This window comes from Pontibacter akesuensis, assembly GCF_001611675.1.
GTDB lineage: Bacteria > Bacteroidota > Bacteroidia > Cytophagales > Hymenobacteraceae > Pontibacter > Pontibacter akesuensis.
Genome location: NZ_CP014766.1, coordinates 2,652,264 through 2,767,606 on the forward strand (window position 1 = coordinate 2,652,264; position 115,343 = coordinate 2,767,606).

Below are 115,343 nucleotides of genomic sequence, written 5' to 3' on the forward strand. Positions count from 1 at the left end.
CGCGCTCCCCGAAAAACTCCTCGTCCTTCTTCACATTGCTGATGCGACTGCGCTGCGACCATTTGTTGGCCACACCGATGCCAAGGTTTGGGTGCACGCGGGCAAACAGCCATTGGCACACTTTGTTGTCAAACACCTTTTTCAGCAGCTTGTAAGTATGGTCGCCGGGGCCAAGGCCATCGCCGTGGCCGATGTAAAAGGTTTTGTTCCCGATCCGGGTAGAGATAGGCTCCCGCACAATCGGGATGTTCAGCTCCTCCGGGAAATAATTGAACATCCACATATCGTGGTTGCCTGTAAAAAAGTAAATGGGAATACCAGCGTCTGTGAGCTCTGCCAGTTTGCCTTGCAGTCTGATGAAACCTTTCGGAATAGCGTGGCGGTACTCAAACCAGAAGTCGAAGATATCGCCTACCAGTAGTATGGCGGCCGCATCCTGCTGCACCTGTCCTAACCAGCGCACGATTTTCTTTTCGCGCTGGCGGCTGCTTTCTAAATCTGGTGCCCCCAGGTGAAAGTCGGAGGCGAAGTATACTTTTGTGCCGGGTTCCAGCTCGTTAATGCGGAAGGTCATCAATCAGGAAAAGGACTAGCTGTTTGGGGCCATGGGCACCCATTACCAGGGTTTTCTCAATGTCGGCGGTGCGGCTTGGGCCACTGACCAGCGATACCATCGAGGGGAAATTCTCTTTATACTTGTTGCGCACGCGCTGCAGGGCATCTTTGATATCCGGCACGAGTTGGCTGGCATTGGCTACCACCATGTGCGTGCTCGGGTAAATGCTTAGGCGGCGGCCTCCCATATTGGCGGAGCTTACCATCAAACTTCCGGTGCGGGCTACCAAAGCCTCACAGGTAGTTAGGCTGGCATCTACGCCCTGCACGAAGTTCTCCTCGTCTGTTACAATCTCAATGCCGGCCTGCTGCAGTGCACCTTGCAAGTTTTTTTCCCACACGCACAGGTGCTGCAGGTGCTGCTCTTTCTTGTAGACGTACAGTTGATCGAAGAAGTCTTCCTGATCCTCGCAGTACAGGAAGACGCCGGCGTTCTTGATGAACATCTCGGCAAACACCAGTGACAAGTCCTCCATCTCCATTTTAGGGTACAGGGGAGAGGTGAAGTCTGGGGTAGGAGGCAGAAAAGGCGCCGACTTAGCCAGCGCCTCTCTTACTCTTCTTAATACTATTTCTTTTGATTTTGCTTCGTACATGCCTGCTTTATCAAGCTGTTCTCGAATTAATACTGTCTTGTTCGGCCGGTGAGCCGCCGCCATTCAGTGGAGTGCCGGGAACGCTTCCTTCCTCTTGTTCAGGATGGATGGTCTGGCCAAGCTCCACCGGGTGCTGCTGCTCTACCTCACTCTTTGTCTTGCTACGGTCTGTACCAGCTGTATGTGCCTGGTAAGCGGTCAGCGAGTCAAAAGGCCTTGGGCCAACCAGGCGCTCCAGGTCGTTTTGGAACAGGATCTCTTTCTCCAGAAGCTCCTGCGCCACCACTTCCAGCTCATGGCTCTTCTCGCGCAGCAAGGCCTTGGTGCGCTCGTAGGCAGCACTAATGATGTGGCGTACTTCCTCATCAATCGTCTGTGCGGTAGCCTCTGAGTACGGCTTGCTGAACTGCATGTCAGACTGCTTGGAATCATAGAATGATACGTTGCCAATCTTGCTGTTCATACCGTACATGGTCACGATGCTGTAAGCCATTTTGGTGATACGCTCCAGGTCGCTCAAGGCACCTGTTGATATCTTGCCGAACACCAGCTCTTCGGCGGCGCGGCCACCAAGGGCCATGCACATCTCGTCGATCAGCTGCTCGGTGGTGTACAGGAACTGCTCTTTCGGCAGGTACTGCGCATAACCCAGCGCGGCTACACCACGCGGCACAATGCTCACCTTCACCAACGGATCGGCGTGCTCCATAAACCAGCCGGTAATAGCATGACCTGCCTCGTGGTAAGCGACGATTTTCTTCTCACCCGGAGAGATAATCTTGTTCTTCTTCTCCAGACCACCAATTACACGGTCAATGGCATCGTTGAAATCCTGCTGCTCCACCGACTTTTTGTTACGGCGTGCTGCGATAAGTGCAGCCTCGTTACAAACGTTGGCGATTTCGGCACCGGCAAAGCCAGGTGTCTGAGCGGCCAGCTTCTTCGAGTTCACGTCCTGCGACAGCGTCAGCGGCTTCAGGTGCACATCGAATATCTCGGTACGTCCGTTAATGTCCGGCTTGTCTATACTTACCTGGCGGTCGAAACGTCCTGGGCGCAGCAAGGCAGAGTCCAGTGTGTCGGGGCGGTTGGTTGCTGCAAGTATGATAACGCCTGAGTCAGTTGCGAAACCGTCCATCTCCACCAGCAGGGAGTTCAGCGTATTTTCGCGCTCGTCGTTACCACCTGGCTGCTGTCCGCGGCTACGGTGGCGGCCGATGGCGTCAATCTCATCAATAAAGATGATACAAGGTGCTTTGGCTTTTGCCTGCTTAAAGAGGTCACGCACACGAGCGGCACCCACACCCACAAACATTTCCACAAAGTCAGAGCCGGATAGCGAGAAGAACGGTACGTCCGCCTCACCGGCCACGGCTTTCGCCAAAAGGGTTTTACCTGTTCCCGGAGGGCCTACCAGCAAAGCGCCTTTCGGTATTTTACCACCAAGTATGGTGAACTTGCTCGGGTTTTTCAGGAACTCCACAATCTCCTGCACTTCTTCTTTTGCCTCTTCCAGGCCAGCCACGTCCTTAAACGTGATCTTTACCTTGTTCTCGGCATCAAAAAGAGCGGCTTTAGACTTGCCGATGTTGAAGATCTGTCCACCTGTGCCACCGGAAGTAACCCGGCGCATCAGGAACCAGAAACCGAACAGCAGCAGAATCAGGAAGCCCCACGTGGCAAAGAAATCCATAAAGCCTGTGCGATCCTCCGGCCTTAGCGGTACCCGCTCTTCGCGGGGCACGTTTGCCTGCAGTTCGTCGAGATCTTTCTCGAAAGACTCCGGTGTGATTACCTGGAAGTGGTAATGCGGGCCCTGTTCCGCGCCGCCAAGCGTGCCGCGATCCTTTAGTTCTTTGTACTTCTCATTCTCCAACGCCTCCTCCTTCAGGAATACCTCCACGGTTTTTTTGTTAACCAGGGAAAGGCGCTTCACGTCGCCGCTCAGGAGCATTTGCTCAAACTCCTGCTGGCTTGTCTCTACCGATGCGTTGTTGTTGTTCAGCCACGTAAGGCCGAAAATCAACAAGATCAGTACGGCCAACATCCACAGCTGCATGGTAGGGCGCGGTGGGGTGTTGGGGATAATAGGCTTTTTCTTTTTGTTGCCTTTATTATTATTTTCTGTCATTGATGTTTTTGTTCAATTGTGTGGAAAACAGGAACCTGTGCCAAATGTTCAGCACAGGTTTAGGCTGTTAGACAGATGCGATGTGCTCTATCTTGGCGTCGCCCCAAAGCTCCTCCAGCGAATAGAATGCACGCTTATCTTTCAGGAACACATGGGCTACCACGTCCACATAGTCCAGCAGCACCCACTCGTTGTTGGTGCGGCCTTCAGTTTGCCACGGGTTTTGGCCAATGGCCTTGTGTACCTCTTCCTCGATAGAAGAAGCGATTGCGTCTAACTGCGTATCAGAATTTGCTGATGCTATTACGAAGTAATCGGATACTGCGTTTTTAAGTGATTTGAGGTTTATTACAACAATATCGGAGGCTTTTCTCTCCTGCATACCTTTCACTACCAGCTCTGCCAATATGTCGGAAGTAGCCTCACCCTTGGTTTCTTTCATTTGTGCTCTCTAAATTTGATCTACAAAAGTACTAAATTCTACTCTAATTATATGATGCCTTCTACGCTGTTTATGGGGCAGCAACTGCGTTTCCTGCCAGTTTGCGAATCTACCAACTCAGAGGCCTATCAGCTTCTTATCAAAAATGAAGCCACAGAAGGCTGTACCATACTGACGCACAACCAGACAGGCGGCCGGGGACAGCGGGGCAACAGCTGGCAGGCGGAGCCGGGCCAGAACATTACCCTGTCTGTTATTCTGTCACCCAGTTTTGTAGCCGTAAGGCAGCAGTTTAACCTCAACATGGCGGTGTCGTTGGGCGTGCTCGACCTGCTCCGCGAACAGGGGCTGCAGCAGGCGCAGGTGAAATGGCCCAACGACTTATACTTTGAAGATAAGAAACTTGGCGGAATTCTGATAGAAAATACGATAAACAGCCAATCTTTACAACACAGTATCGTCGGGATTGGTTTAAACGTGAATCAGCGAACTTTCCCTTATCCAACGGCTACATCCATGGCAAACGTATGTGGCCATACGCTGGACTTGGAGAAAACGACGATGCGCCTGCTCGAGCACCTGGAGCGGCGTTACCTGCAGCTGCGCAGCGGCCACACCGCCCGGTTGAAGTATGAGTACCTGCAGGCCCTGTACCGCTACCAGGAACAGCACACGTTTCGGGTAGATAATAGAGAAGTGCAGGGGCAGATCGTGGGCGTGGGAGAAGACGGAAAACTGGCCCTGGAGATTGCCGGCGAACTGCGCTACTTCGCCTTCCAGGAAATATCCTACGTGATCTAAAATAGCCAGAAGTTCAGTTTCTGAACGGTATAGAAGTATAAGCTACCCTTCCTGTGAGTGGCGTTACCGAACAAGCACAAAAGCTGCCTTCCGGAAGAAGATAGCCTCTTCAGAGTCAGGTTATACCTCCCTTAGAAAAGCCATAGAGCAGGATGAATTATACTTGTAAGGTCTGCCTGAAAGCACAGCTTTATCGCCTTCAGCCTGATTTTGTGAACGTGGTCTGTAAACTTAAGAATCTGTTTTTTTATACTTGTCAGGGCCTTTTTTGTGTAGCGCCAGGCTAAATTGTGTATTATCTTTGCAGGCACGGGCAAGCACTGGCAATTAGGTACGGTTTTTGGGTAGTGGCTTAAAAGAAATGCAGGCAAACGTATCTGCTTCATTTACAAATATTTTAAAAGTTTAATTTAAATCTTTCGCATTTTAGGCTATCTTTGGTCAACTATGCTAAGTATAGTGAAAATACTATAAAGGAAGGGCGCTTGATGATGAGACTATTTACACGATTTATACTAGTTACCACCCTGCTAAGCGCACATTTGCTGAGCTTCGCAGGCGTGCAGGGTGCCGCGGGGGTTAACCCAACGTACCGGGGAGGTAACACCCTCTGGAAACTGATGCCTGACAAGGTGGCACAGCTGACGCTGTCGGCAAACAACGCCAGGCCAAAGTTTGTGAGCAAAGAAAACGACCATACCTGCTCGAAGCTGTATGCTTCTGCGGTGAGCCAGGAGTTCCATGTGGTGGAGCAAAAGCAGACAAAGTCCATGTATGCCAACATTACACTCGCTGCCTTTGCACCGGGCAACGACCTGAAGCCGGTTTTGCCATCTATCAACGCATACCCAAACCCATCAAGGGGCTACACTAGTCTGGCGCTTAACCTGCCGGGCAACGATAGCTACAAGATCCGCATCTCCAACACCATCGGCAAAGTACTGACCGTGCAGGAGGTAGCTCCGGCCGAGCGTGCCAAGATTGACCTGGACCTGACAAGCCTGCCATCCGGCATCTACTTCTACAGCCTGCTGGTGAACGGCAAAACAGTGGAAACGAAAAGACTGGTGCTGCAGAAATAAAAGCACTTAAAATGAGTTAAATATAGAAAGCCGGCCGTTTGGCCGGCTTTTTTGGTATAAACTTTTAAAAATAGCCAGCCGCTTTACAATATTTATTATTTTCGGGGCTGAATCAACTATAGCTATGACGGATTATCGGAAGGTAAATAACATTGTAGGCTGGAGCGTGTTTGCCATCGCGACAGCTGTGTACATTTTAACCTTAGAGCCCACGGCCAGTTTCTGGGATGCCGGCGAGTTTATCGCCTGTTCTTACAAACTGCTGGTGCCGCACCCGCCCGGGGCTCCGTTTTACCTGCTCATGGGCCGGCTGTTCTCGATGTTCGCCTCCGACGTAACTCAGGTGGCCTGGTGGGTGAACCTGCTGTCGGCGCTTTGCAGTTCCTTTACGGTACTCTTCCTTTTCTGGACCATCACCATACTTGCCAGCAGGCTGCTGGTAAAAGAAGGCGCTGTGCCTTCCACAGGCAATTTGCTGCTGATCATGGGCAGCGGTGTAGTGGGGGCGCTGGCCTATACCTTCTCCGACTCGGCCTGGTTCTCAGCGGTGGAGGCAGAGGTATACGCTATGTCGTCCTTCTTTACGGCTATCGTGTTCTGGGCCATACTTCGCTGGGAGGCCAAAGTGGGAGAGGCGCACTCTGATAAATGGCTTGTGCTCATCGCGTACCTGGTGGGCTTATCCATCGGTGCGCACTTGCTGAACCTGGTAACCATTCCGGCTCTGGGCTTCATCTACTATTTCCGACTATACAAGCCTTCCTTGTGGGGCGGGTTGGCAGCCTTTGCCATCAGTGCCGTTATCGTGGTGGCCATCCTTTGGGGCATTATCCCGGGCTTGCCGTCTGTGGCGGGCGCGTTTGAGGTGTTCTTCGTGAACTCCCTTGGCCTGCCGTTCAGCTCAGGCATTATCGTGTTTCTGATTTTATTCATCGGCGCCATCATTTACGGTCTCCGCTACTCCATCCGGCACAACAACCGTGTGCTGAACACGGCCCTGCTTAGTCTTATCTTTGTACTGATCGGGTACTCCTCTTATATGATGATTCCGATCCGCTCGTCTTACGACCCTACCATCGATGAGAATGACCCGGATGACATCGTTACGTTTGTATCTTACCTGAAGCGTGAGCAGTACGGCGACAGACCGCTGCTGTACGGGCCGCACCTATATGCCTCGCCTATAGGGCAGGAAGAGGGAGCGCCGCGCTACATCAAGGGAGAAGACCGCTATATCAGCACAGGAAATAAAATAGAGCCGGTGTATGATGACGCCGACAAGATGTTGCTGCCCCGCATTTACAGCGATGCGCCCGGCCACGTGGAAGCTTACAAAAAATGGGTAGACCTGCGGGAGGGCCAGGCGCCTAGCTTCGGGCAGAACATCAGCTTCCTGCTCAATTACCAGCTGGGCCACATGTACTGGCGCTATTTCCTGTGGAACTTTGCCGGCCGCGAGAGCGATGTGCAGAACGCGGGCGTACTTTGGTTCGGAAGCGAAAGTATAGATACCCCGGTGCGGGTGGAGGAGAGCAAGGCACGTAACAGTTTTTACCTGCTGCCGCTGCTTATCGGTATACTTGGGTTAATCTACCAGGTGCGCAAGCACGAGCGCGACGCCCTCGTAATCGGTCTGCTCTTTTTCTTTACGGGCATCGCCATTGCCCTGTACCTGAACCAGCCGCCTACGGAGCCGCGTGAGCGTGACTATACCTTTGCCGGTTCGTTCTACGCCTTCTCTATCTGGATAGGCCTGGGCGTGATGGGAATGGCAGACCTGCTGGGCAAAGTGCTGAAAAGCACCATGGCCCGTGCCGCTGTAGCCACCATGATCTGTCTGGCTGTGCCAGGCATTATGGCCGCTGAGGGCTGGGATGACCACGACCGCTCGGATCGTTACCAGTCTGTGGATTCGGCTAAAAATCTGCTGGATTCCTGTGCACCGAACGCGATCCTCTTTACAAACGGCGATAACGATACCTTCCCGCTGTGGTATGCGCAGGAGGTGGAAGGATACCGCACTGACGTGCGCGTGGCCGTGCTTAGCTACCTGAACACCGACTGGTACATCGAGCAGATGAAGCGCCAGTCCTACCTGTCCGATCCGTGGCCGCTGTCACTGGGCAACGAGGCCTACCGCCAAGGCACCAACGACTTCCTGCCGTATGTAGAGGCACCGCAGGTAAAGGCGGGCATCGACCTGGACCAGTACATTGGCCTGATCAAACAAAGGCATCCGGCGCTGCAGGTGCAGTACGGCCCAGGCACCACACTGCTCACCATGCCGACGCACAACTTCTTCCTGAACATTGACAAGGAGAAGATAAAGCAGATGGGCTTTGTGGCGGATGATTACGAGGACCAGATTGCAGACCGCATGCAGTGGACGATCACCAAATCGCTGCTGGAGAAAAAACACCTGGTGATTCTGGACCTGCTGGCTACAAACAATTGGGAGCGCCCAATCTATTTCTCAACCACCGTGAACAGTGCGGACTTTATCGGTTTATCTGACTATTTCCAGCTGGAGGGCCTTGCCTACCGGGTGGTGCCTGTGAAGGGCGGAGGAGAAGGAGACCCCGGCATCGTGAACAAGGAGGTGATGTATGAGAACATGATGAAGGACTTTGTGTTCCGCAACTTTGATAACCCGGACATCTTCTACGACGAGAACTACTACCGCTTCTCTGCCAACGCCCGTGATAAGTTCGCTATTCTGGCCGCGGCTTACCTAAAGGACGGCAACGAGGCCAGGGCAAGGGAATTGGTGGAGTACTGCTTTAAAGTGCTGCCACTCGAAACGGTGCCTTTTGATTATTACACGCCGCAGTTCATCCCGATTTATGCCGCCCTCGGCGAAACCGAAAAGGCTAAGCAACTGATGGAAATCATGGCGCAGGGCTCAGTGGAGGCACTGGACTATTACTTTGCCAAAGGCTCCCTGTTCGACCAGGAGATACAGGTGAACATGGTGATTCTGCAGCAACTGATTGGCGCCGCCGAAGACCTGGGCATGCCGGAGCGGTCCACGCAGTTGCAGCAGCAGTTTATGCAGTACCTGCAGCGCATGCGCCGCTAAACAAAATAAGCTCATATTCAGTACAAAAGGCCGGATCGTTACGCACGCTCCGGCCTTTCTTTTTGTACTTGACCACACTAACAGCCACTGTAAAATGAGGTACTCCAATTTGCTGTTTCTTCTGATACTGTTCATGATCGCTGGTTGCGGGGGCAGATCCTCGCGCATGCCGACCCTGGAGCCGGTGCAGTTAAAGCAGGAAGTGCCGGAGATTACCATGGAGCACAGCTACTATACCCGCAACGACAGCCTGCACGTGCTGCTGAAGTTTGAGGACGTGCAGCAGGTGATGGACATCCTCAGGGCGGCCACCTCTTACGAATACGCCGTTCGAAACGGGGCCGCGGCAAAAAGTACGCTGCTGCTGGAGGACTCGGTGAACCTGCCCGACAGGAAAATAACCGATGTGGAGGGGCAACTGCACGTGCAGTTCGCGCTGCCCGGCATCGTGGTGCAGGAGCCCAATGTGCTGCACATACAAGTGTGGCAGGTGCTGTCGGGCCAGGAGCGCATGGGCATGACCTTTAAGCTTCCCCTTAACAGGCAAATGCTGCAGAAGGATTACCTGCTGGTGAACTCCAAGTCTGGAAAGCCGCTGTTCAGGGATTACCTCACCACATCAGACAAACTGGTGCTGCACAAGTATGGAGCGGGAACCGATTCGCTGCAGGTTAGCCGGTTTGAGCTGGATTTTATGCCTGCTGCGCCACCCATGAGCACAAGCAAGCCCGCAGTGGCGCGTACCATAGCGCCGGCCACCACGTTCAGCCTAGGAGCCTTGGACACGTTAACCTTTGCGGAGCAGGGCCTTTATACGTTCGGCACCGGGTCAGGAAACCCGCAGAGCGTTTTGGTGATGCCCGGTAACTACCCGCAGGTAACCATGGCCAACGAACTGGTGCCGCCGCTGATCTACCTGACCACTTCGCAGGAGCGGGAGGCGCTGCAGGGGGCAACGGATGTGAAAGCCGCCGTGGACAATTTCTGGCTGGAGGTGGCAGAGGGAAGCCCCACCCAGGCCCGCGAACTAATCCGGACATACTATAGCCGGGTGGAGATGGCAAACAAGCTCTTCTCTGCCCACAAGGCTGGTTGGGCCACTGACAGGGGCATGATCTATTTGATATACGGCAGGCCCACCACCATCAGCCAGGCGGGCCCCAGCATCACCTGGATTTACAGGGAGTCCATGACATCGCCCTACATCAAGTTCGTTTTTACCAAAAAAGAAAATAACTTTACCGAAAATTATTATGAGCTGGTACGGCGCCGCGAGTACGAGGACAGTTGGTACAGCTCAGTAGCCAAATGGAGAGCAGGAAAGACAAATTTGTAGGAGGTAACCGCTATAGCGGCCCCCGCACACCAAAAGAAGATAAAACCGAGATGATTTTCGGCTCACGCCCCATCCTTGAGGCGTTCTCAGCCGGGAAGGAGCTGGAGAAGATATTCCTGCTGCGGGGTTCCCGCAACCCCACCACCGATGAGATTGTGGCTGAGGCCAAACGCTTTGAGGTACCGGTGGTGATGGTGCCGGCCGAAAAGCTGGACAGGCTCACGCGCAAGAACCACCAGGGCGCCGTGGCCTTTATCTCCCCGATTACTTACCAGCCACTCAACGAAATCATCACTTCGCTGTTTGAGCAGGGCAAAAACCCGCTGGTGCTTATACTTGATCGCATTACGGATGTGCGCAACTTTGGCTCCATTGCCCGAAATGCAGAATGCATGGGCGTGGACGCGATTGTGATTCCAAGTAGAGGGGGCGCGCAGATCAATGCAGATGCCATGAAAACATCTGCCGGCGCACTGAACCTGGTGCCCGTTTGCCGGGAGCCAAACCTGAAGGATACAATGGATTACCTGAAGGAGTACGGTTTCCAGCTAGTGGCCTGCACTGAGAAAACGGAGCACCAGCTAAACGACTTTGCGGTGGATATGGTAGGGCCGACGGCCATCATCATGGGCAGCGAGGAAGACGGTATTTCGCCGGAGTACCTCAAGCGTGCCGATGTAAAGCTGCGCATTCCGCTGATGGGCCAGATTGGCTCCCTCAACGTGTCGGTGGCAACGGGCATCGTGCTGTACGAGGTAATGCGCCAGCGACTCCGCGACGGTGGCTACGCCAGCCTTGGCAGTCTGGATCCGAGATAGTTTCTTCAATAGACAAAGGACTAGAAAGACAAAGGACAAAAGAGCAAAGACATCAACATCTTTACTCTTTTGTCCTTTGTCTTTCTATAAGGAACTGGAACCGCCGGTGTTTAAATGTAATCCGGCCCTTTCCTGGATTTGGCATCAGCCATAAACTCCTTCACTTTCTGCTCCTCGTCTTTCTTGCAAACCATCAGCACGTTGTCGTACTCGGCCACAATATAATCCTGCAGGCCTTGCAGCACCACCAGGCGGTTTTTTGGGGTTTTGATGATGCAGTCGCGGGTGTCGTACAGCATCACCTCGCCATCCACCACGTTGCCGTTCACATCCTTGTCGTTGATGGTGTAGAGGGAGTTCCACGTGCCCAGGTCCGACCAGCCGATATCAGCTAGCAGCACGTACACGTTGTCCACCTTCTCCATAATGCCATAGTCGATGGAGATATTGCGGCACTGAGAGTACGCCTTTGTGATAAAGTTCTGCTCTTGCGGACCATTCATGTGCGCCACTCCTTCGTCAAAAATCTCCGATATCTCGGAAAGCTGCTGCTGGAATGCCTTTAGAATGCTCTGCACGCTCCAGATAAAGATGCCGGAGTTCCAGACAAAGTCACCGCTGTCGAGGAACATCTTGGCCAGTTCCAGGTTCGGTTTCTCCGTAAAGGTCTTCACTTTCTTCACCTTCGTGGCCTCATCGTCGATGTACTGGATATAGCCGTAGCCCGTGTCGGGGCGGCTTGGCGTAATGCCGAGCGTAATGAGGATCTCGTCCTTTGCCGCGGCGGCCACCGCCTCCTTTATCACCGATGTGAACACGTCCTGCTTCAGCACCACGTGATCCGATGGGGTTACCACCAGGTTGGCTTTCGGGTTTAGCTGCGCGATCTTATAGGAGGCGTAGGCGATGCACGGTGCGGTGTTGCGGCCAACTGGCTCCAGCAGAATCTGGTTGTCGCTTAGATGCGGAAGCTGTTCCTGCACCAGTGCTTTGTAGTCCTTGTTGGTGACCACAAAAACGTTTTCGGGTGGGCAGATGTCGGCAAAGCGGTTGGCTGTCATCTGCAGCATGCTTTCGCCGATGCCAAGCACATCATGGAATTGTTTAGGGTAATTGGTACGGCTGTAGGGCCAGAAACGGCTTCCGATGCCGCCTGCCATAATGACTACGTAGGTGTTGTTGTCCATATTTTAAATGAGTCCTTCTTTGAGCAAATCGTGGAGGTGCACGAACCCCTCGAATTTACCAGATTTAGCAACAATGAGTTGCGTTATACTTTTGTTCTGCATGATAGCCATGGCCTCGGCGGCATAGGTATCCGGCGTAATGGTAAGCGGAGAAGGGGTCATGATAGTGCTGGCAGTGATGCCCTCTGTGGAATCATACTTGTTGAGCATGCGGCGCAGGTCGCCGTCTGTGATGATTCCTATCAAATCCCCGGAGTCTTTTGTTACGACAGCAGTGGCCCCCAAACGCTTGGAGGATATCTCGATAATAACTTCTTTTACTGTCGCGTTCTCCTTTACGCTAGGTGCCTCATTTTGGGTATATATATCTTCAACTTTCAGGTAAAGCCTTTTGCCCAGCGAGCCACCCGGGTGCAGGCTTGCAAAGTCGGAGGTGCTGAAGCCGCGCGCCTCCAGCAGGCTCACGGCCAGGGCATCGCCCAGGGCCAGTGCGGCGGTGGTGCTGGTGGTGGGGGCCAGGTTGTGCGGGCAGGCCTCGCGCTCCACGTGGGCGTTAAGTATAAAGTCGGCGGTCTGGGCCAGATAAGAGTCGGTGCTCGACACCATGGCCGCCAGTTTTGAACCTTTGCGTTTTAGCAACGGTACAAGTACCTTTATCTCAGGGGTGTTACCGCTCTTGGAGATGCAGATAACAAAGTCCTCTGCCTGTATCATGCCCAGGTCTCCGTGAATGGCGTCGGCGGCGTGCATGAACAGCGCGGGTGTGCCGGTGGAGTTAAGCGTGGCTACAATCTTCTGGGCGATGTTGGCGCTTTTGCCGATTCCCGTCACGACCACACGGCCCTTGATCTGCAGGATGGCTTGGACGCAATTTTCAAAGCTTTCGTCGATAAAATCAGCAAGTCTGGCGATTGCCTCGGCTTCGGCCTTCAATACATTTTTTGCGGTAAGCGCTATATTATTAGGGAGATTCAAGTTAAATTTGTGTTAGAGCGCTCCATCGGAGTGCGTTCGACTAGATTAAATTTTTTGCAGGATTACATGTCAGTAAAACAAGAGGTAAATCTCAAGAACAAATTAAAAGAAGTTTTTGGGTATAATCAATTCAGAGGAAACCAGGAGTTAATAATAAACAATATTATTAATGGCCGGAACACTTTTGTGATTATGCCCACAGGCGCGGGCAAGTCGCTGTGTTACCAGCTACCTGCTCTTTCTTTGCCAGGCACAGCCATCGTTATTTCGCCGCTGATAGCCTTGATGAAAAACCAGGTGGACCAGCTGAACGCCTTCGGGGTGAACGCGCACTTCCTCAACTCCACCCTCTCCAAGTCGGAGACGAACAGAGTGAAGAAGGAGACGCTTGCCGGAGAGGTGAAGCTGCTGTACGTGGCTCCCGAGTCGCTGACGAAGGAGGAGACGATTGAGTTTATGCGCGCCTCTAACATCTCTTTTGTGGCCATCGATGAGGCGCACTGTATCTCGGAATGGGGGCACGACTTCCGCCCGGAGTACCGCCGCATCCGTGGCATTATTGACCAGATAGGTAACCTGCCGATTATAGCCTTAACAGCCACCGCCACGCCAAAGGTGCAACTCGATATTCAGCGCAACCTGCAGATGGATGAGGCCTCGGTGTTTAAATCGTCGTTTAACCGCACCAACCTGTACTACGAGGTGCGCCCCAAGCACCATACCAAGAAGCAGCTGATTCAGTATGTGAAGAAGCACAAGGGCAAGAGCGGTATTGTGTACTGCCTGAGCCGCAAGAAGGTGGAGGAGATTGCTGAACTGCTGAGAGTAAACGACATCAAGGCGCGCCCATACCATGCTGGGCTTGACCCCAACGTGCGCATGGCCAATCAGGATGCTTTCCTGAACGAGGACGCAGACGTGATTGTGGCGACCATTGCCTTCGGCATGGGCATCGACAAACCGGATGTGCGCTTTGTAATTCACTACGATACACCAAAATCCATTGAGGGCTATTACCAGGAAACAGGCCGTGCCGGGCGCGATGGTATGGAGGGCAACTGCGTGATGTTCTACAGCTACGATGATATTGTGAAGCTGGAGAAGTTTAACAAAGACAAGCCGGTAACAGAGCGCGACAACTCTAAGTTGCTGCTGCAGGAGATGGCCTCATACGCCGATTCTGCTGTATGCCGCCGCAAGCAATTGCTGCATTACTTTGGCGAGACCTACGAGAAAGACTGCGGTTTCTGCGATAACTGCCTGCACCCGAAAGAGCGCTTCGAAGCCGAGAAGGAGGCGCAACTGGCCTTGAAAGCCGTGCAGCAAACTGGCCAGCGTTTCAGCATCGAGCACATCACCGCTGTGCTTACAGGCTTGAAAAACCAGCACGTGACCAGCTACGAGCACGATCAACTGGAGGTATTTGCCGCCGGCAAGGAGCAGGATGCGCAGTTCTGGAGCTCTGTGCTGCGCCAGGTACTGCTCTCTGAGTTTTTGTACAAGGATATTGACAACTTCGGCGTGGTGAAGCTTACCCCGAAAGGCGAGGAGTTTATTCTGAACCCACACCCGATACAGCTTGCCAAGGATCACAACTACGATCAGGAAGTGAAGGAGGATGAGGAGAAAATAGAGGCACAGGCATCAGCGGGGCACGATGAGGTGCTGTTCGATATGCTGAAGACCCTGCGTAAGAAGCTGGCAAAGGAGAAGAACCTGCCGCCTTACGTGCTGTTCCAGGATCCGTCGCTGAAAGAGATGGCCACCGTGTACCCGACCACCAAAGACGAACTGGCCAATATTGCCGGGGTGGGTATGGGCAAGGTGCACAAGTTTGGTAAGCCGTTCCTCGATATGGTGAGCAAGTATGTGGAGGAGAACGACATTGTGACGGCATCTGACGTGGTGGTGAAAACCACTGTGAACAAGTCGAAGATCAAGATCTACATCATTCAGCAGATAGACAAGAAGGTGGACCTGGAGGAGATTGCCTCCGCCAAGGACCTGACGATGCAGGAACTGATCGAGGAGATTGAGCACATCTGCTACTCCGGTACCAAGCTCAACCTGAACTACTACATCAACAACGTACTTGATGACGAGCGCCAGGAGGAGATTTATGACTACTTCATGAACGCCAGCACCGACAACATTGCGGTGGCCCTGAAGGAACTTGGAACAGATGATTTCACTGAGGAGGACCTGCGTCTGATGCGTATCAAGTTCTTGTCGGAGTACGCGAACTAAGGCAACAGAAGCTAGAAGTATAAAGTATAAAAGCGGCCGGGGAACAACTGGCCGCTTTTGTTTTGGCTTGTACGGGAGCAAGTATAAATATTAAGACGGCCATTGTGCTGTTCGGGCAAGTATAAATTTTTAAATTCGCGGCAGCGGCCGTTACGCCATCAACCTTAAAACCGAATAACCCAAGAATATGAACGTACTTGTTATAGGATCCGGAGCCCGTGAGCACGCCATCGCCTGGAAGCTTAGCCAGAGTGAGTATTGCGAGAAAGTGTTTGTAGCGCCTGGAAACGCCGGTACCGCAGCCTTCGGCACCGCCGCCGCGGTAGACATCCATAACTTCGACGAGTTGGGCAAGTTTGCCGCCGACTTCAACGTGATGATGCTGATCGTGGGGCAGGAGAACGCGCTTGTGGAAGGTATACACGATTACTTCGCCGCCTCAGAGTTTCTGAAGCACATTCTGGTGGTAGGGCCCAAAAAAGCCGGTGCCATGCTGGAGGGCAGCAAGGATTTCTGCAAAGCTTTTCTGCAGCAGTACAATATCCCCACTGCCCGCTACCAGACCTTTACTGAGACTACCTTTAAAGAGGCTGTGGATTACCTGAAAAACCACCAGTACCCGGTAGTGATCAAGGCAGACGGGTTAGCGGCAGGAAAAGGCGTGATTATAGCGCAGGATTATGATGAAGCGTTTTATGCGCTGGAAGGCATGCTGCGCAACAAGCGCTTCGGTGCCGCTGGCAGCAAGGTGGTGATAGAGGAGTTCCTGCAGGGCATCGAGGTGTCGGTGTTTATATTAACGGACGGCAGAGAATACGTGCTACTGCCGGAGGCAAAAGACTACAAGCGCATCGGGGAGGGCGACGCCGGCCTGAATACGGGCGGAATGGGTGCTGTGTCGCCGGTGCCGTTTGTAGATGAAGCTTTCATGCAAAAGGTGAAGGAGCGTGTGATTGAGCCGACGTTGCGGGGCATGAAGCAGGAGCAGCTGGACTATACCGGCTTCCTGTTCATTGGCCTGATCAGCGTGAACGGCGACCCGTATGTAATTGAGTATAACGTGCGCCTGGGCGATCCGGAAACAGAAGCTATCCTGCCGCGCATCAAGTCTGACCTGTTCATGCTGTTTAAGGCGCTGCACGAGCACACGCTGGGGCAGTTCGAACTGGAGGTGGACCCACGCACAGCCACTACCGTTATACTTGCCTCTGGTGGTTACCCGGAGGGGTATGAGAAAGGCAAGGAAATTTCAGGCCTTGCCAACGTGCCGGACGATGTGCTGGTGTTTCATGCGGGCACCAAGCAGGTGAACGAGAAACTGCTGAACAACGGCGGCCGTGTACTTGCCGTTACCGCCCTGGGCGATACCATGGAGCAGGCACTGGAGAAGGCGAACGCCGCGGCAGAGTCCATCACTTGGCAGGACCGCTACTACCGCCGCGACATCGGTTTTGACCTGCGCTAAAAAGAAAAAAATGTAGTATAAAAAAGGCGGGGCCGGTAGATTTAATCTACCGGCCCCGCCTTTTTTAGTTAAAGCTAAGCGATTAGCAATATGCGTCGAAAGCACCTTTCAGGTTGTCCACTATGCGGTGCAGTTCATTGCCTTCGATGTGGTAGCGCTCGATCATGTGCACCAACTCGCCATCCTTGAAAAGGGCGATAGAAGGCGAAGACGGCGGGTAAGGCAGCATGAATTCACGTGCTTTGGCCACCGCATCCTGCTCCATACCGGCAAATACCGTTACAAGCTTCGCAGGTTTCTTGTCTGCAGCAGAAACAGCCATTTTAAGAGCCGGACGTGCCTTAGAGGCCGCACAGCCACAAACAGAGTTAATGGCTACCAGCACCGTTCCATCAGACTTAAGCGCCTGGTCTACTTCCTCAGCGCTCATCAGTTGCTCAAAACCAGCAGAGGTAAGGTCCTCGCGGATAGGGGCAACCATATATTCGGGATACATTGACATAGGTCTTCTTGGTTTAATATGTTAGTAACAGCAAAGTTAAGGAATACGTGCCACAAAAGATAGTTTCTTCTCTAGGCGGTCTAACCGTGTGATTAATTGATGCTCCAGATATAAGAGCAGCGGTACATTTCTTCAAAGCCCGCTGCAGCAACAGGAGAAGCGAACTGATTGTTCGATATGCCTTCGGCTTCAGATGGCTATGCAAGCGTCACGCTTGTAGCTTTCTCAAAAGATCGGACTACCAGTATAGCTTTTATACTATTGGCTGCCGCACCACATTGCCTGTCATGGAAAGATAAATTTTTATTTCTGGTACAAGTGGCTTATATTTATAAATGTTATTTTAACACTTATATTATATTAGCGTAAACAATACACCAACACAAAAATCTTCTTCAGTATAAAACGTGGTATGAAAAAACTAATAGCAGCTTTAGTGCTGGTAGCCTGCACGCTCTCCGGCTATGCACAAAACACCGGCGACCTTAATGTTCCTGCCAAATCCGACAGGGTGATCAGCCGCCACATTTACGGACATTTTGCAGAACACTTAGGCCGCTCCATCTATGGAGGCTTTTACGTAGGCGAGGGCAATACTAAAATTCCTAACACCAACGGGGTGCGGAATGATGTGGTGGAAGCCCTGAAGCGGCTGAAAATCCCGAACCTGCGGTGGCCCGGCGGCTGCTTTGCCGACACATACCACTGGAAGCACGGCATCGGGCCGAAGGACCAGCGGCCAACAATCGTGAATGCCTGGTGGGGTGGCGTAACCGAGGACAACAGCTTCGGTACGCATGATTTCCTGAACATGTGCGAACTACTTGGTGCCGAGCCTTACCTGGCGGGCAACATGGCAACCGGGCAGGTGCAGGAACTGGCTGACTGGGTGCAGTACGTGAACTTTGCGGGCAAAAGTCCTATGTCAGACCTGCGCCGCGAGAACGGCCGCGACAAGCCATGGAACGTGAAATACTGGGGTGTGGGCAACGAGGCATGGGGCTGTGGCGGCAACATGACGGCTGAGTACTACGCCAACGAATACCGCAAGTATGCTACCTTCCTGGCCGATTGGAACAACTCTGGTGGACTATTTCGCATTGCTTCGGGCGCCAACTCAGCCGACTACCACTGGACGGAAGTGCTGATGAAAAACGTGCCAAAGAACCTGATCGAGGGCGTGGCGCTGCACCATTATTCCGTAATCGATTGGGGGGCAAAAGGCCCTTCTACCACTTTCTCGGAGGAGCAGTATTTCAAGACGATGAAGAGCGCGCTGTTTATGGAGGAGCTGATCCAGAAACACACGGCGATCATGGACAAGTATGATCCTGAGAACAAAGTTGCCCTGGTGGTGGATGAGTGGGGCGGCTGGTATGAAGTGGAACCGGGTACTAATCCGGGTTTCCTGTACCAGCAAAACACCATGCGCGATGCCATGATTGCGGGCACGACCCTCAACATCTTCAATAACTATAGCAACCGCGTGAAGATGGCCAACCTGGCACAGGCGGTAAACGTGCTGCAGGCCGTAATCCTGACGGAGGAGGAGAAAATGATCCTGACGCCTACTTTCCACGTGATGGAGATGTACAACGTGCACCAGGATGCCGCCTGGCTACCACTCACGATCAGAAGCGAAAGCTATACTTTCGGCAACGAAAAACTTCCGGCTGTTTCCGGGTCGGCCTCAAAAGATAAGAACGGTCTGACGCATATCTCCCTAACCAACATCGACCCGAAGCAAGCTCAGGAAATAACCATCAACATTGAGGGCGCAAAGTATAAAAACCTTGCCGGCCGTGTGCTGACTTCCAAAAAGCTGCAGGATTACAACTCATTCGATAAGCCAAACACCATCAAGCCTGAGAATTTTAAAGGCGCCAAACTGAAGGGCAATACCCTAACCGTGAAGCTGCCGCCGTTTTCAGTGGTAATGCTGGAGTTGAAGTAGTATAGGCAGGGTTCGCTTTGCGGAACTGTTAAAAACCATTAAGATTTTGATCCGATGACATTTCTCCAGAAAATAACCAAAGGAACGTGTTTGCTGGCAGGCGCCGTGGCGTTGTTTGCGGCAGCGCCTGCCTCGGCAAACACTTTCTTGCCAGCAGACACGTTGATCAAGGCTACCGGTAACCCGCTTTTTACGCACAAGTATACCGCCGATCCGGCAGCGCTGGTGCACGACGGGAAAGTATACCTGTACGCCGGGCACGACGAGGCCCCCAACGACTTCCATTTCTACAGAATGCATGAGTGGCTGGTGTTTTCATCGCCAGACATGGTGAACTGGACCGAGCACCCTGTTCCCCTGAAGCCAACTGACTTTAAGTGGGCAAAGGGAGATGCCTGGGCGGCAGAGGTGATCGAGAAAAACGGAAAATTCTACTGGTACGTCACCGTTACCCACGACGATACCAAGCCCGGGAAGGCCATCGGGGTTGCCGTAGCCGACAGCCCAATCGGACCTTTCAAGGACGCCCGTGGTTCAGCCCTCATTACCAACGACATGACCACCGGAACGCCCATCGACTGGGACGACATAGACCCGACAGTTTTCATTGATGACGACGGACAAGGTTGGTTGTTCTGGGGGAATACCAAGGCCTACTATGCTAAGCTGAAGGATAACATGGTCGAGCTGGACGGGCCTATAAAGACCATCGATAACATCCCGAATTTTACCGAGGCGCCGTACGTGCACAAGTATAAAGGCAACTATTACCTGTCGTACGCTTACCAGTTTCCGGAGAAAATTGCCTATGCCATGAGCAAAAGCATTGAGGGGCCGTGGGAATACAAAGGTATATTGAACGAGCTGGCGGGTAATTCCAACACAAACCACCAGGCAATCATCGATTTCAAGGGCAAGAACTACTTTATTTACCACACTGGTGGCGTGCAGCCACACGGCGGAAGCTTCCGTCGCTCAGTGGCAATCGATGAGCTTTTCTACAATCCGGACGGCACCTTGAAGCGCGTAGTGATGACGACGGAGGGAGTGCAGCCTGCAAAGAAAAACACCAAGCCAGCTGCCAAAGGCAAGAAGAACAAGTAACAAGGCGGCTTCGGTTTAAACTAAAGGATCGGCCCTCCTGTTCGTTCTGGCAAGTATGCAATTGCAGTCCATAAATCTGTTACTTACGTGCGGTGCATAAGTAGTGCATGCACAGGATTCGGAGCAGGAGCAGTTTGTTGTTAATTGACGCAGGAGGGCCGGTGAAGCACATTCAAGGGAAAAGAAAACATAGCATGAAGAAGAAAAGAGGATGCATTGTTACAGTAGCTGTTTTTTGTCTGTTGAGCATGTTTTCCTGCTCCAAAGAGAAGGATACGCCTGCGCCAACACCGCCGGGAACCACGCCTCCGGTAACCAATGTGCCGGACTTCGACATAGATAACCTGAACGATACCTACGCCGGCATTGCTCCTTTTGAGTTTCGCTTTAAATGGGGGCCTTACAACACGCACGACCCTTCTATTGTGAAGGCGGGAGAGTATTACTACAGTTACAGCACCGATGCCGGCTATGGCATTACGGTGCCGGCTGGAATACAGGTTCGTAAATCAAAGGACCTGATCGACTGGACATTTGTCGGCTTTGCTTTTAACGGCTTGCCGCAGAAAGGGAAAGAGTTTATAACACAGCGTGGTGGAGCGCCTTTTGAGTCGTTGTGGGCGCCATACATAATGAAGGTGGGCGGTGAGTACCGGCTCTACTATTCATTGTCTTCGCCCTCCCCGCGCCTGAGCGTCATCGGTCTGGCCACCTCTTCCAGCCCCGAGGGGCCCTGGGTGGAAAAAGACCTGGTAGTGACATCTCTAAACAACAGCAGTATTCAGACAAACGCCATCGACCCTTCGGTGGTGGTGGACGAGTTCGGCGACCACTGGTTCTACTACGGCTCGGCCTGGGACGGCATTTACGTGCTGAAACTGAATGCCGCGACAGGCCTTGCTGCTACTCCCGGTGATAAGGGCCGCAGAATCGCGCAGAGGGGCTTTACGGGCAATAGCATCAACGGCAACATCGAGGGGCCGGAGGTAATCTACAACCCAGAGCTGGACAAGTATTTTATGTTTATCTCCTACGATTGGCTGGAGACCAAGTATAACGTGCGCGTGGGGCGTGCCGATTCCCCGGAAGGACCCTTTTATGATTTTAATGGAAAGAACCTGAATGATCCGGAGGACAACCTGCCGATGATACTGGCGCCTTACCAGTTTATGGGGCACAGTGGCTGGCAAGGCACCTCGCACCCTGCTGTATTCAGGGCAGACGATGGGCAGTATTTTATGGCACACCAGGGAAGACCAGGCCAGGATAAATATTTCATGGTGTTGCATATCCGTAAAATTCACTGGACCGAAGGCGGCTGGCCGGTGGTGTCGCCGGAGCGCTATGCGGGTGTCACCCAATCTACTGTTGCCAGAGAGGAACTCGCCGGGGACTGGGAGCGCATAGTGCTGCGTTACAATGTGGTGCCCGGCTATGCCAACGAACAGTTCTCCCCGGACTTCCAGGTGGCTACCTCCCTCAAACTAAATGCCGATGGCACCCTTAACAACGATGCAGGCAGCACCTGGACCTATAACGCACCCTGGCTGGAACTGAAGTGGAGCGACGGGCGCACCGAAAAAGTGCACGTAGAGCGTGGAAGGGATTGGGAGAAGAAGAAAGCAAGCACGCTCCTTTTCACCGGTCTCGACGACAAGGGTATCGCTGTGTGGGGTAAGAAACTATAAGTATAGCAGCGGCAGAAAAAAAACGGGCAGATGGACTCAACTTTATACTGGTTCGCTGGTATATATGCTTAAAAGAGTAAAACTGACATTTATTAACGCATCACATTATACTTGCAGCTCCTAGTTACTGAATTCGTGTCGCATGAGGAACAGGTTGGAAGCTAACTTAGCCCAAGGCATTGCCTGTGGCGGCAGTTTCTCCTGAACATGTGTCTGCCTGAAGTGTGCGGAGGCTGTATGTTAATCCAAGGAAGAAGATTCTAAAACTTAAATAAGAACAACTTAGGGCCAGGTATGGAATAATGCACTGGTGCACTACAAAAGCTGTATTAAAGTCTTCTGCTTCGCTTCCGGCACAGTGTCAGTCCAGACGTTATGCTTGTATAAAATAGTACCCAAAGCATGTTTATATAATATTTTGCAAGGTATAAGCCGGTATCCTGACGGGATCACGAACATATTTTTGCATGAATAATTTTTTAAATGTCAATTTTACGTTTATATTTGATTAATCACTCACTCACCTCATTATGTGGGTCAGGGGCTGCTATAGGTTCAGGAGGATTAAAAGGTTAGACAGGATTTGTTCAGCACTATGGCGAACTAAGGAATCATGTGTCACGCTTTAGCCTGCTCCCCTTTGCGCAGCGGCAGTGATGGGTTCGCCTAAAAAGAGTCTACTCAAAGCGCACAGTATATGAGACATAAGCTTTTAACTACACTTGCCCTTGCCGCAGGCCTGCTTACGGCCTCAGAAGAAAGCTTTGCACAGCAGAGCCAGGTCTTCACGGTAAAGGCAAATGAAATACAGGCAGAAGTTGCGCCAACTATGTGGGGTGTCTTCTTCGAAGATATTAACCTGGGGGCAGACGGCGGCATATACGCGGAGCTGGTAAAAAACCGCTCATTTGAGTTTAAAACGCCCATGATGGGCTGGAAAGAAGAGAAAAGAGGCGGAGCCGAAGGAACCTTGCTGGTGCACAACAGAGGTGCTGCCCAGTTGGGCAATCCGCGTTTCCTGCGCGTGGCAGTAAAGTCAGACCAGGGCGAATATGGCCTTTCTAACGAAGGCTTTCGTGGCATGGGTGTTAAAAAAGGAGACAAGTATAACTTCTATGTGCTGGCACGCCAGCTCAGCGATGCCAAGATTGGGTTGGTTGTGGAACTGGTAGACCAGAAGGGGGAGCGCATCGGTACGGCAACCGTAACACCGGAAGGCAAGGATTGGAAAGAATACAAAGCCACTATAACCGCAACGGCCACAGACCCTAAGGCACAGTTGCTTGTGCTGGCAAAGGGCAGAGGAGAAGTGGACCTGGACATGATCTCGCTGTTCCCGGAAAAAACCTGGAAGAACCGCCCGAAAGGCATGCGCCCGGACATGGTGCAATTGCTTGCTGATATGAAGCCGGGCTTTTTCCGGTTTCCGGGAGGCTGCATCGTGGAGGGTCGCACATTGGACGAGCGATTTCAGTGGAAAAAAACCATTGGGCCCATCGAAACAAGGGAGCTGACCGTAAACCGCTGGAACACAGAGTTTGGCCATCGCCTGACACCCGATTACTTCCAGTCTTTCGGCTTAGGATTCTTTGAGTACTTCCAGTTGGCGGAAGACATGGGGGCGGAACCATTGCCGATCCTGAACTGTGGCATGGCCTGCCAGTTTAACACGGCAGAAGTAGTGCCCATGGCGCAACTGGATACGTATATACAGGACGCACTCGACCTGATCGAGTTTGCGAATGGTTCCGTGGAGACTCCCTGGGGTAAAAAGCGCGCCGAGATGGGGCATCCTGAGCCTTTTAACATGAAATACATAGGGGTGGGCAACGAACAGTGGGGAGAGCAGTACGTGGAGCGTTACAAGGCGTTTGCCAAGGTGCTGACCGAGAAGCACCCCGAAATACAGCTGATTACTACCACGGGCCCCTTTCCTGATGGAAAGGAGTTCGACTACCTGAACACCACCCTGCGCAGCATGAAAGATGCCCGCGTAGATATAATTGATGAGCATTATTACCGTGCGCCAGAGTGGTTCCGAGAGAACGCCACCCGCTATGACAGCTACGACCGCAACGGACCCAAAATATTTGCAGGCGAATACGCTTCCCAAACGGTAGCCATCGCCAGCCCGGATAACAAGAACAACTGGAACGGCGCGATGTCGGAGGCAGCCTTTATGACGGGGCTGGAGCGCAATGCCGGCGTAGTGGTTATGGCCTCCTATGCACCCCTTTTTGCGCACATAGAAGGTTGGCAGTGGACCCCGGACATGATCTGGGTGGATAACCTTCGCTCGTTTGGTACACCTAACTACCAGGTACAAAAGTTATTCTCCACGAACAGCGGGACGCACGTAGTGCCCGTGTTGCGCAACAACAAGCCGGTAACGGGCCAGGATGGAACTTACGCCTCGGCCACAATTGATAAGGCCACAAACGAATTGATCCTGAAGATAGTAAATACCTCTGATAGACCTCAGCAGGGCGAGTTTGTGGTGGATGGGGTAAAGAAACTGCAGCAGAAAGGAACGGTTACGGTTTTACAAAGCGACAACCTGAACCAGGAGAACACTTTTGAGAATCCGGATGCCATCAGCCCAAAACAGCAGCAGATACAGGTGAAAGACAAGAAAATTAAGCTGCCCATGAAGCCATACTCGGTCAATGTAGTCAGGGTGAAAATGTCTTAGACCCATGGCACGCCTTCCGGTGAAGAAAAGTGTGCCATGGGTTCTTACCATTGCCAGAAGTGAAGGAGAGGGGTTCGGCGGGTGGAATAATACAACTAAAGTGATTAATCACTTTAGTTGTAAGCGGAAGGTTGGAAGCGGCACTTGCCCGAGGTGAAGTTTAAGCACCTGAAAAGTTTAAAATTAATGAGTATGCATAAAAGCGTCATCCTTACAGGAGTTGATGTTGCTATATAGAATTCTCCGGTTCTGCTCCTGGCATGGAGTGGATATAAATTGTGCAGCACTGAATAGAATTGCTTCACGCTGAAAGACTGGCTTGCTGCCAGGAAATCAAGCTGAAGCAATCTGGATTAATAAACTACTCACTAATAAAACTACATGATGAAACCTTTCCGCAAAATTACGCTACTGGCGCCAGTAGTACTATGTGCCGGGCTGCAGCTGCCTGTACATGCGAAGGCGCTAACAGCTATGTCATGGCCAATGCCGGCCAGGAGCTTTGCCATATCTGAGCAGCACTTAGGCATAAGTCCTTACCTGGCACCGCCGGCTTCCAAACGGCCAACAAACCAAGTTATCTTCGCATCTGCCGCTAAAGGCAAGAAGGCAGTCGCTATTACCGTATCAGGCAGGGTAACAGGAGAAGACGGCACTGGCTTACCCGGTGTAAGTGTGGCTGTAAAAGGCACAAGTATAGGCACCATTACCGATGCCAGTGGCAGCTATTCACTAACAGTGCCCGATGGCCAGGAGAACGGCACACTCGCTTTTTCCTACATTGGCTACGCCACACAGGAGGTGCCGATTAACAACAGAAGCACCATTAATGTGCAGCTGGAGGGAGACGTGGAGGCACTGCAGGAGGTCGTGGTTATCGGTTACCAGACAATTGAGAAAAAGGACCTGACCGGTGCAGCCTCTGTTATCAGTCCTGAAGCCGCTAACCGCGTAACGGCCGCTACTGTGGCAGAATCCATTCAGGGTTTGGCGCCAGGGGTTACCGTGCGTAACTCGGGCCGCCCGGGAGCAGGCGCAGCCATCGATATCCGCGGGGTAGCCAGCTTTACCAACACCAACCCGCTCTATGTAATTGATGGGATGATCGCAGATGCAACCCCAACCATCAACCCGAACGACATCGAGTCCATACAAATTCTAAAAGATGCCTCTGCGGCGGCCATTTATGGTTCCAGGGCCGGTAACGGTGTAATTATTATCACCACTAAAAAAGGAAAAGCAGGTCCGGCCAAAGTTGGCGTTTCCGTGAAATATGGCGTGCAGCAGCTTCCTAAGCTGTGGGATGTAATGAACTCGGAAGAGTTTGCAGCCACACAGCGGCAGCAGTACGAGAACTCTGGCGCCACACCACCGGCCAGTGTTACCGTTACGCCTCCGGCAGGTTACAACGATGTGAGACACTGGACGCGTACCGATACAGACTGGCAGGATGAGGCAACACAACTAGGTACACTGTCCGACTACAATGTCACCTTGTCGGGTGGAGGTGAGGCGGGTAACTACCTTATTTCCGGTTCATACTTCACAAACGAAGGTGTTGTTGTGGGCAACGAGTTCGACAGAGTCAGTTTGCGTGTAAATACCCAGGGAACGAAAGGCAGGGTTACATTTGGTGAAAACCTGGTGTTGACACATTCGTGGGAGGAGCGCCCTCTGTTGGGAAACGCTTTTTATGATATGCCACAGTTGCTGCCGGTTATCCCGGTGAGTGATCCAAGCCTTGCCACTCCGGGCAGCCCAGGAGGCTGGGGCATCGGCGACCAGACAGCTGCTCCTGTTTACGCCTGGAACTACCTGGCCATGACAGAGCTGTTTAACTCCACGCACAAGTATTCCCGACTGGTAGGAAACGCCTTTGCCGATGTAGAGCTGTTTGATTGGCTGAGCTACCGGTTTAACGCTGGTTTGGATGCGGGTTTCGATTACCACCAGAACGTTCGAACACCAGGAAACTGGGTGCTGGCCCAGGCGTTTGAGCCAAGCCACGTGTACCAGGATCGCCAGAGCTTCCACTCCATGCTTTTTGAGCATACCCTGAACTTCAACAAGAATTTTGACCGCCATAACATTAATGGTGTAGTGGGATATACCCGCCAGTGGACGACCAGGGATAGAATGGAAGCCAGACGTAACGAACTCGTGAACTTTGGCGGTGAGTACCTGACGCCCATCAGCTCTGCCATTGGCGATCAGTCGTCGGAAGGAAGAGTGCTGGAAGACTACCGCATTAATGGAACGCTGGGCAGGTTAAACTATACGTTTGATGACAAGTACCTGATTACCCTTACCGGACGCTACGACCAGGACTCCCGCTTTGGCGCTGACAACAGAAGTAAGTTCTTCCCCTCTGTAGCCTTGGGCTGGAGAATTAGTGAAGAAGAATTTCTTAATGCACCTTGGCTTTCTGACTTGAAGCTGCGTGCTTCTTACGGACAATTGGGTATCGCCACGGTAGGATCATGGGATTATATAGGTGTAATCAACAACAACCCACGCGTGGTATTTGGGCCGAACAATGATATTATAAACGTAGGCGCTTACCAGGCAAGTCTCGTTAACCCCGACCTGGGATGGGAAATCAGAACCTCTCAGAACTTCGGTTTAGACGCAGCTTTATTCAACAATAAAGTTCTGGTGACAGCCGAGTACTACTACTCCCTGTCTGAGGATGTGCTGGCGCGCCTGCCAATACCATTCTACACAGGTAACCTGGGCGGTGATCCATTCGTGAACGCGGCCTCCATCAGCAACCGCGGCGTTGAATTCAGCGCTACCTACCGCAGCACAGCGAACGCTTTCAAATGGGACGTGTCAGGAAACTTCACCACCATCAAAAACAGAGTAGAGGATGTGGGTAACCTGGGCGAAGGAATAAACTACCTGCAGCTTGGCGCCACGCGAACACAGATTGGCAGGGGCATCGGCGAGTGGTTTGTAGTGAAAACAGACGGTATTTTCCAGAGTGAGGAGGAAGTGCTGAACCACACCAACTCAAACGGAGACGTTATTCAGCCCTTCTCCAAGCCAGGTGATATTCGTTTTGTGGACCTGAACGATGACGGCCAGATCAGCGACGACGACCGTACGTTTGCCGGCTCTCCTTGGCCAACACTGCAAACAGGTGCTCAGTTTAATGCATCGTACGGAGGCTTTACCTTCAACCTGCAGCTGGTAGGCGTGTTTGGGCAGACCGTTTTCAACGACGTGAGAAGAATTCTTGATTCGTACGAGAACACCAACTTCCGAAGCGACATTAGCCCATGGACACCAACCAACACCAATACATCAGATCCAAGACTGGCCCGAACCACAGAGCAGGGTGTGGCGCTGAACAACCGCTACGCCAGCGACCGCTGGTTAGAGGATGCTTCATATGTACGCATTCGTAACATAGAGATTGGATACGACCTGCCGGCAACATTCCTTAGCCGCATGCATACCAACAACGCGCGTGTATTTATTAGTGGGCAAAACCTGCTGACCTTTACAGGATACTCAGGGCTAGACCCGGATGTAACAGGTGTAGGCCTTCTGGAGAGAGGACTGGACGCCGGAAACTGGCCAGCCAGCCGTGTGTATTCAGTTGGTTTGAACTTTGAGTTTTAGCACTTATCAAGAAAGAATTTCTTTATGAAAAAGATACTATATTTTGCGTTGGCAGCCGGATTAACTTTATCCAGCTGTGAGCAAGACCTGGATATTGTGAATCCGAATTCCCCTACCACTGTTCAGTTCTGGCAGAACGCCACAGATGCGCAGCAGGGGGTGAATGCCATCTACAGTACCCTGCACCGGGGGCCGATTGTGCTCTGGCAGTGGTTTTACTACACGGTGCGCTCTGATGAGGCTTTTAGCAGAAGCCCACGAATTGACATCCAGAACAACATGGATAAATTCCTGATCACCGACTATAACTTCGGTGAGACGAACTGGGTGTACGGTGATAACTACATCGGTATTTTCCGTGCCAACCAGGCGTTGGCTAACATCCCGGAGATTGAGATGGACGAGAGCCTGAAGGCGCGTTTACTGGCAGAGGCAAAATTCTTCAGAGGCTTCTTCTACTACAACCTGGCCAGCCTGTACGGCAATGTTCCTATTATCCTGGAGCCGTCTACCCCAACGCTTTTGCCTCCAAACTCAACTCAGCAGGAGGTTTACGCACAGGCCGCACAGGACCTGACAGAGGCCGCAGCAGTATTGCCGCTTTCATACTCAGGCGAGAATGTAGGCCGCGTAACGAAGGGGGCAGCCAATGCACTACTGGCAAAAGTATACATGCAGCAACGAAACTACCAGGCAGCCCTGGAACCGTTACAGTGGCTGGTGGAAGGAGAAGGAAGCCAAGTGTATGGTTTGATGGAAAATTACCGCGATAACTTCCTGTCCACAACCGAAAATAACAAAGAATCGGTGTTTGAGTGGCAGTTCGCTACAAACGAGTCGGAGTTCACGGACAATGACGTGCAGACGCCAAACCAGAACTACGGTTCGCCGCTTGCCCAGTTTATAGGACCGGCAAACGTAGGATTCTCTGACGCGGAAGTGCACCGTTGGGTAATCAATGAGTTTCATAAAGAAGAAACAGTAACCGGGCAGCGTGACCCTCGCCTGGCAGCTTCCATCTTCTTCGACTCCACCGATGTGAGAGGACCGGAGTTCTCGATGATCTACGGGCAAACGTTCGCACAGCGTTACGGACCGACCGACAACAGGGCCTGGTTCAGAAAATTCGCTAACGATGCCGAGCCTGGCCGTACCGGAGAAGGCTTCCGATCTGCAAACAACTACCGCTTTATCCGATACTCTGATGTGCTGCTGATGTACGCAGAAACACTGAATGCACTCGGAAGAACACAGGAAGCGTACCAGTACGTGGACAGAGTAAGGCAAAGAGTAGGATTGGCGCCACTATCAGTTGTAAAACCTAACCTAAGCCAGGCCGCTTTCCTGCAGCAAATCATGCACGAGCGGGTAACCGAGCTGTCAGGCGAAGGCCACCGTTGGAACGACCTGGCACGCTGGGGCTTCTTTGAGAGTCAGGCTGCTGTAAATGTGCTGGCGCAGCGGGATCCTGCTTTCAATACTTTCGAAGTGGGAACGCATGCATTGCTTCCGCTTCCGCAGCGGGATGTGGACATCAACCCGAACTTAGTCCAGAACCCAGGTTACTAAGTATAGCATTTAATCTCAGGGTCCTGAAGGTTGGTCAAACAACTCTCAGGACCCTGAGATTTTTTGGTTAAGGGCACTTTGTTGGCAATGCGGAAGGCACAAGAGATAAAAATAGAAGGTAATTAGGCACATATGAAGTTACTCCAAAGCAAAATTTTTATAGTGCTGCTAAGTGGGCTGTTGCTGGTTTCCTGCAAAGAGGATTCAAAAACAGACCCGGATACCCCGGCCCCTATTACGAGTGCTCCCGACGACCTGCCACCGACGGACACCTCCACGCCCAACCTAACGATAACGTGGGAAGAAACGGCCGTGAAAGTGTCGCATGACGTGTACTCGGCAGAGTATGGGCGGGCGCACCGGGTGAAAGGTGACACGGTGCTACTTACGTATCATTATGGCCCTTTGGGGAATGAATGGGATAACATTGCCATCCGCAGAAGTATAGACGGTGGCGAAAACTGGTCCACTGCAGAAACGCTGATGGCCGACGATAATCCGAATTACTACGGCTTTTCCAACCCTGAACTGATCACGCTTCAGAATGGCGACGTGCTTTTGGCTTATACAGGTCGCGGCAGGCCGGATGACAACGCACATGCCAACATCCAGATCCGCGTGAGTAAGGACCGGGGCTGGACTTTTGGACCACCACAGATTGTAACAACCGGACGCTCCTGGGAACCCGCCATGATCCAGCTGCCGGACGGCGAAATAGAGCTTTTTTACTCCAGCGAAGCCAAGTGGTGGAGTGGCCCGGGCGATACAGCTGAGCAGCAGGAGATACTCATGGTGCGCTCCACGGATAATGGCGCTACCTGGTCGTATCCTGTTCAGGTGGCTTATACTTCCGGAATGCGCGACGGCATGGCGGTGCCACTGGTGCTGCAGAACGGGAAGGGAATGGTGTTTCCGGTGGAGTCTGTTAACAACACGGCCTCGCCCTGGATTCTATGGTCTTCTATGGAGGCGCGTTGGGATTATGCCGGTGTAGGTACCATCCAAAATGAAAGGCGCTGGCTGGCTACCCGGGCACCCATATGGGGCGGCGCTCCCTTCATCATTCAACTGCCTTCCGGCCAAACCGTGTTGTCGGTGCAGGACAGGGGCGGCAGAACGATCGGGTCGGACTGGAAAAAGAACACCATGCTGGTGCTGGTCGGAAACAGCGTAGCCAAGAACTTCTCAAACATCAGCTATCCCTGGCCGGGCCTGCCGGTAAATGAAGGGGCCTATTACAGCTCACTCTTTTTAAAGGACCCACAAACGCTGGTAATCATCACCACCCGAAACTATGCGAACGGGCACAGCGAAGTATACTGGAAGGAGGGGCACATACAATAGACGCTGAAGCGCAAGTATGAATACAGCCCCGGTAACTGCGTGAGTATCATTTTTAGCTTCATAATTTAATAGCATAATCATGAAGAAAATCTTTACACTTATGGCCTGTATCTGCTTTGCAGCAGGCGCTTTTGCACAGAAAGCAGGCAACTTTAACGGGCTTGAGATGGGCATGGGCAATATTTACCGCCTGTCAGATGCCGAAACCCGCTCCATCAGCCCCGAGAACTTTACAGGAGAAAAAGGCAAGGGCGGCATGGCTACGCTGGAGGAGGGCGTGCACGGCAAGCAGGCCCGCGAACTGGGGCAGGGATGGAAAGTGAATCCCTTCGTCTGGATAGAAGGCGGGCAGACCGTAACACTGGCAGATATTGAGGGACCCGGTGCGATTCAGCACATCTGGATGACACCGACCGGCAACTGGCGGCACACGATCCTGCGCTTTTACTGGGACAATGAAAAAGAACCGTCGATAGAGGTGCCGGTAGGAGACTTTTTCGGGATGGGGTGGGGCGAGTATGCACCGCTGAACTCACTGCCTATTGCGGTGAATCCGGGCAGCGCCTTCAACTCCTTCTGGCCGATGCCCTTCCGCAAGAAGTGCCGCATTACGCTCGAAAACCTGAGCACCGACCGCATGAACGTGTTTTACCAGATCGACTATGCTTTAACAAAAGTACCTGACGATGCGGCATACTTCCATGCACAGTTCAGGAGAAGCAACCCCACGCAAGGCGCCATCCATACCTTGATAGACGGCATTAAGGGCAAAGGGCACTATGTGGGCACCTATCTGGCCTGGCAGGTAAATAACAAAGGCTGGTGGGGCGAAGGCGAGATTAAGTTCTACATGGACGGCGATAAAAAATTCCCGACCATCAACGGCACCGGGGCAGAGGATTACTTTCTGGGCTCCTACAACTTCGAGAATAAGAAGACGAATGAGTACGAGGAATACTCCACACCCTATGCCGGCCTGCACCAGGTGATTCGGCCCGATGGCCTGTACAACTCGCAGCAGCGCTTTGGCATGTACCGTTGGCACATCATGGACCCCATCCGTTTTGATAAAGATTTACGCGTAACAATACAGGACCTGGGTTGGAGAAGCGAGCACCGTTACCTGCAGCAGAAGTCAGACATCAGCTCGGTGGTGTACTGGTACCAAACCGAGCCGCACGCGCCGTTTCCAAAGCTTCCGTCTAAAAACGAGCTGGAGGTGATATAAGGTCGGTGCAAGTATAAAACGAATCTTGCCTTTACAAGCTAACCACATTTGTACATGAGAAAACCGCACATTCTCTTCCTGCTTTTCCTGCTTCTGCTGGCGGGTACCACGCTTGCCCAGGATAAAAAGTGGCGCATGGTGAAAGGCAGGATCGCCTCTCCCTGGGCAGAACAGGTAAATCCGAACAACCCCTTGCCTGAGTACCCGCGCCCGCAGTTGGTGCGGGATGAGTGGCAAAACCTGAACGGGCTCTGGGATTACGCCATCGTGCCGAAAGCGCAGCAGGATAAAATGCCAGCTTCCTTTAAAGGGCAGATTCTGGTTCCCTTTGCCATTGAGTCAGCCCTTTCCGGAGTAGGCAAAACCGTGGGTAAGGACAGTGTGCTGTGGTACAGGAAAAGCATCAATGTTCCAGGTAAGCTGCGTAAGCAAAACGTGCTCCTGCACTTTGGGGCAGTGGACTGGCAGAGCGAGGTGTACGTGAACGGGAAAAAGGTAGGCACTCACGAGGGCGGCTACGATCCCTTCTCCTTCGACATCACGCCATACCTGAAAAAAGGCAGTGCGCAGGAGATAGCCGTCAGCGTGTGGGACCCCAGTGATGAGGGCCCGCAGCCACGCGGTAAACAGGTAAAGAAGCCGGAGGCGATCTGGTACACGCCCGTGACCGGTATCTGGCAAACAGTTTGGCTGGAGTCGGTGCCTAAAACCTACATAGCTGCTACCAGGCAAATCCCGGACATAGACAAGGGAACGCTTACCATAACTGCCGATGTGCAAAACCTGCAGGCGAACGACCGGCTGCGGGTAACAGCATTTGATGGCAAAAGGAAAGTGGCGGAGCAGGAAGCAAGTGCTGCGTCGCCGGCCATACTTGCCATAAAAGACGCAAAACTATGGTCGCCGGGAAATCCGTTTCTTTATGATTTGAAGGTGGCGGTGGTGCGAAACGGGAAGGTGGTGGATGAAGCCAAAAGCTACTTTGCCATGCGCAAAATAAGTATGGCCCCTGATGTAAACGGCGTGCAGCGCATGCTGCTCAACAATGAGTTTGTGTTTCAGTACGGTCCACTGGACCAGGGCTGGTGGCCCGACGGGTTGTATACGGCCCCTACCGAGGAGGCCCTTCTTTTCGACATCGACAAGACAAAAGAGATGGGCTTTAACATGATTCGCAAGCACGTGAAAGTGGAGCCCGCCCGCTGGTATTACCATACCGATAAAACCGGCATGCTGGTGTGGCAGGATATGCCCAACGGCGACTGGGGCGGTCGCTGGGGAAACCATCCCGGCATCGAAGGACAGGGCGAGGACATGGTGCGCTCTCCTGAGTCGGAGAAGATCTACCGTACCGAGTGGGGGCAGATCATGAAGGAACTGCACCACTTTCCGAGCATTGTGGTCTGGGTGCCCTTCAACGAGGCCTGGGGGCAGTTCAAAACAAAGGAAATTACGGAATGGACAATGGCGATGGACCCGTCGCGGTTGGTGAACAGCGCCAGCGGGGGCAACTTCCACCCGGTTGGCCACATTATCGACCTGCACAACTACCCGGATCCTGTGATGCCGCGCGCCGACCTGTTCGGCCAAAAGCAGGTGATTGTGTTGGGTGAGTTCGGCGGTTTGGGCCTGCCGGTGGAAGGACACACGTGGCAGCAGAAAGATAACTGGGGTTACCAGAGCTTTAAAACCACGGAGGAACTGTTCGACAAGTATAAAGCCTTCACCGAAAAGCTGGAGGACCTGATTCAGCGCGGCCTTTCGGCAGCAATTTATACACAGACCACAGACGTGGAGATAGAGACAAATGGCCTGATGACGTATGACCGGAAGGTGATCAAGATTCCTGCCGAAAAGCTTCGGCAGGTGCATACGAGGCTGTACGATCCATCGCTGGTAAAAATGAAGGAATAAGGCACGACTATGGAAAAAATATACATGCGCTGCGCAGCGAACACCGCCTCAGGCAAACAAAAGTATAACGGGCTGCTGGCACTCGTGCTGCTGCTTTTGGGAGCCTGCTCTCCGGCAAAAGAAGGGCAGCAGGTGCAGGAAACAGAGCGAATGGAAGAGCAAACGTATACTGGTAATCCTATAGTGCCGGGCAACTTTGCGGACCCCTACATCATCGAGCACCAGGACACGTTTTACATCTATGCCACCACCGGCAACGAGGCCACTGTCTGGCGCTCCGCCGACTTTGTGGATTGGAAGCTGACCAAGCTTAATTGGCCCACCAACATGGGGCAGCCGGATATTTGGGCACCGGCGGTAACGCAGGGCAAGGATGGGCGCTTCTACCTTTATACTTCCACCAACCACAATATTTACGTGGGCGTGGCAGATCACCCGACGGGGCCGTTCAGCAACGTGCTGGGCGCTGACAGCATCTTTATTCAAAACCGGCAGTGGTGGGAAAAGATGCACTCCATCGATGCCGACGCCTTCATAGACGATGACGGGCAGGCATACCTCTACTGGGGCTCCGGCTTCGACTTTAAGGATGGGGTTTGTGCCGTAGGCTTGCTGGCCGACGACATGGCTTCCTTTAAAGAGCAGCCAAAGCTGATCACGCCGGAAGGCTACTTCGAAGGGCCGCACATGATCAAGCGAAACGGCAGGTATTACCTCATGTACTCCGACGGCCTCTACTACGACTCCACGTATAAGGTGCGCTACGCTGTTTCGGATAGCCCCACCGGCCCGTTTGTGCAGGGGGAGAACAGCCCGATTCTGCAGGCCACGCCGGATGGCAAAATCAGCGGACCCGGTCACCACTCTACCCTGAAGCGCGGCGATGATTACTACATCGTATACCACCGCCATGTGTACCCGTTCTACGAGGGCATCCGGCAGGTGTGCATCGATAAAATGGAGTTTGGGCCAGACGGATCTATTAAGGACATTGTGGCCACCCAGGAAGGCGTGCCGCTAAGCTTTGTAGACGCAGGGAGCAGCCCTAGGCGCCTGAAACCCATATCGATAGCGGCTTCCGCTGCGGTGAGCGAGGTATACGATGCCGCCAAAGCCTTCGATGGGGCAAACGGCACCCTCTGGGCGGCGGACGCGTCTAAAACACCTGCCTGGCTGCAGGCCGACTTTGGAAAGGTAGTGGAGATAGCGGCGGTGCAACCTGTTTTTGACGAGGTGATGGGTGCCTATACTTACCGCATTGAGCATTCGGAAGATGGCGAAACCTGGAAAACCTATGCCACCGGTAACAACGGCACGGCCAAAGAATGGCCGGTGAAGCATGCGCAGGACGTGCAGGCAAGGTTCGTTCGCCTCACCGTTACGGGACAGCCACAGCATGTGAAGCGCGTGGGGTTGTGGGAACTGAAAGTATACTAACTTCATGTGCCATCACCTCCCACCCAAGTATGGGCAGAGTCTTTTGTTTAGTACCGTTTCATGAATCTTACGCACATTAAACATACTTCACCGCTCAAGGTACTGTTCGTGCTGCTGTACCCGCTGCTGCTGGCATGCTGCACAACGGCTGTCGCGCCGGAAGTAGAAGAGCGTAACCAGACCGTACCGGAGGGATACTTTACGAACCCGATCGGAGAGGGCGCCGACCCTTGGGTGATCCGGAAAAATGACACCTACTACTTTTGCAGTGCAGGAGATGGCGGGCTCTATGTGTCGCAGTCGGAGAAGCTGACGGAGCCGGGAGAGAAGGTGCTGGTATGGGAAACGCCCGATACGGGCTGGAACAAAAGCAACGTGTGGGCACCGGAGCTGCATCGCTTTAACGGCAAGTGGTACATTTATTATGCCGCGGCCAAAAAGGGAGGCGGACCGTTTATTCACCAACGCTCCGGCGTGCTGGAATCCGAGGGCGATGATCCCTTTGGTCCGTACACCGACAAGGGCATGCTCTACACCGGCGACAGCATCAACTACGCCGGCTCCGAGTCCAAATGGGCTATCGACCTGACTCCCCTGCAACTGAACGGGCAACTGTACGCGGTGTGGTCAGGTTGGAAAGAGAATGCCACGACAGACAAAACAAAGCAGCACCTGTACATGGCCACCATGAGCAACCCCTGGACCATCAGCAGCAACCGGGTGCTGCTTTCCTCTCCGGAGGAGCCCTGGGAAACAGGCGGGGAACTGGACCTGAACGAGGGGCCGCAGGTGCTGAAGCACAAGGACAAAGTGTTTCTCATTTACTCCACCCGCGAGTCGTGGCTGAAGGAGTACCGACTGGGGCAGCTAACGCTAACCGACACCTTGCTTAACCCGATGCAGCCGGCGCACTGGAAAAAGGAAGGCCCGGTGTTCCAGGGGACGGACAGCGTGATGGGTGTGGGCCACTGCAGCTTTACCACCTCTCCCGACGGCACTGAACATTGGATTCTGTACCACGCAAAGAAATCTGCCGTACCGGGATGGGACCGCAACATCCGGGCACAGGAGTTTACCTGGACAGCGAATGGCTTCCCGGTTTTCGGCACACCAGTTCCGGCGGGCGTGCCCTTGCCTGTTCCGTCGGGGCAGATGGAGGAAGATTGAACGCCCCCCGGCTGTGCAAGTATAAGCTGATTTGGAATGCAAGTATAAACAGCTGGTTTAACGAACATTTTGCTACACGACCCGAACTAAAAAACTGAATCACACAAAACCATTAAACTGATGAAAAAGCATCTCTTCCTAAGCTACCTGGTTGCCCTGGTGGCTTTCTCCTGTACCAGCAACACGGCTACCAACGAGCAGGAAACTGCAGTCAGTGAGCCTGTGGTTACCCAAACTGTTGCCTATACCAACCCCGTGCTTCCTGGCGATTACGCGGATCCATCGGTGGTGCGGGTAGGGGATGACTATTGGGCGACGGCCACTTCATCTGAATGGGCACCGCTATACCCAATCCTGCACTCCAAAAACCTGGTAGATTGGGAAACAGTGGGGCATGTGTTCCCGGATAAGATGCCGGATTGGGCGGAGGCGCATTTTTGGGCACCTGAAATAGCCTATGAAAACGGGAAGTACTATATTTACTACACGGCTAAAAAGAAAGGCGGTAGCTTGTGCGTGGGGGTGGCCAGTGCCACAAGCGCTACGGGCCCCTACACGGACCATGGGCCGCTTGTGTGCCAGGAAGTTGGCTCCATTGATGGCTTTGAGATAAGAGACAAAAGTGGGGAACTGTACCTGGTGTGGAAGGAAGACGGCAACAGCCGCGGCCTGCCGACGCCTATCTGGGCGCAGCGCATGAACGAGGAACGAACCGCCCTGACGGGAGAGAAGTTTGAAATGTTCCGCAACGATCCCGGCACCTGGGAGGGTGGCCTGGTGGAGGGCCCTGCCATTGTGCAGCGCGGCGACTACTTCTATACTTTTTACGCGGGCGATAAGTGCTGCGGCCGCGAGTGCACCTATGGCGTGGGTGTGGCGCGAGCCAAAACGCTGAAAGGGCCGTGGGAGAAGTATGACCAGAACCCCATCATGAAGCAAAGCAACACCTGGAAATGCCCGGGCCACGGCACGGTGGTAACGGACCAGAGCGGGCGTGATTATTTTCTTTACCATGCCTACAGCACCGACGGCTTCGTGTACCCCGGCAGGCAGGGCTTGCTGGACGAGATAAAGTGGGGCGAGAACGGCTGGCCATACTTCGAGAACAACGCACCTAGCGCGACGGCGCAGGTAGCAGCCCCGGAGGCGGCAACGGCCACTGCGGCGAAAAACCTGGATGTGAAAGAGGAGTTTGAGGCAGACAAGCTTGCCAATACCTGGCAGTGGCCGGTAACGCAGCAGCCAAGCTATGCTTTCAACAACGGTATGCTGCTGCTGAAGGCGTCGCCGGATAAAATCGGGACGGTACTAGGTAAGCGCACCCTGGAAGAGGACTATACGGCTACGGCCGCCCTGGATAAGAGCGCACTGCAGGGAAACACGATGGCAGGCCTCACAGCTATCGGGGATAACGACAACGCCGTGGGCATCGGCGTGAGCAATGGCGAAATTATAATTTGGTCGATGAAGGGAGGCGCCATGCAAACTATTGCCAAAACCGCCGCCCCGAAGGAGGAGACCGTGCAGCTGCAGCTCACCGCCAACAACGGCGACCAGATGCAGTTCGCCTGGAGCACCGACGGCACCACCTGGAACAGCCTGAACGGGGGCAAAGCGGTGGATGCCTCGTACCTGCCGCCCTGGGACAGGGGCGTGCGCGTTGGACTGACAGCCAAAGGGCCAACAAGTGCGATAGCTGCTTTCGACTGGTTCCGCGTAGACAATTAACCTGTTGCTGGCAAAGCTTAAAACCAAAAGAAAAACTATACTTTATAACAACCCGAACATGAACAAGAAGCATTTCAGAAAACAGTTCCTGCTACTAACGTTGGCTGGCAGCGTGGGTGCGGGCACCCTGGTTGGTTGCTCAGGCCAGCAAACGGCAGAGGAGGAGACAGAAGTAACCGCTACAACAGAACAGAACCAAATGGACATTAAACAGGAGCCTTTCGGCAAAACGAAGGAAGGAGAAGAAACCACCCTTTACACGCTCACCAACGAGAAGGGCATGCAGGTGCAGATCACCGATTACGGCGCGACCATCACCTCTGTGCTTACCCCGGATAGAGAAGGGAAAATGGCCGATGTTGTGCTTGGTTTCGACAGCCTGGCTGGCTACCAGAGCCCGGAGTACTTAAAGAGCGGGCCATACTTCGGGGCCATCGTGGGCCGCTACGGCAACAGAATCGCCAAAGGCAAATTCACCATCGACGGGCAGGAGTATAAACTGGCGACCAACAACGGCGTGAACCACCTGCACGGAGGCGTGAAAGGGTTTGACAAGGTAGTATGGGAGGCAGAGCCTATGCCCGGACAGAATGCGGTGCGCTTTAAGTACGTGAGCCCTGACGGTGAAGAGGGATATCCGGGTACACTAACCAGCACCGTCACCTACACCCTCACAAACGACAACGAGATAAAAATAGACTACGAGGCCACCACAGACAAGGCCACGCCGGTAAACCTGACCAACCACAGCTACTTTAACCTGGCGCCAGGCCAGGCCAAGGACGCGCTGGGGCACGTGCTCACCATAAACGCCGACAAGTATACGGTGGTAGACGAAACGCTGATCCCAACAGGAGAACTGCGCGATGTGAAGGGCACCGTCATGGACTTCAACACGCCACAGGCTATTGGCGCGCGCGTGAAGCAGGTTGAGGGTGGCGGCTACGACCACAACTACGTGCTGTCAGAAACAGGCGACGGACTGAAAAAGGCAGCCACCGTGTATGAGCCAACCAGCGGACGCGTGATGGAGGTGCTCACTACTGAGCCAGGTATTCAGTTCTACTCCGGAAACTTCCTCGACGGCACCATTACCGGCGCAGGCGGCAACAAGTATGAGAAGCACTACGGTTTCGCGCTGGAGACACAGCACTTCCCGGATTCGCCCAACCAGCCGAAGTTTCCTTCGACCATTCTGGAGCCGGGAGAAACATATAAATCCACCACCGTGTACAAGTTCTCGACCAGAGACCAGCAGTAGCAGCTTTACAAGGCAGCATAGGCTTCCTCAAATATAAAAGCCGTGCTACGTATATACTTAAAACCTCCAGGGCGAAAGCGCTGGAGGTTTTTATTTGTCCGGCTGCAAACCGGAGAGTCATACCTCACTGTCGCGCTAAAGTCAGATTTTTGATAAGCGCAAAGCCATACGTTGCCTGCACCGAAACATTCCATGCAGCCATACCCTGATTATAATAAAATTAACTTATATTGTAAGTGTTTAAATGACACTAATAATACTGTCATTACCTGATAGCAGGCAAAAAAAGCATGTGGAGTTGAAAGATATCTTCCAGCCAACGCCTCACAAGTATAAGATCAGGCAAAAAAGGAACCACGGTTGCCACGGCAGCACTTTCCCGGAAATGTTAGCAGCTAAAGAACCATACTATGAAATTAGATTTTGTAAAAGCTCCTTTCCAACAACTGGGGCTTCTTTGTGGCCTTGTAGTGGCGCTTGCGGTACAAGGCTGTTCTTCTGCCAGAAATGGACAGGAAGGTGCAATCACAGGCAACTTGAGCACATCCAGCCCGGATGGTACCCTACGTGCGGAGTTTGGCCTGTCGGATGGAAAAATGGCCTTCTACACGGTCAGTAAGAACGATACGCTGGTGCTGGAGCCATCAAAGCTAGGGATTATGCGGGAGGATGCCGATTCTACGCAGGGGCTGGAACTGGAGTCAATATCAGCAGTGGAGCCGGTGCAGGACAGTTATGAGATACTCACTGCCAAACGAAGAAAGAACACCTACAATGCCAACAAACGCACTTACCATCTTGCCAATGCGGCCGGGGAGAAAATGGACATCATTTTCCAGGTGTCGAACGATGGCGTGGCTTTTCGCTACTATTTCCCTGTCAGCTCGGCTGAGGTGAAAAAGATCAGCGACGAGATAACATCCTTTAACTTCAAGGACGATGCAAAGGGTTGGTTGCAGCCCATGTCGGATGCCAAAACAGGCTGGTCCCGGACAAACCCTTCGTACGAGGAGCACTACCTGAAGGGAGTCTCCGTGGGAACGGCATCGCCCTTCGAGGCAGGCTGGGTGTATCCAGCGCTTTTCCAGACAGGCAACCATTGGGTGCTGCTCACAGAGTCGGCTCCGGAAGCAACCTACAGCGGCACCCGCCTGCACCAGGAGTCGCCTGAGGGAGAGTATAGTATAGATTTTCCGCAGGAAACAGAGACGATGCCGGGTGGTGCGCTTAACCCGGAGTCAGCGCTGCCGTGGTACACGCCGTGGCGCATCCTGGCGGTGGGCAGCCTCAAAACCATTACTGAGTCCACACTCGGTACCGACTTGGCAAAACCCGCAGTCCCGATGGATGCCGCCTTCATCAAGCCAGGCCAGGCATCGTGGAGTTGGGTGCTGCTGAAAGATGATTCCACGACCTTTGAGGTGCAGAAGCGCTTCATCGACTATGCCGCGGACATGAACTGGGAGTATACGCTGGTGGATGCCAACTGGGACACTATGATCGGCTACGACAAGATAAAGGAGCTGGCGGATTATGCCAAAACGAAGGATGTAGGCTTGCTGCTGTGGTATAACTCCAACGGCACCTGGAACGATGCGCCCCAAACGCCCCGTCACCTCATGCTGACGCACGAAAGCAGGATGAAAGAGTTTAAAAGAATCAGCGAGATGGGCATTAAAGGCGTGAAAGTGGATTTCTTTGGCGGCGATGGGCAGTCGGTGATGCAGTACTATTCAGACATTCTCAAAGACGCGGCGGCCAATAAGTTGCTGGTGAATTTCCATGGAAGCACACTGCCCCGCGGCCTGCAGCGCACTTACCCAAACCTGATGACATCAGAGGCGATCAAGGGCTACGAGTTCATTACCTTTGAGCAGCAGAACGCCGACGAAGCGCCGGCACACGGTGCCATGCTGCCCTTCACCCGCAATGCTTTCGACCCCATGGATTTCACGCCGCTAAGCCTGCACGAGATCCCTAACATCGAACGGAAAACCACGGTGGGCCACGAACTGGCGCTGTCGGTGCTGTTCATCTCGGGCATACAACATTACGCTGAAACAGACAGGGGCATGCAGCACGTGCCGTCCTACGTAAGGGATTTTCTGCGGGAGGTGCCTGCGGTTTGGGATGACACCCGTTTTATCGCTGGCTTTCCGGGCAAACTGGCCGTAATCGCCCGCAGAGCCGGCGACCGCTGGTACGTGGCGGGCATCAACGGAGAAAATACTTCAAAAAGCATCCACATCGACCTGTCTTTCCTGAAAGATAAAAAAGGCACGCTGATTACGGATGACAGCGGAAAGGGAGCTTTCAGGAATGCAGCGGTTGATCTGGGGAAAAGCAACACACAGGAAATCCAGTTGCAGCCCAACGGAGGCTTTGTGATGGTGTTTGAGTGAGTGCCAATGGCAGGAGCCGGACCTGTGAGAGCAGAATACAGCAAAATTTATACTTTCCATTAAAACCAGCGGGTGCTGAAGCCATGTGGGACTACATCATTTTCATCGATACTGAGACCACGGGCATCCCGCTTGACTGGAAGGCACCCTATTCGGACGGGCGCAGCTGGCCCTACTCGGTGCAGATAGCCTGGCTACTGTACACGAAAGAAGGCAAGGAGCTGAAGTCGGAAGATCATTACATTTATGAGCCGGACATAGAGGTTTCAGCCGAATCATTCAAAATCCATGGCATTACGAAAGAGTTTTTGCAGGAAAACGGCAAGGACAGGAAAGCTGTGCTGTCGCTGCTGGCGCAGGACCTGGAGAAGTATAAACCGTTGGTGGTAGGCCACTTCATGCAACTCGATTACCACATGCTGGGCGTGGGCTTTCACCGGGCAAACCTGCCAAACCCGCTGCCGCAGCTTACCACGTTCTGCACCATGGACGTGACGGCCGGCTTTCTGTTGCCACCCCGCAAGAACTTTCTGCGCCTGGGCGAGCTGTACCAGCACCTGTTTCAGCAGCCGCTGGAGCTCCAGCACAACGCCTACTGGGATGCCAGGGCCACGGCCGCCTGCTTTTTCAGGCTGCAGGAGTTGGGGGAGATTTCGGCTGAATCCATTTTAGAAGCAGAAAGGCCAAAGCCGAAGAAGCCCTTTAACTTAACCCGAAACCTTGTAGCCCTGCTCACCTTGTTTATACTTGTTTGTTTGTTAATCCTTTGGCTATGAATGACAAAATAGAGTTTCTGAAAACAGTAAAGCCTTTCGATGTGCTGCCTGACGAGGTGCTGGCTGGTGTGGTAGGCTTGCTGCAGGAGGTGCGGTATACCAGAGACACAGCCATCTACCACCAGGAAGTCACGAAGATGAAAGGGGTGGACATTATTGTGGAGGGAGAGTATGAGGCCTTCTTCTACGACAGCGAACAGAACAAGCGCGTGATAGACCTGCACGGTCGGGGCTACTGCTATGGCGGCCTGTCGGTGCTGCTGAACAGGAAAAGATCACTGCGGTCGGTGATTGCCAAAAAGGGTACGCTGGTGTTTTTCCTGTCGCGGCAGGACTTCAAGCAGCTTTGCCAGGCCTATGAGGAGTTCTTCCACTTCTTCACCGCCGAATTTGGCCGGCGCATGCTCAACGATGCCTACGCTCACTTTGTGAAGCGCCCCACCGCGTTTGAGGAAAACTACATTGCCTCAGACCAGCTGTACTCCCGCAAGATAGAGTCGTTTGTGTACCGCGACCTGGTCACCTGCCCCAGCGATACACCGCTTTACGAGGCGGCCCAACTGATGGCCCGCAAAAAGGTCAGCTGCCTTTTTGTGCAGGATGCACAGCAGCGCATCGTCGGCTACATCACCGATATCACGCTGCGCGACGTGGTGGCGAAGCAGGTAAGCGTGCAGGAGCCGGTGTCGCTGGTAATGGCTAACCCGCTTGTCTCCATCAGCACCCAGGCCTATGCCTATGAGACCATCCTGCTGATGTTCCGTACCAAGAGCCAGTACCTGCTGATAGAAGGAGCCGGAGAAGGAAAATACCTCGGCTTTATCAGCCGCAACAAACTGCTGAGCGAGCAGGCGCAGTCGCCGTTCCTGTTTATTCAGTCGGTAAAGCTGGCCCAGTCGGTGGAGGAGCTAAAGCGGAAGTGGGACAAGGTGCCCGAAATTGTGTACCAACTCCTGAACCGCGGGGTAAAGCCTGAAATCGTGAACCAGGTCATCACCACCGTGTCGGATACCATTGCCCTGAAGGTAATTGAAGGCGTGATAGCAGAGGTGGGAACGCCGCCGGCCAAGTTCGTTTTCATGGTGCTCGGCAGCGAGGGCCGCAAAGAGCAAACCCTTAGCACCGACCAGGATAATGCCATCATTTACGAAGACAAGGCCAACGAGCAGCGGGAGCTGGTGCGGGCGTACTTCCTGAATTTCGCCGAGCAGGTGTCGGAGCGGCTGGATGCCATTGGCTTCAGTTTCTGCAAAGGCGGTTTTATGGCGAAGAATTCCAAGTGGACGCACTCGCTCTCGCACTGGAAGCGCAACTACACGAGCTGGATGAAGGAGCCCGACCCGGAGACGGTGATGAAATTCGCAACCTTTTTTGATTGCCGCTACATCTATGGCGAGGCCGCGATTATGGAGGAGCTGCGCGACTTCCTGGATCAGGAGCTGCAGGAACCACTTGATCGGTTCCTGTACCACATGGCCCGCAACGCGCTGCAGTATGAGCCGCCGCTTACCTTTTTCAAGAACATCAGAACCTTTACCGTGGATGGGCACGAGGTGTTCAACATCAAGAAAACAATGACACCGATCGTGGACCTGGTGCGGGTGTATGCGCTGCAGAAAAGGATATTTAAGACAAACACCGGCGAGCGCCTGAAAGAGTTAAAAGCCATTGGTGCTTTTACAGATACGGAGGTGCAGGAGCTGATGCAGTCTTACTACTACCTGATGAGCCTGAGGCTCAAAAAGCAGGCGGTACAGATCATTCAGGACAAGGCCGAGCCGGATAACTTTATCGACATCCGGAGCCTGACGAAAATTGAACAGGTGACGCTGAAAGAGATTTTCAAGACCATCGCGAACTTCCAGACAACGATAAAACTACAGTTCACCAAAGAGTTGTTTGGGTGATGCGCGGCCGTTAGCGTCACAACAAGGTACGCAAGTATAGCCGACATCGATGAAAGGGGGCAAGGCAATGGAAAACCTGTACAACCAGCTGTGGGAAGACAACCTTCCGAAGTACCGGATCGGTACAGTGGAGGTAGACCCGCTTCTGTCTTCCGGAGCGGATAACAGGTTTGGCATTACGCTGCTTTTCCGGCCAGACGGTGCGGTAAAAAAAAGCATCGGAAGCTTTCTGCAGGAGCTGGAGCGGCTGGAGCCTGAGCAATACTATTATCCCGCTTCCGATCTGCATGTTACGGTTATATCCATCATCTCCTGCCATCCGGGCTTTTCGCTGGACCAGGTAGCGGTAGCAGATTATGCGGCTTTGGTGAAAGAGAGTCTGGCAGCGGCTAAAAGCTTCGGGATCGGGTTCAGGGGGATCACGATCTCTCCGGCCGGCATTCTGGTGCAGGGCTTTCCGGCTACAGCGCAGCTGCAGGTGATGCGGCAAAGGCTCCGGGAAAACTTTAAAAGCTCCACCTTGATGCAGACCCTGGACAGCAGGTATGTTTTACAGACGGCACACTGCACGGTTGCAAGGTTCAAAGCGCCGCTCCGAAACCCCGAAAGGCTACTGCAGAAGCTGCAGGAGTATCGGCACCATCGCTTTGGAAGTATGGACGTAACGCGCGTGCTGCTGGTGCACAACGACTGGTATCAGAAGCAGGACCTGGTACAGCAATTAGCTGAAATAGAGTTACCTAGCTAAACGCTGTTGTAACACTATACTTTAACAAAAGGTGGAATTTATAGGGATAAAAGCAGTTAAGGCGCATTCTTGATGCAAATTGATGGATAACTGCCCACATTATTTTAGATTTGAAAAAGAAAGCAAATTTGATTTATAACTAGTAAGATGTTGAAATATTCAGGACAGACACGGATGCTTGTAGCCGTGGACTGCATCATATTCGGTTTTGATGGTGATAGCTACAAGCTTCTGCTCGTACAGCGCGGCATTGCGCCTGAAAAGCGGAAGTGGAGCCTGATGGGAGGCTTTGTGCAGCCTAACGAGAACCTGGATGAGGGGGCTATCAGGATATTGAAGGATCTTACCGGGCTCGATGATGTATACATGGAGCAGCTGCACACTTTCGGAGATCCCAGGCGTGACCCCGTGGAGCGCACGATCGCCGTGGCGTACGTTGCGCTGATCAACATCCAGAAGTATGAGAAGAAGATAAGCAAAGAGTACAATGCAGAGTGGTTTCCGCTGCAGGCCATGCCGGAGCTTATCTTTGACCACGGCAAAATGGTGGAAATGGCAAAGGACAGGCTCCGCTACAAGGCTTCGCTGCACCCGCTGCTGTTCGAGCTTTTGCCTGAGAAATTTACCCTGCCCCAGGTGCACGCACTTTACGAAGGGCTTTACGAAACGATATTCGACAAGCGCAACTTTAACCGAAAACTGCTCTCAACCAACCTTTTCATCAAGCAGACCGACAAGGAAAAAGAGAGCTCCAAGAAGGGAGCCTTCTTCTATAAGCTTGACCGCAGCAAGTATGCCAGTAACCTGCAGGCCTTCTTGAAGTTTATTCCAAACCCCGAGGAGTACCTGCTTTCCTGACACTTTAGGGCGATATTCTTTTTTACTTTCAAAATAAGTGTTAATTTGACACAAAATAAAAATGAAGGTGCCTGTGAAAGATATAGCTTATGTGATAGGGGTTGATTACGGAACTGACTCTGTCCGCTCCGTGCTGGTAAACGCCCTCAACGGAGAGGAGATATCCTCGTCTGTATATTATTACCCACGCTGGCAAAAGGGACTGCACTGCATCCCGAGCGAAAACCAGTTCAGGCAACACCCGCTGGATTATGTGGAAGGCCTGGAAAACACCATCAAAGAATGCATCAGCAAAGCTGGTGCAGACGTGGCTGCCCAGATCAAAGGCATCTCCATCGACACGACGGGATCTACGCCCATTGCCGTGGACAGAGCCGGAACGCCACTGGGCCTGTTGCCTGAGTTTAGCGAAAACCCTAATGCCATGTTTGTGCTCTGGAAAGACCACACGGCCATTGGCGAAGCAGCGGAAATAAACGAACACGCCACAAAATTCGATACCAACTACCTCAAGTATGTGGGCGGTATCTACTCCTCTGAATGGTTCTGGGCAAAGTTGCTGCACGTGCTCCGGGTAGATGAGCAGGTGCGCAATGCCTGCTTCTCGTGGGTAGAGCACTGTGATTGGATCCCGTTTCTGCTTATTGGCGGAAACGACGTGATGCAACTGAAGCGCAGCGTTTGCGCGGCCGGACACAAATCACTTTGGGCCGCCGAGTTCGGAGGCCTTCCCCCGAATAACTTCTTTTCTTCCCTCGATCCGCTGCTGGATGGTTTCACAGACCGCCTTTTCAAAGATGCGTACCCGTCTGATCAGGCAGCTGGCAACTTAAGCCAGGAGTGGGCCGACCGCCTGGGGCTTGGCACTGACGTGGTAGTGGGCGTAGGAGCCTTTGATGCGCACATGGGCGCCGTTGGCGGGCAGATAGAGCCCTACCACCTGAGCAAGGTAATGGGTACCTCCACCTGCGACATGCTGGTGGCGCCTATTGCCGAGGTAGAGGACAAGCTGGTAGGAGGCATCTGTGGCCAGGTACCTGGTTCTGTTATTCCTGCCATGATGGGCCTGGAAGCCGGGCAATCCGCTTTCGGCGACACGTATGCCTGGTTTAAAAGACTGCTGATCTGGCCGCTGGAGCAACTGCTTTCTCAATCTACAGTTATTTCAGCGGAAACGGCTGAGGCGCTGTTGCAGGAAGTATCGGACAGAATCATACCTGAGCTGACAAAGCAGGCGGAGCAACTGCCGCTCACAGAAAGCGATGCCTTTGCCATCGACTGGTTTAACGGCCGTCGCACACCGGATGCCAACCAGCTGTTGAAGGGAGCCATACTTGGGCTGGGCCTGGGCAGCGATGCCCCACGGGTGTTCCGTGCGCTGGTAGAGGCCACTTGTTTTGGGGCAAAGAGCATTGTGGATCGCTTCGAGGAGCAGGGCGTGCCGGTAAAAGGACTAATCGGTCTGGGAGGCGTGGCCCGTAAATCACCGTTCATCATGCAGATGATGGCTGATGTGATGAACATGCCGATCCGCATCCACAAGTCGGAGCAGACCTGCGCGATTGGAGCGGCGATGTTTGCTGCCACCGTGGCCGGCGTGTATGACAAAGTAGAGGAGGCCATGGAGGCGATGGGGCAGGGCTTTGATGCCGAATACTTCCCGGACAGCACACGCACCGCCCTGTATGCCCGCCGCTACGAGCAGTATAAAGTGCACGGCAAGGCAATTGAAAACCTGGTGCCGCCTGCCAAACTGCAGGTAACAGACAAGCAGGAAGAAGTGGTAAGATAAGCAACAGCATGAGCAAGTATCAGGACATAAGACAAAGTGCCTACGAGGCAAACATGGAGTTGCCCAAACTAGGGCTCGTATTATTTACATTCGGCAACGTGAGTGCCGCCGACCGGGAGCAGGGCGTCTTTGCCATTAAACCAAGCGGCGTTCCTTATGCAGACCTGTCGCCGGAAAACATGGTGATCGTTGATTTTGACGGCAATACCGTGGAAGGCAACATGCGTCCTTCTTCCGATACCAAAACCCATGCAGTGCTGTACAAGCACTGGGAGAAGATCGGCGGCATTGTGCATACCCACTCCACCTACGCCACCTCCTGGGCACAGGCACAGCGCGATATTCCCATCTACGGCACCACCCACGCCGACCATAACACTGTGGACATTCCGTGTGCCCCACCCATGAGCGATGAAATGATCCAGGGGAATTACGAATACCAGACAGGCTTCCAGATCATGGATTACCTGCGGGACAAAGGCATGAGCTACGAGGAGGTGGAGATGGTGCTGGTAGGCAACCATGCGCCCTTTACCTGGGGCAAAACGGCAGCCAAAGCCGTGTATAACAGCGCCGTGCTGGAGGAAGTGGCCCGCATGGCTTTTTTAACCGAGCAGATCCGGCCTGATGCGCCACGCTTGCAGGATTCGCTCATCAAAAAGCATTACGAGCGCAAGCACGGCCCTGACTCCTACTATGGGCAATAAAGCCGGCTTGTTTGCCGGTTAAAAATATGTTGGATGAGGCGGGATAGTAGTTGCATTTAAGTGCTAAGTAAATGAAGATAATTTCATAATTTCAAATTTCTACAAACCAAAAACACTAAAGCTATCTCTACATGACAGCCGGATTCTCGACACTAGACTATATCGTCTTCGTACTTTATGCCTTGATTATCCTCTCCCTTGGACTCTGGGTATCCAGAACCAAGAAAGGAGTAGAAAAAACATCACAGGAGTATTTTCTGGCTGACAAGTCCCTGACTTGGTGGGCGGTGGGCGCCTCCCTGATTGCCGCTAACATTTCTGCCGAGCACTTTATCGGCACCTCCGGTTCCGGTTTTGCCATCGGTCTCGCTATTTCGGCCTACGAGTGGATGGCCGCTGTGGCGCTGATCATTGTGGCGAAGTTCTTCCTGCCTGTGTTTATCGACAAGGGCATTTATACCATGCCACAGTTCCTTAACCAGCGTTTCAACAGGGGCGTAAGTACAGCCTTTGCTGTTTTCTGGCTGTTGGTGTACGTTTTCGTAAACCTTACCTCAGTGAGTTACCTGGGCGCACTCGCCATGGAGAGCATCATGGGCGTGCCGCTTCAGTACGGTATCATCGGCCTGCTGCTTTTCTCTGCGATCTATTCCATTTACGGTGGCCTTGAGGCTGTAGCCTGGACAGACGTGGTACAGGTGGTATTCATGGTAGGCGGTGGTCTTTTGACGACGTACCTGGCTTTGGATGCCGTAGGTGCTGGGGAGGGTATCTTCGCCGGTCTTGCTAACCTGTACGAAAGAGCCAGAGAGCACTTTACCATGGTTATCCCGGAGGGCAAAATTTATGTGCCGGATGGTTCAGGTGGGTTGAAAGATGCCTTTATAGACTTACCGGGTATCGCTGTTATCGCAGGTGCCATGTGGGCCACCAACCTGGGCTACTGGGGCTTTAACCAGTACATCATCCAGAAAGGTCTGGCTGCCAAAAGTATAAACGAAGCAAAAAGAGGACTTCTTTTCGCTGGATACCTCAAAATCTTAATGCCGATTATCGTGGTTATACCTGGTATTGCGGCTTACGTACTTCTTAACGCACACACCCCGGAAGAGCTTGCTGCCATACTTGGTAAATCAGTAGGGGAGATCGGCACTATTGCAAAATCTGACCAGGCCTACCCTTGGCTGTTGAAGAACTTTGTTCCATCCGGTATCCGTGGACTGGCTTTTGCCGCCCTGGCCGCAGCCATTGTTTCTTCCCTGGCCTCCATGGTGAACAGTACCGCCACCATCTTTACAATGGACATTTACAATCCATACTTCAAGCCGAACGCTACCAGCCGCCAGTTGGTGCGCGTGGGTCGAATTGTGGCCATTGTGTCGCTGGGAATCGCTGCTATTGTGGCTCCTCAGCTAAGCTCGCTTGATCAGGTGTTCCAGTATATTCAGGAGTACACCGGTTATATCTACCCAGGTGTGGTAGCCGTATTTGGAATGGGCCTTTTCTGGAGACAGATTACAGCAAACGCCGCGCTCTGGACAGCCATCGCGACTATTCCGGCAGGTATCATCTTCAAGGTAATTAGCCCAGACATGCCGTTCCTGCTCCGCATGGGTTATGTGTTCATCATCCTTTGCGTGATTGCCTCGGTTATCAGCTTTGCAGAGACAGGCGTAAAGGTTAAGTCACCGCTTCCGCCTGAGAGCAGACAGCGTAAGATTGCAGGGTTCTCCTATGTATTCTTTGTGTTGGGGCTCATCACGCTGATTGCCGGCTTTATCTACACGCCGGAATACAGCTACTACGGCATCGAGTCGCTCTTCTTCCTGGCGGCCTTGTTCCTGATGATCGGCATCATTTTGTACACCAACGCCAAGATGCCACTCTCTGATCCGAAGGCCATTGTGTCGGATCCGGTGCTCTTTAACACGGGCACGCCATTCAACATTGGCGCCGCGGGTATTGTGCTCATTATTGGATTGATTTACTACTTCCTGTGGTATTAACGTAGACAGAGGGTGTTGCAGCAAACGAGCTGCAACACCCTCTTTTTTGCCAAAATTTATTATTGTAAAAAACACACTTTATCTATGGTAGACTTAAAGCAGTTCGAAATCTGGTTTGTGACAGGCAGCCAGCATTTATATGGCGAGGAAACGCTGCGCCAGGTAGCGGAGCACTCGCAGCAAATAGCACAGGGCCTTGACCAGGCGGGACAGGTACCGGTGAAGGTGGTGTTCAAGCCGGTGGTAAAAACAACAGAAGAGATCTACCGCATCTGCCAGGACGCAAACGTAGCCGAGAACTGCGTGGGCGTAGTAGCCTGGATGCACACTTTCTCTCCGGCAAAAATGTGGATCGGTGGACTGAAAATACTCAAGAAGCCACTGCTGCACCTGCACACCCAGTTTAACCGCGATATCCCGTGGAGCTCCATCGATATGGACTTCATGAACCTGAACCAAAGTGCGCACGGCGACCGTGAGTTCGGCTTTATCGTGTCGCGGCTGCGCATGAACCGCAAGGTGGTGGTGGGCCACTGGCAGGACAGCGATGTGCTGGGGCAGGTAGGTGCATGGGCACGCGTGGCCTGCGGCTGGCACGACTGGCAGGGAGCCAAGTTTGCCCGCTTCGGCGATAACATGCGCTTTGTAGCCGTAACCGAAGGCGACAAAGTAGAGGCTGAGATGAAGTTTGGCTTCTCCGTGAACACCTACGGCATCGGCGACCTGGTAAAAGTGATCAACCAGGTAAGCGATGGGGAAATAGACACGCTGACAAAGGAGTATGAGGAGCGCTACGCCGTGGTGGAAAAACTGCGCAAAGGCGGTGAACAGTACAACTCGCTGCGTGAGGCGGCTAAAATAGAGATCGGCCTGCGTGCGTTCCTGGAGGACGGCAACTTTAAAGGCTTCTCCGATACGTTCGAGGACCTGCACGGCATGGCGCAGTTGCCAGGTATAGCCGCCCAGCGCCTGATGGCACAGGGCTATGGCTTTGCCGGCGAAGGCGACTGGAAAACAGCTGCCCTGGTGCGTGCCATGAAAGTAATGGGAAGTGGCCTGGAAGGAGGAAACGCCTTTATGGAAGACTATACGTACCATTTCGATCCTAAAAACCAACTGGTACTGGGCTCGCACATGCTGGAGATTGATGAGTCTATCGCCAGTGGAAAACCTTCGTGCGAGGTGCATCCGTTAGGGATAGGAGGCAAGCAAGATCCGGTGCGCCTGGTGTTTAACGTAGTGGGCGGCCCGGCGCTGAACGCTTCTATCATCGACATGGGCAACCGCTTCAGACTGCTGGTGAACGAGGTAGAGGCAGTAGAGCCTCAGGAAGACCTGCCGAACCTGCCGGTGGCACGCGTGCTCTGGAAACCGTACCCGGATATGAAAACAGGCTGTGCTGCCTGGATATTGGCTGGCGGTGCGCACCATACCTGCTACAGCCAGAACCTGAGCTCAGAGCAGCTGCAGGACTTTGCTGACATCGCAGGCATTGAATCGGTGGTAATCGATAAGGACACGAAACTGCGCCAGCTGCAGAATGAGCTGCGTTGGAGCGAAGTATACTATCAGATAAATAAAACCTTTTAGCCAACTAAAGGTCAGGTGCAAAGCGAAGAAGCGGGCCAATCAATCCGTGATTCGCTTTGCACCACTAAAACAGCTCCGCTTACGGCTGCTGAAAAAAGTTCTTAATGTAAGGGTCCGTATAATCGGCGATGTAGCCGATCACGTTGTCGTACTGGGCAAAGTCCTCTTTGGGGTGCGCCGTGGTGATCACAACACACCGCATACCTGCGTTCCGGGCTGCCTCTACGCCTTTGGGTGCATCCTCGAACACAATGCAAGCTGCTGGAGCTGTGTTTAGCTTCTCGGCGGCTTTCAGAAATGTTTCCGGGTCGGGCTTGCTGGTGGAGACATCATCGGCACTAACCAGGGCATCAAAGTACTGGCGGATATTCAGGTTGTCGATCACAAAACCGATGTTGTCGGTGATGGCGGCAGAGGCAATGGCCATTTTAACGTTAGCGGCAGCTGCCTGGGCCAGGAAATCCTGCAGCCCGTTGATTAGCTCCAGGTGGGGCTTATAGGCTGTTTGGTAGTAGTTCTCTTTTTTAGAAGACAGTTCTTCAATTTCATTTTTCTCGAAATGATCTTCTCCGAATATGCGAACCAGCACCTCAGCATTCTTGCCGTACATTTCCTGCTTTACTTCCTCAAACGTAAGGTCTGCGCCCAGGTCTTCGGCAAGTATGTGGTACCAGGCTTTGGCATGAAAGGCCATATCGTCAATAATTGTCCCGTTCAGGTCGAAGAGAAAAGCGGTGGTTTTAGATGGCATTAGTTACAAGTATAAAGTGAAAGCAGGTTGTAAGGAAGGGAATTTCGTATTTAAACTACAGGGTTCAAAAGTATTGCAGCCCCATCAAATGTAAGGTCGAAAACCTTTCCCTCCCAACGCACCAGTGCTTGAAACGGGACAAGCAGACCATAAGTTTATTTAAAGCAGGCATGCAGCCCTATAAAACGGCGAAGCGTGAACCTGATTGATGACGAAGAGAGAAAGCAATACAGCAGATTAAAGCATGAAGACTTTGGAAGAGACGATTCATCAGAAGTTCAAAAGCATGTTCCAGGCAGAGCCCATCCTCGTGCGTTCACCGGGGCGTGTCAACCTGATTGGGGAGCACACGGATTACAACGAGGGATTTGTGCTTCCGGCAGCGATCAACAAGGAAATATACTTTGCCATTGCCTTCAACAATTCGGACAGGCTCCGCTTTCACTCCCACGACATGGAGGAAAACGCGGAGTTTGAATTGAATGCTATCAGCAAAACCAACATTGGCTGGGCAAATTACCTGTTGGGTGTAGTGAAGCAGTTCCAGCAGGCGAACCTGCAGGTGAAGGGCTTTGACCTGGTGTTTGGCGGGAACATTCCGATCGGGGCGGGGCTGTCCTCGTCTGCGGCGGTGGAATGCGGCCTGGCCTTTGCACTCGACCACCTGCACGGTTTTGGGCTGGAGCGGCTCACGATGGTAAAGATGGCGCAGAAGGCCGAGCACGAGTTTGCGGGCGTACTATGCGGCATCATGGACCAGTTTGCCAGTATGTTTGGCAGGCAGCAACATGCCGTAAAGTTGGATTGCCGCTCCCTGGCCTATGAGTATTTTCCGGTGGATATGCATGACTACCGCATCGTGCTGTGTGATACCCAGGTAAAGCACTCACTGGCTTCATCTGAATACAATACGCGTCGGAAAGAATGTGAGACGGGGGTAGCGCTGCTGCAGCAGCATTACCCGGAGGTGCAAAGCCTGCGGGATACCACTGTAGCGATGCTGGAGCAGCACCAGGCGGAGTTTGATACGGTGGTGTACAAGCGCTGCAAGTATATCGTGCTGGAAAATGCGCGGGTGGAGGAGGCGTGCCGGCACCTGCAGCGCGGCGAGATGCAGGCCTTTGGCCAGAACATGTATGCCTCGCATGCGGGGCTGCAGCACGACTATGAGGTGAGCTGCCCCGAGCTGGACTTCCTGGTGGCAGAGGCAAAGAAGCAGGAAGGGGTGCTGGGTGCCCGCATGATGGGCGGCGGCTTCGGGGGGTGCACGATTAACTTGGTGCGGCTCCAGGAGATTGATGCTTTTATAGCACAGCAGCAGCAGGCTTACCAGCGCCAGTTCGGCGTTAACCTTAAAACGTATCTGGCAGAAATAGTAGACGGCTCCAGCCTGGTGGCGCAGCCCGAGACAAAGAAAGCATAGCGGCAGAACACAGGCTTACACCTAACTGATTTGAAGTATGGCAGCATTTGATTTAGCAGAACATCCGCACCGCCGGTACAACCCATTAAGCGGCGAATGGGTGCTCGTGTCGCCGCACCGGGCCAAGCGGCCGTGGCAGGGGCAGCAGGAGAAAGTGACGAAGGCTGAGCGGCCACAGTATGACCCCACCTGTTACCTGTGTCCCTCCAACGAGCGGATCGGCGGGGAGCGTAACCCGGCTTATACGTCTACCTATATCTTTCAGAACGACTTTGCGGCTTTAACAGAAGACACACCCGAAGGCGGCTTTCGCAAGGGCGGCCTTTTGAAGGCCGAGAGTGAGCGCGGCATCTGCAAGGTGCTCTGCTTTTCGCCCCGCCACGACCTGACGCTGGCCGACATGGAAGTGAGCGACATCCGGAAAGTAGTGGATCTGTGGCAGCGGGAGTATGCGGAACTGGGCAGTTTGGACTACATCAACCACGTCCAGATTTTCGAGAACAAGGGCGCGGCCATGGGCTGCAGCAACCCGCACCCGCACGGCCAGATATGGGCCCAGAGCACGGTGCCAGCAGCCCCAGCCCAGGAAACAAAGCAACAGCAGGCATACTTTCAAGAGCACGGCCGCAGCCTGCTGCAGTATTACGTGGCGCTGGAACTGGAGGAGAAGGAGCGGCTGCTGTACCAGAACGAGCATTTTGTGGTGCTGGTGCCTTTTTGGGCGGTGTGGCCCTTCGAGACCATGATTCTGCCCAAAAAGCACCTGCAGCACATCGGGCAGTTGGGAGAGGATGAGAAGACTGCCTTTGCCGATGCCATCAAGCAGCTGACGGCCATGTACGACCGCTTGTTTGACGTTTCCTTCCCTTATTCAGCCGGCATTCACCAAAGCCCCACAGATGGTGGGAACAATGAAGCCTGGCACTGGCACATGCATTTCTACCCGCCGTTGCTGCGTTCGGCCACGGTGAAGAAGTTTATGGTGGGTTACGAAATGCTGGGCGATCCGCAGCGCGACATCACCCCGGAAACCAGTGCCGAGCGGCTTCGGAGCCTGCTGTAACGGAGTTACATGAGGTTAGCATTGGGCAGGTATAAACCCGACAAGCATAGTTCTTAACAGCGGCTACAGTCCGGTGTTACCTGGAAGTATAACAAGTATAAATCAGAAGTATGAAAGGAGCGAAGTATAAGCCGAAATCCTTTTTTACGAATCAGTCAACTAAATCAGCAACCGCAAAACACTTAATATGAAGTATAGAAAACTAGTGGTGCTTTGCCTGGGCATGTTCCTGGCAATCAACCTGCAGGCTCAGTCTCCGAACCAGGAGCAGCCCTTACGCAAAGATATCATTGTGCATGACCCGGTCATGATCAAGCAGGACGATACCTACTACCTCTTCAGCACGGGAAACGGAATCGCGATGTGGTCCTCGAAGGACATGGAGAACTGGAAGTTTGAGCGGCCGGTGTTCGATGCGCCGCCGCAGTGGGCGGTAGAGGCGATTCCGGGCTTCAAGGGCCACATCTGGGCACCGGACATCAGCTACCACGACGGCAAGTATTACCTCTACTACTCGGTGTCGGCGTTTGGCAAGAATACATCGGCCATCGGTTTGGCCACCAGCCCCACGCTGGATGCGTCTGACCCGAACTACAAGTGGACGGACCATGGCAAGATCATTCAGTCCTACCCGGGCAAAACCAACTGGAACGCCATCGACCCGAACCTGATCACGGATAAGAAAGGAACGCCGTACCTCTCCTTCGGGTCTTTCTGGAACGGGCTGCCCATCGTGAAGCTCACCAAAGACCGGATGCAGATCGCCGAGAAACCGGAGAACCTGCAGATTATTGCCAGCCGCAAGAAAGACCTTTCAGCGCCCAATCCGCCTTCTGTTGACAACAACCCGGTAGACGCGGGCGGCAACGCCATCGAAGCGCCTTTCATCTTCCGCAAGGGCAACTACTACTACCTTTTTGCCTCGATCGATTACTGCTGCAAAGGCGTGAACAGCACTTATAAGATGATTGTGGGACGGTCTAAAAAGCTAAAAGGCCCTTACCTGGATAAAGAAGGGAAGTCGCTGCAAACAGGCGGCGGCACCATCCTGCTCACCGGCGACAGCAACTGGCACGGCGTGGGACACAACGCGGTGGAAACATTCGACGGCAAAGACTACATCATTTTCCATGGCTATGATGCCCAGGACGAGGGTAAGCCAAAGCTGCGGATCGAGGAGCTCCGCTGGACTGAAAAAGGTTGGCCCGAGGTGATGACGAAGGAGTAATTCATACTTCGTAAATATAAACCTGCCTCTTATACTTGTGGGAGCTGCCATTCTTACAGGGGCTCCCACAAGTATAACGCAGAATCGTAACAGGCTGAATTTTACTTGTGCAGAAGATGTTTCCGAAAAAGGAGATCGAACAATTTCTCTTCTGAAAGCCAAAGCCATACTTCATATCGTACCTATGAACATCAAACCCTTTCTTTTCATACTTCTGCTACTCCCGGTAATGGGATTCGCGCAGGAGAGCAAGCTGGAGGCTTTTCCGCTGGCTGCTGTGCAGCTACAGGACAGCCCGTTCCGGCAGGCGCAGCAAACAGACATGCAATACATCCTGGCGCTGGACCCGGACAGGCTGCTGGCGCCGTACCTGCGGGAGGCGGGAATTAAACCAAAGGCGGAGAGCTACGGGAACTGGGAAAACACCGGCCTAGACGGGCACACCGGCGGCCACTACCTCACGGCGCTGTCGCTGATGTATGCGGCCACCGAAAACAAGGAACTGCTGCAGCGGCTGAATTACATGGTGGACCAGTTGGAGGCCTGCCAGCAGAAGAACGGCAACGGCTACATTGGTGGCGTACCGGGCGGCGAAGCCATGTGGCAGAACATCGCGAAAGGAAACATTGATGCAGAAACCTTCTCGCTGAACGACAAATGGGTGCCCTGGTACAACATCCACAAACTCTACGCTGGCCTACGGGATGCCTATTTGTTTACCGGCAACGAGAAGGCGAAGGATATGCTCGTGAAGCTATCGGACTGGAGCCTGGACCTGACCAAAAACCTGACGGATGCGCAAATGCAGGACATGCTGCGCAGCGAACACGGCGGCATGAACGAGGTGTTTGCCGATGTGGCGGAAATAACCGGCGACAAGAAATACCTGGAGCTGGCCCGGCGGTTCTCACACCGTGCCATACTTGATCCCCTGCTTGCCGGGAAAGACGAACTGACGGGCATGCACGCCAACACGCAAATACCAAAGGTGATCGGTTACAAGCGCGTGGCAGAAGTAGGAGGAGACCCTGCCTGGGCGGGAGCAGCGGGCTTTTTCTGGAACACTGTCATCAACGACAGAACGGTTTCCATCGGGGGCAACAGCGTGCGTGAGCATTTCCATCCCACCAACGATTTCTCGCCGATGCTGGAGTCCAGGGAAGGGCCGGAGACCTGCAACACCTACAACATGCTGAAGCTCTCCAAGCAGCTGTACTTAACAGAGGCCTCGGCCGAGTACATCGACTACTACGAGCGCGGCCTGTACAACCACATCCTGTCGTCGCAGCACCCCACCCGGGGAGGCTTCGTATACTTCACGCCCATGCGCCCACGGCATTACCGGGTATACTCCAAACCGGAAGATGCCTTCTGGTGCTGTGTCGGCTCCGGGCTGGAGAACCACGGCAAGTATGGCGAGCTGATCTATGCGCACAACGAAAAGGACCTGTTCGTAAACCTGTTCATTCCCTCCACGCTGGACTGGAAGGAGCGGGGCATCACCCTGACGCAAAGCACAAACTTCCCCTACGAAGAAGCCACCGCGCTCAAGCTGTCGCTCAAAAAGCCGCAGAAGTTTGCCCTGAACATCAGGAAACCAGGCTGGATACAGGAGGGAGGCCTGCAGGTGCTGGTGAACAACAAAAGAGTGAAAGCAACCACAACTCCCGGCTCCGCCTACGTAACCGTAGCGCGCAAATGGAAATCCGGGGATGTGGTGACGGTATCGCTGCCTATGGAGACGAAGGCCGAGTACCTGCCTGATTCTTCCGGTTGGGTGTCGTTCGTGCATGGCCCCATTGTGCTGGCCGCTGTAACAGATAAAACAGATCTGGAAGGCTTAGTAGCCGATGGCAGCCGCATGGGCCACATCGCCAACGGCCCGCTGTACTCCATTGAAGAGGCGCCCGTGCTGGTTTCCAGAGACAAAGATGTTGCCGCTGGCATAACCCCTGTGGCAGGTAAGCCCCTCACCTTTACAGCCGCCAGCCTGATTGCGTCGGATAAGTATAAAAACGTGGAACTGGTGCCCTTTTTCCAGGTGCACGATGCGCGCTACATGGTGTATTGGCCTGTATCGACGCCGGAGGCGCTGGAAGCCCGGCAGCAGGCGCTCCGGGAGGAGGAAAGCGTGAAGATGTTGCTGGAGGCCAGTACTGTGGACCGAGTAGTGCCGGGAGAGCAGCAACCCGAGTCAGACCACAACTACAAGGGCGAGCAAACAGAATCCGGCGTATTCCGCGACCGCCACTGGCGCCACGCCAGCCGGTGGTTCAGCTACGACCTACGCAACAAGAACAAGGAGGGCCGCAAACTGCGCGTCACCTACTATGGCCTCGACAAAGACCGCAGCTTTGACATTTATGTGAACGACAAGCTCCTGAAAACCGTGCAACTGGATGGAGCCCAGGGAGACACGTTTTTCAACGTGGATTACGAGCTCCCTGACAAAGTCATCAACAGCGCCCCAGCTAACGTTTTGACTGTAAAGTTTGTAGCCCACAATGGTTCTGTGGCAGGAGGGATTTACGATGTGCGGTTGTTGAAGTGAGATTTAAGTTGGAGGGGTGGTTTGTAGGTAGTTTAATAGCACCTGCACGAATGCATTTAAACGGATCAAATCTTGACTGCTTTTAACAGGAGCGGTGTAAAGCACCAGGGACTAACAAATTAATATCAGCCCATGTGCTCTTGGGTTTAAAAAAAATATTGTACTATTCTAAAGTATATTACAAATAATTATAGTTATCATTAGATTGATGTATTTAATGACATGAATTGGAAGTTGCCCACTGCACTTATATACGACTAAAAGAATAGAACTATAGCCGACTTTGGCACTGCCCGTTCTTATGTAGCAGTTTGTGTCTATTTTTACAGCTTCTTGACCTATCTCAAGCCTACGCACTTGTTTAACCTACCTTTATGTCTTAATAGCTGTATAGGTACCATTATATAGCAGATGCCTATTATAGTTATCACATAACCATCACATAAGATTTGCGTCTAATAACTGCCTTTTTAGACGTATAGGAGCTCTTTTAATCTTACATGTGTGGATAACTCGTATCTTAGTCACATAACCATCACATAAGATCCTATCCAAAAGATTAGGCCCATATGGGAACATACTTTGCATGCTTCTTAGATTTGTTGTCAGGATCATAGTCCTTTACAAGACCTGCCTGCTTTGTGTCATCTATGATTCTTGATGCAATAGAATAGTTGTGGCTCTCTATGTTGAATCTGTCTCTTAAGCTTTGGTTAGTCATTTTCTCATTGGATACATACTTTAAGCAGCAGTGCTGATAGCAGGCTCTTATTTTATCAGCTTTATCCATTTGATTGAGTTCCTGATATGCATAAACTGTAACTTTAGTATGTGTCTCTTGCTCCTGAAAGTTTGGAGCTGGTAACTGTGCCAATTCTACCTCAGATATAACTTTATCAATACCGCTTCCTTTTTCTTCGCAAATACCCACTCTGCGCATGAAAGCAGCTAAAGTTTCATTCCGAGATTGGTATTCATCAATAAATCTTAGAGTAGTAATAATAGGTTTACCAGGATTGGTTATTTCAATTCTATCAGAGTAAATCTCAACCATTGGACCTGTACCCGTTTCATAAAAGTCTTGGTGAATTAAAGCATTGGCTACTAACTCTCGAATCGCTAACTCAGGATACATAGAAACAGTCTCTCTAAAAGCTCTTCCTATTGCTTCGTTTGAAGGCAATTTGTCATTAATATAATCAAGTAAACCCGCGAATCCTGATGCATATCCCTTTACTCCTGGTAAGTCTTTTACAGTTCTTAATTTGTTCTTGCCTTCATAAATAATCACTCTAATCGATTTACGGGAGAGTCGATCAAACTCATTGATATTCTTTGCAAATAATATACCTCCAAGATTCGTGATGTTGAAGTAGCCTATATCTTGGCCAGGTGTGCTTTCTTCATCTACAGAGCCAATAATGGAATGATATATAGGATAAGTTAAACTTTTATCACCTAAGTGCAACTTTGTTTTGCCATTATACAGATTTGTTAGACGACCTACATTGATAAGAGAATAGTTACTATTATGTGTTTCTAAAGCGAATGGCTCATGATTACTATTTACTGTATAAGGTATCATAATTTCTGCATACTGCCCAAGGATACTTTCTAAATGCCTTGCAAGCCCAACATCGTCAAAGATGCTAAAGAAGCAATTGATTTTTTGAAACTCATCAAAGCCAGTTAATACACGATAAGCTCTTTTGTTTTTCTCTAAATATTCTTCTAAAGAAGAATATGCCGGTAAGCAGATTTCGTTCATGATTATAAATTTTTTAAAATTTTTATAAATAATTTAATTTATCTGCGTCATGACTGCAAATGAGGCAACAAAGAGCCTTGAGCTATAAATTTATAGCCCAACGAAAGTAGATAGTCCAATAAATCTTCAGGAGAAACTAATTTCTGAAACCTTTGCTAGCTTTGTACGTAGCTGGCCTTGTAATCTATTATACCAAATTCAAATGAAAATGTTACGGCAAAACTGAGATTTATCTTCAATAGTCTATATAGTTCTTCAAGAATTTTAGTCAGCAGGGATTCCGGGTGTGGGTGATTCAATGTTCTCCGGCATATCTGGATGCTAATCGCATTCCTGACTATTTACTTTTGCCTTTCATTTTTTTAATCTGCTTTTGATTCTTAGAGATCGTATTGATTATGCCATTGTTTACATTGGCAGATACTTCTACAGCCCCGGATATGTGTCAAATGCTTAAGCGGCTACCGGCAGTAAGGTGGATTCAGTAAGAGATGGAGCAAGCGACTCTATATTAATTGTTGGCTCAAGAGATGTTTCTTGCATGAAGACTCTTTTTATTAGCTCCTGTGCCTCTTCAGCGTCCTTCTTCAATACTACAGTGCTGTCGTGGATAGTTAGGACGAACTTTCTGCGTCTTTGCAGTTTCTTTACAACCTGCCCAATGATGATATCTGCCTCTGCCTTTTGCATCTCAAGGGACAGTGCTTTATGGCCTCTGTCGTTGTTACCTTTCTTCTTCTCAATGAATGCAGCTACATTCGGAAATATAGACCTGAATAGTTTACCCTCAACCTGTCTGATGCTGTAGTGCGTGGTGCAGTAGAATATTTTACCGAACATCGAAATTTTAAACTTCTTTCGCTTCTCTCTTGGAATTCTAAGTTGATCCATAAGAAATTCATAGAATTGACCGCTGGAAGTAAGATCAATGTAATGCTGAACATCTGCCGGCACTGGTTTATCCTTGAATTCTTGCTTTAGCAGGATATTCAGGAACAGAGGCTGACTATTTCTTATATCTAGGTTTACCAGCTCCTCACTTCGGTGTCTTTTATGGTAGAGGAATTTTCTAAGGTCTCTGCTGAGTGAGCATATGTTATGGTAAAGTCTGCCGGTGATATTCCCTTCTTTTCTACCCAGCGTCACGTAAAAGTCTTCGTTGTAGATTGACGTTGCTGTGATCATATCAGCGTTGTAGTGGTTGAACAGCATTGATATTAACTCCTGTAGTGTTCCTTCTACACCTTCCTTGAACTCGTATAAGTTCAGTGCCTCCTGATTTGCCAGATATAATCTAAAGTCACTATTTTCTAAATATCCGACGCTCTTCTGCAGCTTAGTGTCAATGTATTTAAACACTGCTTTTTTTATACCGACCTGGCCTAACTGCCTGAAAATGTATCGGGCAGCTTTATTCTTTGGAAGCTCTTCCGTACGTAGCTTTTCTAGGTTAGCTGAAAACTCTTCTTTATAAACCGATCTGAGTACAACTTTGGACATGTAAGCCGGGGCTATAGCGTACCCATATGATTTAGGTTCTTTGCCCTGTTCTTCAGCAAACTTTCTAGGCAGGAATATGCCGTCACATATTACAATACCCCATTTAATGAGGTTTCTTATTATCTCTTGGGTTTTACTTTTCAGGTGCTTTGCTCTAAGAGTAGCATAATTGATAATCGAGAAACCATTATAATCATCAGCTGAGAAGCTGAGAGCCTGGATCCGGACTATGAGGTGGATGAAGCAGTTGTATTTGTCCTCGTGTTCTTTTATGTATTTCCAGCTGTAGCCTTTGTGTCTTAATATGGCTCTTATGTCGATCTTCGACGGAACTAGAAACCCATTATTCCTTTTCACTCGTGTTCACTCATTTAATCACTCTATGTTATTTTGTCTCTGAAGGTCTCAATCCTACTAACCCATTTAGCTTTTTATACAGGAAACCGGTAAGGCCGAGTTTTGAGACGTTGGAGTGTACCTTACCGGCTCCTGTTTTTATAAATAGTAGGCGATTGTTTTTTTGAAACTCCTTAGTTCTGCATTGCTTCACAAAGTGGCCTTTATCTATACTTTAAAGAATTTTTTGTAATCCAATATACCTTCTCATGTATACTGTTATATGGTGATATACTATTGAAAGCTAGTAACTTAATGTTTGAGAGTGCGCATCATTAGAGACATTAAGCAGTTAATACATACAGGAACCTATCCATTACATATTATAGTGATGATAGAATAGAAGAGTATGAAACGGATGAATGATATCACTAGAAATCATAGTGAAGAAACAACTATGAGTGCACTTATTTGAAGGGATGTAATTAAGAGCCTACAATAAATAGGTGGAGCTGCCTTATAATAAGTATGTTAATTTTAGTAGATAAAATGTTTCTTACACATACACCCAGCTGAACAAACCGATTGCGATAAAATAAGAAGGAGTTGCCTTTTTTATAATGATGATAGTTGCTCTGTCCTACCGGCCCCTCTAGATTAATCATATGAAGGTGTGGCTACAGGAGCTTTCTGCTCTCAAATTCATAAGCCTACGCTATCTGGCAAACTGCCGTTGAGTGCTACACCTCAGCAAAGAAATCTCGCATGTGATACAAACCAAAAGAGGATACACTCTATTTCTGGCAATATGATCATAAGCTACCTATACTGCCAGACAAGTTTAGCCGTTCTGTCATGAAGTAATCCCTTAACAATAGTATTAGTTTGAACTATTAGTCTGCTTTAGGAACCAAATCATTAAGACCATCTACTTTGCTTAGATACTTGTAAAGCTCCTGTCGGGTCTTCAGCTGTTTTAGAGGTGCTGCTAATTTGAAGATTCTCTCTGAATCATATTTTCCGGTTAGCAAACTAAGTAAGTTCGAAACCTTACGTCTTATAGTGTGTGGCGGCAAGCCCATATATTGTGATACCTCTTTTAAGGTCAAAGGACTGGCTGAGGATCTGTTGTAAAGAATTAAGTCTAAAGAGTTTAAGTCACGGGCACACTCCCTCATTCGATTTTCGTGATCATATACAGCACTTGATTCATCATATAAAAAAAAAGGATCTACTGCTGCACCCAATATAGAACCAGATGAATTTCCTGCCGAAAACGATCCATTAATACTCTTAGTCGATTTTGATAATTTTTCCTGAGCTAAAGGTTCATAGCTTGTCCAAGAACAATCTGAATAAAGCCGATCTGCGATTTTTTCCAAGCGATGACCTTGGGGAAGTAATTCTGCTCTCTCCAACGAAGCCTCAATAATCGCTTCCATACCTACACGCAGCATAGGAGGGTGAACAGGGGCTTTAATATTCTCATCTCCCCCGAATCTTTCCTGTCTTAACAGCTTAAGTGCAAGTATATCCGGTGCAGAAGGATCTTTCAGAAGATTGTGTTCCAAGTTCCACAATACGGTACCGATCAAATGATCCTTGTTTTTGAAAGTACTCTTCAGGTAAAGATACGCTCCAATAATGCCAAGCATAGGGTTAGTGAATTTTCCATTTACCAATTCTGATATGACTCTCTCACTAAAGGTATATACCCCATTCCGAAAACGCCTGAGGGCAAGGTCAGTGATAAAATGATCTCGCTCTGTTGTTCTAAACAGTGCTCCAACAGGTGAAAGCAGTATTTTCATATCAGAAAAGGCGATCCTATGGCGGTATTCAGTAGTTAAGAATAATTGAGTTACCCACCCTTTATACACGTACAAAGGGATTTCTCTGGCTTCATCTTTCCCAAAATACTGTAGATAATAAGGTCCGGAGGCTAAATTTGTACAATTACTACTCCACCCTTGTTCAGTATCCTGCATAGTGCCGCTGTTTTCAGGATATTTTATTAGAGGGTAATGATGTTGGTCATATAATGTAAAGCCTTCAAGCATAGGCTTAGAGTCAGAAAATGAATGTCTTTGTTGATGTATAAACAGCATGATGCCGCCACTTACAGAACTCGATTTACTTTCAATAATTCCCGGATTTGAAAGGCTAAAATCTATAACCTCAGAAAGGATATTGCCCACGGAACCTGATTCACAAGACCAGTTGAAAGGTATCGAAGAATTATAGCCTGGGAAATCGATTTTGTAATTTTTATCATCATTCAGGTATATCACTTCATCTTTTACACTACCATGTAGCTGACTTCTGAGGGTGTATAAACCTGCCGGAAGAGTAGTCTGTACCTGTCCATATGCTTCAGCACGATGCTGCTGACGGGCATCTAGAATCTGCAGCTTGACAAACTCACCCAGCCACTCATGTTTACCGGTATCAGCGGATACAGTAAGCTTAAACTGTAACATTTATTACCTCCTTTCCAGCTTCAACAAAGACACTTTTGATTATTGCTGATCTATCCGCTGAGTAAACGATGGCATGAAAGACTGGATCTAAATGAACAGAAATCACCCCAGTGGGGTTCTCCCACTCATCGATACTTGAATTCGTCGCACCATTTATCAACAGGTATTTACCTTCTATCCCGCTGCCAAAATCAAAATTGCACCTAATCTTCTTCTCCATTACAGAATTGAAAAGAACTCTGAAAGTTGCCTGATCAAAGCCAGAATTTCTGAATCTCGCCTGCTGATGCATTCCTGTCTGTTCAGAAAGACGTATGGTTTCACTCCTCACATAATCCTGTAGCTCATGTAGAGTTATTTGTCCGTTCCTAGCTGCTCCCCCTTTTAGGCCGTTCAAGAGTGCAGTGGTAAAATGACCGCGGTACTTATCATGTTGCTGACTTTCAAAAGATTCATCGTTGTGTAGTGTGGCATAGCCAACGATATAACGTGTGGAAACGGGCCCTTCCTCTTTAGGAAGCCAGGAAAACAATGGAAAAAGGCCCCTTCGGTTTAATGAGCGGCTACGACAACAGTCTAATAAAAAGATTACCTCCTCAAATAAACCACTTTTAACTACTTCACTACGGTATTCCTCCGAGCTTATCACACTTGCTGGCCTGAATTCACTCCAGTTAGCCATACACAAGCCGTTGTCATCATCGCTTTGCAATCCTATTCCATGTCCGCTGAAATAGAAGTAAAACCGTCTGCAAGATTCTGGATTGATGATCGCTTTCTTATAAACCTCTTCAAATGCTTTGTCTACTTCATCGTGTAAAGGCTCTACAGGAGAATCGTTTGACAGCACTGTGACGATTCTGCTTGTATCTTCGATTCCTCCCCCGTTTGGATCTTTTAACCAATCAAACATGGCCTCCACATCCGGGTGCGCGCCAGAAAGGGGATGGTACTCCGGATAATGGTTTATACCTATCAACAATGCGAAATCTACTGCCATATGTTTGTCCTTAACCTTCCAATATGTGCTTAATACTTTCTTGTGTAATAGGGTCATCATCAAACATGCCGTGTTTGATGGCTTTGGTATGATAACCATCTGGTACACCATCTTTACTTTCGGCAAGGGCAAGAATGGCCTCTCCATCATCCCTGAATAAAAAGGGGTGTACTAATTTCCAAACTTCATCCTGTATTGGGGCGGTGGCCCCTATGTGCCTTTCCATACCCAGGATGGGCAGGTCAGCTTCTGCTGCATTCTCAAATATGCCGGAAACCATGTAAAGAAGAGATCGGGGGTAAGCCTTGTTCAACATGGCATCCTTTACTTCGAAGTCATCACTCATTGTAAACATCCTAAAGCGCTGAATCTGGTCAGAGTGCGCTAAAACAGTTTGCTTGAAGAGAGAGAGGTTTACCGCAGGAGCTAAAAAGATAATATTCTCGATTTGTATTTTGATATTCCTTAGACGCACTGCATTTATCAATTCACATATACTTATGCAGCCTGCACTATGGCCAATGAGGCTTATCTTTAAATTTTTATTTGTGGCTGCATAGCCAGTTAGAGTATCTAAAAGATATGTTCCTCCATGCAACTCTTCCAGTGGCAACTGATCGTTTGGGAGCCACATATTTTCGGCTTTGACTTTCATGCCTTTCCAAGCCCATGCTCCAATATCAGCGAAGTAGTATTTCCGAAGTATCTCTTCAACCAGAGTAGGGTAGAACCCATGATCCCGGCCGCCTTTAAACCTTTTGTAAATTTGCCACCCTACCTGAGCCAGAGAGGAAATCGCGCTAGCTAGAGAAAGAATGCCTTTTTGCCCACTGGCTGCTTTTTCACTAATGTTTTCCTGCTTCAATAATGTGGCGATTTCTTCATCTGCCAAGCTTTCATCCAACGCAGTTTTAAGGTCAGCTCTTTGATTAGGTTTTAGCATCTCTTGTTCCAGTTCTTGACGCAAAAGAAGCTCAAGCTGGTACTGATGATAATCCATTGGGCCACTATTGGCTCCTTTACTTCTTGCCGCATGTAACTGGTCATCTAGTGATTCGAAAGGGCGATCTTTTTCAAGTTCTTCTAGAATTTGTTCTTCCGATGGTTCCCTGCTTCTTCCCTTAACTCCGGCTAATTCCAATCCAATACGCTTACTGAGCTTTTTAACCAATAAAGTGGTAAGTTTTTGGAAAAGCTTACTTTGATGAATCCGGTGAAGTTCATCTCGTATTGTTTCGATGACACCAGTTTCCCAGACTATGCTTATCCCCTCTACACCTGCCGGTTCAAAAACACGTTCATGCATCATCAAGGCTGCAGCTCTGCCACTTGATTCACTGACCAAGCCGCCATGCAGGTAGATCGCAATATGATTCACCCCTTTCTCTTCCCAACTCGCTCTCCAATTGTCAACCTGCTCAGGGCTACTATGTAACTCACCGGACCTGCTGAAGTGTCCGTTTTTTCCAGTGTTAAGAATCAATGCAGAAGCCATTAGTTAAGCTATAGTTTGCTATTTGATACGAATATAATAGTAATGTGTGTGTATATTTTTGTATTTTTATAATGATTTAATGCTGTTAAGTTTAGAAAGGAGTCACTGTACAAGAATCATGAAGTCATCAATTTTTAGAAGAGACAATAAAGTTTGAATCTTCTAAACTTATGTATGAAGGCCAATAGTGAATTTGCCAACATGAATTATCTAAGTCAATAATACTATTTTCATGCATCTGTGAAGCTAACTCAGTAGGGAGTGGTTCGCCATAAGGCGTTGGTTTACCTGCCTCAATAAGTTTTAAAGGGCAGTGTGAGCTATCTTACACAGTTTACTCACAAATCTTTTTTAAAGGTTTTCTCCACAATGGCAGTTCCTACTGTAGAACATTGTCAGGACGATCTTCAATATAGGATTACATGGGCTTAACTAGATCTTTCTTTGGTCCGGCTAAATAGTGGACTTTGCTACACTTTTGGAGTAAGATTTTTAAGCCAACATCTTCTTTCAAGGAAGAAGGTTGTAGCTGTCTAAAGCATTTACTATAGTAAATTAGAAAAAATTATACATTACTATAACTGACCTTTTGCATACCATCCTGTACCCTTATCCATTATTTACCACCCTTATAGCCCCTTTCTGTCAAGTTAAAAACACTTATAATGTTCTACAAACAAATATTATTGGAAGAACTCAACCAAAAAGGCTGAAAAGGACTAATAATACCACCCCTGCCACCCCATTTTGCCTGTATCCTCCTACCTCCCCCCATCTCTCCCTCCCCCCCCAATGTTGTAGGGGCCTCACTCATAATTCCTGACAAAATTTTTGATTTTAAATTTTCGAAAATATGTAATATTTTATATATTATTATAATTTAATAGAGTGTTCTGGTTTTGAAAGATCTGGCTATGTATATATTGTTAACATAGTGGTACAATCTTATCTGCTAAGGAACAAATGAATACCTACAGTAACATAGGCTTAAAACCATAACAGTGAAAGAGGTAAACAAGCAGAGTCCTAATCAGTATCTGATTGTTAATTAGAATTTAGATGTTCATTATGTGTAGAACCGCTTGATAACTCTAACATTTGATTTACAGAGGAAAGAGAAGATGCTAAGATATGAAGCTATGCAGATACTTAGAGTGCAGCAAAGTTAGGCTTTCATAAAGCTATTACAAGCTATAAGGGGCTAAAGTGGGAACCGAAACAGCTGTATTGAATTATAATCTAGTATCGACTATATAACTGGAAGACCACCAAAAGTTACATAGAAAAGAAAATATAGCAAAAAGTTTGTTAAACAAGATAAGCTGCAAACCAGAAGGTGCACTGGGTTGAACCGTTGAAACAATAAACGATTCGAGTTCTGATTTCATTCAACATAACATTATATTAAAATATATTTTTTTATATATTAGCAATGGTTTAAGTATCACAGCAAACCGGTACATGATGCTGTGATACTTAAATTATGTTTCTCAACTAATTTATCAGAGCCCTACCAATACGACCACCAAATGAAAACTTACTTAAAGAAAGGTGATGATTGATTACTCCTCTATTGAAACTACACCTGCTGAGCCAGAGGCAGGGTCTATGATTGAGACGTTCCGGGCAATAGGATATAGTCTGGAAGCTGCAATTGCAGACATTATCGACAATTCTATATCAGGCGATGCAAAGAACATTTGGATAGACTTTGACTGGAAGGGAGCTGAAACATGGCTTTCTGTGAAGGATGATGGTCGTGGAATGAATAATGAGGAGCTGGTTCAGGCAATGCGCCCTGGGTCTCGTAATCCTAATGAAATACGTAGCAGTAAAGATCTGGGCAGATTTGGCCTGGGCTTAAAAACAGCTTCCTTCTCTCAATGCCGCAAGTTGACTGTTATTTCCAAGAAGAGAGGTTTCAGCTCTGTTTTCTGGACATGGGATTTAGACTTTGTTCAAAAAACCGGCAACTGGAACCTTATAAAACTGCTGCCTGCTCCCTTCACAAACAACCAGCTGAACGATGCCGAATCCGGTACCATCATTATCTGGAATGATATTGACAGATTAGTTAAGAGCTTCAGTCAGAATGATAAGGCTGCTCTTGATAAATTCCTACAGGTAATGGAACAGGTGAAGAAACACTTGGCGATGACATTTCACAGGTTTGTTGAAAACCGTAAGATAAGCCTTTGGTTTCAACAGCGTGAAATACAGGCATGGGATCCTTTTTTAATAAATGAGCCGGCTACTCAAAAGTTTCCCGAAGAACCACTTCATAATGCTAAAATCAGGGTTCGTGGCTTTGTCCTTCCGCACAAATCAAAGTTAGCTGATATAAAATTCAGAGAGGCTGAAGGACCTAAAGGATGGAATGCACATCAAGGCTTCTACATCTATAGAAATGAGCGGCTTCTTCTGGCAGGGGATTGGCTGGGTATGTTTAGGAAAGAAGAACACCTGAAACTAGCCAGGATAATGATAGATCTGCCCAACAGCTTGGATGCTGAATGGCAGATAGACATAAAGAAATCAGTCGCAAGACCCCCATTAGTGCTGCGAGATCAACTTAAAGCCTATGCCAGCAGAGTCAGAGCACAGGCAGTGGAAGTCTACAGACACAAGGGCAAGGTCCTGAAGAGAAAATATGCTGAAGTCCAGTTCCAGCCGGTCTGGTTGGAGAAACAGCGTCACGGGAAGCGTTTCTATTCTATAAACAGAGAGCACCCTCTATTACAACCGCATCTAAAAGCTGATAACATCACACCACAAAGTTTCTCTGAAATTCTTAAATATATTGAAGAGACTATCCCAATACCACTGATTTCTTTAAGAGAGAATGAAGATGAGGCTGGATATTGTAGACCTTTTGAAGGTGCAACTAATACTCTCATTGAAAGAGATGTTAAGATATTCTTTGAGTCTCTATGCCATAAAGGGAAATCTAAAGAGCAAGCGAAGGCAATCATTTTAAATATTGAACCTTACGACCAGTACCCGGAAATTATAGCACAGCTCAACTAAGCATGTTAACAAACGCGATCAAAGCAGTCAAAGCCTTACTACCTGAATCAGGCGTAACTCCGTCTGATATAGATGAGCAAACAGACTTCATTCTAAGCAACCCAAAATTCAAAGATGTAGACAGGGATTTGCTGATCAGCGAACTCCGAAACCAGTACACAATGGTGCTGGAAGGGTTTAGGATTATTGAACTGGATGACCCGGAAAGAAGAAAGCCATGGGTAGCGTCGAAAAAAGTTCACAGAGACAATTGGCCCTTTTGGTTAAGGTACAAGAACTATTTGATGTATAACAAGGGATTCGCTCCTTCCCTGATTGATGAGCTTGATAGACTGACGGATCGAATCCTAGACGGACTTTTTGACCCTACCTCTGACATCGGTTTCGATAAAAAAGGCTTGGTTGTTGGCCAGGTACAGTCAGGTAAAACATCTAACTATACTGGATTGATAAGCAAAGCCGCTGACGCAGGTTATAACCTGATCATCGTTTTGGCAGGTCTCCATAATAACCTCCGCTCGCAAACTCAGCTTAGAATCGATGAAGGGTTCCTGGGCTTTGATACGCAGTACCAGAGAGCTTTTAATACTGGAAGGCATCTGATCGGAGTTGGTGTAGGTAACTCTGCGCAGCCGGCCCACTCTATCACTGACAGTAGCGAAAAAGGAGATTTTTCAACCAGAACTGCCGGTGTAAGCTTCAACACGAAAGAGCCAATTATTGCTGTTGTTAAAAAGAACTCATCAGTACTAAAAAAGCTCTATCAGTGGTTACATAATCATTCCTCTGAAGTAGGAGGGAAGAGGTTAATTCAGGACAAAACCTTATTGGTTATCGATGATGAAGCTGATAACGCCTCAATCAATACTAAGAAGAATCCTGAAGAAAGAACAACTATCAACAATGCGATAAGGCAGGTGCTCGACCTGTTTTCTAAAAATGCTTATGTGGGTTATACAGCTACCCCTTTTGCAAACATTTTTATTCCATCGACGGAAAGAGATAACCTTTTTCCACGTGATTTTATAGTCAATATACCACCTCCTCCCTCTTATATTGGCCCGGAAAAGGTATTTGGGTTTGATTTTTATGAGGATGATACAGACACTCCACATTCTGTGCTTCCAATTGTAAATCGAATAGATTCTACATTAGAAGATAAAACAGAATTAGAACTGTTCATTCCTTCCGGTCATAAGATGGATGATCCCAAACCGACTTCTATACCTGAGTCTTTAAGAACGGCTATTAAATGTTTTATCCTAACCTGTGCAGTACGAAAGCTAAGAGGTCAGAAAAAAGAACATAACTCTATGCTAGTACATGTTACCAGATTCAAGAAGTGGCAGTTTCAGATTAAGAAGTTAGTAGAGGAGGAATTCAACTTTTATAAAAATGGAATTGACCTTAATATCCCATCTATTATTGCCGAATTAAGGCAAGCGTTTGAGCAAGACTCTCCTCACTACTGCTCATACATTACTACAACACAGAAGGTGTTAAATTCTCCTTTCAAAGATCTTGATCCAAATATAAAACTGCACTCTTGGGAGGACGTTGAGCCATTTCTGTATGAAGCCGTCATAAACACCAGAGTAAAGGAGATAAATGGAGGCTCTGGTGAAGCTCTTGACTATTATGAAAACAAGGATTTAGGGCTATCAGTGATAGCTATTGGTGGTGATAAATTATCAAGAGGTTTGACTTTAGAAGGTCTTTCTGTAAGCTATTATCTTAGGGCATCGAAGATGTATGATACCTTAATGCAAATGGGTAGGTGGTTTGGCTATAGGCATGGATATGCAGACCTGTGTAGGTTGTTCACCACAGGAGAACTCAATGAGTGGTTCTGCCATATTACAAGAGCTACTCAGGAGCTAAGAGATGAGTTTGACTACATGGCCAATACAGCCGGATCCTCTCCGGAAAAATATGCTGTTAAGGTTCGTACTCACCCAGGCGTATTACAAATTTCAGCCTCAAATAAAATTCGCTCGGCTGTTCCCATTGAAATTTCCTGGGCAGGCAGGCTTGTAGAGTCGTATGAGCTTGTAAAAGATTATGATATAAACAGTACGAATCTTCTGCAAGCATCAAAACTTTATGAATCATTAATCTTAGGAAGATACGAAACAAAGACAAAAACAGGAGATACAAAAATCTGGTATGATGTTCCTCCTGATTTAGTTCTTTCATTCTTTGATGGCTTCAGGGTTGTGGAAAATCTGAAAGCTTATAATCCTGAAAATCTGAGCAAATTCATTAACCAGCAAATAAAGAATAAAGAATTAACACACTGGAGGGTGGCATTTATGTCAAAGAGTAAACCTTCCAAACCTTACGCTTTAAATGATTTGAACGTTGGTCTTTTTGTGCGTAATGAAGCCGATCCTAATAATCACAATGTATACTATATTAGGAAGTCTCACATAATAGACAAGAAACATGAATCTATTGATTTAGAGGCTGAAGAGTATGACAAAGCATTACGACTGACAGAAGAGGAGTGGGAAAACAAGAAGAAGAAAGGGAAGCCACAGAGCCCTTCAGGTGAAATAGTTAGAAATGAAATAAGAAGTCCAGAGAACCCACTTTTAATGCTTTACTTTCTGGATCCTGACGGAACATCTGATTGCAGAGAATGGGATATTCCTATTATTGGTTATGCAATCAGTTTCCCCAGGAGCAACTACTACGAACCAGTTACTTATGCAGTCAACTCAACTTTGCTTCCCTATTTTGATATAGAAACTAACACCCTTGATTTTGATGAGGACGAAGATTGATATTATCTGGGAGGAGCTTGAAAAAACCGAGCTGTCTCCTTACCCCGTCCTGATGCGTGGATATCCGGGTAAAGTTTTGGCAGAAGTTTACATTGGTTTAAAGGTGCATGATAGCCAAAGATGTTTGGCTGTACATCTTGATAACGCCAGTCTTTCTCAGGTGAGAAGTTTGGGAGAACTTGAGGATATAAAGTTTGAGGTCTTTCTTGATACAAAGAATAAGTCAAAGGTATATCTGCTAATACTGCTTTTAGAGCCCACCTTAAAAGAAATTTTCTCTACCCTCTGTGAAGATCTTATTGCCAGCATATCAGGCATCAAAGATGAGAGGAGATTGGTAAGAGGCTTAGTTAGCCGGTTAGAAAAATGGGTTTCTCTCTTTATTAAAGCAAAGTCTCCAGGGCTTTCACAAGAGGCACAGCTGGGCCTTTACGGTGAGCTTTACTTTTTAAGGAAATGGCTCTTGCAATCTAATGAGAGGGAGAAATGCCTAAAAGCTTGGGTAGGTGTGGAAAAAGCTGTTAGGGATTTTCAGTTTGGAGATTGGGCACTGGAGGTAAAGGCCAGCCATGGCAACAACCATCAGAAGATCCATATTAGTAGTGAAAGACAGTTAGATACAAGTAATCTTCGCAACCTGTATCTGTTTCATTTGTCGCTAGATGTACGGCAGGAGTCAGGTGAAACGCTCAACAGTATTGTTGATTCTATTGTTGAAATACTAACAGAGGATTACGTACTCTGGTCTCTTTTTCAAATTAAATTAGTAGAGGCCGGTTATATAGCTCAGCATCGGGAACAGTACACAAAAAAAGGGTACTATACCAGGAATGAAGCTTTTTATGAAGTGAAGGATGCTTTCCCTCGCATCGAAGAAAAAGATCTTAGGGAAGGGGTAGGGGACGTGAAATACACAATTATTAGCAGCGACTGTAGCTTTTACTCTGTAGATGAAGTCCAAGTATATCAAAACATAAACTGATATGGCAAATAGTCTGGAGAATCTGGAACTTAATAAGTTTTATCACAACATTCAGCAGGATATCAGATCTGCTCAACTTGCAGAGGAGGAAGGTGGTGCCCTTGAACAGATATTCACTCAGGTTGCTGTAGATCTTCTGTCTGATGCCGGGGAGACAGAGAATGCCCGTGTCTCTTATGATGAGAAAGTATTAAGGACGGGAGTCCAGCATAAAATAAATGCCTATGCATTATCTGACAATTATGAAACGCTGGATCTCTTTATAACAGTATATAATGGCACAGATGATTACCTGAGAGTTTTTAAAGATGAAGTAGATAAAGCAGCCAAAAGAATCACTAATTTCTTCCGGAATGCAGTTTATAAAGATTATGTTAATGAAATAGAGGAATCTTCCGAAATCTTTGATCTGGCTCATACTTTAAGCGATTCGCATGAGTTGAAGGACGGACTGGTACGGGTTAATGCGTTTATCCTTACAGACGGAATCTATCCTGGAGATAGTCTTCCAGATCAGATGGTATCGGGTTACCCCATTTACTATAGAGTAATAGATCTAAATTATCTCTATAACATATCCGAAAGGTCACATGTCCCTATAGAAATAAACTTCAAGGAAGATGGATTTCAGGTGCCGTGCATATTCTCCCCATCTGAAAATGATGAATATCAGTCGTATTTAGCTATTATATCCGGCGAGGCGTTAGTTAATATTTATGAAAGGTTTGGGTCCCGTTTACTGGAGCAAAATGTCAGATCGTTTCTTCAGTTCACGGGTAAAATCAACAAAGGTATTCGTAAGACAATCCAGAATGAGCCACACATGTTCCTCGCATTCAATAATGGATTGGCTGCAACTGCGGAAGAAATTCTGATAGAACCTTTACCTGATGGAACAGGGAATTCCGTGACATGGGTAAAGGATTTGCAGATAGTAAATGGTGGGCAGACAACCGCTTCAATATACCATACATGGAAAAAAGACAAAGCAGATGTCTCCGGTATATTCGTGCAGGTAAAACTGAATGTGATAAAGAACAAAGAGAACTTTAATAATGTTGTTTCACGCATTGCTGAGTATGCAAATACGCAAAATAAAATCTCAGTATCCGACCTAAGTTCCAATAGTGAAAATCATATCCTGCTTGAAAAGCTGTCCCGCACCATATGGGCACCACCTGTATCCGGCAGAACTCAACAAACAAGGTGGTTCTATGATAGGGCCAGAGGACAGTATAAAACCGCAATGCTTAAGGAAGGGTTTACCAAAGCTAAGAGAAAGGCTTTTGAGCTGAAGAATCCTAAACAGCAGGTTTTTACCAAAGAGGATCTGGCAAAATATGTAAACACATATCAGGAATTATATGACGGGAAAAAGCTGGTAATTGGGCCACATTATGTTGTCAGGGGAAATCAAAAGAACTACGTTCAGTTCATCAACTATAATTTCAGCAAAAGACCAGACAATATATTTTTTGAGGATGCTATTGCTAAAGCCATTCTTTTCAGGTCGGCAGAAAAGGTGTATGGGGTAAAACCTAATGCCATTGGTGATATGAGATATGTTACAGTCCCTTATTCTATTGCTTGGCTTGGCTATAGGTTACAATATAGGTTAGACCTGTACGCCATCTGGAAAGCACAAAGTATCAGTGACACCCTTCGGGAAAAGCTTCGGGAAATAATGGTATGTGTGGAGACCTACATCAAGTCTAATGCTCCGGGGTCTCTTTATGGTGAATGGGCTAAAAAGGAAGATTGTTGGAACTCTGTAAAGCAGCAGGAGTTCGATATTTCCTTTGATAGCATTAATAGTGATTTAGAATTAAAAAATCAGAATCATAAAAGAATAAAAGTATCAGAGGATGAAACCCGTTTAGCTGAGGTAGAAGCTCTTCAGGAAAGGCTAAAATCTGTACATCCTAAGACATGGGAGAAAATAGAGCAGTGGGGTAAGGCAACCGGTAAACTTTCCCCATACCAACGTAATATGGCTCGAACTATCGGAATGAATTCCAGCAGAAACAGAGGGTTGAGCGAGATTGAATATAATAATGGTCAAAATATATTAGATACAGCCATCGAAGAAGCATCTGAGATATTCTTTGATATGGAAGATCTTTTTGCTGATGATGTAAATGCTGTAGAGACTAAGCACGTTATAACTATTGAGCTTATCCAAGAAGTTGTTAAGTGGGATAAGAAAAACAAAAAGCTTCGTGACTTCGAATATCGCTTTATGGCTGATTTAGCCGAGGGTAAGAAAACTCTAACGGAAAGGAATACTTTATTAGCAATCCGAAACTATGAAAAAGCCACAAAGTGTGGCTTCGAAATATGTAAAATAGTTTAATGATTTTTTAAAGAAGACATAAGCCTCAGCGAAACTTAAAAAAGATATAACAGGGGACTCTATAAGCCTCTATTATATGAAACTAAAAGAACTTATGTGAAACAGGTGCTAATGGTTGCTCCAAAGTAATATGGCAGCTGCAGTTTTTCCGAACACGTGTACGAGCAGGCCTTTAACCGAACTGACTTTAGAGGCGTTTTTTAGTTTGTGTTTTCTCTTACCACCTGCTAAACAGGGATCACGGATACAGCCGAAGAGTACAAGGCATTGCCGGCTCTTTACCCGCTGCATTTCATCCTCCCAGCCGTCAGAGTAGGAGCTTTCTCTCAGGTGGAGAACTGGAACCACTTGTTGTGGTAATGCACCGCAACGCGGATAGGACCGTAGCCGTCTTTGATACAGTCTGTTCTTACGTAGCGGTTAATCTCCTAGTTATTTTACTTACTAAGCTTATTCAGTAGCAGCAGTACCATCAGAGTCTTTTTTAAGATCTTTAGCTTTTAAAATTTTTGATTGTTCGTCCAGTAACTTTTTACCTATAGCTTCCATATCCATATCTGGCTGGCCCTGTCTTGAATAATAATAAGAAAATCGGGCAGTTATATCTTTCATAAATGATGATGCCACACTGGCAAGAATTCTGTAGACAGGTTTTTCCTTAATAGAAAAGGAATGTAAATCTTGAAAGTCAATAAAGTAGCCATCAAAAGATAAGTATGGAGGTAAAAAATGATACCTATTAACCGTATTCTTAATATGCTTTTTAAATTCGCCTCTGATAATACTTGAAGATGCAGAACTTATTTCGTTAAAATCGTTCTTTTCGTCCTTTAACCTATTCCATTTAATCAATTTTGCTGCTATAAAATTACTAGCATTTCTTACCATAAGAGGATCATTTTCATCCTTCCTTTTGTGATTCTTATGTAAGACCATATCACAAGCTGGTGTCAGCACTATATATTTTTCTGTTTCTATCTCTATTATATCACCTGTGAACAAATTATCATTGATGGCTGGATATATGTAGAATTCAGAAGGATCATGTATTTCATGTTCTCCTGTATCTGTCCTGTAAAGAGTCTCAACAAGATGAAAGATAGTGTATCTTAGTAGAATTTTTTCATAATCCTTTTCTTCTCTTAAAGCAGAATTATCCTGCCAATAATCCATTGTGTGTATCAAATGATTCCAGAATAAGGAAGCTAAATAGCTTTCAACTTTGCCTTTGCCTCCAAGTACATTTGTTATACCAGTCTGGAAAATTTTAACTATTTCTTTTAATAGCTCGATGAACTCAATCCCATCGCGAGCATGGATCTTAAAGAAATAATTTTGCTCAAATTCTTCTCCATTTATTAAACCTGGATTACCTGAGTAAACAAAAACAGGGAAGCGTAACTTACCAACTATTTTTCTTAAGATGTCTACGCCATCAGCATTATCCTCGGTTCCTCCGGTTTTCAGTATTATGTCAACAATAGCAGCGTCATAATTATGGTGAACAAGTAATTTTTCTGCTTCTACTAAATCTTTGGCTCTTTCTGGTTTTATTGTAACTCCGGTTTCTCTGTTGAAAGCTTTAATAGTTTGTTCATATAGCCTGTAATTCTTGTCTTCATCTTCAACAATGAGTAGATCAATTTGTCTCATTACTTGTTTTTTATCTGAAAGTGTACACCTTTTTTACTGTATAATGCTTCTAAAGAATAGTTATTCCTGTTCATCGCTTCTCCTGCAATTGCTAAGCCTAGACCTGATCCATCTGGTTTTGTCGTGAAACCTGGTTCAAAGATAGCACCGCTTTCAATAAACTTTTCCTCTATCCCGGGGCCATTATCGGTTAGATCTATGAGTATATTTTCAAACTGCTCAGATACATCAATTTTAATCTCTTTTTCCGTAACAGAGTTGGAGATAAGCCAATGTATACTGTTTTCAAGAAGGTTAGTGAACACGATATAAAAATCATCCTTCCATGCTAAAAGCTCAATAGACTGATCACAATTAACCAAAACTGAAATGTTATTTTCTTTTATTTGGCTGTTGAAGATTTTAAGAACTGAGTTGATGAGAGAAAGTAAGTTAAACTTAGCTTTGTTTTCTCTTCTCTTTGAAGCTAATGGATCAATTTTTGAAAATAAGTCAGCTAAAATTTTAGAGTTTTGATTAACTTCTTTCAGCTCCTGTTGTAGCTCATCTAATATTTGAGGATCAAATTTCTCTCTCAGTTCGTCAGACCATGAAGACATTAAATAGCCAACATTCCGAAAGTAACTAACAGGCTTTCTGCCCTCATGCAGTACTACATTGATGATTTTTCCTAAAGTCGCTTGCCCTTGATAGATGGCAATAGTATTTCTAAGTAGTGAAGCAGTTTTTTGGTTCTCTTCTTCCTTCTTCCTGATGATCTGGCCAATGCGTGTTCTGCTTTCCTGCTTGATACCAGATATATCGAGTTCTTTATCTACTTCTAACCTTAAAAGAGACAAGTCAGCAAAAGACTCTAAGGCTTCTTCGACGTTATTTTTATTTCTGCCTTTACCTGTTTTGTATCTGTAGTAGTATCTCCTCGATTCCAGCTCTGATAATACAGAGTTAACAACATCAATTAAGCCATGATAATATTTGTTTTCTCGAAGGCCATCTCTGGCGCTCTTTTCTTCTAAATGAGAAATTTCTTCAGGTTCTACACTAATGAACCCGATAACCTGATCGCTACCAATTCTTAAAGAAGGGTTCTGAACTCTACGTTTATCTAATAAAAGCCAGTCATAACCAGCATCACCATGTGGCCTTATTCTGAACCCTTTTCTATAGATGCCAATGCCACTGTATTGACTCAAGAGGTGCCTAGCTTCTCTTCTGCCTAAAGGCTGATTAGTTGTAGGGTTCTTAAGTCCTCTATCAATAAGGTTTTGAATTGCTTCTGGTTCTCTGTCAAATACTCTAAGGTCAAGAGAAACAGGCCCGCAATAGGCATTGTAAGGCTGAATGTTGATTTTAAAATTGAGCGACTCGTCTGGTACCCCCAGCGTTGAATCATTTTCAAATATTAAAGTTGCATCCCCTGTCGCAGAAATATTTCCTGAAATTCTGTAATCATATAGTTTAACTAGAGGATAAGGTTCTATTTTGATTTCAATATTTTCGTACTCAGGGACGATGAAATCTTTAAACTTTACTGTGATATCAAATTTTTCGTGTTTCTCAAATTTCTCAATAGGAGAAATTAATTTCTTAAGTTCTCCTATAAGTTTCTCTATTTCTGTTCTATTCCAGACATATAGTTGATCAGAGGTGCCAATAATTTCAAGGAAGGTACCTTGGTCTCTGCTTGAGTTGAAGCTTTCTATTAGAACAGGTACATCTGATAAAAATTTATTCTTCAGGAACTCATTCCACAAGATAACCAATGTTGTTCTCTCTCCGCTTGTAGTTACCGTGTCTAACAGTAGCTCATCCCCAAGCATTGATACAGCATATCTTCCAATTCCTTTGCGCCCTTGAAAGTGGCGTCCATTAGGACTGGTTTTCCTTATTTCCTTATCATTGGTAGAAGGGACCATCCACTTTTCAGTCACTGTTTCATAGCTCATCCCGTGCCCATCATCAGAAACCATAATTTTAAGCTTCTTTTTATCGGGTTCGTCTGGCTTCTGTTCGGGATCGGGAAAAGCTGAGAAGGAAATTATTACGTTATTAGCATCTGCATCATAAGAGTTTTTAACTAACTCAATTAGTGCGGCATAAACATCTTTTATTAGGTCACGCCCAATAGTTAATATATGTCTTCCAGCAGGACGTATATTGTATATTCCATCCTTAATCTTCTGTTCTGTTGCTTCCATTTGGTTCTAATAATTCACGGATACCGGCAGCAATGGCATCGGCCATCAAAGGTGGTACAGCGTTACCAATTTGTTTGAATCCTGAGGTTCGGGAACCTTCAAAGAAGTAATCATCAGGGAATGACTGAAGCCTAGCAGCCTCTCTTATGGATAAGGACCTTAACTGATTTATATCCGGATGGATGTAGTAATGGCCATCTTTAGCTATATGAGCTACTACTGTCTGAGAAGTAGGAATGTCTTGTGCAACCACTTTAAAACGATCTGCAAAGGAGACTTTGTTCTTGTGAAAAGAAAGCTGCTCTGGAATATCAGTATAGCGTAGTCTTTGTTGATAGTTATTCCACAGCTCAATAGCTAAACGATATATTTCCAAGTCCTCGTTTCTATGAGGTCTAGTTATATGTTGTGTGAGTACGGGGCAGCCATTTCGGATATTAGTTTGTGTCAGATACTGAGTAACTGGCTTGGTATATGGTCCAGTGTAACTTTCACCAGGAGCTAACGCTGGTAAATCTTGCAGCAGATCCGATACCTGATAAAACTGAACAGTCTGCCAAAGTTTAGGATAATGCAATGGCTGAAGTCCTTCACGTCTCCAACCTATTATAATTAGACGCTTACGGTTTTGAAGAACACCGAAATTAGAGGCATTTTGTTCTTTTATTTCGAAATCATATCCAGACTTATCAATAATCCTCTCGATGTTCTGCAGCATGATACCATTGCCAGCAGTTAACAGCCCCTTCACATTTTCAAAAACAAAAACTTTAGGTTGATATCTGCGCAGAAACTGTGCATAATACTTGTACAGGTAATTACGCGGATCCCCCTTCATTTTGTCTTTGCTGCGGGAGCGTCCGATAACGGAATATGCTTGGCAAGGAGGGCCTCCGATGATTGCGTCTACTTCTCGATTTTCTTCTGGAAGTTGAGCTATGCGTGCATCAATGCTATTAAATATACCGCCAATGGTATCTTCTCCTATAGCTTCGTTTATAACAGAAAGTATTTCTTCTTCAGGTAAATGAGCATAAAGTTCATCTCGTGTAATTTCCTGACGAAGGTAAGAATAATAAATATCGAGATTGTTTTGCTCCTTAAGATGATAGTAAGCCAGCCTGGTTTTAAGGGTAAAACAGGCATCAGTATCCATCTCCACATGGGCTATGGGATTGAATCCGTTGCGGATAAAGCCTTCTGATAAGCCTCCGGCACCGGCAAAAAGGTCAATGTAATTCATTGGCGCGAGTTACCTATTTTACGCCTAATTTAATGTATTCTGAAACAGTATTTACAGTATTCTGTAATATGTTTTTTTTGAGTTCGCACTCCCAAACTGTTAATACTCTCCAACCCAGTTCCTTGAGAGCTATAACAGCTTTTGCATCACGTTCTACATTACCAGATATCTTATTTTGCCACCACTCAGTACGAGTTTTTGGGATAACAAAGTAACGGCAACCTTCATGACCATGCCAGAAGCATCCATGTACAAAAATTACTGTGCGGTACTTTGGGAGCACGATATCAGGTTTGCCAATAAGCTTCTTGTCATGGATTCTGTACCGGAAGCCTCTTTTGAAGAGTTCTTTTCGCAGCAAAACTTCTGGCTTAGTGTTCTTGCCTTTGATTCGGGACATATTATAGCTCCGAATTTCTTTGGAATGAACATCAGCCATAATTTTAAGTGATAATTAGTGCATTTTCAATTAACTTTCTGAGGAAGCTACCTCGGTATTCTCGTGCAGTTTGTTCATTCACAGCTTCTCTAGCAAAAACAAAATATTGTGTTTGATCAGCAGTGATTTTCTCGTCTGCTCTGTTATCAAATGTTTTCTTAGATCTATAAACCTTGCTGGCATTATCTAAATCTTCGAGTTCAGATTTTAGGATCTTAGGATCAATAGAGGATAAGTCATAATTATAAAGTTCTACGATCAAAGTAAAAAGATTAGCTTTGTTAAACCAGTAAGACCTTTTTCCTAGGTTTAGGGAGTCAATAAATTTTAAAACCTTCAGTAGATTGACTTCCAGCTCCCCGGCACCTGTAAACTCTTCATTAAATTTTTCAATATAATCCTGTACCCTATCATTTCTCTTAAAATATGCACCTTCTATCAGAGTCACAATAAGAGTCATAACATACTGCAGTGCAAGCATTCGGTTTACATAAGTGTCAGAAAAAACAGAGTACTTTTCATAGAAGAAGTCTAAGAAGTAACTCCTGTTTTCGGGATCAACTTCATAATTGACAAAAAAAAGATTCCTATCCACTTTTTTCTCAATAAGTTGTTTTGCAAAGTAGATAAAGTCGCTATCTCCCCATTTAGCATTCAATCTCTCTGTGTCATTCAGCGCATAATCAGTACTGTTTATGCGCTGAAAAATTTCTGTAATTTGTTCACTGCTAGCATTTTTTAAATACCTGATGGAAACTTCATAATTTAGGAAGCCGGTTTTTTCTTCAGGAGTTAGTTCTTTAAAGGGTATAACCGGAGATTCTGGTAAAGCAAAGACATCTACACCTTCTATATAATGCTCTATTGTTGTACATCTTTGCTGGCCATCAACTATTAAATCAACAGATTGCATTTTCTCTATATCAATACTGCCTTGAGCAATATAAACTTCTGGAAATGGATAGTTTAATCTGATTGTATCGATAAACTTATATTTATGTGGTTTTTTCCACACTAGCTTTCGTTGAAAATAAGGGGAGGGGTTCAACTCACCTTTTTTAATTTTGTTGTACAGCTCAATGATTTTCCAATTATTTGCTGGGATACTAGCATCCAGTTTTTTTGTCATAATGTAGATGTTTCCTTTTTATGGCTTATTTCATTAAGATTGTCGGTATGATAATTCATAAAATAAAACCAGTTCTTGTATATAGCAATAGTTACTTTTCTGTCAACTAGTTTTGTTGTTTCCTTTTTAAAGGCTTCAAAGCTCTTCAAATTAGAAATCTCAAACCCCCTTGGCTTAAAGTCTGGCCTGAACCATCCCTTAGAAAAGTATTCAAAGTATCTATAGTTTACAGGCACATTAAACTTTCCTTCCCTATAGTATTCGTTTGAATCCCACTGATCCTTTAAAGAGTTAGTGTACTTAAAAACATTTCTTCCAACTCCTTCAAAAAGCTCTTCGCATATAACTGCAACATCAATATCTGATTTGTCTTTCCATTGGCGCGTCATGCGGAATTTAGTATCAAAATGGTGGAACAGCTTTTTAGGGCTAATACTAAATCCTAGCTTTGCAGAACCAACAATAATAACTTCATGAATATAGACATCAAGATAATCAGCAACTAATTGTCTAAGTTTATATTCTTTTTCCTCGTCCTTTAGTATATGTGTAAAGTAGTGGCATCTTCCATCTACTATGTGTTTTTGAAATAACTGCTCTTGGGTTAGCCTCGCACTAGTGATATCTTGTTTAAAAATATTGATTTTATCTTCGGTGGTCATTGGACTTCTATGTGAACAGTATTTTTTTTCAGCTTTTTCTCGCCCTTAGCAGCTCAATTTTTCTCAACTTCAGCGACTTAATTTGGCAAAGCTAACTTTCACCGACTGGCACAGTTCCAAAAGGTACTGGAACTCCATATTGGACTCTGAACTTGTTGAAGCTGCATATCATAAACTAAAATATCATAAGAAATGGGATTCACTTAGTCTTTACACTCCGTTTATTCCTAATATATAAAGTACCTAAAGGTAAGGTAAACCACAAAGAAAAGTTTATATCAAAATCAACTATACTTATGTTCACCTCTATTCGCCTCTATAAGACCTTGTATACTTGTATGAAGAGACTTTTATGAGGAACTGAGTATTAGTAGTCAGACGAAATTGCTTTAACATAATTTGTACAAAAAATTATGACGCCTCTGATAGTTTCAACAACTAGAAGCAGCTTTATTAAGCTTGAAGCTAAGGGAAGCTTCTAGTTTTAAGTCCTGAAGTATGCAAATTGTATGCAAACAAAAAAAGCCACTCAACGATTTTACTCGTAAGTGGCTGATTTTTAAGTGGTCGCGAAGGGAGTCGAACCCCTAACCTTCTGATTCGTAGTCAGATGCTCTATCCAGTTGAGCTACGTGACCCTGTTATTATGATGCAAAGTAAAGGCCTTTTTCCGTTATACGCAAGGGCTGCCTAAAAATTTTCACCATTTTTAGCCGCTGCTTTGCGCAGGGCGCGCTTTAAAGCCCTGTCGAACAGGAAGTAAAGCCCCCCGATAGAAATGATAATCAGCGCAATTAAAAGGATCTGGCCACCGCGCCCGCTGTCGGGGTTTTGGATCACCTGCACCACGTCGGCCGCCTGGGAGCCCACCCAGTAGAAGAAAAGCGTGCGCGGCAACATGCCGAGCATGCTGGCCAGGATAAACTTGCGCCGGTTTATCTGCAGCAGCGAGAGCACGAAGTTCATCAGGGCGAAGGGCAGCACCGGCGAAATGCGTGTGAGGACGATGAGGCTCCAGCTTTCGCCGCGCAACTCCTGCATCAGGGCGCGCGCCTTGTCGAAGCGGTTCAGAAAACTCATCATTTTGCCCTGGTCTATGATTTGGGCGAGGCTGTAGCCGATGAGGGCGGCAATGCCGTAGGAGATCACGATGCCCGGAAAGGCAACCCAGCCCAGGTAAAAGCCGCTCACCAGCGCCACGAAAGTGGTGGGCGTCAGGGCAAAGGCCATCGTTACCGATATCACCGCAAAGTATAGCAGCATCTCCCACACCGAAAGGTCCTGCAGCAGCCCCTCGTAATTGTAAAGCACCACCGCGATGGTGGAGCTCACCACCACCGGCACGACCACCAGCAGCAGCATCGAGATAAAAGTAGAGGCATTTTCACGTATAAAACTTCGCAGCAGCGGTATCTTCATGTAGTGCGTATGTTGGGTGTTGTCTGTTGATAGACGAAAGACAAAGGACAAAAGATTTTAGCGGCTTTAAAAGCACGGCGCGTAATCTGCGGAAAGCATGCCTGGAGCGCCTCTTATACTTTGGCCGGATTTTTTAACTTGCAACAATCGCTTCGCCCGCTGCTAAGTAAGCTAAGTCAAAAAGCTAAGTCAAAACGAAGTCAACAGGCGATCAACCACTAATCAAACGCATAAAACCACTATGAATTTCGGAACAAAGGCTATACATGCTGGCGTGGAGCCAGACCCAAGCACAGGCGCCATTATGACGCCCATCTACCAGACATCCACCTACGTGCAGCGCTCACCAGGCGACCACAAGGGCTACGAGTACTCGCGCACGCACAACCCCACCCGCACACAGCTGCAGAACGCCCTGGCGGCGCTGGAAAACGGTACCCACGGCCTGGCCTTCGCCTCTGGTATGGCTGCGGTAGATGCCATTATTAAAATGCTGAAGCCGGGCGACGAGGTGATCTCCACCAACGACCTGTACGGAGGCAGCTACCGCATCTTCACCAAGATATTCCAGAACTACGGCCTCAGGTTCCACTTCACCAACATGCAGGATGTGCGCAATGTGGAGAAGCTGATCAACGAAAACACGAAGATGATCTGGGTGGAAACGCCCACAAACCCGCTCCTCAACATCATCGACATTGAAGCCTACGGCGAGCTTTGCAAGGAGCACAACCTGCTGCTGGTAGCCGACAATACCTTTGCCACACCGTACCTGCAAACGCCGCTCGACCTGGGCGCCGACATTGTGATGCACTCGCTGACCAAGTACATGGGCGGCCACTCAGATGTGGTGATGGGCGCAATTGTGGTGAAGGACGATGCGCTGCGCGACAGGCTGGCCTTTATCCAGAACGCCTGCGGTGCCATCCCGGGGCCACAGGATTGCTTCCTGGTGCTGCGCGGCCTGAAAACGCTGCACCTGCGCATGGAACGCCATTGCCAGAACGGCCGCAAAGTAGCCGAGTACCTGAAGGGGCACGCCAAAGTAAGCAAAGTATACTGGCCTGGCTTTGCCGAGCACCCGAACCACGAGGTAGCGCAAAAGCAGATGCGCGATTTCGGCGGTATGGTGTCGTTTGAGCTGAAAGGCGATAACGTGGACGATGCCATGCGCCTGCTGGAGAACCTGAAGCTGTTCGCCCTGGCTGAGTCGTTGGGAGGCGTAGAGTCGCTTTGTGGCCACCCAGCCACCATGACGCACGCCAGCATTCCGCGCGAAGACCGCATGCTGACTGGCCTAAGCGATACCCTGATCCGCCTAAGTGTGGGGGTGGAAGACGCCGAAGACCTAATCGCTGACCTGGAAAGTGCTATCGGGTAATTAGACGCAAGACATAAGTATCAAGACGCAAGACTTTTTATACTTGATTTTTATACTTAAAACCGCCGCCTGCTTCAACAGGCGGCGGTTTTTTGCTGGTTTATACTTTGCTCCAAGCTAAGAGCCTGTATTTCGCGTATCTTAACGAACAAAGGGAGAAGTCTTGTGTCTTGCTACGTGATACGTATGTCGATTTTGAAAAAAACTGTGTCAGAAAAAAACATACTATACAAAGAGCGGCAACGGTTCAGGCAGTTTTGGCTTTGGGCGGTGGTGCTGGCGGTGGCGTCCATCTTCTGGCTGGGCCTGGTGTACCAGGTGCTGTTGGGGGGCGCGTTTGGCAGCAGGCCGGTGTCTGATGTATCGGTGGTAGTGCTTTTTGTGCTGGTAGGCCTGGGGCTGCCGCTTTTCTTCTACGGCATGCGCCTCACCACCGAAGTGGAACCCGGAGAATTGCGCCTGCGGTTCTGGCCCTTCCACCTGAAGCCAGTCGAGATCCCGTTGCACCTGGTCCGGGAGTATGAGCTGATCACTTACAACCCTATTATGGAGTACGGTGGCTGGGGCATCCGCTGGAGCGCCAGGGGCAAAGCCTACAACATGTCGGGCAACGAGGGCGTGAAGCTATACTTCTACAACAGCAAGCCGCTGCTCATCGGCTCACAACGGGCAGCCGAGCTGTTCAGAGCCATCGGGGAGGCCAAGCAGCAGCAAGTATAGTCGGGTTACCGTTAGTTCCTTAAACAGCACCTAATACCAATCGAATGTTAAAAGCAGTAGTGTTCTTGTCTGTAGTCGCCGTTATCGCTTACTTTCTGTTCTACCCGTGGCTCAAAAACAGGGTCAACCGAAAGCGGATCTTCAGGTGGTTTATTGCGATCTATATCATCGCCATAGTTGCCTCCACCCTTAATGCCTACTTCCTCAACTAACGCAACCGGCGTATAGGCAAGTAAGCGAAATGCTGGAATACATCGCAATAAAAAACCGCCGGTGCCCTTTTAGCCACCGGCGGTTCTGTACCATAGCAATGTTAAACTATGCTTAGGCTTTGATGCCCAGGATTTTGTAGATTTCTGTGAAGTCCGGTGTCAGGATGATCTCTGTGCGGCGGTTCTTTGCTTTCGCAGCAGCAGAACGGCCTGTGTCTACCGGCATGTAGTAAGAGCGGCCAGCCGGTGTTACGCGGTCAGGAGACAAGCCCTTCTCGGTCATCATACGTGTGATCTCAGTTGCGCGAAGCACACTCAGGTCCCAGTTATCCTGCAGGTACTTCATGCCGCCAGATACACTAACGTCATCTGTGTGGCCTTCTACCATCACACCCACCTGCTGGTTTTTCTGCAGCACCTGCACCAACTGGTCGATGGCTTTTTTGCCGCCTGGGTTTACTTTCGTGCTTCCTGTCGGGAACAACAGCTTGTCAGACATCGACACGTACACTTTGCCGTCCTTCACAGCTACGCTTAGGTCGCCTTGGTTAAAGCCCTGCAGCGCAGCGTTTACTTCATTCTTCAGGTTGTCCAGAATTTTTTGCTGCTCGTTCATGGCGCGCTCCATTTCGGCAAGCTTCTGCTCGCGGTCTTTCAGGGAAGTGGAAAGCTCGTCTACCTTAGACTTAGAGGCAGCCAGTTCGCGCTCCTGCGCATCTTTGCTTGCCTGCAGGTCTTCGTATTTCTTGGAAGATACGCAAGAGAACATCATGGTGGAGCCGAGGGCCAGCGCCAGGGAGGCTTTGAAGAAATTGGATTTCATGGAAAAGTAGTTAATTGTTGTTTGGTTAATGTTTAAGATTATTGGTTGCGATAATGGTAACGGATAGAGTTGCAAGTTACTAAAACAATATAAAACCTAATAGTATACCCTCTGTTTCTGTCCCAGAACGGCGAGTCGCCTCTATATATTATAAAATAACTATATTTTTTTATTCAAGCTTTGCCTGCACCCGCTCATCAGGTGTATCCGCTACGCGGGGGCGCCTGAAACCCTCCTTCTGGCGCTACACATGGCTATAAGTACCTTTATAAACCCTGTAAAGGCGAAGACTTGGTTGAAGCATTTTGATGCAATAACAGTGCCACAAAATATTATAGTATGTCTATTATTAGATGTAATAATCAGGAAAAAAGCTGATGGAACGGATATTTGCGGCACGGGCTTTAGCAGTCGCGCGTAAGAGCCAGTATGTAAGGTAATTGACAGGTGAGAAGGAAAAGCAGGGCAGGGCCTTTATTGGACCCAGAACACCAGGTAAACAAAAGTATAAAGGGCCGCAACAGGCTTCGCCAAAGCCTTTACCACGGGTGAAATGTTAAGCAAGCTCCACGAAGGCAGGGGGCCTGATACCAGATGCTTGCCCACTTTACGATGAAAATGGCTAACTTTAAACTAACTACTGTTACACATTAATCAACGCATACATGAAAAAGAGCCTATACTTCCTGTTTCTCTTTCTGCTGGTCGGCTTCGCGTCCCTGGCGCAAGGCAAGCCGGACTACAGTAAAATTACGCTGGCCATACACGGTGGCGCAGGCACTATTACGCGCGAGAACATGACACCCGAAAAAGAGAAGGCCTACCGGGAAAAGCTGAACGAGGCACTGCAGGTGGGCTACGATGTGCTGAAGAAAGGCGGCACAAGTATGGATGCCGTGGAAGCGACCATCCATGTGATGGAGAACTCGCCGCTCTTTAATGCCGGGAAGGGCGCAGTGTTTACCAACGAGGGCAAAAACGAGATGGATGCCGCCATGATGGACGGGGAAACGCTGCAGGCAGGCGCTGTAGCCAGTGTTACGACAATAAAAAATCCGATCTCAGCGGCACGCGCCGTGATGGAAAAATCGCCGCACGTGATGATGATTGGCGATGGGGCAGAGGCGTTCGCCAAAACCCAGGGCATCGAACTGGTGGACCCGTCTTACTTTCACACCGAAACACGCTACAACCAGCTGCAGCAAATCATCGACAAGGAAAAGACGCAGCTCGACCACGACGGCGGCTCCAGCAGCAACGAGAACATCTTTACCGAGGGCAACAAATTCGGAACGGTGGGCTGCGTGGCGCTGGATGCCTACGGTAACCTGGCGGCCGGCACCTCCACGGGCGGCATGACCAACAAGCGCTTCGGGCGTGTGGGCGACGCGCCCATCATCGGGGCTGGCACCTACGCCGATAACAACACCTGCGCCGTGTCGGCCACCGGCCATGGCGAGTATTTTATCCGCAACGTGGTGGCCTACGACATTGCGGCCCTGATGAAGTATAAAAACCTGTCGGTGAAGAAGGCGGCCGAGGAGGTGGTGATGAAAAAGCTGGTGGATCGTGGCGGTGAGGGTGGCGTGATCGCCCTCGACAAAAACGGAAACGTGGCCATGCCGTTCAATTCGGCGGGCATGTATCGGGGCTACATCAAAAACGGCAAACCAGTGGTGGCCATCTACAGAGATTGATTCGGATCAGAACAATTAAAAAAGGGAGGCAAGTATAGCACTTGCCTCCCTTTCTGCTTTTATGGAAGGATAAATTTACGAAGTATGAATCCACTCCCAGGCCTGTGAGCGCTCGCTGAAGTCAAAGTAACGTACATCGGCGGTGGTGAACGGCTTGGCAACAGTTACGAGCCAATCCAGCCATTTCTGGTTGCCCACAATGGCTACACGGCTGAAGTCGTTGGCGTGCTTCAGGTCGAAGGTTACTTCATCGCGCAGTGCCTGCAGGCTGTATTCCTGCACATCCTGCACCTCGGCGTATACTTTTACCTTGCCGTGCGCCTGTATGCGCTCTTGCAGCAGGGGCAGCATGATATCGTAGTCCTGCTTGTCTACATGGGCCGAGATCCGGAATGCCACCAGGTCTCCCTTCGATTCTTCAAGTATTTGCAGCATGGTACTGGTCTGTTTGATGCGTATACTTTGCCTACGGGATGAGCGCCCAGTGCGTTTTCAGTGCGGCGGCTACTCCAGCCGCTTCAGTTCGTTCAGCAACACTTCGTTTGTGGTTTTCTCGGTGCCGTCGGCAAAGCGTATTTTGTAAGGCTCGCCCGTCATACCCGATTTCGACGCCAGTTCGTTTACGAAGCCCCGGGCCGTGCGAATCTTCTCCCGGTGCTTTTCCCACTTGGCCTCCAGGTGCGCGGCGGCGGCCTTGGGAGCATGCTCGCTGCCGTTGCGCACAAAGGTGGCGCCCTCCATTTTAGAGATCAGCTGAATCAGGTGCTCCACCTTTTGCTCCTCGGTATACTTCGCGGCAGTGGTTTTAACGGCCGTAACAGCGGTTGTCTGTGCAGCAGCGGGAGTGGCCACTCCTGCCCCGGCACCAAGTATAAATCCAAGCAGCACATAGCTCTGTAGCTTTGTTTTCATATTATCTGTATGATTATAGCGTTATTATTAGCAAATTACTGCACTTATGTTTCATCTTTAACGTTAATGGGGCGCTGCCGGGTTGAAGGCAGCCACAGGCCAAAAACGTAGTTCACTTTATGAGGAAAATTCTAGCGCTGGCATTTCTGCTGCTGTGCCAGCAAACGGTATGGGCGCAACGCAACATCGAAACCCGCCTTGGCTATAGTTACAACGATGATTTTCAGTTTTCGGATGAATGGCAGTACCTCTCTACTGATATTTATCTTTTTAACGGCAACCGTTTCACGCGGGTGCTCAACGAGCTGGAAACCGGCAAGCACAAACCCAAGAAGAAGTATGGCAACGTGCTGGAGTACCTGCTCATCACGGCGCAGCTCAAAAACATGAAGCTCTTCGGCAACGACGACATCGTGTACCCACTCTACAACTTTTACATCGACCAGGATAAGGATGATTATAAAACCCAGGTAAGCGACCACCAGGAAGTGGTGCGCATCATCGATAAAATGCCCCTGGCCACCAACACCAACATCGATGCCATTATCAACGCAAAGGCTATCACAAACGGGCAGAGCAGCGAGGTGTTCAGCCTGGTGGCTAACCAGCTCACCAACATCTCCAAGCTCACCACGCCCACCGGGGCAGTACTGGCGCTGGTGGGGGAGTTTGGCAACCTGCTTAATGCCCGCACCACCAAGCGCGAGTATAAATTCAGCTCCACCATCCGGCTCTACGAGGGCGAGGACTTTGATACGCGCCTGCACTCGGTGCGCGTGTACGTGTTTGTGCCGGGCGATGTGAAAAAGGTGGACATTAAAACCGTGAAACTGGCGGATTACCTGCAAAAGAACCCGAACAGGCTCGACCGCCGCCAGCTGGAGGAGGCGACTGGCTACAAAGACTATCCGTTTATGGTAGTGGCCAATTACAAATCGCTCTACAAAACGGATGTGCTGACAGGCGACGAGGTGACGCTGGATTTGATTGAGAAGCGCAAGCTAAAGATACAGGCCGCCTACGACCAGAAGCTGATCAACGATGAGACGTTCCGGCAGGAGAAGCTGTACGTGGAGTTTCTCCGCATTTTCGGCGATATGAAGCAGAACCTGAACACCTACCGCCTGAACTACCGCAACAACAGCCCTGAAATCAACGCCAAGAACCTCTTTGCCATCATACAAGAGTACAAGCGGCTGAAAGGCACCTTTGATGCCCGGGAGCGGGAGTTTAAGGGCAGCAGCGGCTACCAGCATATTTTCAAGCCAGAATACGAGGCCATACTTGCCAACGCGGATTTATACCTGGAGGCAGACCATAACCTGAAAAACGGAAAGCTGCTGGTGAAAACGCTCCGCGACCTGGAGAACGAGCCAAAGGCATGGGACACACCAGAGGAGCGGGAAGCCGCTCTGACACGGTTGTATGCGGTGGAGTTGCCAAATGCCGAGTTCCTGTCGGCTTCGGTGGAGGGAGAGGCCATTCTGAAGCTGATCAAAAAACTCGAGGAGCAGCAGTACAACGAGGTGTTCGCGAAGGAGGTGCGCCAGCTAAGCGAAACAGAGGCCGCTGACGAAACCCTGCCGCTGCGCAACGCCCTGCTCGAAAAGGGTACCTCCAGCAAGTGCCAGTCGTGCCGCGAGAAAGTACGCGAGGCCATCACCGATTACAACAAGCGCTACGACAGCTACAAGCTAAAGCAGGCGCTGCGCAACAAAGAAGGCCTGAACCAGGCGGCGGAAACCACGGTGTTCACGTACCTGAAGCGCCAGCTTTGCATCGAGAACAACCTGCAGACCGTATCGGCCACCACCAATGAGGTGCTGGACCAGTACATCAGTCGCATGTATGAGAAGAACCGGGAGTTCGGCAAATCCATCAAGAACCTGGATACGCTGAACAAGATGGAGCTGACCGAAGTGCGTTTGGGCAAAGTGCAGGAGTACAATGCCCGCCTGAAACAGCTGATGGAGGAGGTGCAGTACAACTATGAGCTCCTGTACACTTTGGACAAAAACCTCTGCAACTGCGGCGATGCCGGCTAGGCAGCGGGCATAACCCTGCCCGAACCGCTCTCGTTTCGAGAGTATGGAAGAGGCTACTGACACCATTAACCTTATTTTCGGCATCCACGACCAGACCCTAACCTGGTGGCAGATGTCTTTCAGAGCCGTGGGGGTATTCTTCGCGGCTCTTGCCATTATGCGCATCGGCAGCCACCGCATCTTCGGCAAAAACACGGCCTTCGACATTGTACTGGGCATTATCTACGGCTCTATACTTAGCCGCGCCATTACGGGCAATGCGCCTTTCTGGCCCACGCTGGCGGCGGCGCTTACCCTTGTGATGCTCCACAAACTCCTGGCCATGCTGGCTTTCAGCACAAACATAGGCTTTGGCAACCTGATCAAGGGTCGGGCAACGGTGCTGGTAAAGGATGGAGAGTTACAGTGGGGCGCCATGCGCGATAACAGCGTTACAGAAAACGATATTCTCGAGGCTCTCAGAAGCGCTGGCCACAAACCCGACATCAGCAGCATCCAGACGGCCTACCTGGAGCGCAGCGGCAATATCAGTATTATCTGTGAAAGCAATTGAGGGTGAGGGAGTTGGAATACTAAGGGAAGCGCAGTATATAAAAAGTGTATTTTTTACTTTTTGCAGATATACTTGTAACTTTGCTTTATGAAACGCATCTGCCTGCTGCTTTTACTCGCGCTGTTCTGCCTGCAAGGGCACGCACAGAAAACCACACGCTTAAAAGAAGTGGTGGTGAAGCCCAGTGTGAAAAAAGTTGTGCTTGGCACCCGGCAGCAAAAAGCAGATTATGGCTTTGGCGGCAGCAAAGAATACCCGCTTTTCCAGACGGGCTACTACATCCCGGCCGAAGGCGTGGCAGGCTTTATTGACCGCATCGGGCTGTACATCTACCACAAGCACACCTTCCTGGAGTTCATAAGCCCGGCGAAGGAAGTGTTGCTCTACCTCTATCTGCCTGACTCTACCGGCATGCCCGGCAAGCCTCTTTTGCCTGAGCCCCTCCTGATCAAACCAAAGAAAAATACCTACTGGCATTGGGTGGACGTGGCTCAGTACAACCTGCCGTTGCCGGACAAAGGCATTTTCGCCGCCGTGGGTTGGGCCAAACCTACCAAAGGTGATACCGGCCCCTTAGTGGGCATGAGCAACGAGTGCAAGGACTGCCCCTTCTACATCTACCGCTTCATGACCGAGGACAATACCTGGCGCAGGGTGGAGGTCAGCAGCCAATCTCAGAAAGAAGAGGAGGCCTTCCGGCAAGGGCTGATGGTGCGGCTGGAGGTAGCCATGAAAGAGAAGTAGCAGTTTTGAGCTAAATTAGTTAGACTAAGTTAGCCTGGGTATTCTTCTACCACTGTTAACCCACCCCTAGCCCCGGCGAGGAGGGGAGTTTATCCCTCCCCGGCCCTCTCCTAAAAACAGGAGAGGGAGTTTGGCTTGATGGCTCTTCCATCAGGATCACTTCTGATGACAAGGTGGAAGAAAGTAGATCGAAGAAACACTAGTTATAGCGTCAGCAGAAGTATAAACACCCCTATGGTCCCCTCAAGGGGACAGTCATACTTGTTGCATAGCTACAGCTTTGTGATTTGAACCGTTTCCAGTCCTTGGGTTGAGCGCCTTGTGGATGTTGCGGTGCCCGTAAGGGCAGCCCGCAGCGGAGCGAGGAGCAGCTTCAGGCACACAGCGCGATGCCCGAGGACGGGGCCTCCCGGCCGTGAGGGCTCCAAAGTTTAAGGTGAAATGATAAGTAATTGGGAGCTGGAGGATGAACAGTAGCTAGAAAGGATAGCTTGTCTCAAGTTGCAGAAGACGGCGGCTATGGAAGTATGGCCGCCGCTAAGCAGATATGGCTTTTCAAGCCAGTTGAGTTACAAACTCAACATCATGGTAGACGCAAGTCTGTAGGCTTGCGCTAGTGCACAAAAACGAAAAGGTCCCGCTGCAACATGCAGCGGGACCTTTTACAAATATTTTTTTAACCAGCTTACGCCATCTGAGCATCAAGCTTCTGAGACAGGATGTTCTTTGGAACAGCACCTACCTGCTTATCTACCACTTCACCGTTCTTGAAAACCAGCAGCGTCGGGATGCTGCGGATTCCGAACTTGGCAGAAGTCTGCGGGTTTGCGTCCACGTCCACCTTGCCGATAACGGCTTTGCCTTCGTACTCGCCAGCCAGTTCCTCTACAATCGGGCCTACCATGCGGCACGGGCCGCACCACTCTGCCCAAAAGTCTACCAATACTGGTTTATCTGAATTGATGATCTCATCAAAATTTGAATCTGTAATTTCTATCGCTTTGTTAGCCATAACATTAAGAGTTTGTTGTGTTGATTTCTATCTTTTAAATATAGTAACATTCGGACGTACGGCAAATTTACCGCCAAAAGCCCCCGCCTGACAAGCTGTCGTGCTGCGCGCGGGCTGCTGTTTTCCTGTCCCCCTTTATACTTACGGGATTAACCGTTCAGGGGTCTATATTGTTTGTATAAACAAATGTTGTAAATAAAAGTTTCAGATGCAAGGGAAGGTGATAAAAAGGCAAACATAACTGGTGAAAGGAAATTTGAACTCTTGAAGCTAAAGTTAAGCGAACGTACTCTTTTTGTAAGGCAGCGCACTAATCCAGAAGAAGTAGCTGCATCGTAGGTAGGTTAGTTTTAAACAATAAAATTAAGCTATGAAAAAACTACTTTCATTAAGTATCCTGTTCGCATCAGCCCTCACGCTGATTTCCTGTGAGAAAGACGATGATTTCGAACTACCGGGTGTAAACACGACAACAGCCTATGTATCCAGCAACACCAGTGGCATGGTGACGATGCTGAAAGTGAAAGACCTGCTGGGCATAGCAGTGGAGCAGAAGAATATCGCCTCCATGGATGCCGATGGTATCTACTACAACGAAAGCCGGGACGAGATCATTCTGGCATCCAGAACTACCAACAGAGTGGAGATTTATCAGAAAAAAGGAAACGGCGCGCTGGAGATCAAAACAACCAGCACACCTGACTTCACAAACCCGCGTGAAATTGCCGTGAGTGGCAACATGATTGTGGTGGTGCAGGACGGAGACCCAGCCATCAACAACAATATGAACCGCCTGCATGTGTATGAGCGTACGCCAAGCGGAGTTCGCTACCGCAATGTGTACGACGTTGATTTTAATTTGTGGGGCATTCACGCCGACGGTAACACACTGTATGCCGTGGTGGATAATACGGGAGATATTGTTTCTTTCGAGAACTTCTTCGCCAACAAAAGCGGCATGATACAGCCAAGCAAGCGTGTTACCATCGAAGGACTGGTGAGAACACATGGCATCACGCACTCCAGCGAAGACAATAAAATGATATTAACGGATATTGGTGATGCAGCCTCAGCTACCGACGGTGCTCTTGTGGTGATTAGTAACTTCAGTTCGGTGTTCGGTAGTACGGCAAACGGCGGAATGATTGGGACAGCAAATCAGATAAGAATATCGGGTGCCAATACTATGCTAGGTAACCCTGTGGATGTAGGATACGATGCGGAGTCGGAGCATATTTATGTAGCCGAACGAGCAAACGGGGGCGGCAAGGTGCTGCTGTTTGAAATGCCTAAAACCAATGGCAATCCAGCGCCGGAGTATTCCACTGGCGTGGCGGGAGCTTCTTCTGTTTATGTAAAAGATTAGTGTAACATAGCACACAAAAAAAGCCCGGTATCATGTATCGGGCTTTTTTTATGCGTTATACTTTCAGGAGTTTGCCATTCGCTAGATCAACTTACACTCGCCCAGCCCAAGGTCCTTGATCGAGGCCAGGAACACTTTTGGGTCAATTCTATACTTGCGGGAGAAGGTTGGCAAGGCCAGTTTCTCCTCCGGTACATGCAGCGTAATCTCCAGGCGCTTTTGCCCTGGGCTTGACACAATCGCGCTTTCCAGTGCCTCGGCCAGATTCGGGGTGAAAAGCTGCAGGTTGATGTTGATCTGCACGCCCTGCGCCATTTTATCGGTGATGTCGCCAAGCAGCTGGATGTTGGTTGGCTTCAATTCCCACTGATCTTCAGTTTTGTAGCGCAGCTGCACTTTGCCCCGGATAAACAAGTATAAGCCCATCTTCAGGTAGGGCGAGAACTTCACGTAATCTTCCCCGAAGAGTGCCATCTGCATGGTGGTGTCGTAATCCTCGATGGTGAACAAGGCAAAAGGGTTGCCGTTGCGGCCCGTGCGAATCACGATGTCCGTTACCATGCCGGCCACGTTCACGTCTCGGCCTTTAAATTCCTCTATCCTGTCCAGGTTACAGGTGCAGTACGAGTCTATCTCCAGCTTAAACTGGTCGAGCGGGTGGCCGCTCATGTAGAAGCCCACCACCTCTTTCTCGCGGCGAAGCATCTCGGCCTGCGTCCATACTTGCACTTCCGGTATTTTAGGCAAAGGAGCCGCCACGGCCGCGCCACCGCCAAACAACGACTGCTGTGCCGCCTGCTGCTCTGCCTGGTAGCTGTTGCCGTAGCGCACTGCTTTTTCCAGCACGCTCATACTTTCGCCTTCCGGTATTTCTACTAACTGCGCACGGTGATACAACTCCCACGAGTCGAAGCAACCGGCCAAAGCCATACTTTCAAACGTCTTCTTGTTCACGGCACGCAGGTTCACGCGCTTGGCAAAATCAAACAGATCCTGATAGTTGCCGTTTTCCTCACGCTCGTTAATGATGGCTTCTACTGCCGCCTCGCCCGTGCCTTTTATCGCACCAAGGCCAAAGCGGATGTTGCCCTGCTCGTTCACATTAAACTTCAGGAGTGACTCATTCACGTCCGGCCCTAGCACCTGTACGCCCTGCTTACGCGCCTCCTCAATAAAGAACGTCACCTTTTTGATGTCGTTCATGTTGTTGGTGAGCACGGCGGCCATGTACTCGGCTGGGTAGTGCGCCTTCAGGTAACCCGTCTGGTACGCCACCACCGAGTAAGCGGCGGAGTGGGAGCGGTTAAAGCCGTACTGAGCAAACTTCTCCATCACGTCGAACACCTCGGATGCCTTTTTCGCCGGAATCTTGTGCATTTCGGCGGCACCTTTGATGAACTTCTCGCGCTCCTCGGCCATCTTCTTCATGTCCTTCTTACCCATGGCGCGGCGCAGCAAGTCGGCACCACCCAAAGAGTAACCGGCCAGGATCTGGGCTGTCTGCATGATCTGCTCCTGGTACACCATAATGCCGTAGGAGTAGTTCAGGATCGGCTCCAGCAGCTCGTGCGGGTATTCCACTTCCTCCCGCCCGTGCTTCCGGTTAATGAAGTTCGGGATGAACTGCATCGGACCCGGGCGGTACAGGGCGTTCATGGCAATCAAGTCTTCAATGTTTGTCGGCTGCAGGTCTTTGAGGTACATGCGCATGCCTTCCGACTCGAACTGGAACGTGCCGATAGTATCGCCGCGCTGGTAAAGAGCAAATGTCTTTTCGTCCTCCAGCGGAATGTTGTCGATATCAATGGTAACGCCGTGGTTCTTTTTGATGAGTTCCATGGCATCCTTGATAACGGTCAGCGTTTTCAGGCCCAAAAAGTCCATCTTCAGCATGCCCGCGCTCTCAATCACCTTGCCGTCGAACTGCGTGATGAGCAGGTCAGCGTCTTTGGAGGTAGCTACTGGGATGTAGTTGGTAATATCGTCCGGAGCGATAATCACACCGGCTGCGTGTATGCCTGTGTTACGGACGGAGCCTTCCAACTTCTCGGCCAGCTTCAGCGTCATGGCGCGGTGGTCGGTTCCCTCGCGGATGGCAGCCAAATCCAGGTTCTCCATGAAGGCTTTGGCCAGCGTGGTGCCCGGGGTATCCGGAATCATCTTGGCAAGTTCGTTGGCCTCAGCAAGCGGGAGGGAAGTAGAGCGGGCCACATCTTTGATGGATGATTTCGCTGCCATGGTACCGAAGGTGATAATCTGGGCCACCTGCGTTTTGCCATACTTCTCCACCACGTAGTCGATCACGCGCTGGCGGTTCACGTCGTCAAAGTCAATGTCAATATCGGGCATCGACACACGCTCCGGGTTTAGGAATCGCTCGAAGAGCAGGCTATACTTGATAGGGTCTATGTTGGTGATACCAGTACAGTAGGCCACCGCCGAGCCAGCCGCCGAACCACGACCAGGACCAACGAACACGCCCATGTCGCGGCCTTTGTTGATGAAATCCTGCACAATGAGGAAGTAACCCGCAAAGCCCATCGTCTCAATGATGTTCAGCTCATAGTCCAGGCGTTCCTGAATTTCGGGTGTGATCTCGCCGTAGCGTTTGGCGGCACCTTCATAGGTCAGGTGGCGCAGGAACGCATTTCCATCCGCGTGCTGCGGCGGAATTGGGAAATTGGGCAGCAGGATGTCGCGCTTGAGTACTGGGGGCGTGATCTTGTCCACGATCTCGTTCGTATTGTCCACGGCCTGCGGCACATCCTTGAACAGCTGGTTCATCTCAGCCTGCGTCTTGAAATAGAACTGGTCGTTCGGGAAACCAAAGCGGCTCTGCGGACGCGGCTTTTGCTGCTCCTCGCTGATGCGGTTGAGCATGCGGCGCACGTTGTCATCTGAAGTATAGTTGCGCTGGATGTTGTCGAGGTGGTCATAAATCACCTTTCCCTCACCCGACATCAGCCTGAAATACTTTGTCTGGAAATCGCCTACCGGGGTAGACTGCTCCTCGCCGGTGTTCACGCACAGCAGAATGTCATGCGCGTTCCAGTCGTCCTGGTCCACGTAGTGCGAGTCGTTGGTGCAGATCACCTTTACGTTATACTTGTGCGCCCACTTCAGGAGCACCTGGTTCACGTCTTCCTGGCTTTTGCCGGTACCGTCTATGTTCTGCAGGCCATGGCGCTGCAGCTCAATATAGTAGTCATCACCGAACACATCCAGCCACCACTTCAGGTTCTTCTCGGCCTCTTCCTCACCCTTCCAAAGTATGGCTTGCGGCAACTCGGCGCCGATGCAGCAGCTGGTGGCAATCAGGCCCTTGCTATACTTCACCAACAGCTCCTTGTCAATGCGCGGCCACTTGCTGTACACACCCTCAATGTAGGACATGGAGCAAAGTTTAGCCAGGTTCTGGTAGCCGGCCTGGTCCTTGGCGAGCAGCAACTGGTGGTGGCGCACGTCTTTCTGCTCCTTGCTGAAGGTCTTCTGGTGGCGGTCCTCCACGAGGTAAAACTCGCAGCCCACAATCGGCTTCACGTTATACTTGTTAGCCTCGGCCACAAAGTTAAAGGCTCCGAACATGTTGCCGTGGTCCGTCATAGCTACGGCGGGCATGCCATCAGCCTGCGCCTTTTTCATGAGCGCGCTGATGCTGGCCTGCCCGTCGAGCAGCGAGTACTGGGTATGTGTGTGTAAATGCGAAAAAACTGGCATTCAGAGGAATTATGAATTACGAATGAAGAATTACGAATGACTTTTGTATTAGAGGAAATCTATACTTGTGCGTCATTTCCGGGAAGTTAAAAGTACGAAATCTGGGCCACCTCCCCAATTAAAAGGGGCCTTAGCTGTAACAAAAAAGTAGTCGTAATTGTGCCTTGTTTTTGTAGCCTTTTGAGCCTGAACGGGGTGCAACTTAAGTATAACTCTTAAACCGGCTCCACACGTAAGTATAAGCCTGTGCCAGGGCTGGCGCAGCGAAGTATGATCTATGGCAGCAGTAGGAAATTTGAGTGGGATGTTCAGGGCGTTAAGCTCCCGTAATTATAAGTTGTTTTTTGTAGGGCAAGGAATTTCCCTGATCGGCACCTGGATGCAGCAGATTGCCTTGAGTTGGCTGGTGTACCGCCTTACCGATTCCGTGTTTCTGCTGGGTGCCGTTACCTTCTCCAGCCAGATCCCCTCTTTCCTGCTTGGTCCGTTTGCCGGCGTGCTGGCCGATAAGTTCGACCGTCATAAGGTATTGCTCGTGACTCAGTCCCTGTCCATGCTGCAGGCTTCTACGCTCGCGGTGCTGGTGCTTACCAATACCATTGAGATTTGGCATGTGCTGGCGCTTAGTGCTGTTTTGGGTACCATCAACGGGTTTGATATTGCTACGCGGCAGGCTTTTGTAGTGGAGTTGGTTGAGCGGCGCGAAGACATGAGCAATGCCATCGCCTTAAACTCATCGCTGTTCAACATGGCCCGCCTCATTGGCCCTACGGTGGCGGGGCTGTTGATTGCCGCCGTAGGGGAGGGCATCTGTATCCTGATCAACGCGCTGAGTTACATTGCCGTACTGGCTTCGCTGCTGGCCATGCGCCTGAAACCCTTTGAGCGGGTGCAGCAGCAGCGCAAAGTATGGCAATCGCTTAAAGACGGATTCAGCTATGCCTTTGGCTTTCCGCCTATCCGTGCGCTGATCGTGATTGTGGGCCTGCTTAGCTTGTTCGGGATGCCGTTCACAGTGCTGCTGCCCGTGTTTGCGCGTGATATTTTGCATGGCGGGGCCAACACACTCGGATACCTGATGGGCGCTTCCGGCTTTGGAGCGTTGGGTGGGGCACTGTTTTTGGCCCAGCGTAAGTCGGTGGAGGGGCTGGGGAAGGTGATTATCTTTACCATGCTGCTCTTCGGCTTGGCGCTTATTGCCTTTTCTTTCTCGGAGATGTTCCTGCTCTCGCTGGTGCTGATGCTGGTAACGGGCTTTGGCATGATCGTGACCATGGCCTCCTGCAACACACTGCTGCAAACAATTGTGGACGACGACAAGCGGGGCCGCGTGATGAGCCTCTATGCCACCGCCTTTATGGGCATGGCTCCCATTGGAAGTGTACTGGCCGGAGCCGTGGCCGAGGATGTGGGGGTAGCTTACACGCTGGCGGGGTGTGGGTTGCTTTGCGCCCTGAGCATTATCCCGTTTGCCATCAGCAGGCCAAAACTGCGCCGCATGGTGCAGCCCATTTACGAGCGTCTCGGCATTGTGCCTGAGATTGCCACCGGCCTGCAATCTGCCTCTACCCTTAGCGGCCCACAAGAGGAGCGGTAGTTTTCTGGACAAAGGACAAAAGAAATTACTATAAATAAACAACGAGAGCCAGCTACTGTAGCTGGCTCTCGTTGTTTACAAACATATTATGTTTAACTGTCCTTCGTCTTTTATCAAAGAGTCCTTCGTCCAAGGCTATTTTTTGCGGATCAGTAGTTTCTCCCCTACACTCACCGAAAAATCAGGCTTCTTGTTCCATTCCATGATGTCTTTGATGGTAACACCGTACTGGCGCGAGATCTGGTACATGCTTTCGCCGGAGGCAACGGTGTGGTAAACGCTGCCACTCGTACTGCTTGCCGCAGGGGCTGCCTCCTTAGCAGGAGCAGGCGATGCAGCAGGGGCTTTCACACGCAGTTCCTGGCCGAGCTTCAGGTTATTGTCCGTAAGGCTGTTCCACTGGCGCAGCTGATCAAGGGATACATTATACTTCCTGGAGAGCTGGTAAAGTGTTTCGCCGGCGGCTACTGTATGGTAAGAGCTGTTGGTGCTGAGCAACGTAGCTGGCAGTGCCTCCGGGTCTTCTTCGTCCCTGAAAACGCTTTTCGTTTCCGGCTGCTGCAGCGGCTCTGCAATCAACAATTCCTGTCCCAGTTTTAGCGGTGCATCGCCCAGTTTGTTCCATTCAGTCAGATCGTTTATCGTTACGGCATACATCCTGGAGATGCCGTAAAGCGTTTCGCCCTGCTTCACGATATGCGTGGTTGGCTTGCCTGTCTGTGGCTGGGCTGGTGCCGGTGTGGCAGCAGTGGCCTTGGGTAGTGGCGTAGAGGTAGTCTTTGCTGGGAAAGTGGCAGCTGCTGCCTCTTCTTCAATGCCTTCTTCCTCAAAAGTTAGTTCCTCTTCGCTGGCTGAATCCTCCTCGAATACAAAGGCCGTAGTGTCAGCAGGAAAAGTTTCGCTTGTTGTGGCAGGGGCCGTCTTACTGGCTGGGGCAGGGAAAGGCTCGGTGGCTGATCCCGCCTTCGGCGTTCCTTCGCTTGCCTTGGCAGTAGCTGTTTTGGCCGGGTATAACACAGCCGTCTGTCTTTTAACAACAGGAGCCGGGCTCACTGGCGCTTCTTCTGCTGGTGCCACGGCTACTTCCTTTACCGCGACTTCCGCTACAATCTCTGCCTCCTGCTTTACCGGGGCTGGTTTTGAGGTGGCCACTGGCGTTGTTTTGGTCGTTGCCATCGGTTCTTCCTGCGGCTGTGCTTCCTCTTTTGTCTCCCCCTTCAAGCTCTCAATAAAGCGGGTGAAGACATTCTTCGTCTGAGGGGTAACGGGCTCCTTCGCTGCCGCTGCTGGCTCGGTACGCTGTGTTTTTGACGTGGCGGCGGTTGCAGCCTGCTGCTTGTTCAGGTCACGGATCTCAACCGGTGTGTGGGCAGGCCGTCGGTTCTGAAGCCAAAGCACGCGGCCGGGAACAGGCATTTCGTTGCGCTTCATGCGGTTTTTAAACAGCAGGTAATTCAGCCGAACACCATAGTGCTGCGAAATCAGCTGCATGGTTTCGCCTGGCTGCACCACGTGAAACTCGGTATTGGCACTGGCGCGTTTCTGCTCGATGTAATAAGAGGAGCCAGGCACTATCTTATCGAAGTTGTGCATATCGTTATACTTCAGAAAGCGGCGGGTAGAGATGCCTGCCTGCAGGGCCAGCTTGTCTTTCGTGTCGCCTTCGCGGGCTACGATCGCGTTTAGGTTATTCTGCTTCACCAGGCTGGCAGCGGCACCGCGACTGGTAGTAGTTTGGCGTACTGGAGCATCCGTCTTGGCAGAAGCCAGCATGCCGCTGTCAAAACCGCTGCCATTGCGCACCGGCACCATCACGTAATAATCCTTATCAGACGGAATAGAACTGCCCAGGAGCCATTTATTGTAGCGCTCCAGCTCGGCATAATCCGTTTTGGTGGCCAGGGCAATATCAGACAAGCTTTGGCCGGGGTTAGCCCGCAGCTCCTTCAAAGCCACCGCGGGCGGGTTTGCCTTGCCAACAAAGTTGTCGTAAGCCACTTTATGCGCCAGAAAGGTGATGATGTAGTCGTTTGATCGCTCGGTCACATCCATGTTCCTGGCCCCGTTGTCGGATGGCTTGGAATATGCCTTGGCGCCGGTATAGCCCAGGTAGTAAGACAGCAGCGAGTTCAGCCAATTGTTGTAGTAGCCGTTGCTGCGCTTGAAGTATTTGGCTGCCCCACGGCTGGCCTCCACAATATGGCGGCGCTCATCCACAGCGCGGTCCATGCGCAGGTTAAAGTCCAGGGCGGCCTCGCGCTTAAACTGCCAGTACCCTACCGCATTGGAGGTAGAGACAGCATCGCCAATCAAACCGCTTTCCTGCAGTGCCAGGTACTTGAAATCATCCGGAACACCCTCTTCCTTAAACACGCGCTCGATTATGGGGAAGTAAGCGTCTGCCAGGTCCACCTTCATTTTAAAGTAGTTCTGGTTACGGTGCAGGGCATCCACCTTTTTCTGGATTGCGGCCTGCGCCCCGTCCGAGATCTTCAGGTGAATATCGGCAAAGTAGATATTCTTCGGTACTACCACCTGTGCCATTGCCAGCAAGGGCAGTAGCAGAAGTGCTAAAAATGCAGTAAATGACTTTCTCATGACGCGGTATTCTAATGTTTTGGCTAATCGTTGATCCGGTGGCTCTACTTTCTGTTAAATAGACTATAGTTAAATAGCTCTATGTTAATATGTTCAGAAGGTAATATAGCTGTCGCAAAAATAACGCAAAAAGCCTCGCATTTTAAAACGCTTTGCCAACTTCTTGCATTATTTTTTGCGGCCTAAAAAATTGCGGAATCGCAGCCAAACTGCAATGGCCCGAAAGGAAGAAGTATAGGCGGGAATGGAGGTAGGGGAGGGAGTAAAAAGAGGAGAATCAGGGGCTGCCTCTCTCCCTTTATTATTTTTTTCTGGCGATGAGCAGCCCATCGCGCACCGGCAGGAGGATGTTTTCCACGCGCTCGTCCTGGTGCACCTGCAGGTTGAAGTCCATCACGGCTTTCGTGTCCTCATCAAGCTTTTTGCGGTATTTCTCCAGCACTTTGCCGCTCCACAGCACATTGTCGGCAATGATGTAGCCGCCCGGGCGCACCTTGCCGATCACCATGTCATAATAACGGCCATAGTTGATCTTGTCGGCATCAATAAACACCAGGTCAAACTCAGCATCTATACCTGGCACAATCTCCAGCGCATTGCCAATGTACAGTTTCATCCGGTTGCCGTAACCCGACTCGTTGAAGTAGCCTCGCACGCGCTGCTCCAGTTCCTCGTTCTTATCAATGGTATGAAGCATGCCGCCTTCCTGCAGCCCCTCGGCCATACATAGCGCGGAGTAGCCCGTGTAGGTGCCAATCTCCAGAATTTGCCGGGGCTGGATCATTTTGGAATAGAGCGAGAGCAGGCGGCCCTGCAGGTGCCCGGAAAGCATGCGCGGCTTCAGCACGTTCAGGTGCGTCTGGCGACTTATCTTGTGCAGCAGCTCACTCTCCGGCGAGGTATGATTCTCGGAATACTGCAGCAGTTCTTCGTCTATAAACTCCATGGAACGTAGATTAGGAGATTTGAAAATGAGGGGATATGGAGATGAAGCAGAAACAGTAATCCTCAATCTCTAATTCATAATTCATAATTCATAATTTCTAATTGCGTAGCTGCGCTACGCTGGCACGTAATTGAGGAAACTAAGCTTTTCCTCGGCCAGCACATCCTGCGCAATGGTGGTCAGGTCGTGGGCGGTGATGCTTTTGATCTGATCGAAAATGTCGTTCAGCGACTCCACTTTTTCCTGGTCCAGAATGCTCTTGCCGATCATCATCATCAGGCCGATGTTGCTTTCCTCTGCCATGGCCAATTGCCCCATCAGCTGCTCTTTGGCCGTGTGCAGCTGCAAAGAGCCGAGTGGTTTCTCACGCAGCTTCTTCAGCTCCTTTAGCACCAGCGAGGTGGTACGCTTCAGCTGCTTCTTCTCCGTGCCGAAGTAAATGGTGAGCAGGCCGGTATCCACGTAAGTGGCGTAGTTGGAGTCGATCGTGTACACCAGCCCGTGCTTTTCACGCACAGCCAGGTTCAGGCGCGAGTTCATGCCCGGGCCACCCAGCAGGTTGTTGAGCATAAACAGCGGAATGCGTCTGTCGTCGCCGAGGGCGTAGGCAGGGCAACCGATCACACAGTGTGCCTGCGAAATAGACTTCTCGACTGTAATGGATTTAGACTGGTAGCCGGTAAACGGCACGCGGTCCAGTGATTTTTGGATGCGCGGCACATCGCTTAGGTACTTTTCGGCCAGCTTCACCACTTTCTCAAACGGCAGGTTGCTCACCGAGCAGAACACCAGCGCATCGGTGCTCATGTTGCGGTCTATAAAGCCGCGGAAGTCCTGCTTCTTAAAGCTGCCCACGCTTTCTTTGGTGCCTAGGATGTTGTTGCCAAGCGGATGGCCGTCATACACCACCGCATCAAACTCATCTACAATGGCTTCTTCGGGCGTGTCGAGGTACATCGACATTTCCTCCAGAATCACCCCGCGCTCCTTCTCGATTTCCTTCTCCGGAAAAATGGAGTGAAACGTGATGTCGGTCAGCAGCTCAAAAGATTTCTCGAAATGCTTGTCGAGCACCGAGCTGTAGAAACAGACCTTCTCTTTGGTGGTGTAGGCGTTGAGCTCGCCGCCAACAGACTCAAGGCGGTTTAGGATGTGGAATGACTTGCGTTTCTGCGTGCCCTTGAAGGCCATATGCTCCCAGAAGTGGGCGAGGCCCTGCTCCTGCGGCAACTCATCGCGGCTGCCCATGTCCATGATAAAACCGCTGTGGGCTATCTTGGTATGCAGCACCTGCTTGTGTACAATGCGTATTCCGTTGGGTAAAGTATGGATATGATAATCAAGCATTCAGTTCAGAATTAGCCTGCAAAGGTACGGCAAAGAGTGATGAGTTAAAAGTTTTGCGCAGGTCAGGGTAAAAGCACAACGAATGTGGCAGCGCTATACTTTCACTGGGTAAGCACGATGCTGTTTGATGGAGCACATCGCCACCAAACTCAGAACGCTTAACCCGGGACTCAGAACTCCCTGCTATCGCTTCTTCTCCAGCCCGCCGACGTTTATTACGAATCCCAAAGAAAATACAGAATAGGCTGCAGTTAAAGTATCGCGGTTTTTCAGACCGATATTGGTGCCGCTGGTGTACTGCAGTTGCACGGCCGGGGTAAGGGTGAGGCGCGTGTAAAAGATAGGCTCCAGGAAAATATTGTCTTCTTCCTGGCCCGGTATGTTGTTCAGGGTATAGTCGCCCATGTTCACATAGCTGGCACGCAGGGCGGTGCCGTAGTTCAGCGGGAAATCGTGGTTAAAGAAGTGAAGGGCTTTTTTGCGCTTTGAGCTGAAGTTAACCTGCACAAAGTACTTGCTGTAGCTCGCCTCGTGGCGTTTGTACGTCATCACGCCAGATTCCTTGGCTTCCTCTTTCTCGGTTCGGTCGCTGCTGCCCGTGCCAATGCCGCCATATACTTCCAGCACGCGGTTGTTTTCAGGCCCGAAGGTGGTGAAGTAACCGCCGCCAGCCTCCAGCAGGTTGTGGCGCATGTCGCGTTTGCGGCTCTCGGTGCTAAGCATGGAGCCATTCAGCAGCACGGCAAAATGGTCGGTTACCGCATAGGCAGTGTTAAAGGTGATGTTTCCCTTCAGGGTGACGTGGCCGCCGGCACTAAGCTCCCCTTTCTTTGTAAACATCGGCACGTTGGGCACATTGGGCATGTAGGCTGAGGTGCCACAGCCAGCGAGCAGGAGCGGCAAAGCCAGTAACCAGGTAAATTTTATACTTTTAAGCAGGGAAGGGGAGGTAAAATACTGTTTCATATAAGCGTTAGTCCGGTGCGGTAGGCACAACTTAGGCAAAGGTAAGCCCATTCGCAAAAAGCAGAACAATACTTTTTGTGAATTATTCCGAAATATAAGGGAAACGTGCCAGCAGAAGCATTGCCTGCTCAACGGTGGGAATCTCATTTTTAACTAAGGGCAGTTTGGTGTAGTTTTGTTCTGAGTCAGATACAGGAGCATGAAGAAAATACTGATCATACAAACGGCTTTTTTGGGTGATGTGGTGCTGGCAACGGCGCTGATAGAGAAGCTGTACAGGTTTTACCCGGATGCTGAGCTGGACTTTCTTTTACGCAAGGGCAACGAGGCGCTGCTGGCAAATCACCCGCTGCTGCGCCGGGTGCTGATCTGGAACAAGAAGGAGGGCAAGTATAAAAGCCTGATGCGCCTGCTCTCACAGATACGCACCGAAAAGTATGATCTGGTAGTGAATGTGCAGCGCTTTGGAGCCACCGGCATACTTACTGCATTCTCAGGTGCCAAAGAAACTGTTGGCTTTGAGAAAAACCCTTTCTCCCGCTTTTTTACCCGTCGGTATGTGCACGATGTGCGCTCTGGCACGCACGAAGTGGAGCGAAACAACATGCTTATCCAGAGCGTGACCAACGCCATTCCCGAAAAGCCAAAGCTATACCCCAGTCAGACTGACTTTGCGCAAGTGGAGGACTTGAAGCAGGAGCCTTTTATATGCATGGCGCCTACCTCGGTTTGGTTTACAAAGCAGTTTCCGCAGGAGCAGTGGGTAACCCTAATCAATAGCCTCGACCCCACGTACAAAGTATACCTGCTGGGCTCTCCGGCCGATAGGCAGCACTGCGACGAGATCATCAGCCAAAGTATAAACAAGCGGGTAGAGAACCTGTGCGGGCAGCTGAGCCTGCTGCAGTCGGCGGCGCTGATGCGCGACGCAGTGCTGAACTACGTAAACGACTCAGGGCCAATGCACCTGGCTTCGGCCCTTAATGCCCCCACCTGCGCTATCTACTGCTCCACGGTGCCTCGTTTCGGTTTCGGTCCGCTGGCTGATTTTGCCACGGTGGTGGAGCGGGAGGAGCCGCTATACTGCCGCCCTTGCGGGCTGCATGGCTACAAAGCCTGCCCCGAAGGCCATTTCAAGTGCGCCCGCGATATCCGTAATGAGCAGTTGCTACAGGTGCTGGAAACAGTAGAGGCGGAGAGGTAGCTTTATACAGCCTCTTTCAAGTATAAGTCCAGATGCAATTAGTCGTTATCACATCGCCCAAACCAGTAGAGCAGGAGCAGCAAATTTGCGCTGCTATGTTTGAACTTGGGCTGCAAACGCTGCACCTGCGCAAACCCGAGGCAAGTATAAGTGAACTGCGGGTGTGGCTGAAAGCGCTACCAGAGCAGTATCACGAACGTGTCATGCTGCACACACACCACCAACTGGCAGAAGAGTTTGAGGTAAAGGGACTGCATTTCAGAGAGGCAGACAGAGCCGCAGCGGCCAACACACTGAAGTATGACCTAACTTTTTCCACCTCCTTCCATACGCTTACACAAGTACAGCAAGCGCAGCCATACTTTGACTACGGCTTTTTGAGCCCTGTTTTTCAGAGCATTTCTAAAAAAGATTATCCAGCTGCTTTTGTGACAGGTGAACTTCGGGAGGTGGTGCCACAGGCAAAGTTGCCGCTGTTAGCGTTAGGAGGAGTAACAGCAGAAAAGCTGCCGCTGGTGCAGGAGATGGGCTTTAAAGGAGCAGCCGTGTTGGGGGCTGTGTGGGAGCAGCCAGTTCCTACAGTGGCGTTCAAAGAACTGCTAAAGCAGTAAAAGGCCTCGCAGCGTGCGCAGCTCCTGCGAGCGTCTGACTTCCAAAGCACTACTTCTCCCAGGCAGCCAGTCCACCCTTCATATTATAAAACCGCACCTCAGGGAAGTAGGACTGAAGTATAGCAATGGCTTTCTTGCTTCGGCTACCAGCCTGGCAGTGCACAACCACTTCCTGCGACAGGTGCAGGCCAGCAGGTTTGCCGGTAAGGGTAGATAAAGGTAAAAGCTCCCCTCCAATATTACACAGATCATACTCCTGAGGCTCCCGCACATCCAGCAGCTGTACTTTTCTGCCACTTTGCAGCCATGCCTTATACTCCTGTGCAGATATCTCCTGTATACTTGTTTCAGGTGCAGCACAGGCAGCCAAGTCATAATCTGGTTGTAACTGCTTCACCTCTGCGTTTGCAGTACGGGTAAATTTGAAAGATGAAAAGCTTAACGTCAGTGCATCAAAAAGAAGCAACTTGCCAGAAGCTACTTCGCCCAATTCCGAGATCACTTTTATGGCTTCGTTAGCCTGCAGTGTGCCGATAATACCCGGCAGCACGCCAATCACACCAGTCTCGGCACAGTTAGGCACCTCGCCCTGTCCGGGTGGTTCCGGGAAAAGGCAGCGGTATGTGGGGCCGTTTTTGTAGTTGAATACTGTTACCTGCCCCTCAAATTTAAAGATGGAGCCAAACACCAGCGGCTTCCTAAGTATGGCGCAGGCATCGTTTACCAGGTAGCGCGTCGGGAAGTTATCAGAGCCATCCACCACCACATCATATTGCTGCACCAGTTCCAGTGCGTTTTCTATTGTAATGCCCTCGTGGTGAATGTTGAACTGCACAAAAGGATTCTGCTGTGATAATTTCAATGCGGCAACTTCTGCTTTTAGTTTGCCCACATCAGCCAAGGTATACAGTATCTGGCGGTGCAGGTTACTTTCATTCACCACATCCATATCGGCAATGCCAATGGTGCCCACACCGGCCGCAGTTAAATACTGCAGCACCGGACAGCCCAAGCCGCCAGCGCCAATCATCAGTACTTTTGCCTGCTTCAGTTTCTCCTGCCCCTGTTGCCCCAACTCCGGAAGTATAAGCTGGCGGTTGTATCGCCTTACCTCTTCTTTCTCTAGCATCTGCTGCAGTTATTTTGATATGTTATTTTTATTTCTGTTGCTACGAGCTGCGTTTTGCACTGTCCCCTTGAGGAGGCTATAGGGGTGTTTACACTCGCGAAAAATCATGGATGATAACCATTTTCCCTATGAACTTTACACCCCTGTAATCCCCTCAAGGGGACAATTCTCATGTTTAAATTATACCAGCAGTACATTGTCAACACTTACCCCAAAACATTGTCCCAATCTTTCCAGATGGCATCATAGCCTTGGTTTCGGATCATCTGTACGATCTCGGTCGGGCGGCGTTCGTCGCTGATCTCGAACTGCTCCAGCGCCTGTTGCCCGGAGGCATAGCCGCCTGGGTCGGTTTTGGAGCCGGCGCTGATGGAGGTAATTCCCAGCCGCACTACATTGTTTCGGAAGTGCTGGCTCTCGCGGGTAGATAGCGACAACTCTACTTCTTCGTTAAAGATACGATAGGCACAGATTAGTTGTACCAGCTCCCGGTCGCTCATGTCTACTTTAGGGGCCAGCCCGCCGGAGAAGGGGCGCAGGCGCGGGAAAGAAATGCTATACTTGGTTTGCCAGTAGGTACGCTCCAGGTACTGCAGGTGCAGCGCCGTAAAAAAGCTATCGGTGCGCCAATCTTCCAACCCGATCAGCACGCCGAGGCCGATCTTATGGACACCTGCTTTGCCCAATCTGTCGGGTGTTTCGAGGCGATAGGCGAAGTTTGATTTTTTGCCTTTGGGGTGATGCTTTTTGTAATCCTCCTGGTGATATGTTTCCTGGTACACCAGCACGGTATTCAGGCCCAGCGGAATCAGCTGCTCGTACTCCTGCCGGTCCAGCGGCTGCACCTCCATAGAGATATGCGAGAAGTATGGCCTGATTAGTTGCAGCACCTCTTTAAAATAGTCCACACCAACCGTTTTGTTTGCCTCGCCGGTTACCAGCAGCACATGGTCGTAGCCATAGCTTTTGATCACCTCTACCTCTTTCAGAATCTGCTCTGGCGTGAGGGTGGTACGAGGGGTGGGGTTATCCAGGCTAAAGCCGCAGTAGGTACAAATGTTCTGGCACTCGTTGGAGAGGTACAGAGGCAGGTACAGCTGGATGGTTTTGCCGAACCGCTTCTGCGTCAGCCGCTGACTTAGGGCTGCCATCTGCTCCAGGTAAGGTGCCGCAGCCGGAGAGATCAGCGCCTTAAAATCCTCCAGGCTCCTGACCGGGTGCATCAGCGCCCGCTCTACATCTGACGCTGTTTTAGCGTAGATGCTTTCCTTTATTTCATCCCAGTTGAGCTGATTGAATATTTTTATAAAAGACATGAATTTGCTTTGTGATAAAGGTAAGATGCTGCCATCTGGTTAAAGAAGTGGCTTCAAACTTTTACAGCTTGCCAACAAGATCCTTCCAGGATGACAGATAATAAGGCATCACGGCAGCGTTGCTTTACAGCTCATCCAGAAAAGCTGTTAGCGGGCTGCTGGCATGTGCGGTTATCCCGACAGGAGCCAGCTTTGCTTCGTAGGCCATGCGCCCAGCCTCCACCGCCATTTTGAAGGCTTTTGCCATCTGCACCGGCTGCTGCGATACGGCAATGGCTGTATTCACCAATACTGCATCAGCCCCCAATTCCATCGCTTCTGCTGCATGCGAGGGTGCACCTATACCAGCATCTACCACCACGGGCACTGTACTTTGCTGTATGATGATCTCCAGGAAAGCACGGGTTTGCAGGCCATTGTTGCTACCAATAGGCGAGCCCAAAGGCATCACGGCAGCCACGCCTACCTCTTCGAGCCGTTTACACAGCACCGGGTCTGCATGTATGTAAGGCAGCACCACAAAACCCAGCTTTACCAGCTCTTCTGCCGCTTTCAGTGTCTCGATCGGGTCAGGGAGAAGGTACTTGGGGTCGGGGTGAATTTCGAGTTTAAGCCAGTTTGTTTCCAGCGCCTCCCGCGCCAGTTGCGCTGCAAACACAGCCTCTTTGGCGTTGCGCACGCCAGAAGTATTGGGCAGCAGGTTAAACTGCGGGTGCGCGAGGTGCGACAGGATATCATCCTGCTCGTTCTGTACGTCCACACGCTTCAGGGCTATTGTTACCAACCCGGACCCAGAGGCAAGCAATGCTTCCTCCATTTGCTGACCGGAGCTGAACTTGCCCGTGCCGGTGAAAAGGCGGGAGTGAAATATTTTATCGGCTATTGTTAAAGGTGTCATAGGTTGTGCTGGGGTAACGGTTGTAGGTTTTGCTTGATCTCTGAAATGGCAGCAGCTCTGTTTGCCGCGAGTGTAATAGCCGAAGAGACTGCAATGCCGTGTATACCTGTCGGTAGGAGCAGCGGCACATCTGCTGCCGTAATGCCACCAATGGCTACAATGGGTATGGTAATGCCAGCTGCGCTGCATTGTTCAAGTATGGCCGTGTAGCCTTGCAGGCCTAGTATGGGGCTCAGGTTGTCTTTGGTAGTTGTAAAACGGTAGGGGCCGAGACCAACGTAATCTACTCCTTGCTCTAGCAGCCGCTTTACATCCTCAAAAGTATTCGCCGTGCCTCCGATAATCTTTGTTGGACCCAGTAGCTTTCGAGCTTCTGCCGGAGCCATTTCCAGCTTGCCGAGGTGTACCCCATCTGCACCTACTTCTGCTGCCAGGGCAGGATTATCGTTAAGTATAAATGTGCTGCCGTAGTGCCTGCAAATGCTTTTCGTCTGTAGCGCCAGTGCTTTCCATACTTCGTAAGGCTTATTTTTTACGCGCAGCTGTACCCAGTCTGCTCCGGCACGGCAGGCAGCTTCGGCAGCCTGTGCGTGTGTCTGCTTGTCTGTCTCCTGTGTGATGTAGTGTAGTGTCGAGATCATGTTTAATAATGATGATAGCCTAACAAGGTATGGTTGCTGTTGAGAAAGCGGGTAGTATAATCTTTGGCTTTGCGGCAGGCTTTGTGCAGCGGATAATTTTGTGCCAGTAACGCCGTGATAGCCGCTGAAAGCACACAGCCTGAGCCGTGCTTGCCCACGTGTACCTGCTGCTTCGGCCGGAAAGATTTTGCCTCACCTTTATAGTATAAGTAATCATACCCCGGTTTCTCCTGGTTATGCCCGCCCTTTAGCAGTACATGGCAGTGTTGGCTTAGCTGGGCAGCGGCTTCTGGTACAGGTGTATCCGGTAGAAGCTGTTGCATCTCCAGCCAATTAGGAGTAATCAGGTATAGCTGCTTACAAAGCTCCTTTAGCTGCGCCGCCTGTACCTGCTCATGAAAAGTGAATCCTGCGCTGGCCTTCAGAATAGGGTCCCAGATCAGCCTGGTATCAGGCGAGAGTTTTTGCATCACATCCATTAGCTGCTGTAATACGTCCAAACTTGGCACCAGCCCGATTTTAGCATAGGGCACTTTATACTTGCGTAAAAAAATCTCAAGCTGCCGCTCCATCTGCTCCATACTTAGCCAATCTAAGCCCTCAAATTCTGATTCGTGCTGGTAGGTGATGGCAGTGCACACACTTAG

General features: G+C 49.8%; 81 protein-coding genes, 1 tRNA gene and 1 pseudogene (2 of these 83 cut by a window edge). 48 read left to right on the top strand and 35 right to left on the bottom strand.

The window, feature by feature from the left end:
• From A0W33_RS11395 to rsfS, 4 genes are all read right to left on the bottom strand, one after another.
• Nucleotides 1-574, bottom strand: the 5' portion of a protein-coding gene (locus tag A0W33_RS11395; protein ID WP_068838254.1) for a UDP-2,3-diacylglucosamine diphosphatase. Its footprint begins 197 nt before the window's first position; the window shows 574 of its 771 coding nt (coding positions 1-574); the start codon lies at nt 572-574; its stop codon lies beyond the left edge, outside the window.
• Nucleotides 558-1,211: a LutC/YkgG family protein gene (locus A0W33_RS11400; RefSeq protein ID WP_068838255.1), complete on the bottom strand. Its 654-nt coding sequence runs from the start codon at nt 1,209-1,211 to the stop codon at nt 558-560. Before A0W33_RS11400 ends, A0W33_RS11395 begins: the two co-directional genes overlap by 17 nt.
• Before the next feature lie 10 nt (nt 1,212-1,221).
• Nucleotides 1,222-3,342 (bottom strand): ATP-dependent zinc metalloprotease FtsH, encoded by a 2,121-nt coding sequence (gene ftsH / locus A0W33_RS11405; RefSeq protein ID WP_068838256.1) that lies wholly within the window; start codon nt 3,340-3,342, stop codon nt 1,222-1,224.
• 67 nt (nt 3,343-3,409) lie between these two features.
• Nucleotides 3,410-3,784 carry a ribosome silencing factor gene (rsfS, locus tag A0W33_RS11410; protein WP_068838257.1) on the bottom strand — a complete coding sequence of 125 codons (375 nt, stop codon included), beginning with the start codon at nt 3,782-3,784 and terminating at the stop codon, nt 3,410-3,412.
• A 51-nt stretch (nt 3,785-3,835) separates the two neighbouring features.
• On the opposite strand from rsfS, the gene A0W33_RS11415 reads away from it, so the two are divergent.
• The 5 genes from A0W33_RS11415 (at nt 3,836) to rlmB (ending at nt 10,900) form a co-directional block, all read left to right on the top strand.
• Nucleotides 3,836-4,585: a biotin--[acetyl-CoA-carboxylase] ligase gene (locus A0W33_RS11415; RefSeq protein WP_068838258.1), complete on the top strand. Its 750-nt coding sequence runs from the start codon at nt 3,836-3,838 to the stop codon at nt 4,583-4,585.
• A 488-nt stretch (nt 4,586-5,073) separates the two neighbouring features.
• On the top strand, nt 5,074-5,667 hold the full coding sequence (locus A0W33_RS11425) for a T9SS type A sorting domain-containing protein (protein WP_082815205.1): 594 nt from the start codon (nt 5,074-5,076) through the stop codon (nt 5,665-5,667).
• 124 nt (nt 5,668-5,791) lie between these two features.
• The gene (locus A0W33_RS11430; protein ID WP_068838261.1) at nt 5,792-8,746 is read left to right on the top strand and encodes a glycosyltransferase family 117 protein; all 2,955 of its coding nucleotides are present in this window, start codon (nt 5,792-5,794) and stop codon (nt 8,744-8,746) included.
• Between the two features lie 94 nt (nt 8,747-8,840).
• Nucleotides 8,841-10,082 (top strand): GWxTD domain-containing protein, encoded by a 1,242-nt coding sequence (locus A0W33_RS11435; RefSeq protein ID WP_229802156.1) that lies wholly within the window; start codon nt 8,841-8,843, stop codon nt 10,080-10,082.
• Nucleotides 10,055-10,900: a 23S rRNA (guanosine(2251)-2'-O)-methyltransferase RlmB gene (rlmB, locus tag A0W33_RS11440; RefSeq protein WP_068838262.1), complete on the top strand. Its 846-nt coding sequence runs from the start codon at nt 10,055-10,057 to the stop codon at nt 10,898-10,900. Before A0W33_RS11435 ends, rlmB begins: the two co-directional genes overlap by 28 nt.
• 110 nt (nt 10,901-11,010) lie before the next feature.
• On the opposite strand, the gene A0W33_RS11445 is transcribed toward rlmB, so the two are convergent.
• Both A0W33_RS11445 and A0W33_RS11450 read right to left on the bottom strand, forming a co-directional pair.
• Nucleotides 11,011-12,087, bottom strand: a complete 1,077-nt coding sequence (locus A0W33_RS11445) for a mannose-1-phosphate guanylyltransferase (RefSeq protein WP_068838263.1) — start codon at nt 12,085-12,087, stop codon at nt 11,011-11,013.
• A 3-nt stretch (nt 12,088-12,090) separates the two neighbouring features.
• The gene (locus A0W33_RS11450) at nt 12,091-13,062 is read right to left on the bottom strand and encodes a KpsF/GutQ family sugar-phosphate isomerase (RefSeq protein ID WP_068838264.1); all 972 of its coding nucleotides are present in this window, start codon (nt 13,060-13,062) and stop codon (nt 12,091-12,093) included.
• A 66-nt stretch (nt 13,063-13,128) separates the two neighbouring features.
• Here A0W33_RS11450 and recQ point away from each other — a divergent pair, with 66 nt between their 5' ends.
• Together recQ and purD are read left to right on the top strand one after the other, a co-directional pair.
• A complete protein-coding gene (gene recQ, locus A0W33_RS11455; protein ID WP_068838265.1) occupies nt 13,129-15,309 on the top strand; it encodes a DNA helicase RecQ in 2,181 nt (726 codons plus the stop codon).
• A 187-nt stretch (nt 15,310-15,496) separates the two neighbouring features.
• Nucleotides 15,497-16,774 carry a phosphoribosylamine--glycine ligase gene (gene purD / locus A0W33_RS11460; RefSeq protein WP_068838266.1) on the top strand — a complete coding sequence of 426 codons (1,278 nt, stop codon included), beginning with the start codon at nt 15,497-15,499 and terminating at the stop codon, nt 16,772-16,774.
• Between the two features lie 82 nt (nt 16,775-16,856).
• On the opposite strand, the gene A0W33_RS11465 is transcribed toward purD, so the two are convergent.
• On the bottom strand, nt 16,857-17,270 hold the full coding sequence (locus A0W33_RS11465) for a BrxA/BrxB family bacilliredoxin (RefSeq protein WP_068838267.1): 414 nt from the start codon (nt 17,268-17,270) through the stop codon (nt 16,857-16,859).
• Nucleotides 17,271-17,688: 418 nt separating this feature from the next.
• On the opposite strand from A0W33_RS11465, the gene A0W33_RS11470 reads away from it, so the two are divergent.
• From A0W33_RS11470 to araA, 22 genes are all read left to right on the top strand, one after another.
• Nucleotides 17,689-19,230: an alpha-N-arabinofuranosidase gene (locus A0W33_RS11470; protein ID WP_068838268.1), complete on the top strand. Its 1,542-nt coding sequence runs from the start codon at nt 17,689-17,691 to the stop codon at nt 19,228-19,230.
• 54 nt (nt 19,231-19,284) lie between these two features.
• Nucleotides 19,285-20,334 (top strand): glycoside hydrolase family 43 protein, encoded by a 1,050-nt coding sequence (locus A0W33_RS11475; protein ID WP_082815206.1) that lies wholly within the window; start codon nt 19,285-19,287, stop codon nt 20,332-20,334.
• Between the two features lie 194 nt (nt 20,335-20,528).
• Nucleotides 20,529-22,022, top strand: a complete 1,494-nt coding sequence (locus tag A0W33_RS11480; RefSeq protein ID WP_068838269.1) for an arabinan endo-1,5-alpha-L-arabinosidase — start codon at nt 20,529-20,531, stop codon at nt 22,020-22,022.
• Between the two features lie 697 nt (nt 22,023-22,719).
• Complete coding sequence (locus A0W33_RS11485) at nt 22,720-24,714, top strand: alpha-L-arabinofuranosidase C-terminal domain-containing protein (protein WP_068838270.1); 1,995 nt, start codon at nt 22,720-22,722, stop codon at nt 24,712-24,714.
• Between the two features lie 381 nt (nt 24,715-25,095).
• A complete protein-coding gene (locus A0W33_RS11490; protein ID WP_229802162.1) occupies nt 25,096-28,341 on the top strand; it encodes a SusC/RagA family TonB-linked outer membrane protein in 3,246 nt (1,081 codons plus the stop codon).
• Between the two features lie 24 nt (nt 28,342-28,365).
• Nucleotides 28,366-29,910: a RagB/SusD family nutrient uptake outer membrane protein gene (locus tag A0W33_RS11495; RefSeq protein ID WP_068838271.1), complete on the top strand. Its 1,545-nt coding sequence runs from the start codon at nt 28,366-28,368 to the stop codon at nt 29,908-29,910.
• 132 nt (nt 29,911-30,042) lie between these two features.
• A complete protein-coding gene (locus A0W33_RS11500) occupies nt 30,043-31,254 on the top strand; it encodes a sialidase family protein (protein WP_068838272.1) in 1,212 nt (403 codons plus the stop codon).
• Nucleotides 31,255-31,333: 79 nt separating this feature from the next.
• Nucleotides 31,334-32,482 (top strand): glycoside hydrolase family 172 protein, encoded by a 1,149-nt coding sequence (locus A0W33_RS11505; RefSeq protein ID WP_068838273.1) that lies wholly within the window; start codon nt 31,334-31,336, stop codon nt 32,480-32,482.
• Between the two features lie 54 nt (nt 32,483-32,536).
• Nucleotides 32,537-34,396, top strand: a complete 1,860-nt coding sequence (locus A0W33_RS11510) for a glycoside hydrolase family 2 protein (RefSeq protein ID WP_068838274.1) — start codon at nt 32,537-32,539, stop codon at nt 34,394-34,396.
• Between the two features lie 9 nt (nt 34,397-34,405).
• Nucleotides 34,406-35,833: a family 43 glycosylhydrolase gene (locus A0W33_RS11515; protein ID WP_068838275.1), complete on the top strand. Its 1,428-nt coding sequence runs from the start codon at nt 34,406-34,408 to the stop codon at nt 35,831-35,833.
• Nucleotides 35,834-35,893: 60 nt separating this feature from the next.
• Nucleotides 35,894-37,000, top strand: coding sequence for a glycoside hydrolase family 43 protein (locus A0W33_RS11520; protein ID WP_068838276.1), 1,107 nt, complete (start codon nt 35,894-35,896; stop codon nt 36,998-37,000).
• Between the two features lie 120 nt (nt 37,001-37,120).
• The gene (locus tag A0W33_RS11525) at nt 37,121-38,728 is read left to right on the top strand and encodes a family 43 glycosylhydrolase (protein ID WP_082815207.1); all 1,608 of its coding nucleotides are present in this window, start codon (nt 37,121-37,123) and stop codon (nt 38,726-38,728) included.
• Nucleotides 38,729-38,786: 58 nt separating this feature from the next.
• Nucleotides 38,787-39,989, top strand: a complete 1,203-nt coding sequence (locus A0W33_RS11530) for an aldose epimerase family protein (protein WP_068840083.1) — start codon at nt 38,787-38,789, stop codon at nt 39,987-39,989.
• Between the two features lie 410 nt (nt 39,990-40,399).
• A complete protein-coding gene (locus tag A0W33_RS11535; RefSeq protein ID WP_082815208.1) occupies nt 40,400-42,391 on the top strand; it encodes a glycoside hydrolase family 97 protein in 1,992 nt (663 codons plus the stop codon).
• An 83-nt stretch (nt 42,392-42,474) separates the two neighbouring features.
• Complete coding sequence (locus A0W33_RS11540) at nt 42,475-43,167, top strand: 3'-5' exonuclease (protein WP_068838277.1); 693 nt, start codon at nt 42,475-42,477, stop codon at nt 43,165-43,167.
• The gene (locus tag A0W33_RS11545; RefSeq protein ID WP_068838278.1) at nt 43,164-45,074 is read left to right on the top strand and encodes a DUF294 nucleotidyltransferase-like domain-containing protein; all 1,911 of its coding nucleotides are present in this window, start codon (nt 43,164-43,166) and stop codon (nt 45,072-45,074) included. The genes A0W33_RS11540 and A0W33_RS11545 overlap by 4 nt, the downstream gene beginning before the upstream one ends.
• A gap of 67 nt (nt 45,075-45,141) precedes the next feature.
• On the top strand, nt 45,142-45,822 hold the full coding sequence (locus A0W33_RS11550) for a 2'-5' RNA ligase family protein (RefSeq protein ID WP_068840085.1): 681 nt from the start codon (nt 45,142-45,144) through the stop codon (nt 45,820-45,822).
• 147 nt (nt 45,823-45,969) lie between these two features.
• The gene (locus A0W33_RS11555; protein ID WP_068838279.1) at nt 45,970-46,680 is read left to right on the top strand and encodes an NUDIX hydrolase; all 711 of its coding nucleotides are present in this window, start codon (nt 45,970-45,972) and stop codon (nt 46,678-46,680) included.
• A gap of 73 nt (nt 46,681-46,753) precedes the next feature.
• The gene (locus A0W33_RS11560) at nt 46,754-48,472 is read left to right on the top strand and encodes a ribulokinase (RefSeq protein WP_229802164.1); all 1,719 of its coding nucleotides are present in this window, start codon (nt 46,754-46,756) and stop codon (nt 48,470-48,472) included.
• Nucleotides 48,473-48,480: 8 nt separating this feature from the next.
• Nucleotides 48,481-49,179: an L-ribulose-5-phosphate 4-epimerase gene (locus A0W33_RS11565; RefSeq protein WP_068838281.1), complete on the top strand. Its 699-nt coding sequence runs from the start codon at nt 48,481-48,483 to the stop codon at nt 49,177-49,179.
• A 131-nt stretch (nt 49,180-49,310) separates the two neighbouring features.
• Nucleotides 49,311-51,185: a sodium:solute symporter family transporter gene (locus A0W33_RS11570; protein ID WP_068838282.1), complete on the top strand. Its 1,875-nt coding sequence runs from the start codon at nt 49,311-49,313 to the stop codon at nt 51,183-51,185.
• 84 nt (nt 51,186-51,269) lie between these two features.
• Complete coding sequence (araA, locus tag A0W33_RS11575) at nt 51,270-52,775, top strand: L-arabinose isomerase (protein ID WP_068838283.1); 1,506 nt, start codon at nt 51,270-51,272, stop codon at nt 52,773-52,775.
• Between the two features lie 79 nt (nt 52,776-52,854).
• Here araA and A0W33_RS11580 read toward each other — a convergent pair whose 3' ends face one another.
• A complete protein-coding gene (locus A0W33_RS11580; RefSeq protein ID WP_068838284.1) occupies nt 52,855-53,526 on the bottom strand; it encodes an HAD family hydrolase in 672 nt (223 codons plus the stop codon).
• 244 nt (nt 53,527-53,770) lie between these two features.
• Here A0W33_RS11580 and A0W33_RS11585 point away from each other — a divergent pair, with 244 nt between their 5' ends.
• From A0W33_RS11585 to A0W33_RS11600, 4 genes are all read left to right on the top strand, one after another.
• Nucleotides 53,771-54,949 carry a galactokinase gene (locus A0W33_RS11585; protein WP_068838285.1) on the top strand — a complete coding sequence of 393 codons (1,179 nt, stop codon included), beginning with the start codon at nt 53,771-53,773 and terminating at the stop codon, nt 54,947-54,949.
• Between the two features lie 37 nt (nt 54,950-54,986).
• Nucleotides 54,987-56,012 carry a UDP-glucose--hexose-1-phosphate uridylyltransferase gene (locus tag A0W33_RS11590; RefSeq protein ID WP_068838286.1) on the top strand — a complete coding sequence of 342 codons (1,026 nt, stop codon included), beginning with the start codon at nt 54,987-54,989 and terminating at the stop codon, nt 56,010-56,012.
• A 187-nt stretch (nt 56,013-56,199) separates the two neighbouring features.
• Nucleotides 56,200-57,240, top strand: a complete 1,041-nt coding sequence (locus A0W33_RS11595; RefSeq protein WP_082815210.1) for an arabinan endo-1,5-alpha-L-arabinosidase — start codon at nt 56,200-56,202, stop codon at nt 57,238-57,240.
• Between the two features lie 184 nt (nt 57,241-57,424).
• Complete coding sequence (locus A0W33_RS11600; RefSeq protein WP_068838287.1) at nt 57,425-59,791, top strand: glycoside hydrolase family 127 protein; 2,367 nt, start codon at nt 57,425-57,427, stop codon at nt 59,789-59,791.
• A gap of 559 nt (nt 59,792-60,350) precedes the next feature.
• On the opposite strand, the gene A0W33_RS11605 is transcribed toward A0W33_RS11600, so the two are convergent.
• The 5 genes from A0W33_RS11605 to A0W33_RS20925 form a co-directional block, all read right to left on the bottom strand.
• On the bottom strand, nt 60,351-61,559 hold the full coding sequence (locus A0W33_RS11605; protein WP_068838288.1) for an ATP-binding protein: 1,209 nt from the start codon (nt 61,557-61,559) through the stop codon (nt 60,351-60,353).
• 453 nt (nt 61,560-62,012) lie between these two features.
• Nucleotides 62,013-63,416, bottom strand: a complete 1,404-nt coding sequence (locus tag A0W33_RS11610; RefSeq protein WP_068838289.1) for a hypothetical protein — start codon at nt 63,414-63,416, stop codon at nt 62,013-62,015.
• An 872-nt stretch (nt 63,417-64,288) separates the two neighbouring features.
• Entirely contained in the window at nt 64,289-65,875 is a 1,587-nt protein-coding gene (locus A0W33_RS11615) for a hypothetical protein (RefSeq protein WP_068838290.1), read from the bottom strand.
• Nucleotides 65,862-66,875, bottom strand: coding sequence for a caspase family protein (locus tag A0W33_RS11620; RefSeq protein ID WP_068838291.1), 1,014 nt, complete (start codon nt 66,873-66,875; stop codon nt 65,862-65,864). The genes A0W33_RS11615 and A0W33_RS11620 overlap by 14 nt, the downstream gene beginning before the upstream one ends.
• 10 nt (nt 66,876-66,885) lie before the next feature.
• Nucleotides 66,886-68,370 (bottom strand): alpha/beta hydrolase, encoded by a 1,485-nt coding sequence (locus tag A0W33_RS20925; RefSeq protein WP_068838292.1) that lies wholly within the window; start codon nt 68,368-68,370, stop codon nt 66,886-66,888.
• Nucleotides 68,371-69,924: 1,554 nt separating this feature from the next.
• Between A0W33_RS20925 and A0W33_RS11630 the strand changes: the two genes are divergently transcribed.
• From A0W33_RS11630 to A0W33_RS11645, 4 genes are read left to right on the top strand one after another with little or no spacing between them, the layout of a single operon-like run.
• Nucleotides 69,925-71,397, top strand: coding sequence for an ATP-binding protein (locus A0W33_RS11630; RefSeq protein WP_139237189.1), 1,473 nt, complete (start codon nt 69,925-69,927; stop codon nt 71,395-71,397).
• Between the two features lie 2 nt (nt 71,398-71,399).
• On the top strand, nt 71,400-74,183 hold the full coding sequence (locus A0W33_RS11635; protein WP_068838294.1) for a Z1 domain-containing protein: 2,784 nt from the start codon (nt 71,400-71,402) through the stop codon (nt 74,181-74,183).
• A complete protein-coding gene (locus A0W33_RS11640) occupies nt 74,167-75,165 on the top strand; it encodes a PD-(D/E)XK motif protein (protein ID WP_068838295.1) in 999 nt (332 codons plus the stop codon). The genes A0W33_RS11635 and A0W33_RS11640 overlap by 17 nt, the downstream gene beginning before the upstream one ends.
• Before the next feature lies 1 nt (nt 75,166).
• Nucleotides 75,167-77,518 carry an AIPR family protein gene (locus tag A0W33_RS11645; protein ID WP_082815212.1) on the top strand — a complete coding sequence of 784 codons (2,352 nt, stop codon included), beginning with the start codon at nt 75,167-75,169 and terminating at the stop codon, nt 77,516-77,518.
• Between the two features lie 450 nt (nt 77,519-77,968).
• On the opposite strand, the gene A0W33_RS11650 is transcribed toward A0W33_RS11645, so the two are convergent.
• The 8 genes from A0W33_RS11650 to A0W33_RS11685 all read right to left on the bottom strand — a co-directional run bounded on the left by A0W33_RS11650 (nt 77,969) and on the right by A0W33_RS11685 (nt 86,261).
• Nucleotides 77,969-79,171, bottom strand: coding sequence for a response regulator (locus A0W33_RS11650; protein WP_068838296.1), 1,203 nt, complete (start codon nt 79,169-79,171; stop codon nt 77,969-77,971).
• A complete protein-coding gene (locus tag A0W33_RS11655) occupies nt 79,171-81,369 on the bottom strand; it encodes a sensor histidine kinase (protein ID WP_068838297.1) in 2,199 nt (732 codons plus the stop codon). The genes A0W33_RS11650 and A0W33_RS11655 overlap by 1 nt, the downstream gene beginning before the upstream one ends.
• Nucleotides 81,344-82,612, bottom strand: coding sequence for a DNA cytosine methyltransferase (locus A0W33_RS11660; protein ID WP_068838298.1), 1,269 nt, complete (start codon nt 82,610-82,612; stop codon nt 81,344-81,346). Before A0W33_RS11660 ends, A0W33_RS11655 begins: the two co-directional genes overlap by 26 nt.
• Before the next feature lie 13 nt (nt 82,613-82,625).
• Nucleotides 82,626-83,051: a very short patch repair endonuclease gene (locus A0W33_RS11665; RefSeq protein ID WP_068838299.1), complete on the bottom strand. Its 426-nt coding sequence runs from the start codon at nt 83,049-83,051 to the stop codon at nt 82,626-82,628.
• 4 nt (nt 83,052-83,055) lie between these two features.
• A complete protein-coding gene (locus tag A0W33_RS11670; protein WP_068838300.1) occupies nt 83,056-84,180 on the bottom strand; it encodes a DUF262 domain-containing protein in 1,125 nt (374 codons plus the stop codon).
• On the bottom strand, nt 84,177-84,842 hold the full coding sequence (locus A0W33_RS11675) for a hypothetical protein (protein ID WP_068838301.1): 666 nt from the start codon (nt 84,840-84,842) through the stop codon (nt 84,177-84,179). The genes A0W33_RS11670 and A0W33_RS11675 overlap by 4 nt, the downstream gene beginning before the upstream one ends.
• A gap of 564 nt (nt 84,843-85,406) precedes the next feature.
• Nucleotides 85,407-85,480 (bottom strand) — tRNA-Arg (locus A0W33_RS11680).
• A gap of 52 nt (nt 85,481-85,532) precedes the next feature.
• Nucleotides 85,533-86,261, bottom strand: a complete 729-nt coding sequence (locus A0W33_RS11685) for a TVP38/TMEM64 family protein (protein WP_068838302.1) — start codon at nt 86,259-86,261, stop codon at nt 85,533-85,535.
• A gap of 229 nt (nt 86,262-86,490) precedes the next feature.
• On the opposite strand from A0W33_RS11685, the pseudogene A0W33_RS11690 reads away from it, so the two are divergent.
• From A0W33_RS11690 to A0W33_RS20930, 3 genes and pseudogenes are all read left to right on the top strand, one after another.
• Nucleotides 86,491-87,642: pseudogene (locus A0W33_RS11690) on the top strand (cystathionine gamma-synthase); the annotation flags it as partial.
• A 207-nt stretch (nt 87,643-87,849) separates the two neighbouring features.
• Entirely contained in the window at nt 87,850-88,362 is a 513-nt protein-coding gene (locus A0W33_RS11695) for a DUF6141 family protein (RefSeq protein ID WP_082815376.1), read from the top strand.
• 44 nt (nt 88,363-88,406) lie between these two features.
• A complete protein-coding gene (locus A0W33_RS20930) occupies nt 88,407-88,574 on the top strand; it encodes a hypothetical protein (RefSeq protein WP_157578030.1) in 168 nt (55 codons plus the stop codon).
• A 112-nt stretch (nt 88,575-88,686) separates the two neighbouring features.
• On the opposite strand, the gene A0W33_RS11700 is transcribed toward A0W33_RS20930, so the two are convergent.
• Entirely contained in the window at nt 88,687-89,397 is a 711-nt protein-coding gene (locus A0W33_RS11700; protein ID WP_068838305.1) for an OmpA/MotB family protein, read from the bottom strand.
• Between the two features lie 665 nt (nt 89,398-90,062).
• Here A0W33_RS11700 and A0W33_RS11705 point away from each other — a divergent pair.
• Nucleotides 90,063-91,094 (top strand): isoaspartyl peptidase/L-asparaginase family protein, encoded by a 1,032-nt coding sequence (locus tag A0W33_RS11705; RefSeq protein ID WP_068838306.1) that lies wholly within the window; start codon nt 90,063-90,065, stop codon nt 91,092-91,094.
• 75 nt (nt 91,095-91,169) lie between these two features.
• On the opposite strand, the gene A0W33_RS11710 is transcribed toward A0W33_RS11705, so the two are convergent.
• Nucleotides 91,170-91,529: a SpoIIAA family protein gene (locus A0W33_RS11710; protein WP_068838307.1), complete on the bottom strand. Its 360-nt coding sequence runs from the start codon at nt 91,527-91,529 to the stop codon at nt 91,170-91,172.
• A gap of 69 nt (nt 91,530-91,598) precedes the next feature.
• Nucleotides 91,599-92,006, bottom strand: a complete 408-nt coding sequence (locus A0W33_RS11715) for a DUF5329 family protein (RefSeq protein WP_082815213.1) — start codon at nt 92,004-92,006, stop codon at nt 91,599-91,601.
• Between the two features lie 119 nt (nt 92,007-92,125).
• Between A0W33_RS11715 and A0W33_RS11720 the strand changes: the two genes are divergently transcribed.
• From A0W33_RS11720 to A0W33_RS11730, 3 genes are all read left to right on the top strand, one after another.
• Complete coding sequence (locus tag A0W33_RS11720; RefSeq protein WP_068838308.1) at nt 92,126-94,051, top strand: hypothetical protein; 1,926 nt, start codon at nt 92,126-92,128, stop codon at nt 94,049-94,051.
• 43 nt (nt 94,052-94,094) lie between these two features.
• On the top strand, nt 94,095-94,604 hold the full coding sequence (locus tag A0W33_RS11725) for a DUF421 domain-containing protein (protein ID WP_068838309.1): 510 nt from the start codon (nt 94,095-94,097) through the stop codon (nt 94,602-94,604).
• Nucleotides 94,605-94,691: 87 nt separating this feature from the next.
• Nucleotides 94,692-95,348, top strand: coding sequence for a hypothetical protein (locus A0W33_RS11730; RefSeq protein WP_068838310.1), 657 nt, complete (start codon nt 94,692-94,694; stop codon nt 95,346-95,348).
• Between the two features lie 685 nt (nt 95,349-96,033).
• Here the strand turns inward: A0W33_RS11730 and trxA are convergent.
• Entirely contained in the window at nt 96,034-96,360 is a 327-nt protein-coding gene (trxA, locus tag A0W33_RS11735) for a thioredoxin (protein ID WP_068838311.1), read from the bottom strand.
• A 370-nt stretch (nt 96,361-96,730) separates the two neighbouring features.
• Between trxA and A0W33_RS11740 the strand changes: the two genes are divergently transcribed.
• On the top strand, nt 96,731-97,726 hold the full coding sequence (locus tag A0W33_RS11740; RefSeq protein WP_068838312.1) for a hypothetical protein: 996 nt from the start codon (nt 96,731-96,733) through the stop codon (nt 97,724-97,726).
• An 81-nt stretch (nt 97,727-97,807) separates the two neighbouring features.
• Here the strand turns inward: A0W33_RS11740 and dnaE are convergent, their stop codons facing one another.
• Nucleotides 97,808-101,443, bottom strand: a complete 3,636-nt coding sequence (dnaE, locus tag A0W33_RS11745) for a DNA polymerase III subunit alpha (RefSeq protein WP_068838313.1) — start codon at nt 101,441-101,443, stop codon at nt 97,808-97,810.
• A gap of 277 nt (nt 101,444-101,720) precedes the next feature.
• Here dnaE and A0W33_RS11750 point away from each other — a divergent pair, with 277 nt between their 5' ends.
• Entirely contained in the window at nt 101,721-103,040 is a 1,320-nt protein-coding gene (locus A0W33_RS11750) for an MFS transporter (RefSeq protein WP_068838314.1), read from the top strand.
• Nucleotides 103,041-103,175: 135 nt separating this feature from the next.
• Here the strand turns inward: A0W33_RS11750 and A0W33_RS11755 are convergent, their stop codons facing one another.
• The 4 genes from A0W33_RS11755 to A0W33_RS11770 all read right to left on the bottom strand — a co-directional run bounded on the left by A0W33_RS11755 (nt 103,176) and on the right by A0W33_RS11770 (nt 108,897).
• Nucleotides 103,176-105,638, bottom strand: coding sequence for a LysM peptidoglycan-binding domain-containing protein (locus A0W33_RS11755; protein WP_068838315.1), 2,463 nt, complete (start codon nt 105,636-105,638; stop codon nt 103,176-103,178).
• A gap of 301 nt (nt 105,639-105,939) precedes the next feature.
• Nucleotides 105,940-106,584 carry an O-methyltransferase gene (locus A0W33_RS11760; RefSeq protein WP_068838316.1) on the bottom strand — a complete coding sequence of 215 codons (645 nt, stop codon included), beginning with the start codon at nt 106,582-106,584 and terminating at the stop codon, nt 105,940-105,942.
• A gap of 114 nt (nt 106,585-106,698) precedes the next feature.
• Nucleotides 106,699-107,931 (bottom strand): M16 family metallopeptidase, encoded by a 1,233-nt coding sequence (locus A0W33_RS11765; RefSeq protein WP_068838317.1) that lies wholly within the window; start codon nt 107,929-107,931, stop codon nt 106,699-106,701.
• A gap of 183 nt (nt 107,932-108,114) precedes the next feature.
• Nucleotides 108,115-108,897 carry a hypothetical protein gene (locus tag A0W33_RS11770; RefSeq protein ID WP_082815378.1) on the bottom strand — a complete coding sequence of 261 codons (783 nt, stop codon included), beginning with the start codon at nt 108,895-108,897 and terminating at the stop codon, nt 108,115-108,117.
• A 199-nt stretch (nt 108,898-109,096) separates the two neighbouring features.
• On the opposite strand from A0W33_RS11770, the gene A0W33_RS11775 reads away from it, so the two are divergent.
• A complete protein-coding gene (locus tag A0W33_RS11775; protein WP_068838318.1) occupies nt 109,097-110,101 on the top strand; it encodes a glycosyltransferase family 9 protein in 1,005 nt (334 codons plus the stop codon).
• Nucleotides 110,102-110,133: 32 nt separating this feature from the next.
• Nucleotides 110,134-110,712 carry a thiamine phosphate synthase gene (locus A0W33_RS11780; RefSeq protein WP_068838319.1) on the top strand — a complete coding sequence of 193 codons (579 nt, stop codon included), beginning with the start codon at nt 110,134-110,136 and terminating at the stop codon, nt 110,710-110,712.
• 49 nt (nt 110,713-110,761) lie between these two features.
• Here the strand turns inward: A0W33_RS11780 and moeB are convergent, their stop codons facing one another.
• From moeB to A0W33_RS11805, 5 genes are all read right to left on the bottom strand, one after another.
• On the bottom strand, nt 110,762-111,841 hold the full coding sequence (gene moeB, locus A0W33_RS11785; protein ID WP_068838320.1) for a molybdopterin-synthase adenylyltransferase MoeB: 1,080 nt from the start codon (nt 111,839-111,841) through the stop codon (nt 110,762-110,764).
• A 206-nt stretch (nt 111,842-112,047) separates the two neighbouring features.
• A complete protein-coding gene (gene thiH, locus A0W33_RS11790) occupies nt 112,048-113,157 on the bottom strand; it encodes a 2-iminoacetate synthase ThiH (RefSeq protein WP_068838321.1) in 1,110 nt (369 codons plus the stop codon).
• A 124-nt stretch (nt 113,158-113,281) separates the two neighbouring features.
• Nucleotides 113,282-114,055 carry a thiazole synthase gene (locus A0W33_RS11795; RefSeq protein WP_068838322.1) on the bottom strand — a complete coding sequence of 258 codons (774 nt, stop codon included), beginning with the start codon at nt 114,053-114,055 and terminating at the stop codon, nt 113,282-113,284.
• Nucleotides 114,052-114,696, bottom strand: coding sequence for a thiamine phosphate synthase (locus A0W33_RS11800; RefSeq protein ID WP_068838323.1), 645 nt, complete (start codon nt 114,694-114,696; stop codon nt 114,052-114,054). Before A0W33_RS11800 ends, A0W33_RS11795 begins: the two co-directional genes overlap by 4 nt.
• A 2-nt stretch (nt 114,697-114,698) precedes the next feature.
• On the bottom strand, nt 114,699-115,343 hold the 3' portion of the coding sequence (locus A0W33_RS11805) for a hydroxymethylpyrimidine/phosphomethylpyrimidine kinase (protein ID WP_172798113.1). It continues 126 nt past the right edge of the window; only the last 645 of its 771 coding nucleotides appear in the window; its start codon lies off the right edge, out of view — the gene reads right to left on this strand; its stop codon occupies nt 114,699-114,701.

What these genes read in the sequence shown, in the direction of transcription:
- A0W33_RS11400 (WP_068838255.1), bottom strand. Translation starts at nt 1,211, where the DNA reads ATGTACGAAGCAAAATCAAAAGAAATAGTATTAAGAAGAGTAAGAGAG.
- ftsH (WP_068838256.1), bottom strand. Translation starts at nt 3,342, where the DNA reads ATGACAGAAAATAATAATAAAGGCAACAAAAAGAAAAAGCCTATTATC.
- rsfS (WP_068838257.1), bottom strand. Translation starts at nt 3,784, where the DNA reads ATGAAAGAAACCAAGGGTGAGGCTACTTCCGACATATTGGCAGAGCTG.
- A0W33_RS11415 (WP_068838258.1), top strand. Translation starts at nt 3,836, where the DNA reads ATGATGCCTTCTACGCTGTTTATGGGGCAGCAACTGCGTTTCCTGCCA.
- A0W33_RS11425 (WP_082815205.1), top strand. Translation starts at nt 5,074, where the DNA reads ATGATGAGACTATTTACACGATTTATACTAGTTACCACCCTGCTAAGC.
- A0W33_RS11430 (WP_068838261.1), top strand. Translation starts at nt 5,792, where the DNA reads ATGACGGATTATCGGAAGGTAAATAACATTGTAGGCTGGAGCGTGTTT.
- A0W33_RS11435 (WP_229802156.1), top strand. Translation starts at nt 8,841, where the DNA reads ATGAGGTACTCCAATTTGCTGTTTCTTCTGATACTGTTCATGATCGCT.
- rlmB (WP_068838262.1), top strand. Translation starts at nt 10,055, where the DNA reads ATGGAGAGCAGGAAAGACAAATTTGTAGGAGGTAACCGCTATAGCGGC.
- A0W33_RS11445 (WP_068838263.1), bottom strand. Translation starts at nt 12,087, where the DNA reads ATGGACAACAACACCTACGTAGTCATTATGGCAGGCGGCATCGGAAGC.
- recQ (WP_068838265.1), top strand. Translation starts at nt 13,129, where the DNA reads ATGTCAGTAAAACAAGAGGTAAATCTCAAGAACAAATTAAAAGAAGTT.
- purD (WP_068838266.1), top strand. Translation starts at nt 15,497, where the DNA reads ATGAACGTACTTGTTATAGGATCCGGAGCCCGTGAGCACGCCATCGCC.
- A0W33_RS11465 (WP_068838267.1), bottom strand. Translation starts at nt 17,270, where the DNA reads ATGTATCCCGAATATATGGTTGCCCCTATCCGCGAGGACCTTACCTCT.
- A0W33_RS11470 (WP_068838268.1), top strand. Translation starts at nt 17,689, where the DNA reads ATGAAAAAACTAATAGCAGCTTTAGTGCTGGTAGCCTGCACGCTCTCC.
- A0W33_RS11475 (WP_082815206.1), top strand. Translation starts at nt 19,285, where the DNA reads ATGACATTTCTCCAGAAAATAACCAAAGGAACGTGTTTGCTGGCAGGC.
- A0W33_RS11480 (WP_068838269.1), top strand. Translation starts at nt 20,529, where the DNA reads ATGAAGAAGAAAAGAGGATGCATTGTTACAGTAGCTGTTTTTTGTCTG.
- A0W33_RS11485 (WP_068838270.1), top strand. Translation starts at nt 22,720, where the DNA reads ATGAGACATAAGCTTTTAACTACACTTGCCCTTGCCGCAGGCCTGCTT.
- A0W33_RS11490 (WP_229802162.1), top strand. Translation starts at nt 25,096, where the DNA reads ATGATGAAACCTTTCCGCAAAATTACGCTACTGGCGCCAGTAGTACTA.
- A0W33_RS11495 (WP_068838271.1), top strand. Translation starts at nt 28,366, where the DNA reads ATGAAAAAGATACTATATTTTGCGTTGGCAGCCGGATTAACTTTATCC.
- A0W33_RS11500 (WP_068838272.1), top strand. Translation starts at nt 30,043, where the DNA reads ATGAAGTTACTCCAAAGCAAAATTTTTATAGTGCTGCTAAGTGGGCTG.
- A0W33_RS11505 (WP_068838273.1), top strand. Translation starts at nt 31,334, where the DNA reads ATGAAGAAAATCTTTACACTTATGGCCTGTATCTGCTTTGCAGCAGGC.
- A0W33_RS11510 (WP_068838274.1), top strand. Translation starts at nt 32,537, where the DNA reads ATGAGAAAACCGCACATTCTCTTCCTGCTTTTCCTGCTTCTGCTGGCG.
- A0W33_RS11515 (WP_068838275.1), top strand. Translation starts at nt 34,406, where the DNA reads ATGGAAAAAATATACATGCGCTGCGCAGCGAACACCGCCTCAGGCAAA.
- A0W33_RS11520 (WP_068838276.1), top strand. Translation starts at nt 35,894, where the DNA reads ATGAATCTTACGCACATTAAACATACTTCACCGCTCAAGGTACTGTTC.
- A0W33_RS11525 (WP_082815207.1), top strand. Translation starts at nt 37,121, where the DNA reads ATGAAAAAGCATCTCTTCCTAAGCTACCTGGTTGCCCTGGTGGCTTTC.
- A0W33_RS11530 (WP_068840083.1), top strand. Translation starts at nt 38,787, where the DNA reads ATGAACAAGAAGCATTTCAGAAAACAGTTCCTGCTACTAACGTTGGCT.
- A0W33_RS11535 (WP_082815208.1), top strand. Translation starts at nt 40,400, where the DNA reads ATGAAATTAGATTTTGTAAAAGCTCCTTTCCAACAACTGGGGCTTCTT.
- A0W33_RS11540 (WP_068838277.1), top strand. Translation starts at nt 42,475, where the DNA reads ATGTGGGACTACATCATTTTCATCGATACTGAGACCACGGGCATCCCG.
- A0W33_RS11545 (WP_068838278.1), top strand. Translation starts at nt 43,164, where the DNA reads ATGAATGACAAAATAGAGTTTCTGAAAACAGTAAAGCCTTTCGATGTG.
- A0W33_RS11550 (WP_068840085.1), top strand. Translation starts at nt 45,142, where the DNA reads ATGGAAAACCTGTACAACCAGCTGTGGGAAGACAACCTTCCGAAGTAC.
- A0W33_RS11555 (WP_068838279.1), top strand. Translation starts at nt 45,970, where the DNA reads ATGTTGAAATATTCAGGACAGACACGGATGCTTGTAGCCGTGGACTGC.
- A0W33_RS11565 (WP_068838281.1), top strand. Translation starts at nt 48,481, where the DNA reads ATGAGCAAGTATCAGGACATAAGACAAAGTGCCTACGAGGCAAACATG.
- A0W33_RS11570 (WP_068838282.1), top strand. Translation starts at nt 49,311, where the DNA reads ATGACAGCCGGATTCTCGACACTAGACTATATCGTCTTCGTACTTTAT.
- araA (WP_068838283.1), top strand. Translation starts at nt 51,270, where the DNA reads ATGGTAGACTTAAAGCAGTTCGAAATCTGGTTTGTGACAGGCAGCCAG.
- A0W33_RS11580 (WP_068838284.1), bottom strand. Translation starts at nt 53,526, where the DNA reads ATGCCATCTAAAACCACCGCTTTTCTCTTCGACCTGAACGGGACAATT.
- A0W33_RS11585 (WP_068838285.1), top strand. Translation starts at nt 53,771, where the DNA reads ATGAAGACTTTGGAAGAGACGATTCATCAGAAGTTCAAAAGCATGTTC.
- A0W33_RS11590 (WP_068838286.1), top strand. Translation starts at nt 54,987, where the DNA reads ATGGCAGCATTTGATTTAGCAGAACATCCGCACCGCCGGTACAACCCA.
- A0W33_RS11595 (WP_082815210.1), top strand. Translation starts at nt 56,200, where the DNA reads ATGAAGTATAGAAAACTAGTGGTGCTTTGCCTGGGCATGTTCCTGGCA.
- A0W33_RS11600 (WP_068838287.1), top strand. Translation starts at nt 57,425, where the DNA reads ATGAACATCAAACCCTTTCTTTTCATACTTCTGCTACTCCCGGTAATG.
- A0W33_RS11605 (WP_068838288.1), bottom strand. Translation starts at nt 61,559, where the DNA reads ATGAACGAAATCTGCTTACCGGCATATTCTTCTTTAGAAGAATATTTA.
- A0W33_RS11615 (WP_068838290.1), bottom strand. Translation starts at nt 65,875, where the DNA reads ATGTTACAGTTTAAGCTTACTGTATCCGCTGATACCGGTAAACATGAG.
- A0W33_RS11620 (WP_068838291.1), bottom strand. Translation starts at nt 66,875, where the DNA reads ATGGCAGTAGATTTCGCATTGTTGATAGGTATAAACCATTATCCGGAG.
- A0W33_RS20925 (WP_068838292.1), bottom strand. Translation starts at nt 68,370, where the DNA reads ATGGCTTCTGCATTGATTCTTAACACTGGAAAAAACGGACACTTCAGC.
- A0W33_RS11630 (WP_139237189.1), top strand. Translation starts at nt 69,925, where the DNA reads ATGATTGATTACTCCTCTATTGAAACTACACCTGCTGAGCCAGAGGCA.
- A0W33_RS11635 (WP_068838294.1), top strand. Translation starts at nt 71,400, where the DNA reads ATGTTAACAAACGCGATCAAAGCAGTCAAAGCCTTACTACCTGAATCA.
- A0W33_RS11640 (WP_068838295.1), top strand. Translation starts at nt 74,167, where the DNA reads ATGAGGACGAAGATTGATATTATCTGGGAGGAGCTTGAAAAAACCGAG.
- A0W33_RS11645 (WP_082815212.1), top strand. Translation starts at nt 75,167, where the DNA reads ATGGCAAATAGTCTGGAGAATCTGGAACTTAATAAGTTTTATCACAAC.
- A0W33_RS11650 (WP_068838296.1), bottom strand. Translation starts at nt 79,171, where the DNA reads ATGAGACAAATTGATCTACTCATTGTTGAAGATGAAGACAAGAATTAC.
- A0W33_RS11655 (WP_068838297.1), bottom strand. Translation starts at nt 81,369, where the DNA reads ATGGAAGCAACAGAACAGAAGATTAAGGATGGAATATACAATATACGT.
- A0W33_RS11660 (WP_068838298.1), bottom strand. Translation starts at nt 82,612, where the DNA reads ATGAATTACATTGACCTTTTTGCCGGTGCCGGAGGCTTATCAGAAGGC.
- A0W33_RS11665 (WP_068838299.1), bottom strand. Translation starts at nt 83,051, where the DNA reads ATGGCTGATGTTCATTCCAAAGAAATTCGGAGCTATAATATGTCCCGA.
- A0W33_RS11670 (WP_068838300.1), bottom strand. Translation starts at nt 84,180, where the DNA reads ATGACAAAAAAACTGGATGCTAGTATCCCAGCAAATAATTGGAAAATC.
- A0W33_RS11675 (WP_068838301.1), bottom strand. Translation starts at nt 84,842, where the DNA reads ATGACCACCGAAGATAAAATCAATATTTTTAAACAAGATATCACTAGT.
- A0W33_RS11685 (WP_068838302.1), bottom strand. Translation starts at nt 86,261, where the DNA reads ATGAAGATACCGCTGCTGCGAAGTTTTATACGTGAAAATGCCTCTACT.
- A0W33_RS20930 (WP_157578030.1), top strand. Translation starts at nt 88,407, where the DNA reads ATGTTAAAAGCAGTAGTGTTCTTGTCTGTAGTCGCCGTTATCGCTTAC.
- A0W33_RS11700 (WP_068838305.1), bottom strand. Translation starts at nt 89,397, where the DNA reads ATGAAATCCAATTTCTTCAAAGCCTCCCTGGCGCTGGCCCTCGGCTCC.
- A0W33_RS11705 (WP_068838306.1), top strand. Translation starts at nt 90,063, where the DNA reads ATGAAAAAGAGCCTATACTTCCTGTTTCTCTTTCTGCTGGTCGGCTTC.
- A0W33_RS11710 (WP_068838307.1), bottom strand. Translation starts at nt 91,529, where the DNA reads ATGCTGCAAATACTTGAAGAATCGAAGGGAGACCTGGTGGCATTCCGG.
- A0W33_RS11715 (WP_082815213.1), bottom strand. Translation starts at nt 92,006, where the DNA reads ATGAAAACAAAGCTACAGAGCTATGTGCTGCTTGGATTTATACTTGGT.
- A0W33_RS11720 (WP_068838308.1), top strand. Translation starts at nt 92,126, where the DNA reads ATGAGGAAAATTCTAGCGCTGGCATTTCTGCTGCTGTGCCAGCAAACG.
- A0W33_RS11725 (WP_068838309.1), top strand. Translation starts at nt 94,095, where the DNA reads ATGGAAGAGGCTACTGACACCATTAACCTTATTTTCGGCATCCACGAC.
- A0W33_RS11730 (WP_068838310.1), top strand. Translation starts at nt 94,692, where the DNA reads ATGAAACGCATCTGCCTGCTGCTTTTACTCGCGCTGTTCTGCCTGCAA.
- trxA (WP_068838311.1), bottom strand. Translation starts at nt 96,360, where the DNA reads ATGGCTAACAAAGCGATAGAAATTACAGATTCAAATTTTGATGAGATC.
- A0W33_RS11740 (WP_068838312.1), top strand. Translation starts at nt 96,731, where the DNA reads ATGAAAAAACTACTTTCATTAAGTATCCTGTTCGCATCAGCCCTCACG.
- dnaE (WP_068838313.1), bottom strand. Translation starts at nt 101,443, where the DNA reads ATGCCAGTTTTTTCGCATTTACACACACATACCCAGTACTCGCTGCTC.
- A0W33_RS11750 (WP_068838314.1), top strand. Translation starts at nt 101,721, where the DNA reads ATGGCAGCAGTAGGAAATTTGAGTGGGATGTTCAGGGCGTTAAGCTCC.
- A0W33_RS11755 (WP_068838315.1), bottom strand. Translation starts at nt 105,638, where the DNA reads ATGAGAAAGTCATTTACTGCATTTTTAGCACTTCTGCTACTGCCCTTG.
- A0W33_RS11760 (WP_068838316.1), bottom strand. Translation starts at nt 106,584, where the DNA reads ATGGAGTTTATAGACGAAGAACTGCTGCAGTATTCCGAGAATCATACC.
- A0W33_RS11765 (WP_068838317.1), bottom strand. Translation starts at nt 107,931, where the DNA reads ATGCTTGATTATCATATCCATACTTTACCCAACGGAATACGCATTGTA.
- A0W33_RS11770 (WP_082815378.1), bottom strand. Translation starts at nt 108,897, where the DNA reads ATGAAACAGTATTTTACCTCCCCTTCCCTGCTTAAAAGTATAAAATTT.
- A0W33_RS11775 (WP_068838318.1), top strand. Translation starts at nt 109,097, where the DNA reads ATGAAGAAAATACTGATCATACAAACGGCTTTTTTGGGTGATGTGGTG.
- A0W33_RS11780 (WP_068838319.1), top strand. Translation starts at nt 110,134, where the DNA reads ATGCAATTAGTCGTTATCACATCGCCCAAACCAGTAGAGCAGGAGCAG.
- moeB (WP_068838320.1), bottom strand. Translation starts at nt 111,841, where the DNA reads ATGCTAGAGAAAGAAGAGGTAAGGCGATACAACCGCCAGCTTATACTT.
- thiH (WP_068838321.1), bottom strand. Translation starts at nt 113,157, where the DNA reads ATGTCTTTTATAAAAATATTCAATCAGCTCAACTGGGATGAAATAAAG.
- A0W33_RS11795 (WP_068838322.1), bottom strand. Translation starts at nt 114,055, where the DNA reads ATGACACCTTTAACAATAGCCGATAAAATATTTCACTCCCGCCTTTTC.
- A0W33_RS11800 (WP_068838323.1), bottom strand. Translation starts at nt 114,696, where the DNA reads ATGATCTCGACACTACACTACATCACACAGGAGACAGACAAGCAGACA.